Below are 115,343 nucleotides of genomic sequence, written 5' to 3'. Positions count from 1 at the left end.
GATCAAAGCCCTGGTCGACGCCGGAATGGACATCGCCCGCTTCAATTTCAGCCACGGCACCCACGCCGAACACGAAGAGCGATACCAGCACGTCCGAAAGGCGTCCGACGAAACCGGCCACAGCGTCGGCACCCTCGCCGACCTTCAAGGTCCGAAGATCCGCCTCGGCCGCTTCACCGAAGGCCCCGTACTCCTCGAACGCGGCGACACCTTCACCATCACCGTCGAAGAACACGTCGAAGGCGACCGCCACATCTGCGGCACCACCTACGCCGGCCTCGCCACCGACGTCACCCCCGGCGAACGCATCCTCGTCGACGACGGCAAGGTCAGCCTCGAAGTCACCGACGTCGACGGCCCCCGCGTCCACACCAAGGTCGTCGAGGGCGGCATGGTCTCCGACCACAAGGGCCTCAACCTCCCCGGCGTCGCCGTCTCCGTCCCCGCCCTGTCCAAGAAGGACGAGGACGACCTGCGCTGGGCCCTGCGCACCGGCTTCGACGTCATCGCCCTCTCCTTCGTCCGCAGCGGACGCGACATCGTCGACGTCCACCGCATCATGGACGAAGAAGGCCGCAGGCTCCCCGTCATCGCCAAAATCGAAAAACCCCAGGCCGTCGAGAACATCGACGACATCGTCGCCGCCTTCGACGGCATCATGGTCGCCCGGGGCGACCTCGGCGTCGAAATGCCCCTCGAACTCGTGCCGATCGTCCAGAAGCGTGCGATCAAACTCGCCAGGCGCAACGCCAAACCCGTCATCGTCGCCACCCAGATGCTCGACTCGATGATCGACAACTCCCGCCCCACCCGCGCGGAAGCCTCCGACGTGGCCAACGCCGTCATCGACGGCACGGACGCGGTGATGCTGTCCGGCGAGACCAGCGTCGGCAAACACGCGATCGAGACGGTCCGGACGATGGCCCGCATCGTCGAGGCGTCCGAGGAGGACCTCCTCGCCCGCGGCCTGCCCCCGCTCACCGAACGCAACAAGCCCCGCACCCAGGGCGGCGCGGTCGCCCGCGCGGCGGCGGAGATCGGCGACTTCCTCGGCGCGAAGTACCTGGTCGCCTTCACCCAGTCCGGCGACACGGCCCGCCGCCTGTCCCGCTACCGCTCACCCATCCCGCTCCTCGCCTTCACCCCCGAACCGGCGACCCGCTCACAGCTCAACCTCACCTGGGGCGTGGAGACCTTCCTCGGCCCGCACGTCGACTCCACCGACGCGATGGTCGACCAGGTGGACGAACTGCTGTCCGAGTACGGCCGCTGCGAGAAGGGCGACGTCGTGATCATCACGGCCGGCTCCCCGCCCGGGGTCTCGGGCACGACGAACCTGGTGCGGGTGCACCGCATCGGCGAGGACTGACCGGCTGCGCGGCACGGGTCCCGGGTCAGTACTTGGGGCCCACGTGGGCGTCCATGAGGGTCACGGAGGCTTTGCGGGCGACGGAAATGTTGAAGGGGTCGCTGCCGCGGGCGAGGGTCGTCCACTCGACACCGACCTTGTCGAGAGTGTCCGTGAACAGCTTCCGGATGTCGTCCGACTTGTTGGCGAAGAGATACCGCGGATACTCGTACCGCTTGCGCACGCCGCCCACGAGGCGAGTCGTCCAGTTGCTGATCCGGCAGCCGTCGGAGTGGATCAAGCCCCGGATGAACTCCCAGGGGTGGGCGTCGACGATCTCCTGCTGCCAGGGGTCGAGTGCAATGATGCGGTTGTGCTTTTTGCCGGGGCCGTGCTGAGGGAAGAGACAGTGCAGGTGCTTCGAGTAGACCTTCACGTTGCAGCAGCCGGTCTTACGGACACGACAGACTGAGCTGTCGGGGAAGACCGTGCGCATGGCCTGTTCGCAGTCGTCCATGAGCCCGGGCCACGAGTCGGCGCAGGTGATCATGAGGTTGGGTACACGGTGCTCGGAGTAGTGGCTGATGTGGCCGTCGCCGAGGTAGAGAGCCAGTAAGTAGCTATAGGCGGGCTCGTCCAGTTCCCGCCCATGACACCTGGGGCAGCTCGGGTCATGCTTGCCTGGGCACTCGCCCCGCTTGGCCCGGTCCAGGTGTTTCCAGTAGCTGATGGTGCCCGCCGGAACGTTCAGTTTGCGCGCCACATCCGCGTTCTTTGCGCCGCCGCGCAGCAGTGTGAGGGCCTTCTGTCGCACGTCAGTGCTGTGGAAGTTCATGCGATTACCGTGCGTCACCAAGGGGGAAGACGTGCAGCAAAAAGCGGAGGTTCACGAGAACGTGAGCCTCCGCTTCTGTATGTGCCCGGTGTGGGATTCGAACCCACATGCCCAAAGGGCACGGCATTTTGAGTGCCGCGAGTCTGACCAGTTCCTCCAACCGGGCAAGATTGGCGACCGCTGCGAAGTGTACCGGTTCACCTCGACCCGTCGCAGCTAGGTAGGCTCTTGGGAGCAGTACTGCCTGCCCCGGAACAAGGAGCGCCACGTGACCGCCCCCGAGTCGCCCCAGCCCGTAGACGTGCCCGAAGACGACAAGTCGCACGTGCCTCCGCTGACGACCCGTGTCGTCATCGCCGAGGACGAGGCGCTCATCCGGCTCGATCTCAAAGAGATGCTGGAGGAGGAGGGCTACTCGGTCGTCGGTGAGGCCGGTGACGGTGAGCAGGCCGTCGAGCTGGCGCGGGAGCACCAGCCGGACCTGGTGATCCTGGACGTGAAGATGCCGAAGCTGGACGGCATCTCCGCGGCCGAGAAGATCGCGGAGGAGGGCATCGCGCCGGTGCTGATGCTGACCGCGTTCTCGCAGCGCGACCTGGTGGAGCGGGCCCGGGACGCCGGGGCGATGGCGTATCTCGTGAAGCCGTTCAGCAAGAGTGACGTCGTCCCGGCGATCGAGATGGCCGTCTCGCGGTTCACGGAGCTGAAGGCGTTGGAGAAGGAGGTCGCGGACCTCTCCCAGCGGCTGGAGACGCGGAAGCTGGTGGACCGGGCGAAGTCGGTGCTGCAGACGGAGTACGGGCTGACCGAGCCGGCCGCGTTCCGGTGGATCCAGAAGACGTCGATGGACCGGCGGATGTCGATGCAGCAGGTGGCCCAGGCGGTCATCCAGGACGCCGAGGAGAAGAAGGCGTCCAAGGGCTGAGACGCCCCGAGGTGTGGGTGAGGCCCGCGTCCCCTGACCGGCAGGGGGCGCGGGCCTCGTCGTACGCGCGGCCGTCGGTGTCAGTCCTCGCCGAGGTACGCCTTGCGGACGGACTCGTCGTGGAGGAGGTCCTGGCCGGTGCCGGACAGGACGATGTTGCCGACCTCCATGACGTGGGCGTGGTCGGCGAGGGAGAGGGCGGCCTGGGCGTTCTGCTCGACGAGCAGGATGGTGGTGCCCTGGGACTTCAGCTCGGCGATGGTCGCCATGATCTTCTGCATCATGATCGGCGAGAGGCCCATGGAGGGTTCGTCGAGCATGAGCAGCTTGGGCTGGGACATGAGGGCGCGGCCCATGGCGAGCATCTGCTGCTCGCCGCCGGAGAGGGTGCCCGCGGCCTGCTTGCGGCGTTCGCCGAGGATGGGGAAGAGGTCGTAGGCGCGCTGGATGTCCTTCTCGATGCCGGGCTTGTCGCTGCGGAGGAAGGCGCCGAGGCGGAGGTTGTCCTCGATCGTCATGCGCGGGAAGATGTGCCGCCCCTCGGGGGAGTGGGCGAGTCCCAGGGAGACGATCTCGTGGGCGGGGACCTTCTTGAGCGACTTGCCCCCGAACTTGATCTGGCCGCCGACCGGCTTGAGGAGGCCCGACAGGGTGCGCAGGGTGGTGGTCTTGCCGGCGCCGTTGGTGCCGATGAGGGTGACCACCTCACCGGCGTCGACCTTGAAGGAGATGCCCTTGACGGCTTCGATCTTGCCGTAGGCGACGCGGAGGTCCTCGACCTCGAGCAGAGCGGTCATCGGTCGTTCTCCTTGCCGGCCGCGTTGTCCGTGGTGGTGTCGGCCTGGGCGGCCTCGGCGGCCTCCACCTCGGCGGCCTCGGCCGCGCCGGGGTCGTTGTCCAGGGGCTCGCCGAGGTAGGCGGCGATGACCCGTTCGTCGCCCTGGACGGTCGCGCTGTCGCCTTCGATGAGCTTCTGGCCCTGGACGAGGACGGCGACGCGGTCGCAGAGGTTGAAGATGAACCGCATGTCGTGCTCGATGACGAGGACGGCGATGCCCTTGTCGCGGATGGCGAAGACGAGTTCCTCGGTGGCCCGGGTCTCCTGGGGGTTCATGCCGGCCGTCGGCTCGTCCAGGAGCAGCAGGCCCGGTTCACTGGCGAGTGCGCGGGCGATCTCCAGCTTGCGCTGCTCGCCGTAGGGCAGGTTCCGTGCGAGGTGGTCGGCCTTGTCGGCGAGGCCGACGAACTCCAGCAGTTCCATGGCGCGTTCTCGGGAGGCGGCCTCCGCCTTGTGGAAGCCGGGTCCGCGCAGGACGGCCGACCAGAAGCCTTCCTTGGTGCGGGTGTGGCGGCCGACGAGGACGTTCTCCAGCACCGTCATGTTGGCGAACAGGCGGATGTTCTGGAAGGTCCGGGCGATGCCGGCGGCCGTCACCTTGAAGGATTTGGCCGGAAGGACCCGGCCCTTGTAGCGGACCTCGCCCTCGGTGGGGATGTACAGGCCGGTCAGGCAGTTGAAGAAGGTGGTCTTGCCGGCGCCGTTGGGGCCGATGAGACCGACGATCTCGCCGCTGTTGACGGTGAGGTCGACGCCGTTCACGGCGGTCAGGCCGCCGAAGCGCATGGTGACGCCGCGTGCGTCGAGGACGGTGGTGCCGGGGGCGGGGGTGCCCGGGGTGGTGTCCTTGGTGGTGGTGTCGGTGGTCATGTGGTCAGGCCCCTGTCTTGCTCAGGGTGGTGGGCGCTTCGGCCTCTTCGTGGAATTCCAGCTTGCGGCGCCTGTTGGCGATGAGACCTTCCGGACGGAAGCGCATGAGCAGGACGAGCGCGAGTCCGAAGGCGAAGAGCTGGTAGTCGCCGAGGAACTGGAGCTTGTTGGGGATCAGGAAGAGCAGCGAGGCACCGATGAGCGGTCCCGCGATGGTGCCCATGCCGCCGAGCACGACCGCGGCGAGCAGGAAGGCGGAGTTGGGCGGGGTGGTACCCGCGAAGAGGTACTGCTCGGGCGTGACCGTGTAGGTCACGTGCGCCTGTACGGTGCCGGCCAGGCCGGCGAGGGTGGCGCCGACGGCGAACGCGATGAGTTTGACGCGGAAGCCGTTGATGCCCATGGCCAGGGCCGCGGTCTCGTCCTCGCGGATGGCGACCCAGGCACGGCCGATGCGGGAGTCGCCGCTGCGCCGGAAGACGAGGACGACGACGGCCGTGATGATGAGCATCAGGAAGAAGTAGTTGGCGAACCGGCCGATGGTGAAGCCGCCGATGTCGTGCTGGGTCCCGAGGTCGAAGCCGAGGATCTTGAGGTCGGGGATGGACGAGACGCCGTTGGAGCCGTTGGTGAGGTCCGGTCCGGAGGTGCCGTCGAGGTTGTTGGCGGTGATGCGGAAGATCTCACCGAAGCCGAGGGTCACGATGGCGAGGTAGTCGCCGCGCAGCCGCAGGGTGGGGGCGCCGATCAGGACACCGAAGATCAGGGATGCGACGGCGCCGACGATGACTGCGGCCCAGAAGGGGAAGTGGACGTCGAAGGGCGAGCTGGGCGAACCGGAGACCAGCGCGGCCGCGTAGGCGCCGACGCCGAGGAAGGCGACGTAGCCGAGGTCGAGCAGGCCCGCGAGGCCGACGACGATGTTCAGGCCGAGGGCGACCGTGGCGAAGATGAGGATGTAGACGCCGAGGGTGGCGTACTGGTCGTCGGACTGGGTGAAGGGGAAGCAGGCGGCCGCGACGAAGGCGCCGCAGACGGTGATGTTCTGGTGCCGGGAGGTGATCTCGGTGGCCTGGGCGACCAGTCCGGCCTTGTTGAGGGCGGCGAAGCCGAGGCCGGCGGTGATCAGGAAGCCCACGAAGAGTTCGTCGTACTCGGTGCCGATGCCGTAGGTGAAGACGAGCAGGGCGATGGCGAGGATCGCGACGATGATCAGGATCTCGACGTAGGAGGACAGGGGGCGCACGGGACGCGCGCTGCCGGTGGCGAAGGCGGCCCTGACGGTCTGCCAGTTGTGGGCGGTGGTGTGCTTGAACTGCTCCCAGCCTGTGTCGTCGGGGTCGAACGGGTCCGGTTCGGGGCGTTCGAAGGGCAGGGCGAGCGAGCCGAGGACCGCGATCAGGGTGGCGACGGCCGCGATGTAGCCGCCGGGCTCCAGGTTGACCAGGCCGCCGAGCTGGGCGCTGATCGCGATGACGGTGTACCAGGTGGTGGCGAAGGCGGCGAGCGCGGCGAACTTGAGTGCCGCGTCGGCGCCGGCGGGCACCAGCCAGCGCAGTCCCTTGACGCCGTACGAGGCGAGGCCGAACAGGGTGGTGAGGGCGCCGGCGATGAGGACCAGGACCTGCAGGCCGCCCGGGTAGCCGTAGACGGTGAGGTCGCCGGGGAACTCGGCGGTCCAGGTCCAGGCCAGGAAGGTGGAGACGACGGTGAGGACGCCGCCGCCGGTGGCGAGGGCGCGGCCGATGTGCGGGGGTATGCCGATGAGGCCGGAGGTGTCGGTCGCGGCGGAGGCGCCGGCGGTCTTCGGAGCGGTGGTCTGTGTGGTCATCGGTGTCACGCCCTGTCCGCAACGCGTTCGCCGAGCAGGCCCTGTGGCCTGAACAGCAGCACGAGGATGAGGAGGATGAAGGCCCAGACGTCCGCCCAGGACTGGCTGCCGAGCTTGTCCAGACCGGGTACGTCGGCGATGAAGGCGGTGGCCAGGGTCTCGGCGACGCCGAGTACGACGCCGCCGATCATGGCGCCGTAGATGTTGCCGATGCCGCCGAGGACGGCCGCCGTGAATGCCTTGAGGCCGAGGATGAAGCCCATCCGGAAGTCGATGTCGCCGTACTTCAGGCCGTTGGCGACGGCTCCGACGGCGGCGAAGAGGGCGCCGAGGGCGAAGGCGACCACGATGATGCGGTCGGTGTTGATGCCCATCAGCTTGGCGGTGTCCGGGTCCTGCGCGGTGGCCTGCATGCCGCGGCCGGTGCGGGTGCGCATCACGAAGAAGGCGAGGATGGCCATGCTGATGGGGGCGGCGATCAGCAGGAAGATGTCACCGGTCTGGATCGTGACACTGCCGATGTGGAACGGGCCGCCGTCGATCTGCGGGAAGCTGATCTTCGACTTGGCTCCGGGGTACCAGGCCCACACGGCCTGCTGGAGGGCGAGGGAGAGGCCGATGGCGGTGATGAGGGGCGCGAGGCGGGGGGCGCCGCGCAACGGGCGGTAGGCGAACCGTTCCGCCCCGACGGCCACGGTGACGGAGACCACCATGGCGCCGATGAGCATCAGGGGAAGGGCGATCAGCATGGAGGTGCCGTCGGGCAGGATGTAGAGATAGACCGTGAGTGCGCCGAAGGCGCCGGTCATGAAGATCTCGCCGTGGGCGAAGTTGATGAGCTGGACGATGCCATAGACCATTGTGTAGCCGATGGCGACCAGCCCGTACATGGATCCCAGTAGCAGGCCGTTGACCAGCTGCTGCGGCAGTTCGTTCACCGCATGTCCTCCGAGACTTTCGGAACTATCGACGGATGTGGCCGGATGCGAGTCCGCGCGGGGCGCCTGTGGAACAGCGCCCCGCGCGGCTCGTGATCACGTGATCGGTGATGCGGGAGGTGGGTCAGCCGGTGTAGGTGCCGGACTTCACCGACTTCCAGGCACCGTTCTCGACGGCGTACACGGTGAGCTGCTTGTTCGTCGCGTCACCGAACTCGTCGAAGGAGACCTTGCCGGTCACTCCGTCGAAGGAGACGTTCTGCATGGCGTCCACGACCTTGGCGCGGGCGTCGTCGGGAAGCTTGCCGTCGTTGTCCTCGACGACCTTCTTGACGGCCTCGATGATCGCCCAGGCGGAGTCGTAGGAGTAGCCGCCGTACGCCTCGTAGGCCTCCTTGTATCCGGCGGCCTTGTAGTTGGCGACGAACTCCTTGGCGGAGGGGAGCTCCTCGACCGGCGCGCCGACGGAGGTGGCGAGGTCGCCGGTGCCGCTGGCGCCGGCGAGCTTGATGAAGTCGGCGCTGTAGATGCCGTCACCGCCGACCAGCGGGATCTTCGCGCCGGCGGCCTTGATCTGCTTGCTGAGCGGGCCGGCCTGCGGGTATTCGCCGCCGTAGTAGACGACGTCGGCACCGGAGTTCTTGACCTTGGTGGCGACGGCGTTGAAGTCCTTGGTGTCCGGGTTGATGTGCTCGGTGCCGACGACCTTGCCGCCGAGCTTCTTGAACTCCTCGCTGAAGGTGGCGGCCAGACCGGCGCCGTAGGTCTTCTTGTCGTCGATGACGAAGACCTTCTTCTTCTTGGAGTCGTTGTAGACGTACTGCGCGGCGAACGGGCCCTGGATGGCGTCCGTGGTCGCGGTGCGGAAGTACGACTTGTACGGCCGGACCTTCTTGGTCTGCCAGTCCACGCCCTGCGTGAGCGCGGGGTTGGTGTTGGCCGGGGAGACCTCGACCAGCTTGGCCGTGTCGAAGACCTTCTGCATGGACTCGCCGACGGACGAGTTCAGCGGGCCGACGACACCGAGGACGTCGTCGTTGGCGACGAGCTTGGTGGCGTTCTGCTGGCCGACCGAGGGCTGGCCCTGGTCGTCGAGGGCTTCGATCTCGAACTTGATGCCCTCGACGTAGTTGTCCTTGTTGGCCGTCTTGGCCGCGAGGTCCACCGAGTTCTTGATGCCGAGGCCCAGCGCGGACAGGTCGCCGGTCAGCGGGGCGTCGACGCCGATGACGACGGTGGTGCCGCCGCCGCCGTTACCGGAATCGGAGCCGCCGCCGTCGTCGTCGCGCGAGCCGCAGGCGGTGAGGGTGAGCGCTCCCGCCGCCAGAGCGGCGGTGATGGCGATGAGCGAACGTTGACGCACGATCAGTCCTTTCCCCTGGCACAGCCGTTTCCCCGTGGAGACGGCCGAGTCGAGCGCTGGGCGGAAGTGACAATCCGACGGCGCGGTGACTGGCCGTGACTCTAAGCGTGTGTGGGGAACGTGGAGGAGGGTCTGACAGAGGCTGTGACGCTCTTGTTATGACACGGGGTAATGCAGAGCGGTACTGGCTGGGAAGAAGGGCGGAATTCAGGCCGATTCGCCCGGTCCACATAGTGAGAACTCGCAGGATCGGCCGGGCGTGTTCAGGTGTCTCGGGTGTTTTGGTGATTACGCGGAATCGTTGCTGCAGGCGACCTGTAGGGCATCGGAGAGGTGCTGTGCATAGCGCTGCCCGAGGATGAAACTGTGGACTTGTATTGCGCGTGTATTACGCAGTGTTACGTCCAGGAAAGGGAGTCCGGCGTTCCATGGTGCTTTTCCGCATTCCGTCACCCGCATGGTGATGGTGATCTTGCGTGCGGAATCTGCCTTTGTCTGGAAAGGTGCCGCAGGGGCGGAGGTCACCGAAAGGCCGGGGTAGGGCTGGGCTATCCGCGTCACGGTGACGGACGGGCCGGACTCGACGCTCAGCAGGACCGCGAAGCTGAAGCTGCTGGTCGGAGCGTTGCCGGGGCTGGGCACCGGCTCCAGGTAGGTGATGTCGACGACCTGCGAGGGGTAGGGCGGCGGGGTGGCCGGCGGTCGCTCCGGCTGCGGCCGGGTGGCGTACAGGTATCCGCCGCCCGCCAGCACCACGAGGGCCGCGAGGGCCGAGTGGACGGCGCGGCGGTGCCGGTCGTAGCGCCGGGCGAGAGGTCCGCGCGGCCGGGCGGAGGGGCGGGGGCCGTCCGGGGTCTCCCACGCGTGTGTGCCCTCGCCGGGTTCGACGGGGCCGGCGCCGCTCAACTCCACGGACCCTTGCTCGGACCGCCGTCGCGGTAGCGCTCGGCGCACTCCTCACGCGCCCTGCGGTCGATCAACTCCTCTGCCGCACCGGGTCCCTGACGCCTCTTCACGGTCCGTGCAGCGTCCACGACCTCCCGCAGGATGCCGTACTGCCGGTCGGACAGCCCCATCGACTGGTAGTCGCCGTAGGTGCCGCCGTCCAGCACCTCGCGCGACCAGTGACCGACGACCCGTGCGCACAGTTCCGCGTCGGTCATGGTCCGTGAGGGCGACGCCGAACCGGTCGCCGCGGTGCCGGAACCGGCCTGTGGGGGACCGGAGTCGGCGCAGCCGGCCGCCAATGCGACGGTCAGCAGCGCCGGTCCGAGGGCGAACCGCAGCCTGCCTGCCGTGCCCCCCGGCCGGGGGGTTCCTCCCCGTCGCATCCCACGACGCTAAGGCGGCCGGTGGCCGGGGGCAATGGTGCCGCGGGCGCCCCCGTCCGCCGCGCCGCGGCCCGGTTCAGCCCGCCGCGCCCACCTTGTCGGCGTCGCCGGGGGTCACGTCCCGCAGCAGGCAGGTCAGCCGGGCGCTGCACACCCGCCGGTCCTGCTCGTCGCTGATCACGATCTCGTACGTCGCCGTCGTCCGGCCCCGGTGCACGGGCGTGGCCACGCCCGTGACGAGGCCGGAGCGGACCCCGCGGTGGTGGGTGCAGTTCAGGTCGACGCCGACGGCGATCTTGGAGCTGCCGCCGTGGAGCATCGCGCCGACCGACCCGAGCGTCTCGGCCAGCACCGCCGAGGCGCCGCCGTGCAGCAGTCCGTACGGCTGGGTGTTGCCCTCCACCGGCATGGTGCCGACGACGCGCTCGGCCGACGCCTCGACGATCTGCACGCCCATCCGCGTGCCGAGGTGCCCCGCGGAGAACAGGGCGGGCAGGTCGACGCCGAGCGCGGCGTACTCGTCGATGACCTCCTGCGGGAACTGCACCTGCTGCTGCTCGCCCATGGGCCGGCTCCGTTCGTCCTGATCCGTCTGTCTGATCCGTGTGTGCGATGTGCCGGCCGGCTCCAGACGGCCGGTCGGCACGACTGAGCAAACGCTCAGTCGGTCGCCGATTGTTCCAGACGGACCACGACGGACTTGCTGGCCGGGGTGTTGCTGGTGTCCGCGGTGGCGTCCAGCGGCACCAGGACGTTGGTCTCCGGGTAGTACGCGGCCGCACACCCCCGGGCCGTCGGGTAGTGCACGACGCGGAAGCCGGGCGCCCGCCGCTCCACACCGTCCGTCCACTCACCGACCAGGTCGACGTACGAGCCGTCCCGGACGTCCAGCTCCCGGGCGTCCTCGGGGTTGACCAGGACGACCCGGCGGCCGTTCCTGATGCCCCGGTAGCGGTCGTCCAGGCCGTAGATCGTGGTGTTGTACTGGTCGTGCGAGCGCAGCGTCTGCAGCAGCAGCCGCCCCTCGGGCACCTCGGGGTACTCCACGGGCGCGGCGGTGAAGTTCGCCTTGCCGGTGGCCGTCGGGAAGCGGCGCTCGTCGCGCGGGGCGTGGGGGAGGGCGAAGCCTCCCGGGTGTGCCACGCGCGCGTTGAAGTCCTCGAACCCGGGGATCACGCGCGCGATGCGGTCCCGGATCGTCGCGTAGTCCTTCTCGAACTCCTCCCACGGCACCTTGCTGTCCGCGCCGAGCACCCGGCGGGCCAGCCGGCACACGATCGCCGGCTCCGACAGCAGGTGCGCGCTCGCGGGCTCCAGCCGGCCCCGCGAGGCGTGCACCATGCCCATGGAGTCCTCGACGGTCACGAACTGCTCGCCGCTGCCCTGGAGGTCGCGCTCGGTGCGTCCGAGGGTGGGCAGGACGAGGGCACGCGCGCCCGTGACGGCGTGCGAGCGGTTCAGCTTCGTCGACACGTGCACGGTGAGGCGGGCGCGGCGCATGGCCGCCTCGGTCACCTCCGTGTCGGGGGAGGCCGACACGAAGTTGCCGCCCATGGCGAAGAAGACCTTCGCCTCGCCGTCGCGCAGCGCGCGGATGGCCCGTACGACGTCGTAGCCGTGCTCGCGAGGCGGGGCGAAGCCGAACTCCTTCTCCAGGGCGTCCAGGAAGGCAGGGGCGGGGCGCTCGAAGATGCCCATCGTGCGGTCGCCCTGGACGTTGGAGTGGCCGCGCACCGGGCAGACACCCGCGCCCGGGCGGCCGATGTTGCCGCGCAGGAGGAGGAAGTTCACGACCTCGCGGATGGTCGGCACCGAGTGCTTGTGCTGGGTGAGGCCCATCGCCCAGCACACGATGGTCCGCTCGGAGGCGAGGACCATGCGCAGCGCCTCCTCGATCTGCGCGCGCGTGAGGCCGGTCGCCGTGAGCGTCTCGTCCCAATCGGCGGCGCGGGCGGCCTCGGCGAACTCCTCGTAGCCGTGGGTGTGGTCGCGGACGAACGCCTCGTCGACCGCGCCCTCCGTCTGCAGGATCAGCTTGTTGAGGAGCCGGAACAGGGCCTGGTCGCCGCCGAGGCGGATCTGCAGGAACAGGTCGGTGAGCGCGGCGCCGGTGGCCAGCCCCTTGGGGGTCTGCGGGTTCTTGAAGCGCTCCAGACCGGCCTCGGGCAGCGGGTTGACGCTGATGATCCGCGCGCCGTTCGCCTTCGCCTTCTCCAGGGCGGAGAGCATGCGCGGGTGGTTGGTGCCCGGGTTCTGGCCGGCCACGATGATCAGGTCGGCCTTGTACAGGTCCTCCAGCAGGACGCTGCCCTTGCCGATGCCGATCGTCTCGGACAGGGCCGAGCCGGACGACTCGTGGCACATGTTCGAACAGTCCGGCAGGTTGTTGGTGCCCAGTTCGCGCGCGAAGAGCTGGTACAGGAACGCCGCCTCGTTGCTGGTGCGCCCGGAGGTGTAGAAGACCGCCTCGTCGGGGGAGTCCAGGGCGGCGATCTCCTCGGCGACGATGTCGAAGGCGCGCTCCCAGGTGACCGGCTCGTAGTGATCGCCGCCCTCCGGGAGGTACACCGGGTGCGTGAGCCGGCCCTGCTGGCCCAGCCAGTAGCCGCTGCGGGTCGCGAGGTCGGCGACGGAGTGCGCGGCGAAGAACTCCGGGGTGACCCGGCGCAGGGTGGCCTCCTCGGCCACGGCCTTCGCGCCGTTCTCGCAGAACTCGGCCTTGTGCCGGTGGTCCGGCTCCGGCCAGGCGCAGCCGGGGCAGTCGAAGCCGTCCTTCTGGTTGACGCTCAGCAGCGTCAGCGCGGTCCGCCTCACACCCATCTGCCGCTGTGCGATGCGCAGGGTGTGGCCGATGGCAGGGATGCCCGCCGCCGCGTGCTTCGGCTCGCTGACCTGCGGAGCGTCCTGGACCGGATCACTCTTGGGCGGCTTGGTGGCCATCGCGCGCTCCTTCGCGTCCACGTGTGAGGTACGTCTCCGATCCTCGCACGCCCCGCCGACACCGACGCCGGCCGGTCGTGCCCGGGGCGGGAGCAATGCTTGCGCCGGGCAACGGCGGGCGGGCGGTGGGCCGGAGCGCCACCGCCACCGTGCGGCATCGGTGCCGTCACTGCCGCCGGGCGGCACGGGCCCGGGCGGCGCGGCAGCGCGAGCGCGGGGCCGAGTGTCAGTGGGGCGTGGCAGGATCGGGGGCGTGGCAGAGACAGCATCGAAGAAGACCGACAGCACCTCCGGCGGCGCCCGCCCGCGCCTGATGCTCATGGACGGGCACTCGCTGGCGTACCGCGCGTTCTTCGCGCTGCCCGCGGAGAACTTCACGACCGCGACGGGCCAGCCGACCAACGCGATCTACGGCTTCGCGTCGATGCTGGCCAACACGCTGCGTGACGAGGAGCCCACGCACTTCGCGGTGGCCTTCGACGTCTCCCGCAAGACCTGGCGCTCCGAGGAGTTCACGGAGTACAAGGCGAACCGCTCCAAGACCCCGGACGAGTTCAGGGGCCAGGTCGAGCTGATCGGCGAGCTGCTCGACGCCATGCACGTGCAGCGTTTCGCCGTCGAGGGCTTCGAGGCGGACGACGTCATCGCCACACTCGCCACGCAGGCCGAGGCCGAGGGTTTCGACGTGCTGATCGTCACCGGCGACCGGGACTCCTTCCAGCTGGTCAGCGAGCGCACCACGGTCCTCTATCCGACCAAGGGCGTCTCCGAGCTGACCCGCTTCACCCCGGAGAAGGTCTTCGAGAAGTACGGACTGACCCCCGCCCAGTACCCCGACTTCGCGGCACTGCGCGGCGACCCGTCCGACAACCTGCCGGGCATCCCGGGCGTCGGCGAGAAGACGGCCGCGAAGTGGATCAACCAGTTCGGGTCGTTCGCGGAGCTGGTCGAGCGCGTCGACGAGGTCAAGGGCAAGGCCGGGCAGAACCTCCGCGACCACCTGGAGTCCGTCAAGCTCAACCGCCGGCTCACGGAGCTGGAGCGGCAGGTCGAGCTGGCGAGGAGCGTCACCGACCTGGAGCGCACCGCGTACGACCGCAAGGGCGTCGCGATGATCCTGGACACCCTGGAGATCCGCAACCCCTCCCTGCGCGAGCGGCTCTTCGCCGTCGACCCCGGTGCCGAGGAGGCCGAGGCCACACCGGTCGTGGCGGACGGTGTCGAGCTGGACGGCACGGTGCTGGGCACGGGCGAGCTCGCGGGCTGGCTCGCCGAGCACGCCACGCAGACCCTCGGCGTCGCCACGGTCGACGCCTGGGCGCTGGGCGCCGGCTCGGTCGCCGAGGTCGCGCTCGCCGCGCCCGACGGAAAGGCCGCCTGGTTCGACCCGTCCCAGCTGGACGAGGCCGACGAGACGGCGTTCGCGGCGTGGCTGTCCGACGGCGACCGGCCGAAGGTCTTCCACAACGCCAAGGGCGCGATGCGTGTCTTCGCCGAGCACGGCTGGGGCGTCGCCGGCGTGGGCATGGACACCGCGCTCGCCGCCTACCTGGTCAAGCCGGGCCGCCGCTCCTTCGACCTGGACGCGCTGTCCCTGGAGTACCTGCACCGCGAGCTGGCCCCCGCCGCCGCGGCCGACGGCCAGCTGGCCTTCGGCGCGGACGACGCGGCCGAAGCCGAGGCGCTGATGGTGCAGGCCCGTGCCGTCCTCGACCTCGGCGAGGCCTTCGAGAGCCGCCTGGAGGACGTCGGCGCCGCGGACCTGCTGCGCGACATGGAACTGCCCACGTCCGCGCTGCTGGCCCGCATGGAGCGGCACGGCATCGCGGCCGACCGGGACCACCTCCAGGCCATGGAGCAGATGTTCGCGGGCGCGGTGCAGCAGGCCGTGAAGGAGGCGCACGCGGCGGCCGGACGCGAGTTCAACCTCGGCTCGCCCAAGCAGCTGCAGGAGGTCCTCTTCGGCGAGCTGAACCTGCCCAAGACGAAGAAGACCAAGACCGGCTACACCACGGACGCCGACGCCCTGGCCTGGCTGGCCGGCCAGACGGACAACGAACTGCCGGTGATCATGCTCCGGCACCGTGAGCAGGCCAAGCTGCGTGTCACCGTCGAGGGCCTGATCAAGACGATCGCCGCGGACGGCCGGATCCACACCACGTTCAACCAGACCGTCGCCGCGACCGGCCGCCTGTCCTCCACGGACCCGAACCTGCAGAACATCCCGGTCCGCACCGACGAGGGCCGGGCGATCCGCCGGGGCTTCGTCGTCGGCGAGGGCTTCGAGTCGCTGATGACGGCCGACTACAGCCAGATCGAACTGCGCGTGATGGCCCACCTCTCCGAGGACGCCGGCCTGATCGAGGCGTTCACCTCCGGCGAGGACCTGCACACCACCGCCGCCGCCCAGGTCTTCTCCGTCGACCCCTCCGCGGTGGACGCCGAGATGCGCCGCAAGATCAAGGCCATGTCCTACGGCCTGGCCTACGGTCTGTCGGCCTTCGGTCTCTCCCAGCAGCTGAACATCGAGGCGGCCGAGGCGCGCGGCCTGATGGACGCCTACTTCGAGCGGTTCGGCGGCGTACGGGACTATCTGCGCCGCGTGGTCGACGAGGCACGGGCGACGGGCTACACGGCGACGCTCTTCGGCCGCCGCCGCTACCTCCCCGACCTCAACAGCGACAACCGCCAGCGCCGCGAGGCGGCCGAGCGCATGGCCCTGAACGCCCCGATCCAGGGCACGGCGGCGGACATCGTCAAGATCGCCATGCTCAACGTGGACAAGGCGCTGCGCGAGGCCGGCCTCACCTCCCGCATGCTGCTCCAGGTCCACGACGAAATCGTCCTGGAGATCGCCCCCGGCGAGCGGGCCGCGGCCGAGGAGATCGTCCGCCGCGAGATGTCGGACGCGGTCCGGCTCAGCGTCCCGCTGGGCGTCTCGGTGGGCGTGGGCCCCGACTGGGAGTCGGCAGCGCACTAGCCTCCGGCGGTAGGGCGGCACGGGCCCGGGGGCGGTGGGGTCGCCCCCAGGGCACGGTTTCCGGGCGCGGGCGCGGGCGCGGGCTTCTGGAGCCGGCTGCGGTGCGGGTCGGAGGCGTCGGCCCCTGGGCGTGCGCGGCCCGACCCCGGCACTGGACGGCAGGGCCGGTCGCCCCTGAACCCCGGGGGCTGATGCCGCCACGCGGTCTCGCTCTTGAGGTGCGGGCCGCGAATCCGGTCGGCACCTCGGCGTCCAGCCGCGCCCGCACGGAGGCGCGTCCCGCAGCCCCCGGCTTCTCGGGGGCTCAGAGGCCCCGGCCTCTCGCACCGCCGACCGCCTGCCCCTGGGGGCCGGGCCACCCGGGCTCTCGCGTACGGGCCCGGTATCGAGCTGCGGTGAAGGCCCCGTCACTCAGGTGGCCCCCGCGAAAAAGCCCCCGCCCCCGTCTCCCGTGAGGATGCGGGCATGGGTATACGCATGCTCCACCACCGGACGGCACCGGCGCGGGCAAGCACCGACGGACGCGCCTGCGTGCCCCTTCTACCGGTCCCGGTCTTCGCGCCGGGCGCAAGCACCGCCCGCATCCCGAACCCCCTCGCGACGGCCCTGCGCCGCACGACGGCAGGCTTCCGCCGCGGACTCGCCCGCCGGGCCCCGGCCACCGCGGGCCCACGCGAGGCGCCCGCCTGGCGCCTGTGGGCCGAGCTGGCCCGCGGTCACCTGGCGCTCGCCCTCACCCTGCTGCCGCGGACCCGCCGCGCCCAGACCTTCACCGTGTTCGTGGCGACCGCCGACAGCCTCAGCGCACGACAGAGCGGCCCGGCTCCACACCGACGTCTCCCGGGCCGCCGGGACCCCGGACCGGACGCCGCGTCCTGACCGCCACTGCGTACAGCAGCAGTCCGGGCACCAGTCCCGCACCCGCCCCGAAGCACACCGTCGGGATCAGCTCCCACGGCTTCGCGGTGGCCCCCCAGTAGTCCCACCAGCGGGTCGCCCGCTGCACCGCCCCGGCGACCGCACAGCCGCCGATCACCGCCCCGGCCCACCACCGGTCCCGCACCGACAGCGCCGGGACCCCCGGCGGCTCGGCCCGGGGCGCCCGGCGCAGCGCCCGCGCCAGGAACACGGCGATCACCACGGCGGCCACCGCCGAACCGCCGTACTGCAGGTACCAGTAGAGCGGCGAGCCGGCGATCTCCCGGCCCAGGACGGGGAACACCCGCATCCCCCACCGGTCGAGATGGGTGAACGCGTCCCACACCACGTGCGTCAGCGCGCCCAGCACCGCCGACACGTACCACCGCGCCACCAGGGACGGCACCACGCGCGCGCGTGGCGCCCCGCAGCGCAGCAGGGCGGCGACACGTCCCCGCCGGCCTCGGGGCAGCAGCGCCACCAGCGGCTCGCGCACCAGCAGCCACAGCCCCACCAGCGCCCAGGCGATGAGCACATCGACGGTGAGCACGCCCCCGAAGGAGTGCGTGACGTCCCCGAACTCCATCGCCCCGGACAGGAAACTCGCCGCGTAATAGGTCATGTCGGGCGCGAAGGAGCCCGCCACCAACGCGGCCGGCAGGAGCCGTCCCCGACCCGTTCCGTCCGTCCGCACGGCGGGCAGCACGGCGGCGGCATGACTGAGGGTGAACGGCAACGTGGCTCCTCACATGGCCAACTGGTGAAAATCGGGCACGAACGGGTGCCCGTGCCAAGGAAGTTGTCGTAGGGTCGCCTGCGGCGCCGTACCGATCGAACAGACGAGCACCGCGCGCGGAAAGTTGCGGTGCAACCCTCGGCGCCGGCAGATCGTCACAACAGGGCGGGCACGACAGACGGAGACGGACGCGAGGGCGTCCACGGGAGGGGTTCACTCTATGGCGGCGCATTTCGGCAGGAGGCTGCGCAAGGGGGCGGTCACCACCACCGTGGCAGCGGTCGCGGTCGCGGCCCTGTCCGCGTCACAGGCTCCCGACGTGACGGCCGACGGCCACGGCAGACGGACCACCGCCGACACCGTGCCGACGCCGGACACGCCCTCGGACGACAGCGCCACCGGCAACTCCCCGTACTACACGGACCTGCCGCCGCTCAACAGCCCGAGCCCCGCGCCGACCGTCGGCACCCCCGTCGCCCGGGGCCCGGCCGAGGCGGGCATCCCCGCGACCGTCCTCGACGCCTACAAGAAGGCCGAGTCGGCGCTGCGCACGGCCAAGCCGGGCTGCAACCTGCCGTGGCAACTCCTCGCCGCCATCGGCAAGGTGGAGTCGGGTCAGGCCCGCGGCGGCCGGGTCGACGCCGAGGGCACCACCCTCAGCCGGATCATCGGCCCGCAGCTCGACGGCAACGGCTTCGCGCTGATCAAGGACACCGACAACGGCGTCTACGACGGCAACAGCAGCTACGACAACGCCGTCGGACCCATGCAGTTCATCCCGTCCACCTGGGCGTGGGCGGGCCGCGACGGCAACGGCGACGGCAAGGAAGACCCCAACAACATCTACGACGCCGCGCTCGCCGCCGGCCACTACCTGTGCCGCAACGGCTGGGACCTGTCGGTCCAGGCCGACCTCAACCGCGCCATCCTCAGCTACAACAACTCGCAGGACTACCTGCACACGGTCCTGTCGTGGCTGGAGTACTACCGCAGGGGCACCCACGAGATCCCCGACGGCACCGGCACGCTGCCCGTGGGCCGCAGCGACGACTCCCCGGGCGCCGGTCCCAGCCCGTCGCCGGGCACGGGTTCGGGCTCCGGTTCGAACGGCGGCTCCGGGTCCTCGTCCGAGCCGCAGACGCCGGGCACGTCGACGCCCGGCCCCGGCAAGCCCACCGACCCCGGCACCTCCAGCCCCGGCGCCCCGAGCCCGACCCCGCCCGGCTCGCAACCCCCGACGACCGTCCCCACACCCACCGACACGGTGCACCACCTGGAGAACGCTGGCACCGCGGGCCTCACCGCGACCGCGGGCGACACGTTCACCGAGAGGATCGGCACCCGCGCCGAGACCGAGGCCGGCAAGGCCGTCGGCAAGGTGCGGATCCGCTTCACCATCCTCGGCGAGACGGACGCCACGTTCACCGGCGGCGAGACCGTCGCCACGGTCACCACCAACAGCTCCGGCGTGGCCGTCGCGCCCGCACTGCGAGCCGGTGAGAAGACCGGGGCGTTCACGGTCCGTGCCACCGTCGTCGGCCGCACGGTCCCCGGCCTCGACTACAAGGCCACCGTCACCGAGCGCGTCGCCGACGCCCTCGCCCGCACCGACGCCACCGCGCTCACCTGCACGCCGGGCGGCGAGTTCGCGAACCAGGTCGAGGTGAAGGCCACCTACAAGGGCGCCGCCGCGGACAAGGTCGCCGTCACCGCCACGCTGGTCAGGTCGGCGACCGACCCGGCCCAGAACGACAAGGGCCCCTACTTCAAGGACGCCGACGGCAAGGCCGTACGCACCCTGAGCGGCCTGCGGACGGACGCCGCCGGCCTGCTGACGCTGCCCAAGCTGTACGCGGACGACACCACCGGCACGTTCGTGCTCCGCCTCACCACCGCGGGCGGCGCCACGCTCGACGTCCAGCTGAAGGTGACCGAGCCCGAACCGTCGCCGAGCCCGTCCACCGGCTCCTCGTCCGAGGCCTCGCCGAGCCCGTCCACCGAGCCCGAGGCCTGATCCTCCGCGGACCCCGGTCCGGGGTCGCACCCGGACCGGGTCACCGTCCCAGCCGCGCCTTGGTGTGCCGCGTCGGCTCCGCGGTGGCCGGGTCCTCGGGCCACGGATGCTTCGGATACCGGCCGCGCAGCTCCGCCCGTACGCCCTTGTAGCCGTCCTTCCAGAAGGAGGCCAGGTCGGCGGTGACGGCGGCCGGACGGCCGGCGGGGGAGAGGAGATGGACGACCAGCGGCACCCCGGCGATCTCGGGTGACCGCTGGAGTCCGAACATCTCCTGCAGCTTCACCGCCAGGACCGGCCGCTCCGGGTCGCCGTAGTCGATCCGGATCCGGGACCCGGAGGGCACGGTGATCCGCTCCGGAGCGAGCTCGTCGAGCCGCGCCGCGTCGCCGGAGGCCCAGGGCAGCAGCCGTGACAGCGCCTGCCCGGCGTCGATCCGCGCCAGGTCGGCCCGCCGCCGGGCCCTGCCGAGCTCGGGCTCCAGCCACTCGTCCACGCGCGCGTGGAGCGCGTCGTCGCGGACGTCGGGCCAGGGCTCCCCGAGGTGCAGGCGCAGGAAGGCGAGCCGCCGGCGCAGGACCTCCGCATCCGCCGACCAGCGCAGCAGCCCGAGCCCCTCCTGCCGCAGCCCCTCCACCAGTGCGCTCCGTACGAGGCCGGGGTCGGCGCCGGTCAGCGGCCGCACCGCCAGCTCGACGGCGCCCAGCCGCTCGACCCGCCGGGCCACGACGTCGCCGTCGGCCCAGTGCACCTCGTCCCGTTCCGCCAGCAGCGCCCCCGCCGCGAGCCGGGCCGTCGCCTCGTCGACGGCAGCACCGAGCTGCACGCGCGCGTGTCCCTTGCCGACGGGCCGGTCGGCCACGGCGACGGCGATCCAGGGCGCCCCGCGCAGCGCCGACCCGTCCGGCAGCTCCGCCCGGGTCCCGGAGACCATGAGATACGAACCGCCGTCCTTCCTGGCCACCCGCTCGGGGAAGGCGAGGGCGGCCACCAGGCCCACGAGGCGGTCCTCGGTGGGCCCTTCCGCGGGCCGCGCCGACTCCTCCGCGGCGGCCCGCAGCCGCCGCACCTCGGTCCGCCACCGTGGTCCGTAGGCGTCACCCCCGCGCCGAGCGGTCCGCAGCGCGGCGGCGAGATCGTCCCCGTACTCCCGCGGCGGCTCCTCGCTGAGCAGAGCGACCACCTCGGCCACCGGGTCCGAAGCGCCCGCGTCGAGCAACGCCCGCCCCAACCGGGGATGCAGCCCCAGCCGAGCCAGCCGCGCGCCCCGCTCGGTGGCCCGTCCGGCGGAGTCCACCGCCCCCACGGCGGCCAGCACCGACCGCGCCGCCGCCATCGCCCCGCCCGGCGGCGGGTCCAGCAAGGCCAGCCCGGACGCGTCCGGGTCGCCCCAGCAGGCCGCCTGCAGCGCGAACGCCGTCAGGTCGGCCACCTTGATCTCCGGAGCCGGGAAACGCGGCAGGCGGGCGTCCTCGGCCTCCGTCCAGCAGCGGTACACCGCACCCGGCGCCTCGCGACCCGCCCGCCCGGCCCGCTGCCGTGCCGCCGCCCGCGAGGCCCGTACCGTCGTCAGCGCGCTCAGCCCGCGCGCGTGATCCACCCGAGGCTCCCGCGCCAGCCCCGCGTCCACCACCACCCGTACGCCCGGCACCGTCAGCGACGACTCGGCCACCGACGTCGCCAGCACCACCCGGCGCCGCTCCCCGGGCGCCAGCACGGCGTCCTGCACGGCCGCAGGCGCGCGCCCGTGCACCTGGAGCACCTCGACGTCCCCGACACCCCCCAGCTGCCCCGCGACCCGGGCGATCTCCCCCACGCCCGGCAGGAAACACAGCACGTCGCCGTCGCGCTCGGCCAGCGCCCGCCGGACCACCGAGGCCACGTGCGTCAGCAGCGCCGGGTCCACGCGCAGCCCGTGCGGCGGCCGGACCGGACGCGCCGGCGGCGCCCACACCACCTCCACCGGATGCGACACGCCCTGTGCCTCGACCACCGGCGCCCCGCCCAGGAGCCGGGCCCAGCCCTCCGCGTCGGTCGTCGCCGACGCCGCCACCAGCCGCAGGTCCGGCCGCAGCGCCTGCCGCACGTCCCACAGGAACGCCGCCGTCGTGTCCGCGTCCAGATGCCGCTCGTGGCACTCGTCGAGGAGCACGGCGTCCACCCCGGCCAGTTCCTGGTCCCGCTGCAGCCGCTGCAGGAGCACGCCGGTCGTGACGACCTCCACGCGCGTGTGCCGCCCGACGACCCGCTCCCCGCGCACGGTGTACCCGACGCTCCCGCCGGGCTGCTCGCCCAGCAGCCACGCCATGCGCCGGGCCGCCGCCCGCGCCGCGATCCGCCGCGGCTCCGCGACGACCACGCGCCGCGCCGGACCCTCACCCAGCAGCCCGGCCAGCGCGAGCGGCACCAGCGTCGTCTTGCCGGTGCCGGGCGGCGCGACGAGAACCGCGGTGCCACGGCCTTCCAGGGCATCGTGCAGAGCGGGCAGGGCACCGCGTACGGGCAGGGCGTCCAGGGCGTCGAAACGGATCACGTCCCCAGTGTCGTACGCCGGTGGAACGACCCTTCACGCACGCGTGCGCGCAACGGGAGGAAGTGTGCGCGGAGGGGAATCAGTCGCGCTCGCACACGAAGATCGCCGTTCCGGGGATCAGGTGCCCGCGCAGCGGCGACCAGCCGCCCCACTCGGAGGTGTTCCAGTCCGGCCACTCCGGCTCCACCAGGTCCACCAGCCGGAACCCGGACGTCACGACGTCCCGGACCCGGTCGCCGAGCGTCCGGTGGTGCTCGACGTACACGGCGAGGCCCTCCTCGTCCTGCTCGACGTACGGCGTGCGGTCGAAGTAGGAGGCGGACACCGACAGCCCCTCGGGACCGGGCTCGTCCGGGAACGCCCAGCGGACGGGATGCGTGACGGAGAAGACGAAGCGGCCCCCGGGGCGCAGCACCCGGCGCACCTCGCGCAGCACCAGCCGCGGGTCGGCGACGAAGGGCAGCGCCCCGTACGCCGAGCAGGCCAGGTCGAAGGAGCCGTCCGCGAACGGCAGCACGGCCGCGTCCGCCTGCACCAGGGGGAAGGCGCCGCCGATCCGCAGCGCGTGCTGGAGCTGGCGGTGGGAGAGGTCCAGGGCCACCGGGCGGGCACCCTGGCGGACCAGCCAGCGCGAGCACTGGGCGGCGCCGGCGCCGATCTCCAGGACGTCCTTGCCCTTCAGCTCCTCCGTGGGGCCGAGCAGCTCGGCCTCCACCTCGTCCAGGCCCTCGGGACACCACACGAAGCGGTCGTCGCCGAGGAAGGTGCCGTGCTCGGTCTGGTACTCGTCCGCGTTCCGGTCCCACCAGCCGCGGTTGGCGCGGGCGCTCTCCGTGACGCCGGCGGCACGCCGGGTGGCCTCCGGTTCTGCGGTCGTTTCGGGCTCTTGGATGACCGGCTCCCTCGTACTAGTCTGCGGGCTCTCCGTACAGCCTTTCCCGGGTGCCACGGAGGGGACGCCGAGGGGTCCGCGTGGCCTCGGGAGACGGCTCTTGTGCCGGGAATGCGGTGATCCGCCCCGGGTGTGCGGCTTCGCGCATTGACCCTGCCCGGCTGCCCCCGTATGCTACAAGTTGCGCTGCGGGCCTGCGCACCTCAGACGTAGCAGGCTGCGCTCGCATCTGTTGTATGTCCCCTCGGTTGTCGAGGCGTATCACTGGTTTTCGCTGGTGGGGCGCTTCCTTGGCTGTCCGGCTTCTGCAGAGCGAAACGGGCTCCCGGCGTAAGCAGTACCTACGACTTCAATGTCCGTACCGGAGCCCTTTCCCACATGACGAGCAGCACCGAGACCACCGCCACCACCCCGCAGGTAGCGGTCAACGACATCGGTAACGAGGAAGCCTTCCTCGCAGCGATCGACGAGACGATCAAGTACTTCAACGACGGCGACATCGTCGACGGCGTCATCGTGAAGGTCGACCGGGACGAGGTCCTGCTCGACATCGGTTACAAGACCGAAGGTGTCATCCCGAGCCGCGAGCTCTCGATCAAGCACGACGTCGACCCGAACGAGGTCGTCGCCGTCGGCGACGAGATCGAGGCCCTGGTCCTCCAGAAGGAGGACAAGGAAGGCCGCCTGATCCTCTCGAAGAAGCGCGCACAGTACGAGCGTGCCTGGGGCACCATCGAGAAGATCAAGGAAGAGGACGGCATCGTCACCGGTACCGTCATCGAGGTCGTCAAGGGTGGTCTCATCCTCGACATCGGCCTCCGCGGCTTCCTTCCGGCCTCCCTGGTCGAGATGCGCCGCGTCCGCGACCTCCAGCCCTACGTGGGCAAGGAGCTCGAGGCGAAGATCATCGAGCTGGACAAGAACCGCAACAACGTGGTCCTGTCCCGCCGTGCCTGGCTGGAGCAGACCCAGTCCGAGGTCCGCCAGACGTTCCTCACGACCCTCCAGAAGGGTCAGGTCCGCTCCGGTGTGGTCTCCTCGATCGTCAACTTCGGTGCCTTCGTGGACCTGGGTGGCGTCGACGGTCTGGTCCACGTCTCCGAGCTGTCCTGGAAGCACATCGACCACCCGTCCGAGGTCGTCGAGGTCGGCCAGGAGGTCACCGTCGAGGTCCTCGACGTCGACATGGACCGCGAGCGCGTCTCCCTGTCGCTGAAGGCGACCCAGGAAGACCCGTGGCAGCAGTTCGCCCGCACCCACCAGATCGGCCAGGTCGTGCCCGGCAAGGTCACGAAGCTGGTTCCGTTCGGTGCGTTCGTCCGCGTGGACGAGGGCATCGAGGGTCTGGTCCACATCTCCGAGCTGGCCGAGCGCCACGTGGAGATCCCGGAGCAGGTCGTCCAGGTCAACGACGAGATCTTCGTCAAGGTCATCGACATCGACCTCGAGCGCCGTCGCATCAGCCTCTCGCTGAAGCAGGCCAACGAGTCCTTCGGTGCCGACCCGACGGCGGTCGAGTTCGACCCGACCCTGTACGGCATGGCCGCGTCCTACGACGACCAGGGCAACTACATCTACCCCGAGGGCTTCGACCCCGAGACCAACGACTGGCTCGAGGGCTACGAGAAGCAGCGCGAGGAGTGGGAGCGCCAGTACGCCGAGGCGCAGCAGCGCTTCGAGCAGCACCAGGCGCAGGTCATCAAGTCCCGCGAGGCGGACGCCCAGGCCGCTGCCGAGGGTGGCGAGGCCGCCGCTCCGGCCGCGTCCGGCGGTTCGTACTCCTCCGAGGGCGGCGACCAGTCCGGCGCCCTGGCGTCGGACGAGGCGCTGGCCGCGCTGCGCGAGAAGCTGGCCGGCGGCCAGAGCTGAGCGCACGCTGAGCAGGAGCTCCTCATCGAGCGGTAGCTCGTGAACCGAGGGCCCGCACCCTTCCCGGGTGCGGGCCCTCGGCGTTCCCCCGGCAGACCGGTCGGCGACCTCGGCGGTACGGCGACCGCGGTCAGGAAGCCTGATCAAGGGCCCGCGCGGGAATGCCCCGGCCAGGGCACGTGTTGTGAGTAGCGAACACGAGGAGGGGAGCGGTCACTGTGCTTGATCCGCAGGGTTTGTACGCATGGGAGCCGAAGGGCCTGGCCGTCGTCGACATGGCGCTCGCCCAGGAGTCGGCCGGTCTGGTCATGCTCTACCACTTCGACGGATACATCGACGCCGGTGAGACCGGTGACCAGATCGTCGACCAGTTGCTCGACTCGCTGCCCCACCAGGTCGTCGCCCGCTTCGACCACGACCGGCTCGTGGACTACCGGGCCCGTCGGCCGCTGCTGACCTTCCAGCGCGACACCTGGACCGGCTACGAGGAACCCACCATCGAGGTGCGGATCGTCCAGGACGCCACCGGAGCGCCCTTCCTGCTGCTGTCGGGTCCCGAGCCGGACGTCGAGTGGGAGCGCTTCGCCGCGGCCGTGCGGCAGATCGTGGAGCGGCTCGGCGTCCGCCTCTCCGTGAACTTCCACGGGATCCCCATGGGCGTCCCCCACACCCGCCCCGTCGGCATCACGCCGCACGGCAACCGCACCGACCTCGTCCCGGGCCACCGCAGCCCGTTCGAGGAGGCCCAGGTGCCCGGCAGCGCGGAGGCCCTCGTCGAGTACCGGCTCCTGCAGGCCGGCCACGACGTCCTGGGCGTCGCCGCCCACGTGCCGCACTACATCGCCCGCTCTCCGTACCCGGACGCGGCCCTGACCGTGCTGGAGGCCATCACGGCGGCCACCGGACTGGTCCTGCCCGGCGTCGCGCACTCCCTGCGCACGGACGCGCACCGCACCCAGACCGAGATCGACCGGCAGGTCCAGGAGGGCGACGAGGAACTCACCGCGCTCGTCCAGGGCCTGGAGCACCAGTACGACGCCGCCGCGGGCGCCGAGACCCGGGGCAACATGCTCGCCGAGCCGGTCGAGATCCCGTCGGCGGACGAGATCGGGCGCGAGTTCGAGCGGTTCCTCGCGGAACGGGAGGGCGACGGCTGACGCCCGCCAGGTGCCCTGTCGGCCGTCGCGTCACCGGCAGGGCCTAAGCTTCCGCTCATGCTGAAGGTGGGCCTGACCGGCGGGATCGGCGCCGGCAAGAGCGAGGTGTCACGGCTGCTCGTCGAGTGCGGGGCCGTACTGATCGACGCGGACCGGATCGCGCGCGAGGTCGTCGCACCGGGGACCGCGGGACTCGCCGCGGTCGTGGAGGCGTTCGGTGAGGACGTGCTCGCCGAGGACGGCGGCCTCGACCGGCCCAAGCTGGGTTCGATCGTGTTCGCCGACCCGGAGAAGCTGGCCGTGCTGAACTCGATCGTGCACCCCCTGGTCGGCGCCCGCTCCCGCGAACTCGAAGAGGCCGCGGCCGAGGACGCCGTGGTCGTCCACGACGTCCCGCTCCTCACGGAGAACGGCCTGGCGCCCCTGTACGACCTGGTGATCGTCGTCGACGCCGCCCCCGCCACCCAGCTCGACCGGCTGGTACGGCTGCGCGGCATGACCGAGCAGGACGCACGCGCGCGCATGGCCGCCCAGGCGACGCGCGAGCAGCGCCGGGAGATCGCGGACGTCGTCATCGACAACGACGTACCGCTGGAGGAGCTGCGGCGCCGCGTGAAGGAGGTGTGGGCCGACCTGGCCCGCAGGGCGCACGAGTCCCACTGAGGGCGCACGAGTCCCGCTGAGCGCCGTGCCGCCCGGCCGTCCCAGGAATAGCCACGTCCGCGCGGGCGTTGAACGCGTCCAGCGAGGGAAGGACTCTACCCGTGCCCGAGACCAGCGGTTCGACCGGACGTACTCCGGAGACGGACGTCATCGACTTCCGTGCCGCCGAGCAACTGCTCGCGGCGCGGGACCCGCGGGGCGCGGTGAAGCTGCTCGACGGCGTCATCGCCGCGCACCCGGAGAACACCGCCGCGCGCCTGCTGCGCGCGCGTGCCTTCTTCGCGGCGGCGCAACTGAGACCCGCCGAGCTGGAGTTCACCGTCGTCCTGGAGCGCGAACCGGACAACGCGTTCGCCCACTTCGCACTCGCCCGCACCTACGAGCGCCAGGGGCGCCCCGACCAGGCCAGGCGCCACTTCCGTCTGGCGGCGGCCCTGGACCCCAACCCGCAGTACCTCGAGCAGGCGCGGTTCGACTCCTGAGCGCGCCGGCCGCGTCGGAGCCCCGGGGCCTACGGCCGGTTCCGCGGCGGCCGGTACGGCGGGATGCCGCGGCCGGGCTGGTAGTGCGGGCCCTGGCGGATGTGCCGGAGGATCACGGCCATGTCGATCGTGACGACCAGCCACAGCACGCCGCAGGCGGCGGCCCAGCCGGGACGCCCGGCGAGGGCGAAGGCCGTGGTCCCGATGACCGCCCAGACCAGGCCCCACACACTCAGCCAGAAACGCGCCCGCAGGGCACTGCGCGCGGTCGCCGGTTCACTGCCCGTACGCATCGGGTCACCATCTCCTGTGGGAAACGTACTCCTCGCCGCGGACGGTCACCAGGACAGACCGGGTGCCGTCAGGACGGGACATCGAGGAGGAGTCATGGAAGAGGGGGAAAGGGACGTGCTGCCGGACGCCGACGACCTGCCCGAGGTCCTTCTGGACCTCGCCGTACCGCACGAGGACATCAACACACTGGTCGGGCTGCGCCGGGCGGTCACGGGGGATGCCGGGACCGTGCGGCTCCTGGAGGAGTGCGTCCAGGAACTGGTGCGCGGCCTCGGTGAGGTCGGCGGATCAACGAGTGGCCCGGACCGGTTCGGCGAGCGCCTGGCCGAGGCGCCGTCAGCGCTGGGTGCCTACTTCGCCGCCTATGTGTTCGTCGCGGCGCTGCCGCACACGCGCGCCTACCACCGCGAGCGCGGCGTTCCGGCCGACGTCACCCGGCACACCCTCGCCGACCTGGGCCGGAACATGGCGGGCCACCGCCGGCGGCACGGTACGGGAGGGGTGCAGGCACCGGGGTGGCTCGCGCACCACTTCCGCGGGGAGATCTACCAGCTGGGGCGTCTGCAGTTCGAGCGGGCACGGATCGGGCAGCGCACGGCACCGGTGCTGAGGTCGGCCGGGCTGGACGCCGTGCCGGGAGAGCCCTGTCTGACCCTGCACATCCCCGACTTCCGCGGGCCCTTGTCACCGGGCGCCTGCGACCGCTCCCTCGCGCTCGCCCGGGAGTTCTTCCCGCGGCACTTCCCCGAGGAACCGTACCGGGCCGCGACCTGCCACTCCTGGCTGCTCGACCCCCAGCTGAAGGACCACCTGCCCGCCGACTCCAACATCGTCCGCTTCCAGGAGCGCTTCCGGGTGGCCCGGGCGGACACGGGACCCGACGACGCCGAGGCCGTACGGTTCGTGTTCGGCAACCCGTGCCTGGCGGCCGAGAGCCTGCCACGGCGCACTTCGGTGGAGCGCGCCGTCGGGGACCATCTGCGCGCGGGTGGCCACTGGTACCTCGGGCACGGCTGGTTCCTGCTCCGATCCGGCCGACACGGCCGCGGCCCCCGCGGCGTTCACTGGGTCGGGTGAACCGCGCCCGTGTGGGAACGGGCGTGCGGGCGCGGCCCGTTGGCCGGGCATGGAGCTGAAAATGCGAGAGGGACACCAGGGGACGGGACCCGGGGCCATCACCCCGGACGGCTGCGCGGTCGAGCTCTACTCGCGGCTGCCCGTGGGAGACGAGCCGGACATCGTCGCCGGCGCCGTGCCCGCAGGCGCACGCATCCTGGAGCTCGGCAGCGGCGTGGGGCGCGTGACACGACCTCTGTTGGAGCGCGGGTTCACGGTCACGGCGGTGGACGAGTCGGCCGAGATGCTGGAGCACGTCAGCGGCGCGCGGACCATACGCAGCCCCATCGAGGACCTGGACCTGGGCGAGACGTTCGACGTGGTGATGCTGGCGTCCTTCCTCGTGCACACCGGGGACGTCGAGGTGCGCCGGGGGCTGCTGCGCACCTGTGCCCGGCACGTCGCGGAGGACGGCTGTGTACTGATCCAGCGGGAGGGCGAGGACTACCACACGAACCTGCCGCGTGAGCGGGTCGACCCCAGCGGCTTCACCGTGCGGATCGTGTCGTCGGAACCGGTGGGGGACGGCGTGAACGCGGTGCGCGCGGAGTACGAGTTCCCGGACGCGGTCTGGACGCAGACCTTCCGGGCCCGGCCGCTGACGAAGGAGCAGTTCGAGGAAGCCCTCGGGGAGGCGGGCCTGAAGGTGGACCGGTATCTGACCGAGGACCAAACCTGGGTGAGGGCCGTGCCGGCGGGCTAGGAAGCCGGGCGGCGGGTTTCGTCTGGGAGCGATGAGTTCGGGGGCGAAGGGCGGTCTTACCTGCGACACAGCACGGACCGCTTCCCCCAGGAGAACCCGATGTCCGAGACCGCCGCTCCGACCACTGCCGCCGCTTCCGTCACCTCCTCCCGTGGCCGGGGCGCCCGGATCACGCTGCGCGTGGTCCAGGTGCTCCTCGCCCTGTTCTTCGGGGCAGCGAGCGCTCTGCCCAAGCTGATCGCCCACTCGTCGGCGGCCGAGACCTTCGACGAGATGGGCTGGGGCAGCGCGGGCATGTACGCCATCGGCATCCTCGAACTGGCCGGAGCGGTGGCCCTGTTGGTCCCGGTGCTGCAGTCGGTGGCGGCCATGGCGCTGAGCGCGCTGCTCGTCGGGGCGTTCGTCGTCCAGCTCACCGTCTTCGACGGGGAGAACGCGGCGACACCCGTCATCCTGATCGTGCCGCTGCTCGTCATCGCCTGGGCGCGCCGAGAGCGCAACGCGGAGCTGCTGCGGTCGGTCCGCCGACGCGGATGACCGTGCCCTCAGCTTCCTTCGGGGCGGCCGGGGCGGCTCTGGCGGCCGGGTTGGCCGGGGTGGCCGGGTTGGCCCAGACCCCCGAGTCCGCGCAGGCGTTCCAGCTCGCGCCGGTCGCGCTTGGTCGGGCGGCCGGCGCCCCGGTCCCGGATGCCGGCCGGGGCGACGGCCTCGCGGGGCGGGGGCGGCGGCGAGTTGTCGATGTAGCACTGGGCGGCCACCGGGGCGCCGACACGCTTGCGGATCAGCCGTTTGACGACGACGATCCGCTCCCTGCCCTCCTGGCGCAGGCGTACCTCGTCGCCGACGCGCAGGGAATGAGCGGGCTTCACCCGCTCGCCGTTCACCCGAACGTGACCGCCCCGGCAGGCGGTGGCCCCGAGGGAGCGGGTCTTGATCAGGCGGACGGCCCAGATCCAGCTGTCGACGCGGACGGTCTCGCCGGGCTGCGGCCCCGCCGCCTCGGCGGCGGCGACGGCAGCGGCGATCTTCGGGTCCGTGGCCTGATGAGCGTCCCGCTCCGCGGTCGTCTCAGCGGCCTGACCGGCGGGGTTCACCCCGGCCTTCGCAGTAGCGGAATCCCGTGGGCCGCCCGCCCGGCCGTCCCTGTCCTCGTCATGCTCGAAAGCCATGTCCCCGACCTTAACTCCCGAGGCTCGGCAGGTGGGCCGGGCGGCCGAGGTGAGCGGGATCCTCGGTCCTACGGTCGGGGGTCTTACGGTTGAGGGATGGACACCAGCGGCCTCGTCGGACTCGACCAGCGGATCGCGGGCTGCCGGGCCTGCCCGCGGCTGGTCGCCTGGCGGGAGGAGGTGGCCCGCACCAAACGGGCGGCCTTCGCCGACTGGACGTACTGGGGCCGGCCGGTGCCGGGCTTCGGTCCGCCGGACGCCCGCCTGCTGATCGTCGGGCTCGCCCCCGCGGCCCACGGCGGGAACCGCACCGGCCGGATGTTCACCGGCGACCGGTCCGGGGACGTGCTGTACCAGGCCCTGTACGACGTGGGTCTCGCCTCGCAGCCCACCGCGGTCGCCGCTGACGACGGACTGGAGCTGTACGGCGTGCGCGTCACCTCGCCGGTGCACTGCGCGCCGCCCGCCAACAAACCCACCCCCGAGGAGCGCGACACCTGCCGCCCGTGGCTCGTCCAGGAGCTGAAGCTGCTGCGCCCGACGCTGCGGGCCGTGGTCGTGCTCGGCGCGTTCGGCTGGCAGGCCGCGCTGCCCGCGTTCGCGGAGGCCGGCTGGAGCGTGCCCAGGCCGAGACCGGCCTTCGCGCACGGCACACGGGTGGCCCTCGGCGGACTGGACCTCTTCGGGTGCTTCCACGTCAGCCAGCGCAACACCTTCACCGGCCGGCTCACCCCCGCGATGCTCCGGGAGGTGCTGGGCACGGCGGCGCGGGCGGCGGGCCTGCCGGCCGGAAACGGGGCGACGGGGCCGGCGTAGGGCGTTAGCGTGCCGGGATGAGCCTGTATCCGGAGATCGAACCGTACGACCACGGCATGCTCGACGTCGGTGACGGCAACCGAATCCACTGGGAGACCTGCGGCAATCCGCACGGCAAGCCCGCGGTGGTGCTGCACGGCGGGCCCGGGTCCGGCGCGAGCGCGAACTTCCGGCGCTATTTCGACCCCTCCGCGTACCGGATCGTGCTTCTCGACCAGCGCGGCTGCGGGCGCTCGACGCCGCACGCGAGCGCGCACGACACCGACATGAGCGTCAACACCACGGCTCACGTCATGGCCGACCTGGAGCTGCTGCGGCGGCACCTCGGCATCGAGCGGTGGCTGGTGTGGGGCGTGTCCTGGGGATCGGTGCTGGGGCTGCGCTACGCCCAGACGCACCCCCATGCCGTGACGGAGCTGGTGCTCACGGCGGTCGCGACCGGTTCCAACCCCGAGGTCTCGCTGATGACCAAGGGCCTCGGGAAGATCTTCCCCGAGGCGTTCGCACGGTTCCTGGCGGTGCTTCCCGAGGACGAGCGGGACGGGAACCTCGCCGCTGCCTGCAACCGGCTGCTGGAATCCCCCGACCCGCGAGTGCGTGAGCGGGCGGCACGTGCCTGGACGGACTGGGAGACGGCGATCGCGTCGGCGCCGCCGCGCTCGGTGGCGCGGTACGAGGATCCGGTGTTCCGCATGGGCTTCGCGCGCATGGTGACGCACTACTGGGGCCAGGACCACTTCCTCGGCGACGGCAACGACGAGGGCGTCGTCCTGCGCGACGCAGGTCTCCTGAAGGGCATCCCCGGCACCCTGGTGCAGGGCGGACTCGACCCCGGCAACCTGCTCGGCACCGTGTGGCGGCTCCACCACGCCTGGCCCGGCAGCGAGTTGCTGCTCGTGGACGAGGCCGGCCACAGCGCGAGCGCGCCGGGCGTGACGGAACTGCTCGTCGCGGCGACGGACAAGTACGCCGCACGCCGGGGAACGGCGGACTGACCGGAGCCGCCGCCGGCCGGCGCCGGGTCAGGGACGCCAGACGAACCGCACGTCCGGCTCCCGCTCCTCGTTGCCCCGGCCGTCCGTCCACTCGGCGGCGACGAATCCGTGCCGCTCGTAGAAGCGCTGGGCGGGCCTGTTGACCTGGAAGGTCCACAGGCTCAGCCCTTCAGGGCTGCGTTCCTTGGCGAGCCGGACGAACAGGTCGCCGATACCGCGTCCGCGCCGGCCGGGGTCGAGGTACAGCTGGGAGAGCACGTCGCCGTCGAGCACCATCACCCCGACGATTCCGTCCCCGTCCTCCTCCGCGACCCATGTCTCCCGCGACGGCACCACGACGTCCCGGAAGTACGCGCGCACCTCGCCGTCGGAGCGTGGCCTGACGACCGTGGGCAGTGCGGCGGCGAAGGAGCGCAGCCAGACGTCGGCCGCGGCGCGGGCGTCGGCGGCCGTGGCCCGCCGCAGGACCGGGTACTCCCGGCTCACGGCCGCGCCTCCTCCGGTACGACGGCCGTCGCCGTGATCTCCACCAACTGCCCCGAGTAGCCGAGACAGGCCACCCCGATCAGCGTCGAGGAATGCGGTCCGGCACTGAGCCCGGACGCCTCGACGACGTCCCAGACGGCGGACAGAACGGCGGTCTCACCACTCACGACGTACACATCGGTCGCGACGACATGCGCCAGGTCGCTTCCCACAGCGCGCAGTTGCTCCCCGAGGTTGGCGATCACCTGCTCGGCCTGCCGGACCGGATCCCCTTCACCGATCAGCTTCCCCTCGGCGTCGAGGGGGACGGAACCGGCCAGGAAGGCGAGCTTCGTCCCGGCCTCGACGACGGAGGCGTGGGAGTAGAGGGGTGGCGGGAAGAGACCGGGCACGGTGACGCGCTGGATCACAGGGGCTCCTGGGGCGGTGGCTGCGAACGGTCGACACCGTGATCGTCCGCTCCTCGCCCGGCCGCCGCATCCGAATTTCCCGGGCGTGCACGGGTCTGCGGCGGGAGGCCTCCCTGCGGCGCGAGGCTTCCCCAGGGCGGGTCTCCTCCCTGCGGTGGGACGCACCCTGTGGCGGGGACGCCCCCCTGCGGCGGGATCGCTCCCGGGGATCGGGTTTCTCTCCGCGGTCGGTCTCCTCCCTGGGGTCGGTCTCCTTCCTGCGGTCGGTCTCCTCCCTGGGGTCGGTCTCCTCCCTGCAGTCGGTCTCCTTCCTGCGGTCGGTCTCCTCCCTGGGGTGGGATCCGAGCCGACAGCACCCGCCGGGTGCGCCGAGCGGTCGCCCCGGCCGTCGCGGACCGGCGTGCGGCAGCCGCCGACGCGGCCCGGAACGCGGCGTCGCGCTCCGCGGCCTCGACCCGCTCGACGGCGTACAGAGGAGTCGGCGGCGCCGAGCCGACGTGCGGATGGGCGCGCAGCAGATCGGGCTCCCCGAGCAGTCGGCGCACCAACCCGGCGGTCCAGCCCCTGGCCCGCAGCCCGGCCGTCGAGACGTACGCACGCCCCTGCCCGTCGCCGCTCCGCCCGCGGTCCCTCGCCCGTGCCGTCATCACGACCTCCCCAGTCGATCGAGTCGTCGCTACGCTCCGTGACCACTTCATTGATAACCCGCGCCACTGACAATCGCCCCGCGCACGGCGCCCGCGTACCCTTGCGAGCCCTGTCCCCGACCACCAGGAGCCCACAGCCGTGCCCTCCCTCCCGGACCAGGTCTTCCTCGACACCACCGCCGACCGTCTCGCCGCCCTGCCCACCGTCCGGGCGGTCACCCTCGGCGGCTCCCGGGCCCAGGGCACCCACCGTCCGGACAGCGACTGGGACATGGCGATCTACTACCGGGGCGCCTTCGACCCGGCGGACCTCCGAGCGGTCGGCTGGACGGGCGAGGTCTCCGAGATCGGCGCCTGGGGCGGAGGTGTCTTCAACGGCGGCGCCTGGCTCACGATCGACGAACGCCGGGTCGACGTGCACTACCGCGACCTCGACGTCGTCGAGCACGAGAGGGCGGAGGCGGAGGCGGGACGCTTCCGAGTCGAGCCGCTGATGTTCCACCTGGCGGGCATCCCGACGTACCTGGTCGTCGCGGAACTCGCGATCAACGAGGTGCTGCGCGGGGAACTGCCCCGCCCCGCCTACCCGGACGCCCTGCGCGCCACCGCCCCCGGACGCTGGCACGGCGACGCCGCGGCCACCCTCGCCTACGCCAAGGCCGGCCACGCCCCCAAGGGCGCCCTCACCCAGGTCGCGGGCGCCATCGCCCTCGCCACCGCACAGACCGCCCACGCGGTACTGGCGGCACGCGGGCAGTGGGTCACCAATGAGAAGGGGCTCGTCGAGCGGGCAGGGCTGACCGCAGTCGACGCACTGACGGCGAGCCTCACCCCGGATCCCGAAGCTCTGGCCGCCCGTGTCACGGAGGCAGACGTTCTTCTGGCCCGGGCTGTGGAGGCGGCTGTGCGCGGCTAGGCGTTCCCGTGTGCAGCCCACGAACGCCGTCGTGCGTCGGCTCCTTGCATGATGTGCTGTGCCGCGGGTTGATCCATCCGCGGTCAGGAGATCCACTTGGGGGCACACGCGGTGCGTGTCAGGTACGACCAGCGAGCACTGGCACTCGTGGAGGTGCGGGGCGGGCAGCGGGACTGGGAGAAGGCGGAGGACGAGTTCGAGCGGCGCGGGTGGCCGGTCGTCACCTCGTTCGCGCGAGGCGATGACCTTTCGGCGGGAGTGCTGACCCCGGATCCCGACTCGCGGCTGTACTGCGTGGAAGTACACCTGATGGGCGCCCGGAACAGCAGGACCGAGCGGGCAGCCGCCTGGCGGGTCCAGCGTCTGGCGCGGACGGCCCGGATCGAGATGTACGTCAGACGCTGCGACTTGCTCGACGTCGACCGGGAGCAGCTCACCGAGTGGCGGGTCCACAGCGTCGCGCATCGTCCGCCCCTGCGCTCGCCGCACGGTCCGCCGGGCCTGCGCGCGACACTGCGCCGGAAGTGGGCCATGGCCCGCGCCAGGCTGACGGAGCGGAGAGGACGCCATGACATCGGTACGTACGTGAGCGGCACCGCCTCGGAAGCCAGGAGGCTCGCCCGGATGGGCATGCCGACGGGAGCCCCGGCCCGCACGGACGTCGATGTGCGCACCCTGCACGGTCGGGAGCGCGGTCACATCGTGCTCAGACGCGAGGAGGACGGAAAGCGCCGGCAGTACCGGCTCATGGCGTGGTTGCTGGCGATGACGTCCCTCGCCGTCGTCGCCCAGCACCAGAGCGGCTCTCGGGCCTGGTTCTGGGGGATGTGCGCGGCGGCCTGCTTCGCGGGGTCGGTGCGCAGCGGCAGCAGGATCTTCCTGTCGGGCGGACGTGCGCCGAGCGTCGTCATCGTGTGCTTGGCGGCGTCGATCCTCCTGGGGTTCACTCTCGGCTGGTTCTCCTCGGAGACAGAGGCACTGACGCCACTCCAGATGCTCGTCTACAACGCCTCCGCGCTCACCGCGATCGGCGTCTGGCTCCTGATACGGCAGTGGACCTGGGGCGAGTGGCTGACCTGGGCGGCCCCCCTCGTGTTCACCGCACTGGTGTCGTTCGCCGTCGCGTCGGGTTCCGTGCTCCACGCCCTGTACGCGGACGCGCTCGGGCTCGACCCGGAGGATCTGGACGTGCCGGGCATCTGGCAGGTGCTGGCGGCCGGCAGGCTGTTGAGCTTCCTGAGTCTGGCCCTGTTCGTACCGGCCGGCTGGGGCATCGCGAAGCATGTGCACGCGTCCTTCGTCCGCCCGGGGGAGGACACGAACGTCCTGCTGTACGTGGCCGCACAGACCCTGGTGATCGGGCTGGTCGCCGTCCTCGCCGTCAACTCCGCGAACGACGCGGCCGAGGCCGTGAAGAAGGCCGCCGGGGAACGGAAGTCCCCTCCACCGTACTTCGGGGTCGACGCCGAGTGGACCTGTGTGGAGCCGACGGTCGCCCGGAAGCAGCTGAACGTACAGGGCGGTGAACTGCGTCCCGGGCTCCCCTACCTGTCGTTCGGTGTCGCCGGAGACGACGTCGTGCTGTGGGACCCGGACACCGCCGAACCGTTCAAGGTGCCGACGGGGCAGGTGCGTCTGCTTCCCGCGAAGGAACCCCGGGAGGCGTGCGACTTCCCCGCCCGGAAGTGGGAACAGCAGTAGACCGGGAGACACCCGGCCCGCCGGCCCGCCGCCCCGCGTGTGCCGTGTCACACGATTCGCGTGCCGTGTCACATCGCGGAAACGCCCGCGTTCGCTTCCGTGCACGTGCGCGCTCTACGGTGGAGACCGCAACCATTTCAGCCCGGCCACTGTCGCCCGAAGGCTCACCCCCGCCCTCGACCAGACGACAGGAGCCCCGCGCGCCGTGACCCGCCCCGTCCGCACCGCCACCGCACTCCCGCTTCCGCCCTGGCTCGCCCACGCCCTCCGCGCCCAGCGCGGGCCCGTCCCGTGGAACGCGGTCACGCGGGGTGCGCTGGCCGCGGGGCCGCTGCTGCTCGCCGCCGTGCTCGCCGGCCGGGCCTCCGTCGGCGTGGTCGCCGCCATCGCCGCCATGCTGGCCGGGATCAACGACCGGCCGGGCAGCAGGCGGACCTCCGTCCAGCGGATCGGCGTGCCCGCGCTGGCGGGCGCGGCCGGGCTGCTGGCCGGGACGTACGCGGGGCAGCACCTGGGAGCCCTGGCGCTCACCCTCGTCCTCACCGCGCTCGGCCTGCTGGCCGGAGCCGTCAGCGCCGTCGGACCCGTGGCGTCCGGGGCCGGCACGCAGTTGCTGGTCGCCACCGCCGTGGGGGCCGGGATGCCGCTGCCCGATCCCGGGTGGCAGCGCGTCCTGGCCTTCCTCGCCGGCGCCGGATGGCTGCTCGTGCTGCGGCTGATCCTGCCCACGCCCGGCTCCCTGACCGGCGAACGGCGCCTCGACTTCCGCTTCGACGGGGAGCGGACGGCCGTCGCCGACGTGTACGACGCCGTCGCCGCGCTCCTCGACGCGGCCGGCACCGAGCACGCCGTCACCCGCCGGGCCGCGCTCACCGCCGCCCTCGATCACGCCCAGGACGCGCTCGCCGGCCCCCGGCTGCGGCGCCAGGCATCGTCCGCGGCCGAACGGCGGCTGCACGCGCAGTACGCGGCCGCGCTGCCCCTCGCCGAGGCCGCGACCGCGCTCGCCTGGGCGGGGGAGCCCGTGCCCGCGCGGGCCGGCGCGGGGCCCCGGCGGCTCGCCGCGGCCGTCCGCGGAGGCACGCACACCGGACCGCTGCCCGCGCCCGCCCGCTCAGCCCCGGCCCTGCGCGCCCTCGACGACGCCCTGTTGCGTGCCGCCGTGGCCTTCGACCAGGGCGGGGGCGGTGACCTGCACACCCGCAGGCGCTCGCCCGCCGCCCTGGCGCGTACGGTCCTCGGCGCCGGCGGGCGGGAGTACGGGCTGCGCGTCGGTCTCTGCTTCGGTGCCGCCGCCGCCGTCGCCCAGGCCCTGCACCACGCCCACTGGTACGGGCAGCACCAGCACTGGTACTGGCTGCCCGCCACCGCCGTCTTCCTCGTCAAGCCCGATCTCGGGCCGCTCGCGTCCCGGGTCCTGTGCCGGGCGGCCGGTACCGTCCTCGGGGCGCTGGTCTTCGCCGGGTTCGCCGCCGTGCTGCCCCGGCCGGAAGGGCTCGTCGCGCTCGTCGCCGTCAGCGGCGCCCTCATCCCGGTCGCCGCCCGGCACTTCGCCGCCCAGACAGCCGTCGTCACCGTCCTCGTCCTCGCCCTCGTCATGGTCGGCGGAGAGCCCCAGGCCTCGGTCGGCCGCATCGGCGAGACGCTGCTGGCCTGCGCGATCGTGCTGGTCGTCGGGCATCTGCCGATGCCGGGTCAGCGAGCCGGCGGCGTCCGCGCCCGGCTGGCGGCGGCGAGCGGCGCCGCCCACGCCTACCTCGCCCACGTACTGAACGAGGGCGGCGACCGGGCGACCCGCTGGACGCTGCGCCGCGAGGCCTACCGCACGCTCGCCGAGGCCCGCTCCGCCATCGCCCTCGCCGCCGCCGAACTCCCCGCGCTGGCCCGGCACTCCAAGGGCGCCGACGAGGTCGCGGCCGTCCTCGAACGGCTCGTCGACACCACCACCGCCTGCGCCGTGCACCTCGACGACACCGGCCGGCTCACCCCCCGGCACCTCGGGCGGCTCGCCGAACTGCGGGACGAACTCGCCGAACGGCGCGACCTGGTGGGCCGGCTGCGGCTGCCCGAGCTGCCGCTCGCCGGATGACCCGCCGACGGCCCCGGTGCCCTACGTTGGCGGCATGACGCACTCCGCCGATCTCGTCATCACCGGCTGCACCGTGCTCGTGCACGACGACCGGGAGCGGATCGGGTTCGAGGAGGACGCGGCCGTCGTCGTACGGGGCGGGATCATCGAATCCGTGACGACGGCCGCCGAGGCCGAGGCCGTCCCCGCCGCCGAACGCGTCCACGCGCGCGGACAGGTCGCCCTGCCCGGACTGATCAACTGCCACACGCACGCGCCGATGGTCGCCCTGCGCGGCCTCGCGGAGGACCTGCCCACCGAGGAGTGGTTCAACGACGTCGTCTGGCCCGTCGAGTCCAACCTCACCGAACGGGACGTGGAACTCGGCGCCCGGCTCGCCTGCGCCGAGATGATCCGCGCGGGCGTGACGTGCTTCGCGGACCACTACTTCGCGATGGACGCCGTCGCCGCCGTCGTCGCCGAGTGCGGGATGCGGGCGCTGCTCGGCCAGGCGTACTTCTCCTCGCAGGGAGCACAAGGCCGGCAGCGGTCGCTCGAGTTCGCGCTGCGGCACCGGGGAACGGCCGACGGACGCATCACGACCGCACTCGCCCCGCACGCGCCCTACACGGTGGACGACGCCGACCTCGCCGCCACCGCCGCCCTCGCCCGCGACCACGGCCTGCCGGTGCACCTGCACGCCGCCGAGAACCGCGACCAGACCGACGCCAGCCTCGCCCGGCACGGGGTCACCCCGATCCAGGTCCTGGAGCGCACCGGGATCCTCGACACCGACGTGCTCATCGCGCACGGCACCGGCATCGTCGAGTCCGACCTGCCCCTCCTCGCGCGCGCGGGGGGCCGTACGGCCGTGGCGACCGCGCCCCGCGGCTACCTGAAGTTCGCCTGGCCCACCACCACACCCGTACGGGCCCTGCGCGACATCGGGGTTCCCGTCGGACTCGCCACGGACGGCGCCGCCTCGAACAACTCCCTCGACGTGTGGGAGTCCATGGCGCTCACCTCCCTGATCCAGAAGTCCACCCAGGGCGACCCGCGGTGGCTCACCTCCCGTCAGGCCCTGCACCACGCCACCCTGCAGAGCGCCCGGGCGGTCGGACTGGGCGACACGGCCGGCAGCATCGCGCCGGGCCGGCGGGCCGACATCGTCCTCGTCGACCTCACCGGCCCGCACACCCAGCCCGTGCACGACCTCGCCGCCACCCTCGTGCACAGTGCGCGCTCCGCCGACGTACGCACGACGATCGTCGACGGGCGGATCCTGATGCGGGACCGGGAGCTGCTCACCCTCGACGTCCCGGCGGTGGTGGAGGAACTGGGGGAGCGGCTGCCCGCCCTGGTCGACCGCAGCCACGGCCGCCGGATCCAGGCGTACGACACCTGATCCGGCACCGCCCGCGGGACGCGGGAAAAAATCTTCCCGAGCCGCCGATGAGTTCCGCTCCTCCCGCCGGTCATCACCCGGACGGACCGTTGCACAGGAGGAGCCCATGTCGCTTCCCGAGATCGTCTCGCGCGCGGAGTGGCGCGCGGCGCGCGAGGCCTTACTGGCCAAGGAGAAGGCGGCCACGCGCGCGCGTGACGCGCTCAACGCCGAGCGGCGCAGGCTGCCCATGGTGGAGATCGACAAGGAGTACGTCTTCGAGGGCGGGGACGGGAAGGCCACGCTGCCCGACCTCTTCGAGGGGCGGGACCAGCTGGTCGTCTACCACTTCATGTTCGCCCCCGAGTGGGACGCGGGCTGCCGCAGCTGCTCGGCGTTCCTCGACCAGATCGGGCACCTGGTGCACCTCAGGGCCCGCGGCACCTCGTTCGCCGCGGTATCCCGGGCGCCGTATCCGAAGATCCTGCAGTTCAAGGCGCGGATGGGCTGGACGCTGCCCTGGTACTCGTCGTACGTCAGCGACTTCAACGCCGACTTCGAGGTGACCCTCGAGCACGAGGGCGCGCTCGTCGAGCGGCCTGGCCTCAGCTGCTTCCTGCGGGAGAGCGACCGTGTCTTCCACACCTACTCGACGTACGAGCGCGGCCTCGACGGTCTCGGCTCGACCACCAGCCTTCTCGACCTGACCGCGCTGGGCCGGCGGGAAGAGTGGGAGGAACCCAAGGGGCGGGCTTCGGCTCTTGGGGCGCCTGCGGGAAGTGAGGGAGTCAGGTATCACGACGAGTACGAGCTCTGACACGTACCGCGACCGAAGGGTCCGAACGGCTGAGACACGGCTCACACGTTGCGGTGAACGAGTGTCAACTACGTCTCAGTAGCGTCACTTCACGAGGCGTTCACCCCATGGTTGGCGTTTAACTCTACGAGTACAGCGCTACATGGAGGTGCAGGGTGAACGGGCGAACGGTGCTCGAGCGCTTTCCCGCCGGCGGGCCGCGCGGGTCCTGGCCGGCGGAGGAGTTCGCGCATGCGCGGCGTCTGGAGGGCCTGCCCGCCGAGGTCGTCATGGACCTCGCCACGGACATGTTCCTGGTCGTCGTCCGCAGCGGTGAGACCGCCGGTGACGCGGCTGCGTGAGGTGCGGCTGCCGGTGACGCGGGCCGAGCGGCCGGGTCAGCCCGCCTTCGGAGCGGGCACCGGCGCCTTGGTGAACTGCTCCGCCTGCAGGGAGTACAGCTCCGCGTAGACCCCGCCGGTGGCGAGCAGCTCGTCCGGTGTCCCGGACTCCACGAGCCGGCCCTGGTCGAGGACGTGCACCAGGTCCGCGTGGCGCACGGACGCCAGCCGGTGCGTGATGAGGACGACCGTCTGGCCGTTGCCGGCCAGGGCGCGGATCTTGTCGAAGACCTCCAGCTCGGCGCGGGCGTCCAGGGCCGCCGTCGGCTCGTCCACGATGAGGATGCGGCCCCTGCGGTACGCCGCCCGGGCGATCCCGACCCGCTGCCACTGCCCGCCGGACAGCTCGTGGCCGCCGCTGAAATTGCGGGCCAACAGCGTGTCCAGACCACGCGGCAGGTCCGCGACCACGTCCTCGGCCCCGGCCTCGGCGACCGCCTCGGCCACGCGTTCGTCGCCGAGCGGCGCGGAGGAGCGGCCCACGGCGACGTTCACGCGCGCGGTGAACGGCCATCGCTTGAAGTCCTGCGCCACCATCGCGATGCGCTCGGCGAGCGCCCGGCGGTCCGCCGTCGCCGCGTCGACGCCGTCCCACAGGATGCGGCCCCGGTCCGGCGTGTACAGGCCGGCGAGCAGCTTGACCAGCGTCGTCTTGCCGGAGCCGTTCTCCCCGACGAGTGCCACGATCCGCCCCAGCGGGAGGGTGAGGCTGACGTCGTCGAGTGCGGGGCGGGTGGCGTCGCCCGGGTAGCGGAACGTGACGTTCTCGAAGCGGATCTCCTCCGGGTCGTCCGGCAGTGCCGCACCGCCCGCCGGGATGGCCCGGTCGGCCGCCTCGACGTGCAGCCGTTCCAGATCGCCGACGAAGAGGGCCTCCTCGTGGAGGGCGTTGACCTCCACGACCAGGGTGCCGAGGCTCTGCGAGCCGGTGCGGATGGCGATCACCGCCGTGCCCGCCACCGCCAGGGCCATCGCGCCGCCCAGCAGCAGCCCGCCGAGCGTCGCGTACGTGGCCGCCGTCGCCAGGCCCGTCCACGCCGCCGCGATCAGTCCGGTACGGGCCGCCAGCCCGGCCAGCCGGGCCTGTTCCGCCTCGGCGGTCTCCGACATGGCGCGGAAGTGACGCAGCAGGAAGGGACCCACCCCGTGCACCCGGATCTCGGGTGCCGCGGCCGGCTCGATGAGCAGGCCGGCCAGCAGCCGTCCCGCGCGCTCGTGCTGCACCCAGGCGTGGAACGACTCGTACCGGCGCCGTGCGAGGGTCAGCGCGCTCCAGGCGCTCGGCAGTGTCATGGTCACCAGCAGCGGCAGCAGCACCGGATGCAGCACGGTGAGGACGCCGGCCGCCGCGATCAGCGAGGTCATCGCGTTCACCACGCGCGTGCCGTACTGGATCATGCGGCGCGCGGACGCGGCGCCGTACTGGGCGGTGTCCAGCAGCTTGTGGAAGGCGTGGTCCTCGATCGCGGCCAGCTCCACGGCCGCCGCCCGCTCCAGGTACCGCTCGGTGGCCACCCGCTCCACCTTGGGCTCCAGCCGCCCGGTGGCGTACGTCGAGGCCGCCCGCAGCAGCGCCGCGACCAGCATCACCGCGGCCACGGTGACCAGTGCGGGGACGGTTCCGCGCAGCCGCTCCTCGATCGGGCCGACGGCCATCAGGCCGCCGAGCACGCTGTTGACCGCCAGCAGGCTCACCGCCTGTGCCACGCCCCGGCCCGCCTCGGCCGCCAGCACCGTGCGCGCGGCCCGCGCGTCGGCCTGCCGGGCGAGCCGCAGGCTGGACGCCAGCAGGGACGGCAGCCGGGTCACCATGGCCCGGAAGCCCAGCTCCAGGAAGGCGTCGGCGTGCTGGTTCCAGCCCATGTCGTAGCGCAGTGGCCCGCCGAAGAGCAGCCGCTCCGACTCCGACACCCCGACCGGGTCCGTGCCGCGCTTCCTGCGCACCGTCGGCCTCCCGCGAACGTGGACGAACGGCCACTATCCCGGGGGCGGACGCCGTCCGGGCAGGGCGCGAGCGGGGGAGGCCGAAGCGCGCGGGCGCACACCTACCGGAAGGGCGCGCGGGGCGCAGAGGCACGGCGGGCGTCGAAGGGCTGATCGAGGGGCGACGGCCGTCGCCGGACACGTACGCCGGAACGCTACGCGCTCACCGGCCGTGACCACGTCGGTGTGGTGCCCGTGAGCCGGCACAGCGCCAGGTACAGCGGGATGGGCGGGGTGTACGGCACCGTGCCGTCCGGGCGGTGGATCAGGCCGGGGACGCCGGGGGCGTCCGGGACGACCGCGCCGGTGGCGTACCGCGCGGGCGCGGGCCACTCCAGGGCGTAGTCGGAGTCGGAGGGGACGATCCACCACCAGTGCGCCTCGTCGGCGAACACGCACCCCACGCGGGGCAGCCGGGGCATCACCAGTGGGCCGAAGCGGGCGGGTACCGCGACCGCGTCGCAGCCCAGCGGGGCCGTCATGCCGTCCGGTACGGGCAGCCGCAGGGGCGTTCCCGGTGCGCGACGTCCGCGCTGCAGGCGGACGAGCGAGTCCAGGGTGAGCGGGCGGGTGCCGGACGCAGCCCTCAAAGCCATGCGGACCCCGTTCCGGGAGGTACCTGTCGGTGGCTCGCCTCCGCCTCGTCGTCGCCCGTTCCGCCGGTGGAGCCGGGCTTCGGGCGTGCGCCCCAGCCCAGGTCGTTGCGGGGCTCGGACGGATCGCGCGGGGCGTCGGACTTGCGCGGCAGCTCGGCCCAGACCAGCAGTCCGGGCCCGTGCTCGTGGGCGCCCCAGGCGTCGCACAGGGCGTCGACGAGGAGCAGTCCCCTCCCGTGCTCGTCGTCGGGCTGCTGCCCGGCCGAGGGGTGGGGCTGGCCCGGTGCGCATCCCTCGTCACGCACGGCTATGCGCACCAGGTCGTCACCGTCGTGCAGCTCGCACACTATGTGCCTGCTCGCGGTGTGCACGATCGCGTTGGTGACCAGCTCGGAGACCACCAGGGCCGCGGTGTCGCAGGTGTCCTCGCACACCGACCAGCCGGTCAGCCGGGCCCGTGTCAGGCGTCTGGCCTGCGCCGGGGAGCTCGGATGCGCGGCCAGCTCGAAGCGGAACCGACGCTCGGCGGCGGCGGTCCCGGCGGGGCCGGCTCCCATGACGGCACAGAGGCCGAGCCGGCCGTCGGTGGCGTCTGTTCCTAAGGGCGCGGACGGAATCACGCCTGCCACTATCGCCCCGCCGTGAACACTTGGCAAGTGTCACTCTGAAAAATGCAGAGTGCTGTGTGACGGTCTGGACTGCCGTGGCACACTGCTCGCAACAGCACGTCGAGCGGCGCCACTTCGGGTCACCGAAGGTCTGCCCAGACCTTCGAATGAGTCTTCGGATGGCGCCGCCGGGCTGTCCGCACACCTTCGCGGGCGGTCGTGATCAGGATCCGAGACTCTGCAGGAGGTGGAGCGTGAGCGAACCGCGGTCCGCGCCGACGGTCGGCCAGGTCGTCCTCGGCCGGCGCCTGCTGGACCTGCGGGAACGCGCCGGGCTCAAGCGTGAGGAAGCCGCCCGCATCCTGCGCGTCGCGCCCGCCACGGTCCGCCGCATGGAGATGGCCGAGGTCGCGCTCAAGATCCCGTACCTCCAGCTGCTTCTGAAGGCCTACGGCGTGGGCGACGAGGAGGCCGACGCCTTCGTGCAGTTGGCCGAGGACGCCAACAAGCCCGGATGGTGGCAGCGCTTCTACGACATCCTGCCGGGCTGGTTCTCCATGTACGTCAGCCTCGAGGGAGCGGCCAGTCTGATCCGCTCCTACGAGCCCCACTTCGTCCCGGGACTGCTGCAGACCGAGGAGTACGCGCGCGGGGTGCTGCGCTCGGGGGCCATCGGCCAGACCAGACCGGACGACATCGAGCGCCACGTCGACCTGCGCATGCGACGCCAGGAACTGCTGACCCGCGAGGACGCGCCCCGCCTGTGGGTCGTGATGGACGAGACCGCACTGCGCCGCCCGGTCGGCGGCCCGGAGGTGATGCGTGCTCAGATCGACAAACTGCTCGACGCCACGAAGCTGCCCAACGTGACGCTGCAGGTCGCCCCGTTCACCAACGGGCCGCACCCCGGCACGTACGGGCCCTTCGTGCTGTTCCGATTCGCCATGCCGGAACTCCCGGACATGGTCTACAGCGAGTACCTGACCGGCGCCGTCTACCTCGACGCGCGCACCGAGGTGGCGACCCACCTCGAGGTCATGGACCGCATGGCGGCGCAGGCCGCTACGGCACATCGCACGAAGGAGATCCTCCGGGATCTCCGCAAGGAGCTGTGAATGGAACTCATCAAGTCCCAGCCCAAGCCGCGGATCCGCGGTGAGCGGATCTACAACGGCATGCCCGCCCGTGAGCTGGGCAGCGAGGGCTGGCACAAGCCGTGGAGCGGCGGCAACGGGGGCAACTGCCTGGAGGCGATGAAACTCGCCGACGGCCGGATCGCCGTACGGCAGTCCACCGACCCCGACGGTCCGGCGCTGATCTACACCTCCGCCGAGATGACGGCCTTCATCGAAGGAGCGAAGGCGGGAGAGGCGGACTTCCTGCTGTCCTGAGACGTGATCCCTGTTGCACCTTGTTTAAGCACGCTCCTTCCTCCTTGCCGACGCCTCTCTTGCCTGGCGCCGAGTTGACCGAGTCGACCGAGTTGACCACCCACCGCTGCGGACACGTGAACCCCTGGAGTCCCCCATGACCGGGCAGCACCACGTCGAGATCGACACGAGCAGGCCGCATCCGGCGCGCATGTACGACTGGTATCTCGGCGGCAAGGACAACTACCCGGTCGACGAGGAGATGGGCCGTCAAATGCTGGCCCTCGACCCGAGGGTGCCGGTGATGGCCCGGGTCAACCGCGCGTTCATGCACCGTGCCACACGCTGGCTCGCCGGCCAGGGCGTGCGGCAGTTCTTGGACGTCGGCACCGGCATACCGACCGAACCCAACCTCCACCAGGTCGCCCAGCGGATCGCGCCCGACGCCCGCGTCGTCTACTGCGACAACGACCCCATCGTGCTGGCCCACGCGGCGGCCCTGCTGCGCGGCACGCCCGAGGGGGCGACCGAGTACCTCCAGGCCGACGTGCGGGACCCGGACGCCATCCTGGAGGGTGCGCGGAAGGTCCTGGACCTCGCCCGGCCCGTGGCGCTGTCGCTCGTGGCGCTGCTGCACTTCGTGTCCGACGAGGACGGCGCGCACGACCTGGTCGGCCGGCTGATGTCCGAACTGCCCTCCGGCAGCCACCTGGTGGTGACCCACGCGACGGCCGACTTCACCCCCGAGGAGTCGCGGGCGGCCACCGAGAAGCTCAAGGCCGCCGGCGTCACCCTCGCCCTGCGCTCGCGCGAGCAGTTCGCCCGCTTCTTCGACGGCCTCGACCTCGTCGAACCCGGCATCGAAGTGCCCCACCAGTGGCACCCGGAGCTGGGCGAACCGGTCCCCGGGCAGGAGGACGGCATCATTCCGGGGTACGGCGCGGTGGCGCGCAAGCCGTGACCGGCGGATCCGAGTGATGCCCGGGGCCGCCGGCGACGGCCCCGGGCATCGCGTTTGTTCCCGGCGGGGCCCGGCCGGGTTCACTCCGGCGGCAGCGCCCCGCACAAGGCGTCCAGCGCGGCTCCGTACGCGTGCTCAGAGGGCGTCGCATAGCCCACGACGAGTCCGTCGCGCGGTGCCATGTCCGTGTCCGGGTGCCGGAAGGCGGCGAGCCCGTCGAGGGCGACGCCACGCCAGGCAGCGGCCTTGACGACGGACCGTTCGGTGCCGGGCGGCAGCCGCAGCACCGCGTGGAGCCCGGCCGCGACACCCGTCACCTCCACCTGTGGCGCGTGCGCGGCGAGCGCACGCACGAGACGGTCCCGGCGTCGGCGGTAACGCTGCCGCATCCGCCGCACATGGCGGTCGTACGCACCGCAGACGAGGAAGTCGGCCAGGCTCAACTGGTCGAGGACACTCGCCCACCCCTCACGCTCGCCCTTGGCCGCGAGCACCCCCTCCACGTACCGCTCGGGCAGCACCATCCAGCCCAGTCGCAGCGCGGGCGACAGGCTCTTGCTGACCGAGCCCACATGGATCACCCGCTCGGGATCCAGGCCCTGCAGCGCCCCGACGGGCCTGCGGTCGTAGCGGAACTCCCCGTCGTAGTCGTCCTCCAGCACCAGGGCGTCACGCGCGCGTGCCCAGTCGACCACGGCCGCCCGGCGCTCCGGGTGCAGCGGGCCCCCGGTCGGGAACTGGTGCGCGGGCGTCAGCAGCACCGCCCGCTCGCGCCCCAGCCGGTCGACCCGCGCGCCGTGCTCGTCCAGCGGCAGCGGCACCGTCCGCACACCGGCCGTCGCCAGCAGGCCACGGTGGAAGTCCAGCCCGTACGCCTCCACGGCCAGCGGACCGCGCAGCACTCCGCCCCCGCCCTGCCCGAACAGCAGCCGCACCGCGTGGGCGAAGCCGGAGCAGATCACGATCCGCTCCGGCTCGGTCCGCACGCCACGCGCGCGTGCCAGGTACTCCGTGAGCGCCTCCCGCAGCTCGATCCGGCCGGCCGGATCGCCGGGACCGAACACCTCGCCGGGCGCCTGCTGGACAGCCCGCCGGTAGGAGGCGAGCCACGCCGTGCGCGGAAACGCCGACGCGTCCGGCGTGCCCTGCCGCAGGTCGTGCCGGGGGCCACGCGCGCGTGGCGGGACCTTGTCCGGCGTACGGGCGGCGGGCCGCAGGGGCTCCGTGCGTGCGGCGACCCGGGTGCCCGAACCCTGGCGGGCGGTCAGCCAGCCCTCCGCGACCAGCTCCGCGTACGCGTCGGCCACCGTGTTGCGGGCCACGCCGAGGTCGGCGGCGAGCGAACGGTACGGGGGCAGCCGGGTGCCGGGAGCGAGCCGCCCGCTGCGCACGGCCTCGCGCAGGGCACGGGTGAGCGCTGCCCGCCGCCCGCCCTGCCCGGACAGCTCCAGATGCAGGTCGGCACCGATCCGCTCTGCGGAATTGACCCATGAATCCGCCATGGAAATGCACCCTACAGCCGGTCTTTACGGCTCGTAGGTTGAAGGACATGACGACGAACACGACCACCCGGACCGGTACTTCGACCCAGCACGGCGGAGCCGCCGCGCAGCACGGCCGTCTGAACTTCGCCAGGACCGCCCCCAAGGCGTTCCGGGCCCTCGTCGGCTTCGACGCCGCCGCCCGCGAGGGCCTCGACCCCGTCCTCGTCGAACTGATCCAGATCCGCGCCTCGCACCTCAACCACTGCGCCTACTGCCTCCACATGCACACCAGCGACGCCCGCAGGGCCGGCGAGAGCGAGGACCGGCTGCACATGGTCGCCGTGTGGCGGGAGGCCCGTCACTTCTTCACCGAGAAGGAGCAGGCGGCCCTGGCCCTGACGGAGGCGGTGACCCTGGTGGCCGGCTCCGGCGTCCCGGACGACGTCTACGCCCGGGCCGCCGAGCTCTTCGAGGAGCAGGAGCTGGCCCAGGTACTGGCACTGATCTTCGCGATCAACACCTGGAACCGGCTGGCGCTGTCGACGGCGAAGCGGGCGGGGACGGACGAACGCTGATCATGCGCGGCGCGGTCGCCGCGACCGGGGGAGCGGTGGCCGCCTTCCTAGGCCCTCATCGGCCGGTCGAACGGACCGATCGGCGCCGGCAGGCGCGTGGTGCCGTCCGACAGCCGGCGGTCGACGGCCGCCGCCACCGCCCGACCCTCCGCGATCGCCCACACGATCAGCGACTGGCCGCGAGCCGCGTCCCCGGCGGCGAACACGCCGGGGACGTTGGTCGCGAAGTCCGCGTCCCGGGCGATCGTGCCGGGCGGCTGAAGCTCCAGCCCCAGCTGATCCACGAGCCCGTCGTGACGGTCGGGTCCCGAGAAGCCGAGGGCGAGCAGCACGAGATCCACCGGGAGAGCCCGTTCGGTGCCGGGCAGCGGTCGCCGCCCGGCGTCCACCCCGACGAGGTGCAGCGAGCGCACATGCCCGGCCGCGTCCCCGGTGAAACGGAGCGTGGACGCCGCGAACAGGCGCGCGTCCGCGTCCGCCGCAGGCGCGGACCGCAGGTGACGCGCCTCCTCGTGCGCGGCCGACAGGCGGTACAGCTTCGGGTACGTCGGCCAGGGGTCGGCCTCCTCGTCGCGCTCCGTGCCCGGCTGCGCGTAGATGTCCAGCTGGGTCACGGAGGCGGCCCCTTCGCGCACCGCGGTGCCCAGGCAGTCCGCGCCCGTGTCACCGCCGCCGACGATGACCACGTGCTTCCCGGCGGCGGACAAAGGGGAGGTCTCCAGGTCGCCCTCGCACACCCGGTTGGCCAGCGGCAGGTACTCCATCGCCTGGTGGATCCCGGCCAAGTCCCGCCCGGGCACCGGAAGTTCGCGCCACGCCGTGGCTCCGGTGGCGATCACCACGGCGTCGTAGCGGGCCCGCAGCTCGGCGGCGCCGATGTCCCGTCCGACGGTCGTCGAGGTGCGGAACCTCGTGCCCTCGGTGCGCATCTGCTCGATCCGCCGCTCCAGGTGCCGCTTCTCCATCTTGAACTCGGGGATTCCGTACCGCATCAGCCCCCCGATCCGGTCGTCCCGCTCGTAGACGGCGACCGTGTGCCCGGCCCGGGTCAGCTGCTGTGCCGCCGCCAGTCCCGTGGGCCCCGATCCGATCACCGCCACCGTCTTGCCGGACAGCCGCTCCGGCGGGCGCGGCGGCGTGAAGCCCTCTTCCCATGCCCTGTCGGCGATGGCGCACTCGACGTTCTTGATGGTGACTGCCGGCTGATTGATCGCGAGCACACATCCCGCCTCGCAGGGCGCAGGGCACAACCGGCCCGTGAACTCGGGGAAGTTGTTCGTGGCGTGCAGCCGGTCGCTCGCCGCCCGCCAGTCCGCCCGGGCGACCAGGTCGTTCCACTCGGGGATCAGGTTGCCGAGCGGGCAGGCCTCGTGGCAGAAGGGGATGCCGCAGTCCATGCAGCGGTCGGCCTGCTTGTTGATGATCGGCAGCAGGGCTCCCGGGACGTACACCTCGTCCCAGTCCCGAACACGCTCCTCGACCGGCCTGCGGGGCCAGTCCTCGCGGGGCGTGGTCATGAAACCCTTGGGATCGGCCATGGCCGTCTTCCTTGCGTACGCGGGGTGGCAGGCCGTGTGTCGCCGGGCGGCGCTCTTTCGGCCACAATACGTCCGCCCGGCCCGTCACGCAGAGCGCCGGACACCGTCACGCCCACGGGTTTCGCCCCGACTCTCCGCCCCAGGCCGGCGGCGTCCCCCAGGCCGGCGGCGTCCCCTAGGCCTCGCCGCGCCCCTCGCCCAGAGCCGGACGATGCCGGCCTCAGGCGAGGGCCAGTACGTACACCACCGCCGCCGCGGCCGAGGCGACCGTGCGGACGTGGTTCCACGCCGTCCACTCGCGTACGTACGAGGGCCAGTAGGCGGCCGCCTCCGCCGTACCCGGCTCCAGCCGCAGCAGCGCGGTGTTGCGCGGCACATTGGCGGCCACGGTGACCCCGAAGGACCCGAACAGATGGAGCGCGCTGCCCAGCAACAGCTCCACCGTGCCCTCGTCCGGCCACAGCACGAACGTCACCACGGCGATCACCGCGGTCAGCACCGCCGTCCCGAGGAACACGAGCATGAAGGCCGGCCTCACCGCGGCCCTGTTGATCGCGTTCATCGCGGCCACGCCCTGCGCGGGCGGCAGCGTGGCCAGCCCCCGCATGACGAAAGTGGAGAAGCCGCAGAAGACCCCGGCCACCAGGCCGGTCCCGAGCACACCCAGCAGCGTCAGCACGAAGTACGGCCCATCGATCATGTCGCGTCAGCTCCCGCTCGCCGGGCCGGGCCCTGCCCGGCACCTCCACCGTCGATCACCTCGAGTCAACCCCCGCCCGAGCACGGCGACCATGGCCCAGCGGCGCGGGAACATACGTGAGCGTCCAGCGCCCGCTTCTCCCGGTGACGTCGCCCCCCTCCTGCACGGCTGACGCATCATGGCCCTGTGCGACTGGAAGCGATCACCTGGGAACGGCTCGGAGACCTGCTCGCCGAGCGCCTGCTCGACCTGGAGCCGGCCGACGGCGGCGCCTGGCCGCGGGTCGCCTTCGACGGGGCCCCGGCCGCCCGCCCGGGAGACCTGGCCGAACGGGTCTGCGAGGCGCTGCGCCGACGCGGACGTCCCTCCCTGGTGGTCGGGACGGAGGGCTTCCTGCGCCCCGCCTCGCTCCGTCTCGAATACGGACGCCAGGACCTGGAGGCGTACTACCAGGGCTGGTACGACACCGCCGCCCTGTGGCGCGAGGTCTTCGGCCCCCTCGAACCCGGCGGTGACGGACGCGTCCTGCCCGACCTGTGGGATCCGGCCACCGACCGCGCCACGCGCAGCGCCTACGTCCGCCTCCCGCCGGGCGGGGTGCTGCTGATGCACGGGCCCTTCCTCCTGCGCCACTGGTTCCCCTTCGATCTGAGCGTCCACGTGCTGCTCGGCCCGGGCGCGCTGCGCCGCCGCACCCCCGAGGCGGACCACTGGACCCTGCCCGCCTTCGAGCGCTACCAGGAGGAGACCGACCCCTCCGGCACCGCGGACGTCCTGGTGCGAGCCGACGACCCGCGTCATCCGGCGTGGAACGGCTGATCCACCGGAACCCGCTGTCCCCCTCAGAGCCAGCCGTTGCGCCGGAAGCCCCGGTGCAGTACCAGGCAGGCGACCGATATGACGCCGATGACCAGTGCGTAGCCGTATCGCCAGCGCAGCTCCGGCATGTGGTCGAAGTTCATGCCGTACACCCCGCAGACCATCGTCGGCACGGCGACGATCGCGGCCCAGGCAGTGATCTTCCGCATGTCCGCGTTCTGCGCGACCGTGACCTGGGCGAGATGCGCCTGGAGGATGGAGTTGAGCAGTTCGTCGAACGCGGCGATCTGCTCGGTGGCCCGCAGCAGGTGGTCCGCGACGTCGCGGAAGTAGGCCTGTATCTCCGGGTCGATCACCCGGACCGGCCGGGTCGCCAGCTCCTCCAGCGGTCGGCCGAGCGGCACCACCGCCCGCTTCAGCTCGAGGAGTTCGCGCTTGAGCTGGTAGATCCGCCCCGGGTCGACCCGTGCGCCGTTCTCCGCGAACACGTCGGTCTCGACCTGGTCGATGTCCGCGTGAACCGCGTCGATGACGGTCAGGAAGTCGTCGACCACGTGGTCCGCGATCGCGTGCAGCACCGACGACGGCCCCTTGGCGAGCTGCTCGGGGTCGGACTCCAGCTCCTCGCGCAACGGGCCCAGCGAGCCGTGCCGCCCGTGCCGCACGGTGACCACGAAGTCCTGGCCGACGAACACCATGATCTCGCCGGTGTTCACCACCTCGCTCGTGGCGGTGAGCTCGTCGTGCTCGACGTAGCAGACGGTCTTGAAGACCGCGAAGAGCGTCTCGCCGTACCGCTCCACCTTCGGGCGCTGGTGAGCCTCGATCGCGTCCTCCACCGCCAGCGGGTGCAGGTCGAACAGCTCCGCGATGCCCGCGAACTCCTGGTCCGTCGGCTCGTGCAGGCCCAGCCAGACGAATCCGGTGCCGCGCTTGCGCATCCGCTCCACGGCGTCGACCGGATCGCCGCCCGCGGGGGTGCGGACACCGTCCCGGTAGGTCACGCAGTTCACCACCGAGGAACCCAGCGGGGAGCGGGCAGGGTGGCTCAGGTCGACACGCGGGCGCCGACGGGCCAGCCGTGCCACCTTGCGGAGGCCGCCGACCCTGCCGAGGCCCGTGACCTTCCGCAGATTCCCTGCCATGGACATCTGGATCTCCTCGCGTGGGTCCCCTCGCGCTGTGCTTCCCGCGCCTTGGCGCGCCAGTCTGCCAGTTCCGCGCGGGCGCCGGACAAGCCTGTGGGAACGGAATGTTCCGCTTTGTTCCCGCCTGTGGACGGGCGGTTGCGGGGCGGCCGTCCCGCGGAGGTCGGCCGCCCCGCGAGGTCAGCCCTCCCGGGGAGGTCTCCCGCCCACCCGACCGACCGCCAGCGCCCCCGCCCGGCACCCCGCCACCGCCGCGTCCTCCGGTTCCGCCCCCGCGATCAGAGCGGCGAGGAAGGCACCGGTGAAGGCGTCACCGGCGCCCGTGCTGTCCCGGGGCGCCGCCGGGGCGGCCGGGACACGCGCGCACACGGTGCCGGAACGGGCCACCAGCGCGCCCTCCTGGCCCCGCTTGGCGACCACCAGCGGGACATGCCGGCTCAGCTTGGCGGCGGCGTCCTCCGCATCGGGCAGCCCGGTGAGCAGGCATGCCTCGTCCCTGCTGGGCAGCAGGACGTCCACCCCTTCGACGAGGGCCAGGAAACGGCCGACGCCCAGCTCCGTCAGGAACCCCGCCGAGGCCGGGTCCAGGCTCACCGGCACCCCACGCGCGCGTGCCGACCTCAGGGCGAGCGCCACCAGCGCGCGACTCGCCCCGGAGAACAGGAGGTAGCCCGACAGGTGCAGCCGTGCCACGCCGTCGAGCAGCGCGTCCGACCAGTCGCCGGGGGCGAGCCGCAGCGAAGCCCCGCTGTCCGTGAGGAACGTCCGCTCGGCCGAGTCGCCCGTGTCGACCAGGCAGATCACCGTCCCCGTCGGCGCGGCGGCGTCGACGACCAGCAGGGGCCGCACACCGCGGGCCACCAGCTCACGCTCGTGCCAGGCCGCCGCGTCCGCACCGACCCGTCCGAGCAGCCGCACGTCCTCGCACCCCGCGTACGCGGCCCAGCAGGCCACGTTGGCGCCCGCCCCGCCCGGCAGCCGCCGGATCGAGGCGGCCGTGTCGGTGCCCGTGGCCAGGGGGCCCCGGTGCCGGGCGACGACGTCCGTGATGACGTCCCCGACCACCAGCAGCGCGCCGCCCGGTGCCGCCGTCACGCGCCGGCCCAGGCCGCCGCGACGCGGGCCGCCAGCCGTACGTTGCCGCGCACCGCGGCCAGGTTGGCGCGCAGCGAGGCCCCGTCCGTGTGCCGCACCAGATGGTCGAGCAGGAACGGCGTGACCGCCTGGCCCGACACCCCCTGCTCCTCGCACGCCCGCAGAGCGTCCGCGAGCACCCGCGCGTGCAGCGCCGGATCGAGCTGCTCCTCCCGTGGGACGGGGTTGGCGACGATCAGCGCCGACTCCGGCCCGCCGAGCGCGTCCTGCGCCCGCATGACCTCCGCCACCTGCTGTGGGCTGTGCAGCGTCCAGTCCACCGGGAGCCCCGAGTCGGACAGGTAGAAGCCGGGGAAGCGGTCCGTGCCGTAACCGGCCACCGCGACGCCCAGCGTCTCCAGGCGCTGCAGGGTGGCAGGCACGTCCAGGATCGACTTCACGCCCGCGCACACCACCGTGATGCGAGTGCGTGCCAGCAGGCCCAGGTCCGCCGACTCGTCCTGCGTCACCGTCCACTCCCGGTGCACCCCGCCGAGCCCGCCGGTCGCGAAGACGCGGACGCCCGCCTGGGCGGCCAGCAGGGCGGTCGCCGACACCGTGGTCGCCCCGCTCGCACCTGAGGCGACCGAGAGCGGAAGATCGCGGTGCCCCAGTTTGCGGATGCCGTCCTCGTTCGCGACCCGTTCCAGCTGCTCCTTGTCCAGGCCGACGTGCGGCCGCCCGTCCAGCACGGCGATCGTCGCCGGTACGGCACCCTCCTGCCGTACCGTCTCCTCCAGTTCGCGGGCCACCAGCAGATTGCGCGGGCGTGGCAGCCCGTGCGCGATGATCGTGGATTCCAGGGCGACCACGGGGCGACGTGCGCCGATCGCCTCCCGCACCTCTTCCGACAACACCAGCACCACGCGCTTGCCTCCTGTCTGTCGGCTCTCCCAGATCTCTGGCGGGCGCAGCCCCGGGCCAAACCCTTGCGGCCCGGGAGAGGGACCGCGAGCCTGGAGGGCATGACGGACAACACGACCCGCATCGACCACGTCGTCCTCTGGGTACGTGACCCGATCGCCGCGGCGGACTTCTACGAGAAGGCCGTGGGCCTGGAGCCCATGGGGGTCACCGAGTACGCCGCCGGCACCGTGACGTTCCCCTCCGTGCGCCTCAACGACGAGACCATCCTCGACCTCGCACCGCACTCCCTGGCCGAGCGCATGCGGATGGTGCCCGGGGCAGCGGCGAGCGCGGGCCATCCCGTCAACCACGTCTGCCTGTCCATGCCACGGCACGACTTCGAGGCCCTGCGCAGCCGCCTGGAGGAGCGGTCGGTTCCCGTCTCGGACTTCTCCCACGACTCTTCCGGCGCCCGTGGTCCGGCCCGGCGCAGCTTCTACTTCCGCGATCCGGACGGCAACGTCTTCGAGGCACGGCACTACGACTAGCCGCCCGGGAACAGCCCCGGTTACGGATGCGCGCCGGGAGCGAAAGGCTAGAACAGCGGCTCGGGCAGCACGCCCTCCAGCGCGAGCAGCCTCCGCTTGGCCTCCAGGCCGCCCCCGAACCCGCCGATGCCGCCGTCGCTCTCCAGGACCCGATGGCACGGCACGACGACCGGCAGCGGATTGGCTCCCATGGCCGCACCCACCGCCTGGGCCGCGCCCGGCTGACCCACGCGTCCGGCGAGATCGCCGTAGCCGACGACCGAGCCGTACGGGACGCCGGACGCCAGCTCCCGCAGCACCTCACGGTTGAAGCCCGAGATCAGCGACCAGTCCAGCGGCAGGTCGAAGTCGCGCCGCTCACCCGCGAAGTACGCGGCCACCTGGCGTATCGCCTCGGCCAGCAACGGGGAGCCCGGCGCCTCGACGGGCTCCGCGCCCAGCCGGGACGCCAGCCGGTCGAGGGCCCGGTCACGCACCGCGTCCGTCGCATGGAACACGACGTTGACCAGGCCCTCGCGGGTCGCGGCCAGCAGCAGCGGACCGATGTCCGTGCCGACGACGCTCCACACGATCCGCTGTTCGTCCTGCCCGTGGCTGTCCATGCGCCCCACGGTACGACCCGCCACTGACAACGCCCCGGGCGGCGGAGGCGGCGGCGCCCTGCCAGGGCGGGACGGGGTCACCCGCCGGCGGGGCCCTCCTCCTCGCCCAGGGCCTTGCGCACCACGTCGGGCTTGTTGGTGATGATGCCGTCGACGCCGTACCCGGCGACCAACCGGGCGGTGTCCGCGTCGTTCACCGTCCAGGTGGAGACCTCCAGCGGCCTGCCGTGCGGTCCCGTGAAGGCGTGGACGGACGAGACGTAGCCCAGGGACAGGGTGCCGTACGAGGGGTTGATCTGGTCGGTGAACTCCGCGTATGCGGGCAGGTCCGAGACCGCCGGCGTACCTAGGAAGCCGGTCTTGACGGCCGGCTTCAGCTCGTGGACGGTGCGCACGCTGTCCGCGCTGAAGCTCTGCACGACGAGCCGGCCGGCCACGTGGCGGCGGTCGAGCCAGCCCTCATTGGCGAGGACCTTCAGGGTCTCCCGCTCGATGCCCGGGTACAGCTGGGGATTCTTGATCTCCAGCAGCAGCTTCTGATGGTGGTGGTCGACGCGCCGCACGTACTGCTCCAGCGTCGGCACGCGCGCGCCCGCGTACGCGGAGCCGAACCAGCTCCCCGCGTCCAGCCGTGCGATCTCGGCGGCGGTGAAGTCCTTCACCTTCCAGGGCGCCCGGTCGGGATAGACCTCCTCGACATCGGTCGTACGCCGGAGGCTGTCGTCGTGGAGGACGACGAGCTCGCCGTCCTTGGTCCGCTGGACGTCGTTCTCCACCCAGCGGATGCCCAGCTCGGCAGCCTTGTCGACGGCGGCCAGCGTGTTCTCCGGCGCGTACGCGGAGGCGCCACGGTGGGCGATGACCAGGGGCTGCTCGGCGCTGTCGTCGGTCCGGGCATGGGAGGCGGGGGCCAGGAGGGCGACCCCGACAAGCGCGGTGGTCATGACGGCAACTGCGCGCGCGTGCATGCGTACTCCTCGCATCGAACGATCACGGACAGCACCACTGTGACAGCAGAGGGTCAACGGTAGGGGGGTGCAGAATGGCCACAGGTTGCACGATGTTGCTCAACTCCGCTCACGGGGGCCGCACAACTGGGGCAAGGCCGTGATTCTTTGCCGCAGAATCGTTCGACCATTCCGGTGGGAGTCATACTCTCTCCCTCAACCCTGGTCGCATCCGCGGTCCTGGGAGGGGGAGCACATCAGGACACTCCAGGACACAAGAGGGCGGAAGGGTAGCCGCGCATGCAAGGCACGGTCGACGGATTCAGCTACGGACTCGTCACACCGCTGGTGGCCTACCTCATGGCCTGCCTGGGCGGTGCCCTCGGCCTGCGCTGCACCACCAGGTCCATGCTGGTCGACAACTCATGGCGCCCGGGGTGGCTCGCCCTCGGTTCGGCGGCGATCGGCTCCGGGATATGGACCATGCACTTCATCGCGATGATGGGCTTCACGATCGAGAACACGCCGATCCACTACGACGGGCCGATGACGTTCGCGAGCCTGGCCGTCGCCATCGTGATGGTGGGCGTGGGGGTCTTCATCGTCGGCTACCGGGGCGCGCGGGGAACAGCCCTGTTCACCGGCGGCACCATCACCGGCCTGGGCATCGCCTCGATGCACTACCTGGGGATGGCCGGTATGCGCCTGGACGGACAGCTGGGATACAACACGTTCACCGTGGCCGTGTCCGTCGTCATAGCCATGGCCGCCGCGACGGCGGCCCTGTGGGCCGCCGGACAGGTCCGCGGCTTTCTCTGGAGCGTCGGCGCGAGCCTGGTCATGGGGCTCGCCGTCACCGGCATGCACTACACCGGAATGGCCGCCCTCGACGTCCAGGTCCACGGCACCGCCGAGCCCTCCTCCGGTGCGTCGCCCGCCGAACTGCTGGCCCCCATGCTGATCGGCCCGCTCGCCTTCCTCCTCCTCGCCGGGGTCGTGGTGCTGTTCGACCCGCTGATGGTGATGGGCAAGCCCACCCGGAGCCCCGTCGAGCACAAGCCGGGCATCCCCGCCCACGCCGTCGCCCCGCGCACGGCCCACCGACCGGCACACCACCCCCCGTTCCGCCCGCGCCGCCAGTTCGTCCACCGGCGCTCGCGCACCCCGCAGAACCGCTGATCCGGACCGGTTGTCAGTGCGGGGTCGTACGGTGGAACGCATGCGGCCCGTTTCCCACATCGAACGCACGGTGGCGCCCTTCGAGGTCGTCAGCCCCTACCAGCCGAGCGGCGACCAGCCGACGGCCATCGCCGACCTCGCCCGGCGCATCGAATCCGGTGAGAAGGACGTCGTCCTGCTGGGCGCGACCGGAACCGGCAAGTCCGCCACCACCGCGTGGATGATCGAGAAGCTCCAGCGCCCCACACTCGTGATGGCGCCGAACAAGACGCTGGCCGCCCAGCTGGCGAACGAGTTCCGCGAGCTGCTGCCGAACAACGCCGTCGAGTACTTCGTCTCGTACTACGACTACTACCAGCCCGAGGCGTACGTCCCGCAGTCGGACACCTACATCGAGAAGGACTCCTCGATCAACGAGGAGGTGGAGCGGCTGCGCCACTCGGCGACCAACTCGCTGCTCACCCGCCGTGACGTCGTCGTGGTCGCCTCCGTCTCCTGCATCTACGGCCTGGGTACGCCGCAGGAGTACGTGGACCGCATGGTCCCCCTCCGGGTCGGCGACGAGATCGACCGGGACGAGCTGCTGCGCCGCTTCGTCGACATCCAGTACACGCGCAACGACATGGCCTTCGCCCGCGGCACCTTCCGGGTCCGCGGTGACACCATCGAGATCTTCCCGGTCTACGAGGAGCTGGCCGTCCGCATCGAGATGTTCGGCGACGAGATCGAGGCCCTGTCCACGCTGCACCCCGTCACCGGCGAGATCATCAGCGACGACCAGCAGCTGTACGTCTTCCCGGCCTCCCACTACGTCGCGGGCCCCGAGCGCATGGAACGGGCCGTCAACGACATCGAGAAGGAGCTGGCCGAGCGCCTGGCCGAGCTGGAGAAGCAGGGCAAGCTCCTGGAGGCCCAGCGACTGCGGATGCGCACGACCTACGACCTCGAGATGCTCCGCCAGATCGGCACCTGCTCCGGCGTCGAGAACTACTCGATGCACTTCGACGGCCGCTCGCCCGGCTCCCCGCCGAACACCCTCCTGGACTACTTCCCGGACGACTTCCTGCTCGTCATCGACGAGTCGCACGTGACCGTGCCGCAGATCGGCGCCATGTACGAAGGCGACGCCTCCCGCAAGCGGACCCTGGTCGACCACGGCTTCCGGCTGCCCTCCGCGCTCGACAACCGCCCGCTGAAGTGGGAGGAGTTCCAGGAGCGCATCGGGCAGACCGTGTACCTCTCGGCGACCCCCGGCACCTACGAGCTGTCCCGCTCCGACGGCACCGTCGAGCAGATCATCCGCCCCACGGGCCTCGTCGACCCGGAGGTCGTGGTCAAGCCCACCGAGGGCCAGATCGACGACCTGGTGCACGAGATCCGCAAGAGGACCGAGAAGGACGAGCGCGTCCTGGTCACCACGCTCACCAAGAAGATGGCCGAGGACCTCACCGACTACTTCCTGGAGCTCGGCATCCAGGTCCGATACCTGCACAGCGACGTCGACACGCTGCGCCGCGTCGAACTGCTCCGCGAGCTGCGCGCCGGTGAGTACGACGTCCTGGTCGGCATCAACCTGCTGCGGGAGGGCCTCGACCTCCCCGAGGTGTCCCTGGTGGCCATCCTCGACGCCGACAAGGAGGGCTTCCTGCGCTCCGGCACGTCCCTGATCCAGACCATCGGCCGCGCGGCGCGCAACGTCTCCGGCCAGGTCCACATGTACGCCGACAAGATCACCCCGGCGATGGAGAAGGCCATCGAGGAGACCAACCGCCGCCGGGAGAAGCAGATCGCGTTCAACAAGGCGAACGGGATCGACCCGCAGCCGCTCCGCAAGAAGATCAACGACATCGTCGCGCAGATCGCCCGCGAGGACGTGGACACGGAGCAGCTGCTCGGCTCGGGCTACCGCCAGTCGAAGGACGGCAAGGGCGCCAAGGCCCCCGTGCCCGCCCTGAGCGGCAAGGGGGCGGGAGCCAAGGCGGCCAAGGGCAGGGCCGTGGAGACGGTGCCGACCGACCGGCCCGCGTCCGAACTCGCCGAGCAGATCGAGGACCTCACCGCACGCATGCGGGCGGCCGCCGCGGACCTGCAGTTCGAGATCGCTGCCCGGCTGCGCGACGAGGTGTCCGAGATGAAGAAGGAACTGCGCCAGATGAAGGAGGCCGGCCTGGCCTGACGGCCCGGGCGGGCACGCGCTGTGTTGCAAGACCGACACAAAGTACGGCCCTGGGTACGGCACTGTCAGTGGCCGTGCGTAGTGTTCAGGTCAACCGCGGGCGCCGCGGCAACAGGGGACAGTTCGAGAGGGGAATCAGCGCGTGACCGTCAACATGACCAAGGGTCAGGCCATCAGTCTGCAGAAGAACGACGGCGGCAGCCTGACGTCGGTGCGCATGGGTCTCGGCTGGCAGGCGGCTCCCCGGCGCGGCCTGTTCGGCTCGCGGACCCGGGAGATCGACCTCGACGCCTCCGCCGTCCTGTTCGCCGACAAGCAGCCGGTCGACGTCGTCTTCTTCCGCCACCTGGTGAGCGACGACGGTTCGGTGCGCCACACCGGGGACAACCTCGTCGGCGGTGTCGGCCAGGGCGGTGACGACGAGGCGATCCTCGTCGACCTGCAGCGCGTCCCGGTCCACATCGACCAGATCGTCTTCACCGTGAACTCCTTCACCGGGCAGACCTTCCAGGAGGTGCAGAACGCGTTCTGCCGCCTGGTCGACGAGACCAACGGCCAGGAGCTCGCCCGCTACACGCTGGCCGGCGGCGGCGCCTACACCGCGCAGATCATGGCCAAGGTGCACCGCGCGGGCCAGGGCTGGTCCATGACCGCCCTCGGCTCCCCGGCCAACGGCCGCACCTTCCAGGACCTGATGCCGGCGATCCTGCCGGTCCTCTAGGCGGTATCGACCGGCCCTCCTCCTGGGGACGGGTCGGCGGCAGACGACACACCACCAGTGACACAGGGGGGACAGGCGATGACGGCCGAGCTGGTGCGGGGGCAGAACCACCCGCTTCCCCAGGCCCGTCTGGAGATCCGGATCTCGGCCGGCACGCCGGTCGTGGCCGGAGCCACGCTCGGCGACGAGAACGGCAAGGTCCATGGCTTCGAGTGGGTGGCCCACCCGGGCACACCCACCCTGCCGGGCCTGGAGGTCTCCAGGCAGGCGGCCGCCGACCACCGTCTCGCGGTGGACCTGGAGGCCGTACCGGAAGCCGTGCACCGCGTCAGTGTGCTGCTCGCCCTGCCCGCCGCGGACGGGACGGTGCCGGTCCGCTTCGGCGCCGTCGCCGCCCCCTTCGTCGCCGTCACCGGCCTCGACGGCACCGAGGTGGCCAGCTACACCATCACCGGCCTGGAGGCCGAGTCCGCCGTCGTCGCCCTGGAGCTCTACCGCCGGCAGGGCGCCTGGAAGGTGCGTGCCGTCGGCCAGGGCTACGCCGGAGGCCTCGCCGAGCTCTTCACCGACCAGGACCTGCCCCAGGCCGCCCAGCTCGCCGGCAGCATTCACGAGGCGGTGGCCCAGGGCCTGGCCCGTTCGGTTCCCGCGCCCCCGCAGCGCACGGCGGACGGCGACCGCTCCCGGCAGCCCGCCGCACCGGCGCTCGGCCCGGACCACGGCGCCGCCACCGCCTCCCAGGGCGCCCCCGGCCCCGTACCGCCGGCGTCCCCCTACGACCCCCACGGCGCCCCGGGGCAGTCCGGACCGCAATCCCCGTACACGGGCGGAGCAGGAGAACTCGGCAGCACCGCCCAGCCGTCCTCGACCGGCTCCGGCGTCCCGATCGACTACAGCCATCCCCGCCGGCAGAACGCGGCTCCGCCGCCACCCCCGCCGACCGCGCCCCCGGCCGAGCCCGGGCAGCCCACGCGGCCCGTCGCGGGCGACGCCACCGGGTGGTCCATGGAAGAGCGGCTCTACAACCAGGTGTGGGGAATGTTCGAGGACCTCGCCCGCACCACGGCCGCGTACCGCAGCGCCGTCGACTTCGCCGACTCGCGCATGGAGAAGGAACTCGACCAGGTCCTGTCCGACCCGCGCAGCCGGATCGGCGGGCAGGGCGACGCCGCCCGCGAGGCGGCCCGCGCCCGGCACGGTCAGCTCGTGGCGCAGGCCCGGGAGGCACTCGACCGGGACCTCGCCCAGCTCACCGCGGAGGCGGAGGTCGTCGAACCTGCACTGCCGGCCGCCTACGCGCGCTGGGACAACCCCGTCTGGCACGCCTACCGGGTGCCGATGGAGATACCCATGGCCCTGCGCCTGGGCGACCTGCACCTGCCCGAGGCCGACCGGATACGCATACCGATGCTGGTCCGGCTGCCGCTCGAGCGCGGACTGTGGATCGACACCGGGCGCTCCGGCTCGCCCGACGGCACCTTCGCCGACTCCCATGAGATGCGGCGCCTCGGTCTGGAGACGGCGGTCGCGCACGCGGCCAGGCTGCTCGCCGTCCATCCCGCCGGTGACTTCACCGTGCACGTCATCGACCCGGCCGGTTCGGGAGGGCAGGCGCTGGCGCCGCTGGTGCAGACGGGTGTGCTCGCCGCCCCGCCCGCCCTCGGCGCCGCGGGAGCGGCGGACGTCCTCGCCAGGCTCACCCAGCGCGTCGACCTGGTGCAGATGGCGGTGCGCGGAGGGGCCGCCGACTCGCTCCCGCCGGGGCTCGACACGTCTCAGCAGCTCCTGATCGTCAACGACTTCCCGCACGGCTTCGACGACCGGGCCGTGAACCAGCTGCGCTACCTCGCGGACGAGGGGCCGGACGTCGGCGTCCACGTGATGATGGTCGCCGACCGGGAGGAGTCCGCCGGGTACGGACCACTGCTCGACCCGCTGTGGCGCTCGCTGCTGCGGCTCACCCCGGTGGCCGACGACCACCTCGCCGACCCGTGGGTCGGGCACGCGTGGACCTACGAGCCCTCGCTCGTTCCACCCGGCAGCCAGGTGCTCCAGCAGGTGCTCACCCAGGTGGCTGCGGCGCGCCGCTCATGGGGCCGGTGATGACCGATCTCTTTGCCAAGCCGGTGTAAAGCGCTGCTGACCAGCCGCTTTGGCCGTCCCTTTACCTTCCTCTTTACCTTTCCTTGGTGAATGGGGTACTGTCTTTCGTACGGAGGGGAGTACTCCCTGTCTGCTGCGGCGTACCCGTCAATACGGATCAGGCCAGATCCCGGGGCGTCGGCCCGTGGGTTCCGGGCGTGCCATGCACGCCGGATGCCCGGGGTGGAAGAGACCTCCGGCAGCGACGACGCTGACATCTGCCGTGTGACGTACTGCCGGAGGCGTAGTGGAAGTTTCCGTGACCCTGTGGGTCCTGACCATCGTGGGCCTTGCCGCCCTCATCGCGGTCGATTTCTTCATCGGCCGCAAGCCGCACGACGTATCGATCAAGGAAGCCGGGATCTGGACCGGCGTCTGGATCGTCCTCGCCTGTCTCTTCGGCCTCGGCCTGCTCGTCTTCGGCGGCGGCCAGCCCGCCGGCGAGTTCTTCGCGGGCTTCATCACCGAGAAGTCGCTGAGCGTGGACAACCTCTTCGTCTTCGTCCTGATCATGGCGAAGTTCGCGGTGCCCTCGCAGTACCAGCAGCGAGTACTCCTCATCGGTGTGCTGATAGCCCTGGTCCTGCGGGCCATCTTCATCGCCGCCGGTGCCGCGATCCTCGCCAGCTTCTCCTGGGTGTTCTACCTCTTCGGAGCCTTCCTGATCTGGACCGCCTGGAAGCTCATCCAGGAGGCCCGGGCCGAGGAGGAGGACGAGGAGTGGGACGAGAACAAGCTCCTCAAGGCGGCCGAGCGCCGCTTCGGCGTCGCCGACCGGTACCACGGCACCAAGCTGTGGATCGAGGAGAACGGCAAGCGGGTCATGACCCCGATGCTGGTGGTCATGCTCGCGATCGGCACCACCGACGTGCTCTTCGCGCTCGACTCGATCCCGGCGATCTTCGGTCTGACCCAGGACCCGTACATCGTCTTCACGGCCAACGCGTTCGCCCTGATGGGTCTGCGGCAGCTGTACTTCCTGATCGGCGGCCTGCTGAAGAAGCTGGTCCACCTGTCCTACGGACTGTCGGTCATCCTGGGCTTCATCGGCGTCAAGCTGGTGCTGCATGCGCTGCACGAGTCCGGGGTGCACGTGCCCGAGATCAGCATCCCGGTCTCGCTCGGCGTGATCTGCTCCGTCCTGATCATCACCACGATCACCAGCCTCAGGGCCTCGCGGAAGCAGGCCGAGGCGGAAGCGGCGGCCGACCGAGGCGAGGGCGCCTCGAAGGACAGCATCGAGGCCTGACCCCGTCCGGCCCGGGACGGACAGGGAGAGAAACCACCACCGGGAGCGGCGGGCGGCACACGGCCGTCCGCCGCTCCCGGCGCGTGCGCGCCGCGCGTCCTTCCGGCCACTGGGTGACGGAGTGCGAGCTCCGGTCACCTCTGCGAACATCGCTGCATGATCAGTCGGCCCAGGGCGCTCATGGCACAGTGGACGACCGTCATGCCCGTGTTCGCGGTCGTGCTCCTGGCCCTCACCTGGGGGCGCGACCTGCCCGGCGCGGTCGTCGCGCTGCTGACGGTGGTCCTCGCGGTGGCGGTACTGGCGGCCGTGCACCACGCCGAGGTGGTCGCGCACCGGGTCGGCGAACCCTTCGGCTCACTCGTCCTCGCCGTCGCCGTCACGGTCATCGAGGTCGCCCTCATCGTGACCCTGATGGCGGACGGCGGCGACAAGAGCGCGACGCTGGCCAGGGACACGGTCTTCGCGGCCGTGATGATCACCTGCAACGGCGTGGTCGGCCTCAGCCTGCTCGTCGCCTCGCTGCGGCACGGCACGGCGGTCTTCAACCCCGAGGGCACCGGCGCCGCCCTCGCGACGGTCGCGACCCTGGCCACGCTCAGCCTGGTGCTGCCGACGTTCACCACCAGCAAGCCGGGCCCGGAGTTCTCCACCGTGCAGCTGACCTTCGCCGCGCTCTCCTCTCTGATCCTCTACGGCCTGTTCATCGCGACCCTGACCGTGCGGCACCGCGACTACTTCCTCCCGATCACGCGCCAGGGCGAAGTGATCACCAAGGAGAGCCACGCCCACGCTCCGTCCTCCCGTACCGCCCTCATCAGCCTGGTCCTGCTGGCGCTGGCCCTGATCGGTGTGGTCGGTCTGGCGAAGGGGGTGTCGCCCACCATCGAGGACGGAGTGGCCGCCGCCGGGCTGCACCACGCCGTCGTCGGTGTGATCATCGCCCTGCTGGTGCTGCTCCCCGAGACCATCGCCGCACTGCGCTCGGCCCGCCGCGACCGCGTGCAGACCAGCCTGAACCTCGCGCTCGGCTCGGCGATGGCCAGCATCGGCCTGACCATCCCGGCGGTCGCCCTGGCCTCCGTCTGGCTCTCCGGGCCACTGGTCCTCGGCCTCGGCTCCACCCATATGGTGCTGCTCGCCCTGACCGTGGTGGTCGCCTCCCTGACGGTGGTGCCGGGCCGGGCCACACCACTGCAGGGAGGCGTGCACCTCGTGCTGTTCGCCGCCTATCTGGAGCTCGCCATCAACCCGTGAGTACCGTCGTCCGTCATCCGGAGGCGGGCTCCGCCGCCACGGCCGGCACCGGACGGGTCTCCGGCAGCAGGGCGAAGCATCCGAGGCTGAGCAGTGCGACCGCCGTCAGATAGGCGGCCACACCCCACGGCACCCGGCCGCCCTGGTCGGCCAGAGCCGTCGCCACGATCGGCGTCAGTGCGCCCCCGAGGACCCCGCCGAGGTTGTAGCCGACGGCCGCGCCCGTGCAGCGGACCCGGGGCTCGTACAGCTCCGGCAGATAGGCGGCGATCACCGCGAACATGGTGATGAACGCGACCATCGCGCCCAGGAAGCCGAGGAACATCAGCAGGGGCTCGCCGGTCGCCAGCAGCGCGACCATCGGAAACATCCACAAGGCGGCCGCCGCGCACCCGGTCAGGCACAGCGGCCGCCGGCCGTAGCGGTCGCCCAGCACCGCCGCCACCGGTGTGAGCGCGCCCTTCACCACCACCGCGGCCATGATGCAGGTCAGCATCACGCCCCGGTCCACCCCGAGCCGCTCCGTCCCGTACGCCAGGGACCACGTCGACACCGCGTAGAAGATCGCGTATCCGACGGCGAGCGCCCCGGCGGTCAGCAGGACCAGCCGCCAGTGGTCGCGCACCACCTCGCCCAGCGGCACGCGCGCGTGGTCGTCGATCTCCAGGAAGCGGGGACTCTCCGTGAGCGACGACCGCAGCCACAGCCCCGCCACCGCCAGCACTCCCGCCATCCAGAACGGCACCCGCCAGCCCCACTGGGCGAACTGTGCCTCGGACAGCGACGCCGACAGGGCGAGCACCACACCGTTGGCGAGCAGGAAGCCGACGGCGGGACCGATCTGCGGGAAGCTCGACCAGAGCCCGCGCCGACCCGCGGGCGCGTGTTCCGCGGTCAGCAGCACGGCCCCGCCCCACTCGCCGCCGAGCCCGAGCCCCTGCAGAAACCTCAGGGCGACGAGCAGCAGGGGAGCGGCCACGCCGATGGTGTCGTACGTCGGCACACAGCCGACCGCGACCGTGGAGGCACCGGTCAGCAGCAGCGAGGCGACGAGGACCGGACGGCGTCCGTGCCGGTCCCCGATGTGGCCGAAGAGGACCGACCCCAGCGGCCGGGCCACGAAGCCCACCCCGAACGTTCCGAACGCGGCCAGCGTTCCGGCCACCGGGGAGAACGTCGGGAAGAACAGCGGCCCCAGCACCAGCGCCGCAGCCGTGCCGTAGACGAAGAAGTCGTAGAACTCGATCGCCGTCCCGGCGAGCGAGGCGGCAGCGAGCCGCAGCATGGAGGGCGCCCTTACAGCGCGTACATCGTGCACGCCGTGTCAACTACCCACAGTGACCGTGTGTTACGGGGGCGCGCGGAGGTGAGCGGATCAGTACGTGACAGTGATGCGCCGTGCGGGTACGGGACCGCCGTCATGGCGGGAGGGAGCGGCCGCAGGGGCGGTCGCCGCACCGTGATAGACCGGGTCCGAGCAGCGGTCCCCCGCGGACCGCCCGACCCCGAACGGACCGGAGGAACCGTGCCCCGCACCCTCGCCAACGCCCCGATCATGATCCTCAACGGCCCCAACCTGAACCTGCTCGGCCAGCGCCAGCCGGAGATCTACGGCTCCGACACCCTCGCCGACGTCGAGGCCCTGTGCGTGAAGGCGGCGGCGGCGCACGGCGGTACGGTCGACTTCCGTCAGTCCAACCACGAGGGCGAACTCGTCGACTGGATCCACGAGGCACGGCTGAACCACTGCGGGATCGTGATCAATCCGGCCGCCTACTCGCACACCTCCGTCGCGATCCTGGATGCGCTCAACACCTGTGACGGGCTTCCGGTGGTGGAGGTGCACATCTCCAACATCCACCAGCGTGAGCCGTTCCGGCACCACTCCTACGTCTCGCAGCGTGCCGACGGCGTCATCGCGGGCTGCGGTGTGCAGGGTTACGTGTTCGGCGTGGAGCGGATCGCCGCACTGGCGGGTGCGGGACGGGCCGACACCTGATCACGCCGGGGCCGCCGGCCGAGGGCGGGGCGTGTCGTCTGCCCGCTCGCGCGCCGGCGGACCGTGCGCGCCGCCCGGTGACGACCGTCGGCGCCGGGTCACCAGCCCCGTGCGTGCCACTCCGGCAGATGCGGCCGTTCCGCGCCCAGTGTGGTGTCGTTGCCGTGGCCCGGGTAGACCCACGTCTCGTCCGGGAGGACGTCGAAGATCTTCGTCTCGACGTCGTGGATCAGGCTCGCGAACGCCTTCGGGTCCTTTCGGGTGTTGCCGACGCCGCCCGGGAAGAGGCAGTCCCCGGTGAACACGTGGGGGTGGCCGTGAGGGTCGTCGTAGACGAGGACGATCGAGCCCGGCGTGTGTCCCACCAGGTGGCGCGCGGTGAGCTCCACGTTTCCGACCCGGATGGTGTCGCCGTCGTCGACCAGGACGTCGGTGGGCACGGGGATGCCCTCCGCGTCGTGCCGTCCCGCGTAGGTGCGGGCGCCGGTGGCCGCGACGACCTCGGCGAGCGCCTGCCAGTGGTCGCCGTGCCGGTGGGTGGTGACGACGGACGCGATGCCGTCGTCACCGATCGTGCCGAGCAGGGACTCGGCGTCGTTGGCGGCGTCGATCAGCAGCTGCTCGTCGGTGGCCCGGCAGCGCAGCAGATAGGCGTTGTTGTCCATCGGACCGACCGCGACCTTGGTGATCATCAGGTCCTTGAGCTCGTGCACGTCGGCGGGTCCGCCGACCCTCACCTCTCCGCTGTACGTCATGGCCGCCAGCCTAGCGCCGGAAAGTGGTCGGCAGACCGCTGTCCACCGGCTACAGCGGCGGCAGCTCCGGCAGCGTGCCGCCCTGCACGGTGAGCGCGGATCCGTCGCGGCGTCCGGCGAGCCAGCCGAGCAGGTCGGCCGGTGAGCCGCTGACGGCCACCCCGGGTCCGTCCTCCTTGCGGCCCGTGCTCCACGTGCGCGTGCCGTCCGTGATGCGCGTGTGCGGCACGTCCGCGTGCCCGGTGAACCGCTCCGCCAGGAAGCCGGTCTCCCGCTCCGTGAACTCCGGCGGAAGATCCTCCAGTTCGTAGCCGATCCCGAGGTCTACGTGGTGCAGTTCGACCTCGATCCACCGCCGGAACGGCACGCGGGACGCCGAGTCGGTGACCCCGTTGCGCAGCTCCACCGTGCGGGACCAGTCCGCCGGCGCGGCCCCCGTCTCCTGGAAGCGGGCGGCGCTGTCGCGGAGGTCGGCGAGCTGGACGTCGAGCGGGCGCGGGGCGTCCCGCTCGATGTCCGCGTCACGGGCCTCGCCGGTGACGTACATGGGGCGGCCCTCGAGGACGTTCACGAGAGCGTCCGCGTTGCGGGCGAGGTGGGCGAGGACGTGGCCGCGGGTCCAACCGGGAAGCCGTGACGGCTGCGTCACGGACGCGTTGTCCAGTTTGCCGACCGCGGTGAGCAGTCGATCGGTCGCGTCACGTACAGACGCCAGGTCATGCGCGTGATCAATCATGGTGCTGACCCTAGACCGCGCCACACCTTCGGGTGAAGGTGGCGGACCGCACCCGTAAATCGAATGCACGTGCTATATGGTCGGGGGCGGCGTCGGGCATGCTGGAAAGCCGGGGTTTGTTGACAACCGGTGAATCCGACCGGCGTTGTCAGTGGCTCCCCCTAGTCTGAGAAAGACGGGGGCCCCGCCCCTGTCACTTCTCTCAAGAAAGGTGCGGACCGGCGTGGCCGACCGTCTCATCGTCCGTGGCGCGCGCGAGCACAACCTGAAGAACGTCTCGCTCGACCTGCCTCGTGACGCGCTCATCGTCTTCACGGGCCTGTCCGGGTCGGGCAAGTCCTCCCTGGCCTTCGACACGATCTTCGCCGAGGGCCAGCGGCGCTACGTGGAGTCGCTCTCCTCGTACGCCCGGCAGTTCCTCGGCCAGATGGACAAGCCGGATGTCGACTTCATCGAGGGCCTGTCCCCGGCGGTGTCCATCGACCAGAAGTCGACGTCGCGCAACCCGCGCTCCACGGTCGGCACCATCACCGAGGTCTACGACTACCTGCGTCTGCTCTTCGCGCGCATCGGCAAGCCGCACTGCCCCGAGTGCGGGCGTCCGATCTCGCGCCAGTCGCCGCAGGCCATCGTCGACAGGGTCCTGGAGCTGCCGGAGGGCAGCCGCTTCCAGGTGCTGTCGCCGCTGGTGCGCGAGCGCAAGGGCGAGTTCGTCGATCTCTTCGCCGACCTCCAGGCCAAGGGCTACTCCCGCGCGCGCGTGGACGGCGAGACCATCCAGCTCTCCACCCCGCCCACGCTGAAGAAGCAGGAGAAGCACACCATCGAGGTGGTCGTCGACCGCCTCACGGTGAAGGAGTCCGCCAAGCGCCGGCTCACCGACTCCGTGGAGACCGCGCTCGGCCTGTCCGGCGGCATGGTCGTGCTCGACTTCGTCGACCTCCCCGAGGACGACCCCGAGCGCGAGCGCATGTACTCGGAGCACCTGTACTGCCCGTACGACGACCTGTCCTTCGAGGAGCTGGAACCGCGCTCCTTCTCCTTCAACTCGCCCTTCGGCGCCTGCCCCGACTGCACCGGCATCGGCACGCGCATGGAGGTCGACCCGGAGCTGATCGTCCCGGACCCGGACAAGTCCCTGGACGAGGGCGCCATCCACCCCTGGTCGCACGGCCACACCAAGGACTACTTCGGCCGCCTCATCGGCGCCCTCGCGGACGCGCTGGGATTCCGGACCGACATCCCCTTCGCCGGCCTGCCGCAGCGCGCCAAGAAGGCCCTGCTCAACGGACACAAGACCCAGGTCGAGGTCCGCTACCGCAACCGGTACGGGCGCGAGCGCCGCTACACCACGGCCTTCGAGGGTGCCGTCCCCTTCGTCAAGCGCCGGCACAGCGAGGCCGAGAGCGACGCCAGCCGCGAGCGCTTCGAGGGCTACATGCGCGAGGTGCCCTGCCCCTCCTGCGAGGGCACGCGCCTGAAGCCGATCGTCCTCGCGGTCACGATCATGGAGAAGTCGATCGCCGAGGTCTCCGCGATGTCCATCAGCGACTGCGCGGACTTCCTGGGCGAGCTGAAGCTCAACGCCCGCGACAAGAAGATCGCCGAGCGCGTGCTGAAGGAGGTCAACGAGCGGCTGCGGTTCCTGGTCGACGTCGGCCTGGACTACCTCTCGCTGAACCGCGCGGCCGGCACGCTCTCCGGCGGCGAGGCCCAGCGGATCCGCCTGGCGACGCAGATCGGCTCCGGACTCGTCGGCGTGCTGTACGTCCTCGACGAGCCGTCCATCGGCCTGCACCAGCGAGACAACCACCGGCTGATCGAGACCCTGGTCCGGCTCCGTGACATGGGCAACACGCTCATCGTCGTCGAGCACGACGAGGACACCATCAAGGTCGCCGACTGGATCGTCGACATCGGCCCCGGCGCCGGCGAGCACGGCGGCAAGGTGGTGCACAGCGGTTCCCTCAAGGAACTGCTCGGCAACGCCGAGTCGCAGACCGGGCTGTACCTGGCCGGCAAGAAGGCCATCCCGTTGCCCGACATCCGGCGTCCGCGCGACCCGTCCCGGCAGCTCACCGTGCACGGCGCGCGCGAGAACAACCTGAAGGACATCGACGTGTCCTTCCCGCTGGGCGTGTTCACGGCCGTCACCGGCGTGTCCGGCTCCGGCAAGTCGACGCTGGTCAACGACATCCTGTACACGCACCTGGCCCGCGAGCTGAACGGCGCGCGGAACGTCCCGGGACGGCACACGCGCGTGGACGGCGACGACCTCGTCGACAAGGTCGTCCACGTCGACCAGTCGCCCATCGGCCGCACCCCGCGGTCGAACCCGGCGACGTACACCGGCGTCTTCGACCACATCCGCAAGCTGTTCGCCGAGACGACCGAGGCGAAGGTCCGCGGCTACCTGCCCGGCCGGTTCTCCTTCAACGTCAAGGGCGGCCGCTGCGAGAACTGCGCGGGCGACGGAACGATCAAGATCGAGATGAACTTCCTCCCGGACGTCTACGTCCCGTGCGAGGTCTGCCACGGCGCCCGGTACAACCGGGAGACCCTGGAGGTCCACTACAAGGGCAAGTCCATCGCCGACGTCCTGAACATGCCGATCGAGGAGGCCACGGACTTCTTCGAGGCGGTGCCGGCGATCTCCCGGCACATGAAGACGCTCAAGGACGTCGGTCTCGGCTACGTCCGGCTCGGTCAGTCCGCGACCACGCTCTCCGGTGGTGAGGCCCAGCGCGTGAAGCTCGCCAGCGAGCTTCAGCGCCGCTCCACCGGGCGCACGGTCTACGTCCTGGACGAGCCGACCACCGGCCTGCACTTCGAGGACATCAGCAAGCTGCTGAAGGTCCTGTCCGGCCTGGTCGACAAGGGCAACACGGTCATCGTCATCGAGCACAACCTCGACGTGATCAAGACCGCCGACTGGGTCGTCGACATGGGTCCCGAGGGCGGCGCCGGCGGTGGCCTGGTCGTCGCCGAGGGCACCCCGGAGGAGGTCGCCGGCGTTCCGGCCAGTCACACCGGAAAGTTCCTGAGGGAGATCCTCGGCGCCGACCGGATCAGCGACGCGGTGCCGGTGCAGGCTCCCCGCAGGACGGCGGCGAAGACGGTGGCGGCCAGGACCGCCGCCAAGAAGACCGCCACCAAGTCGGTCAACAGCACGGCCGTGAAGAAGGCCGCCACGAAGGCGACCAAGGCCGCCAAGCCCGCCGCGAAGAAGACGACGCGGGCGAGCAAGGCCTGACCCGGCCTGCCGGGCGCCGTAGAGCACACCGACGCGCCGTGTCCCACGATCCGTGGGGCACGGCGCGCCCGCGCACCTCGCGCTCAGGCGCCCGCCGGTTCCACGAACTGCATGTCGAGGTGGATCTTCACCACCTCGCCGAGCAGTCCCGGAGCGAAGTCGAGACCGAACTCGCTGCGCCGGATCTCGCCCGTCGCCTCGAAACCGGCGTGCCGGCCGCCGTACACGGGCACCTCCACCAGCCCGCCGAACTCCACGGCCAGCGTCACCGGCCGGGTCACGTCCCCGATCGTCAGCTCGCCCTCCATGGTCCAGTCCTCGCCCTCGCCCGACACCCGGGTGGAGCGGAAGGTCATCGTCGGTCGCTTCTCGACGTCGAGCAGGTCCGAGGCGCGCACGTGAGCGTCCCGGTCGGCGTTGCCGGTGTCGATCGAGGCAATGTCGACGGTCGCGGACACCCGGACGTCCCCGAGCGTCTCGCCTACGTACAGGCCGGCCTCCACCCCGTTGAAACGCCCCCGCACCTTGGCGATGCCCAGGTGGCGGATGGTGAAGTTCACGGCGGAGTGCAGCGGATCGAGCTCCCAGTGGCCCTGGGCGAGCGGGAGCGGAGTGGCGGCGGTGGCGATGTCATTGGTCATGACCGCCAGCCTGCGGCCCGCGCGCCCCGCGAGGGAGACCGGGCCGAGCGTGGTAGTGACAGGGACACCCTCCTCACGCCCGTGCGTTGGTAGGTTCGAACGGTGAGCGACAACGAGTTGGGCACGTTCCTGCGCACCTGGCGCGAGTCCGTCACCCCGGCCGAGGTGGGACTGCCCGCCGGCCCCCGCCGCCGCACTCCCGGTCTGCGCCGTGCCGAACTGGCCACGCTGGCCGGAGTCAGCGTCGAGTACCTCACCAGGCTGGAACAGGGACGCGACCGCAACCCGTCGGCCCAGGTGCTCGGCGGCCTCGCCGACGCGCTTAACCTGTCCCTGAGCGACCGCGTGCTGCTGCGCCGGCTGACCAAGGAGGCCGACGGCGGCGACCCGCTGGTCTGCGCCGCGGCACCACCGCTCAGCCGGGCGGCGCGCCCCAGCGTGCGGGCCGTGCTGGACCGCCTGGAGCCGACCCCCGCCGTGGTGCTGAACTGGATCGGCGACGTCATCGCCCACACCGACGGCTACGCGCGTCTGACCGGTCCCCTCGGGCTGCTCGACGCCGAGCAGCCCAACCTGCTGCGGTACCTGTTCACCGACGAACGGGCCCGCGACGCCTACCCCGACTGGGACCGCGTGGCCGACGACCTGGTCGCCCAGCTCCGGCACGACGTCCCGCTGCGGGACCCGTACGTCGCCGAACTGGCCGACGAGCTGACCGTGACGGCGGGCGCGGAGTTCGCCGACCGGTTCGCCGACCTCGCCACGGCACCGCGACGCGTTGGCAGCCGGCTCATCGAGCACCCGGAGGCCGGACCGCTGCGACTGCTGCACGAGACGCTGGCGCTCCCCGAGGACGGCCAGCGGATCGTCGTCCACCTGCCCGCCGACGACGCCACGGCCGCGGCCCTGGACCGGCTCGACGGCCGCCGCCCCGGTGCCCTGAGGGCGGTACGACGGGCGGGCTGACCCCGTCCGCCGTCAGACGGCGACCTCGTGGGCGTACGGCGGTTCCGCGCCGGCCCGCGAGCAGGTGACCGCCGCCGCGCGGGCCGCGAAGCGCAGCAGCCCGGTCCAGCCCTCCGGGCCCAGCGCGGCCAGCGCCGGCTCGCTGAGGGCGCCCCGCACGGCGAGGCCGTGCAGCAGGGCCGCGTTCACGGTGTCGCCCGCGCCGATCGTGTCGACCACGTCCACCCGCTCGCCCGGCACGGAGTATTCGCCGCCGTCGCGGGTGAAGGCGGTCAGCCCCTCGCCGCCCCGGGTCACCACGACCGCCGCCGGACCGGCCGACAGCCACTCCCGGGGCGTGCCGCCGAGCCACTCGGCGTCCTCCGCGGACAGCTTCAGCAGCGACACCGACGGCAGCCAGCTCTTGAACCGGGCCCGGTAGGCGTCAGGGTCCGGGATCAGCCCGGCCCGGATGTTCGGGTCCAGCGCCGTGAACACGCCCCGCGCGGACGTCTCTCGCATCAGCTCCTCGTACGCGCTCGCCCCCGGCTCCAGCACCAGCGAGCAGGTGCCGAAGGAGACCGCCCTGGTGCCGGACGGCAGTGCGGCGGGCGGCGCGAAGAGCCGGTCCGCCGTCCCCTCCACGTAGAAGGAGTACGCGGCCGAGCCGTCCGCGCCGACGGTGGCCACGGCGAGCGTCGTCGGCTCGGCGCCGCGCTGCACCGGCGAGACGTCCACGCCGGTCTCGCGCAGCCGGTCCAGCAGGGCTTCGCCGAAGGCGTCGGACGAGACCCGGGAGCAGAAGGCGGCGGGGGAGCCGAGCCGGCCCAGGGCCACGGCCGTGTTGTACGGGCCGCCGCCCAGCGCCGGCCGCAGCGCGGCGAGGGCCCCCGTGCCCTGCGGTACCAGGTCGATCAGTGCCTCACCGGCGACGACGATCACGGGAGGGTCCCTTCGTGAGCGGGCAGTTCGGACGTTTCGGGGCAGCCGCACGAGGTGCGGTGGGCGAAGGCGCAGGGCAGCCGCACGGTCCGGGACGGCCGGTCCGGCGAGGCGAGCCGCTCCAGCAGCAGCCGGACCGCCTGGCCGCCCAGTTCCTTGCTGGGCTGCGCGACGGCGGTCAGGCGGGGCGAGAACAGGTCGGCCCAGGCGAAGTCGTCGAAGCAGCACAGCGCGATGTCATCGGGCACGGACAGGCCGCGGTCCCGCAGGGTGCGCAGCGTGCCGATGGTCATCGCGTTGTTGGCCGTGACCAGGGCGGTGGGCGGCTCCGCGAGGGACATCAACGCCGCCGTGGCCCGTGCGCCGCCGGCCGCCTCGGAGTCGCCGTGCACCAGGAGCCGTCCGTCGTACGGCAGCCCCGCGGCGGCGAGGCCGTTCCGGTACCCGGTCATCCGCTCGCGCGTCGTACTGAGCCCGGGCCTGCCCGCGACCAGGCCGATCCGTCGGTGGCCGAGCCCGGCGAGATGCGTGACCAGCGCGGTGGTCGGCTCGGCGCTCTCGGCGCAGACCTGGTCGAAGCGCGGGCCGCCGTCCGCCACGGTGTCGACGACCCGGTCCAGGAACACCGTCGGTACGCGGTGGCGTGGCAGGTAGGCGACGAGTGCCCGCGGGTCGGCCGAAGGCGCGACGATCATGCCGTCCACGCGACGCTCGTGCAGCAGCTGGACGACCTTGCGCTCGTGCGCGGGATCGTCGTGCGGGTCGGCGATGAGCAGGCCGTAACCGTGCTCCACGGCGCTGGCCTCCACGCCCTGGAGGATCTCCGTGAAGTAGGGGTTGCTGATCGCCGACACCGCGAGCCCGATGGAGCGGGTGCGGGAGGTCACCAGGGAGCGGGCGAGGCCGTTCGGCGTGTAACCGAGCTCCTCGACGGCGTCCAGTACCGCCTGGCGGGTGTGGGGCAGCACCGGCCGGGTCCCGTTGAGCACGTGCGAGACGGTCGCCACCGAGACACCGGCGCTCCGTGCGACGTCGGCCATCGTCGCCAACGGGTTCCCTCCCTCACTCGTGCCCCCGACCGCGGAGGGTCGTCCGGCCGGGACCGTATCCCATTCGGAGGCGCGCGTAAACGCTTGCGCAAGCGTTTACGTCCTGGCGACCCACCCACCCGGGCGGTCGCGGCCGCCGGATATCGTCGCCCTGCACACCCCCTGACCAGTGGAGACCCCATGCCCGGCCGTTCCGTCCCGAGCCGTCGTACCGTCCTTCGCTCGGCGGCCCTCACGCCCGTCGCCGGCCTCGGTATGGCCGCCTGTTCACCAGGCGACGACGGGGCGGCGCCCGCCAGGCCGACCGCGCCCGTCGACCTCGGCGCGGACGGTGAGGTCGCCAAGGGCGGCACCAAGCTCTACCGGGATCAGAACGTCGTGGTCAGCCGTGCGGAGGACGGCTCCCTGAAGGCGTTCAGCACGGTCTGCACGCACGCGCGGTGCCCCATCAACAAGCTGGAGGGGACGAAGCTGATCTGCCCCTGCCACGGCAGCGAGTTCGACGCCCGCACCGGCGAGGTGCTGCACGCCCCGGCGAGCGTGCCGCTCATCGAACTGCCGGTCGAGGTGAAGCAGGGCCGGATCATCGCGAGCCCCGGCGTCTGACCGGCTCGGGGCGTGTGCGCCGAGTCCTGGCGCCTGCTCCACTCCGGGCCGCGTGCGCCGGCTTCCGGGGCCTGTGCCACTCCGGGGCGTGCGCGCCCGGTTCCGGAGCCCTGCCCCACTCCGCACGCCGTGTCCTGGCCCCTGTTCCACTCCGGTCCGTGAGCGCCGTGTCCCGGCACTTGATCCGCCGGGCAGGGCAGTTCTGGTTCCGGGAGCCTGATCCGCCGGGCCGTGCGGGGGTCCTGTCCAGGTGCCGCGTCCCCGTCGGCAGGCCGGCCCCGTCATCCGGGGGCCGCCCCGGCGCGCCACCTCGGCCCCTGATCCGTCGCCGCCCCGTCAAGGGCGCCCGCTCACTCCCACTCCCACTCGATCCCGACGATCCCGGACCGCACGCGCGGCTCGACGAGGTGCACCGAGTGGTGCAGCCCGCTGACCGCCAGCTCCTGCCGGCCGCCGCGCGGCGCCGCCGCCGAGTGCTGAGTGAACCGGCGGCAGCGCACCGGCAGGGCCGCCGTCTCGAACCGCACCTGGAGCGCGTACTGCCCGCCCGCCGAGCCGAACCCCCGGACGTACTCGCGCGAGGTGCCGGCGGTGCCGTCCTGGACGCCGTAACGGAAGAGGTACGTGTCGCCGTCGCGGAGGCGTCGGTCGAAGAGCAGCTCGGCCACGAGTACACCGGTGTCGTGGTGGGTGCGGACGCGGCCCGTGCGGCAGTTCTCCAGCGCCTCCACGGCCATCCGGGCGGGCGCGCAGCCCGGATCGCCGTGGTGGACGGCGACGAACCGGTCGACGCCGTCCCGGTGGGCGCGGACGATGTGCTGCGACTCGCGTCCCGCCAGCTCGCGGTGCGCTCCTATCCGGACCCGCTCGTGCAGTCCGAGGGTGTCCAGCCCGCCGTCCGACGCCTGGCCCAGCTCGGCCAGCAGCCGGTCCAGGACGCCGGAGGCCTCCATGTGGGCGCGGTAGGAACGGGCCGCGGGCCGCTGCGCGGACGCATGGTCGTCGGCCTCGGTGAGCAGCCGGATCAGCGACTCCTCGGGGAGCTGGAGGATCTCCTCCAGGGCCCGTACGGCCCGCAGCGACTCCGGGCGCTGGGGGCGCCGGGCGCCCTGTTGCCAGTAGCTGAGGCTGGTGATGCCCACCTTCACCCCGTGGCGCGACAGATGGTGCTGCACGCGCTGCAACGGCAGTCCGCGGGCGGCGATCGCAGCGCGCAGGGCGACGTGGAAGGGGCCACCGCGCAGGGCCGAGTCGAGTTCCGCGGTGGCGACGTCCGCGTGCTGTGTGGCGTGCGGCATGCAGGGGCCTTTCTGTGAAAGTTCACAACGGCTGGTCAGACCGTTCGACGCGGATCCGTCGGGGCCGCCCCCCGGGCGCGGCGCAGGGGCGTCTTCACATCCGTACGCCGCGGTTCAGGGCCCCGAGTTCCCCCGCATTGAAGCGTGTTGACCAAGTCCCGACAACACCTGGCGCCCGACAGTGACGCAGTCCTGGCCGAGAACGCACCGGAGGGCCTCCGGGAGGGGCACCGGGAGTGTTCGTGGAGTCCGCCGTGCGGTCGTCCACAGGCTTCCGGCCGGTCGTCCACAGCCTCGCCGGAGTGTCGGTCCGCGCCAGTAGGGTGTGAGTCATGGCCGACCCCTCCAGCTACCGCCCCAGGCCGGGTGAGATCCCGGACTCCCCGGGGGTGTACAGGTTCCGTGACGAGCACCGCCGGGTGATCTACGTCGGAAAGGCGAAGAGCCTGCGCCAGCGCCTGGCGAACTACTTCCAGGACCTGGCCAATCTGCACCCCCGCACCCGCACGATGGTCACCACGGCCGCGTCGGTGGAGTGGACGGTGGTGTCCACGGAGGTCGAGGCGCTGCAGCTGGAGTACTCCTGGATCAAGGAGTACGACCCCCGGTTCAACGTCAAGTACCGCGACGACAAGAGCTACCCGTACCTCGCGGTGACGATGAACGAGGAGTTCCCGCGCGTACAGGTGATGCGCGGCCACAAGAAGAAGGGCGTGCGCTACTTCGGTCCGTACGCGCACGCGTGGGCGATCCGCGACACCGTCGACCTGCTGCTGCGCGTGTTCCCGGTGCGCACCTGCTCGGCCGGCGTCTTCAAGAACGCCGCCCGCACGGGCCGCCCGTGTCTGCTCGGCTACATCGGCAAGTGCTCCGCGCCCTGTGTGGAGCGGGTCTCCGCCGAGGAGCACCGGGAGCTCGCGGAGGAGTTCTGCGACTTCATGGCCGGCCGCACGGGCACCTATCTGCGCCGCCTGGAGAAGCGGATGACCGAGGCGGCCGAGGAGATGGAGTACGAGCGGGCGGCCCGGCTGCGCGACGACATCGAGGCCCTGAAGAAGGCCATGGAGAAGAACGCGGTCGTGCTCGCCGACGCGACCGACGCCGACCTGATCGCCGTGGCCGAGGACGAGCTGGAGGCGGCCGTCCAGATCTTCCACGTGCGCGGCGGACGCGTGCGCGGCCAGCGTGGCTGGGTCACCGACAAGGTGGAGGAGGTCACCACCGGCGCCCTCGTCGAGCACGCCCTGCAGCAGCTGTACGGCGAGGAGACCGGCGACGCCGTTCCCAAGGAGGTCCTCGTCCCCGCCCTGCCCGACCCGGTCGACCCCGTCCAGCAGTGGCTGACCGAGCGCCGCGGCTCGGGTGTCTCCCTGCGCATCCCGCAGCGCGGTGACAAGCGGGCCCTCATGGAGACCGTGCAGCGCAACGCCCAGCAGGCGCTCGTCCTGCACAAGACCAAGCGCGCCTCCGACCTGACCACGCGCTCGCGCGCGCTGGAGGAGATCGCCGACGCCCTGGAACTGGACAGCGCCCCGCTCAGGATCGAGTGCTACGACATCTCGCACCTCCAGGGCGACGACGTCGTGGCCTCCATGGTCGTCTTCGAGGACGGACTGGCCCGTAAGAGCGAATACCGCCGCTTCCAGATCAAGGGTTTCCGGGGTCAGGACGACGTCCGTTCCATGCACGAGGTGATCACCCGCCGCTTCCGCCGCTATCTCGCCGAGAAGGAGAGGACCGGCGAGTGGGCCGAGGGCGAGGATTTCAAGGACGGCCGGCCGCTCACCGACGGCCAGGAGCCCACGACCGGCCAGGAGCCCGCGACCGGCCAGGAGCCCACGACTGCGCAGAACCTCAAGGACGACGACGGCCGCCCCAAGCGCTTCGCCTATCCGCCGCAGCTCGTCGTCGTCGACGGCGGGCAGCCGCAGGTCGCCGCGGCCCAGCGGGCCCTGGACGAGCTCGGCATCGACGACATAGCGGTGTGCGGCCTCGCCAAGCGGCTCGAGGAGGTGTGGCTGCCCGGCGAGGACGACCCGGTGGTCCTGCCCCGCACCAGCGAGGGCCTGTACCTGCTGCAGCGCGTCCGCGACGAGGCCCACCGCTTCGCGATCACCTACCAGCGCACCAAGCGGGCCAAGCGCTTCCGGTCCAGCCCCCTGGACGATGTGCCCGGCCTGGGGGAGACCCGCAAGCAGGCGCTCATCAAGCACTTCGGTTCGGTGAAGAAGCTGCGGTCGGCGACTGTCGACCAGATCTGCGAGGTACCCGGCATAGGTCGCAAGACGGCCGTGACCATCGCCGCGGCCCTCGCCCAGGCGGTCCCGGTCGCACCCGCCGTGAACACGGCGACCGGAGAGATCATGGAAGACGAGGACGGGGCGCCCGAGACGACGGCGGACGCACCGGGGGAGCCCGTGTCTGCGGGCTCCCCGGAAGAACGACGGGGGCAGGAGAGATGACCGACCACGACGCACAGCGTGCAGCGGAACGAGATCAGACAGAGAGCACGACCGGCCAGGACGCGCGCCCGCAGACCGCGGACACCGGCCCGAACCACGACGACGGAGCACAGGTGAGCACGGCCAAGGAAGCAGCCGGGGTGCCCGACACGGCGATCCCCGAGCTGGTGATCATCTCCGGCATGTCCGGGGCCGGCCGCTCGACGGCCGCGAAGTGTCTGGAGGACCTGGGCTGGTTCGTCGTCGACAACCTCCCGCCCGCGCTGATCCCCACGATGGTGGAGCTCGGCGCCCGCTCGCAGGGCAACGTGGCCCGGATCGCGGTGGTGGTCGACGTCCGCGGCCGGCGCTTCTTCGACAATCTGCGCGAATCCCTCGCCGACCTCGACGCCCGCGGCGTCACCCGGCGGATCGTCTTCCTGGAGTCCTCCGACGAGGCACTGGTCCGCCGCTTCGAGTCCGTGCGCCGCCCGCACCCCCTGCAGGGCGACGGCCGCATCGTCGACGGCATCGCCGCCGAGCGCGAGCTGCTGCGCGAGCTGCGCGGCGACGCCGACCTGGTGATCGACACCTCCAGTCTCAACGTGCACGAGCTGCGCGCCAAGATGGACGCCCAGTTCGCCGGGGAGGAGGAGCCGGAGCTGCGGGCCACCGTCATGTCCTTCGGCTTCAAGTACGGCCTCCCCGTCGACGCCGACCTGGTCGTGGACATGCGCTTCCTGCCCAACCCCCACTGGGTCCCGGAGCTGCGCCCGTTCACCGGCCTGAACGAGGAGGTGGCGGCGTACGTCTTCAACCAGCCCGGCGCGAAGGAGTTCCTCGACCGCTACGCCGAGCTGCTCCAGTTGATTGCCGCGGGCTACCGTCGTGAGGGCAAGCGCTACGTGACCATCGCCGTCGGCTGCACCGGCGGCAAGCATCGCTCCGTCGCCATGTCGGAGAAGCTCGCCGCCCGGCTCGCCGCCGAGGGTGTGGAGACGGTGGTCGTCCACCGGGACATGGGACGGGAATGACACGACGTACTCCGCGGCTGAGCAGGCTGCGCCGGGTGGTGCCCGAGGGGCGGGGCGGCAGAGCCGCCGACACCCGCGCGGGCCGGTCCGAACAGGCGCGCGGCGGCAAGCCGCGCCGCCGGGGCACCCAGCCCAAGGTCGTCGCCCTGGGCGGCGGCATGGGCCTGTCCGCATCGCTCGCTGCACTGCGCCGGATCACCGGCGACCTCACCGCCGTCGTCACCGTGGCCGACGACGGCGGCTCCAGCGGGCGGCTGCGCGACGAGCTGGGCGTCCTGCCGCCCGGCGACCTGCGAAAGGCGCTGGCCGCGCTGTGCGGCGACGACGACTGGGGCCAGACCTGGGCCCGCGTCATCCAGCACCGTTTCCAGTCCAAGGGTGACCTGCACGAACACGCGGTCGGCAATCTGCTGATCGTCGCCCTGTGGGAGCAGCTCGGCGACCACGTCCAGGCCCTGGACCTGGTCGGCAAGCTGCTCGGCGCGCACGGGCGCGTGCTGCCCATGTCCGCCGTCCCGCTGGAGCTGCAGGCGCTGGTCAAGGGCCACGATCCGGACCGGCCGGAGGACGTGGACACGGTACGGGGCCAGGCGACCGTCGCCCTGACGCCGGGCGAGGTGCAGTCCGTGCACCTCGTGCCGAACGACCCGCCCGCCGTCCCCGAGGCGGTCGAGGCGGTCCTGGACGCGGACTGGGTGGTGCTCGGCCCCGGCTCCTGGTTCTCCTCCGTCATCCCGCACCTGCTCGTGCCCGATCTGCTGGACGCGCTCATGGAGACGAAGGCCCGCCGGGTGCTCTCCCTCAACCTCGCCCCGCAACCCGGAGAAACCGAGGGCTTCTCCCCGCAGCGTCATTTGGAGGTTTTGGGACGACACGCCCCTAAACTCGCCCTGGACGTGGTGCTGGCCGACGAGGCCGCCGTGCCCGACCGTGACTCGCTCACCGACGCCGCGAAGCGGTTCGGCGCCGCGGTCGAGCTGGCTCCGGTGGCGCGGACCGACGGGACCCCGAGGCACGACCCGGAGCTGCTGGCCGCCGCGTACGACCGTATTTTTCGGATGCATGGAAGGATCGGCCCATGGCGATGACGGCAGCGGTGAAGGACGAGATCTCCCGGCTCCCCGTCACCCGGACCTGCTGCAGAAAGGCGGAGGTCTCCGCCGTCCTGCGGTTCGCCGGCGGCCTTCACCTGGTGAGCGGGCGCATCGTGATCGAGGCGGAGCTGGACACCGCGATGGCGGCCCGCCGCCTCAAGCGGGACATCCTGGAGATCTTCGGCCACAGTTCCGAGCTGATCGTGATGGCGCCGGGCGGCCTGCGCCGCGGCTCCCGCTACGTCGTACGGGTGGTCGCGGGCGGTGACCAGCTGGCCCGCCAGACCGGTCTGGTGGACGGCCGGGGCCGGCCGATCCGCGGGCTGCCGCCGCAGGTGGTCTCGGGGGCCACCTGCGACGCCGAGGCCGCCTGGCGCGGGGCCTTCCTGGCGCACGGCTCGCTCACCGAGCCAGGCCGCTCCTCCTCCCTGGAGGTGACCTGCCCCGGCCCGGAGGCCGCGCTCGCCCTGGTCGGCGCCGCCCGCCGGCTGTCGATCGCCGCCAAGGCCCGCGAGGTGCGCGGCGTGGACCGGGTCGTCGTCCGCGACGGCGACGCGATCGGCGCCCTGCTCACCCGGCTCGGCGCCCACGAGTCCGTGCTGGCCTGGGAGGAGCGGCGGATGCGCCGCGAGGTGCGCGCCACCGCCAACCGCCTCGCCAACTTCGACGACGCCAACCTGCGCCGCTCGGCCCGCGCGGCCGTCGCCGCCGGTGCCCGGGTGCAGCGGGCGCTGGAGATCCTCGGCGACGACGTCCCCGAGCACCTCGCCGCCGCCGGCCGGCTGCGCATGGAGCACAAGCAGGCGTCCCTGGAGGAGCTGGGCGCGCTCGCCGACCCGCCGCTGACCAAGGACGCCGTCGCCGGCCGTATCCGCCGTCTGCTGGCCATGGCCGACAAGCGCGCCTCGGACCTCGGGATCCCGGGTACGGAGGCCAACCTCAGCGAGGAGCTGGCCGACAACCTCGCCGGCTGACCGGACGTGGCCAACCCGCCGGTGCCGACGTCCACTTGGGTGATCGGCACCGGCCTTTGCGTGTCGTTGTCGCGCTCTTGACTCGATCATGGAGTGTCATGAGCCTGGCAATCTGTTCGCTGCCGTGGCGAACCACCTCTTGGGGGGTTCATGAGACACAGAGCGAGATCGATCCTCGCTGTCGGCACGCTCCTGATCGGCGGCGCGGGCTTCGTACCCGCAGCCCAGGCACAACCCGCAGGCCCCGCGACCGCGGACGCGGAGGAAGTGAAGGTGTTCCGGGCCGAGGTCACCCAGGAGCAGGTGCCCCTGCTGCTGGCCGCAGGCCAGGACGGCCACGAACTCGGCGAGCAGGTGCCCGACCGGGGCACGGCCACCGTCGAGGTCTACCTCACCGACCAGCAGGCCGGGAAGCTGGAGAAGCGGGGCGTCGACCTCGCCGAGCACACCCTCTCCGACCGGGCCGAGAGGCGCGTCGAGACCGCCGCCGAGGGCGTGTTCCGCCCGTACAGCGGCAGCGGCGGCCTCAAGGAGGAGATCGTCCGGACCGCGCAGGAGAACCCCGGCCTCACCAAGGTCGTCTCCATCGGCAAGACGGTCCGGGGCCAGGACATCCTGGCGCTGAAGCTCACCAAGAACGCGAAGAAGTCCAAGGACGGTGCCAAGCCGGCCGTCCTCTACATGTCCAACCAGCACGCGCGCGAGTGGATCACGCCGGAGATGACGAGGCGATTGCTCCACCACTACCTGGACAACTACGAGAAGGACCGGCGGGTCAAGAAGATCGTCGACTCCACCGAGCTGTGGTTCGTCCTGTCGGCCAACCCCGACGGTTACGACTACACGTTCGAGAACTCCGACAACCGGCTGTGGCGCAAGAACCTGCGCGACGTCAACGGAGACGGCACCATCAGCACCGGCGACGGCGTCGACCTCAACCGCAACTTCGCCTACAAGTGGGGCTACGACGACGAGGGCTCGTCCCCCAACCCCACCAGCCAGACCTACCGCGGCGCGGGCCCCAACTCCGAACCCGAGACCAAGGCGCTGGACGCCTTCCAGAAGCGCATCGGCTTCCAGTACGGCATCAACTACCACTCCGCCGCCGAACTCCTCCTCTACGGCGTCGGCTGGCAGGTGGCCACGGACACACCGGACGACGTCCTCTACAAGGCGCTCGCCGGTACGCCGGACAACTCGGCGATCCCCGGGTACCACCCGCAGGTCTCCTCGGAGCTCTACACGACCAACGGCGAGGCGGACGGCCACGCGGCCAACGTCAACGGCATGGCCATGTTCACGCCCGAGATGTCGACCTGTCAGACCGCGTCCGACGTGGACCCGGGCGACACCTGGAACGCCTCCGACTGCCGGTCGATCTTCACGTTCCCGGACGACGAGAAGCTGATCCAGCAGGAGTTCGCCAAGAACGTCCCCTTCGCGCTCTCCGTCGCCGAGTCCGCGTCCCACCCCGACCAGCCGTCCTCCGCGGTCGGGCTGGAGGCCGCCGACTTCACCCCGGCGGCGTTCGACACGTCGTACGCGCGCGGCGCCGACCAGGAGGTCTCCGTCGTCGTACGCAAGTCCGTGCGCGACAAGGAGCTGAAGTACCGCGTCGACGGCGGCCGTACGCACGACACGGAGCTCAGGCCCTGGCGGGGCGGTGAGACGTACGGCGGCGACGACAACCTCCACTTCGACGAGTACCGGGCGAAGGTCGAGGACGCCGGTCCGGGCGACGAGGTCGAGGTCTGGTTCTCCGGCAGGACGAAGGACGGCAGACGGACCGAGAGCGAGCACTTCACGTACACCGTCGCCGAACGGCCGCGCGCGGACGTCCTGGTGGTCGCCGAGGAGGGCGCCGAGGCCACCCGGGCGCAGACGTACGTGGACGCGCTGAAGGCGAACGGCGAGCGGGCGGTCGTCTGGGACGTCGCCACGCAGGGCGCGCCCGACGCGCTCGGCGTCCTCGGTCACTTCGACGCCGTCGTCCACTACACCGGGGCCGCCACCCCCGGCAACGCCACCCAGCTCCGGCTGCGCGCCTACCTCAACGAGGGCGGGAAGTTGATCGAGGCCGGCGAGCGGGCCGGCGGCAGCGTCGACCTCGGCGGCGGCAACCCGTCCGACGACTTCAGCCAGTACTACCTGGGCGCCTACACGCGCACGTCGACCCCGGGCGCCAGCGCCTTCACCGGTTCCGGCCGCCTCGGCTCCGTCACCGGCGCGCTCGGCGACGCACCCGGCAACCCGCTGGACGAGGCCGGTACCTACAGCGTGACCTCGGACGAACTGCCCGTCGCCACCTACCCCCGGTTCGCGAGCGCGGGCGCGGGCCGGTTCGCCGGGACGGTCAATCCGTACGGGCCGTACGCGGGCTCGTACATGGCCGCCGCCGTCCACACCGACGACGCCTACAAGCGGCTCACCCGCACCGTCGACCTCACCGGCGTCAGCGCCGCTGACCGGCCGACGCTGCGCACGCGGCTGCTGTGGGACACCGAGCGCGGTTACGACCACGCGGTGGTCGAGGCCCACACCACGGGGGCGGACGACTGGACCACGCTCCCCGAGGCGGGCGGCGCGAGCGGCACCGCCGTTCCCGCGGAGTGCGCGGCCGGGTTCTACGTGGGCGAGCACCCCTGGCTCGAGCACTACCTGACCCTGTCCGACGACGGCTGCACCGCGACCGGCAGCACCGGGAAGTGGAACAGCCTCACCGGTGCCTCAGGCGGCTGGCGGCAGGTCGAGTTCGACCTGAGCGCCTACGCCGGGAAGTCCGTGGAGGTGTCGATCGCCTACGTCACCGACCCCGGCAGCGGCGGACGCGGAGTGCTCGCCGACGAGGCGTCGCTCGTCGTCGGCGGCACGGCGACCGGGACCGAGGGATTCGAGACGTCGCTGGGCGCCTGGCGGGCGTCCGGTCCGCCCCCGGGCAGCCCGGCCGTGCTCAAGGACTGGACGCGCACCGGAACCCTCTTCCAGACATACGGAGCCGTCACCACGGACGACACCGTGCTGCTCGGTTTCGGACTGGAACACCTCACCGCGCCGGCCGACCGGACGGCTCTGCTGGGGCAGGCGTTGAAGGCCCTGTACAAGTGACCTTCCCGGTCAAAACGGGCTGACACGTTGTAGCGATATCGGGTGATCGGTCCCCGTGGCCCGGGCGGTCCGTACCCCTACTGGCGGGTACGGACCGCCGTGCCGGGTATGGGGCGTCTCGATGTCACCCCCGCCGCCTCGGGGAGGTAGGGTCGGGGGTGGTCGGGGACATCCCAAATACAGCTCGCCGGCACATCGGGCCGGCGTACCAACGAGGAGATCGGTTCGTGACGATCCGCGTAGGCATCAACGGCTTTGGCCGCATCGGTCGTAACTACTTCCGCGCGCTGCTGGAGCAGGGTGCAGACATCGAGATCGTGGCTGTCAACGACCTGGGTGACACCGCGACCACCGCGCATCTGCTGAAGTACGACACCATCCTCGGCCGCCTCAAGCAGGAGGTCTCGCACACCGAGGACACCATCACCGTCGACGGCAAGACCATCAAGGTCCTGTCCGAGCGCAACCCCGCCGACATCCCGTGGGGCGAACTGGGCGTCGACATCGTGATCGAGTCGACCGGCATCTTCACCAAGAAGGCGGACGCCGAGAAGCACCTCGCCGGCGGCGCGAAGAAGGTCATCATCTCCGCCCCGGCGAAGGACGAAGACGTCACCATCGTCATGGGCGTCAACCAGGACACCTACGACCCGGCGAAGCACAACGTCATCTCCAACGCCTCCTGCACCACCAACTGTGTGGCGCCGATGGCGAAGGTCCTCGACGAGAACTTCGGCATCGTCAGGGGCCTGATGACGACGGTGCACGCGTACACCAACGACCAGCGCATCCTCGACTTCCCGCACAAGGACCTGCGCCGCGCCCGCGCCGCCGCGGAGAACATCATCCCGACCACCACGGGTGCCGCCAAGGCCACCGCCCTGGTCCTGCCGCAGCTGAAGGGCAAGCTGGACGGCATCGCCATGCGCGTCCCGGTCCCCACCGGCTCGGTCACCGACCTCGTCCTGGAGCTCGGCCGCGAGGTCACCAAGGAAGAGATCAACGCCGCCTTCCAGAAGGCTGCCGAGGGCGAGCTCAAGGGCATCGTCGAGTACACCGAGGACCCGATCGTCTCCTCGGACATCGTCAACTCCCCGGCGTCCTGCACCTTCGACTCCTCCCTGACCATGGTCCAGGAGGGCAAGAACGTGAAGGTCATCGGTTGGTACGACAACGAGTGGGGCTACTCCAACCGCCTCGTCGACCTGACGGTCTTCGTCGGCAACCAGCTCTGATCGACCCGACCGGAGCAGAAACCCCGATGTGGTGACAGGGCTCGGACAGCGTACGGTCACGCTGTCCGAGCCCTGACTCACGTCCAGCACCACCAGCCCTCGTAGGATCACGAGCGATCAACAGCCCCCTGGAGCCCCTGCATGAAGACGATCGACGAACTCCTCTCCGAAGGCGTCGCGGGTAAGCGTGTCTTCGTCCGTGCCGACCTGAACGTGCCGCTGGACGGCACCACCATCACCGACGACGGCCGCATCCGCGCCGTGGTGCCCACCGTCAAGGCCCTGTCCGACGCGGGCGCGCGCGTGATCGTCGCCTCGCACCTCGGCCGCCCCAAGGGCGCACCGGACCCGGCCTTCTCCCTCGCCCCGGCCGCCGCCCGCCTCGGTGAACTCCTCGGCACCGAGGTCGCGTTCGCCGAGGACACGGTCGGCGAGTCCGCCACGTCCACGGTCGCCGGCCTCACCGACGGCCAGGTCGCGGTCATCGAGAACCTGCGCTTCAACGCCGGTGAGACCTCCAAGGACGACACCGAGCGCGCCGCCTTCGCCGACAGGCTGGCGGGCCTCGCCGACGTCTACGTCGGCGACGGCTTCGGCGCCGTGCACCGCAAGCACGCCTCGGTCTTCGACCTCCCCAAGCGCCTGCCGCACTACGCCGGCTACCTCATCGCCACCGAGGTCGGCGTCCTGAAGAAGCTCACTGAGGACGTCCAGCGGCCCTACGTCGTCGCCCTCGGCGGCGCCAAGGTCTCCGACAAGCTCGCCGTCATCGACCAGCTGCTCGGCAAGGCCGACCGGCTCCTCATCGGCGGCGGCATGGCCTACACCTTCCTCAAGGCCAAGGGCTACGAGGTCGGCATCTCCCTCCTCCAGGAGGACCAGATCCCGGCCGTCACCGAGTACATGGAGCGCGCCGAGAAGAGCGGCGTCGAGCTGGTCCTCCCCGTCGACGTGCTGGTGTCGAGCGAGTTCCCGGACCTGAAGACGAAGGCTCCGGCCAACCCCACCACCGTCGCCGCGGACGCCATCCCGGCCGACCAGGAGGGACTGGACATCGGTCCCGAGACCCGCAAGCTGTACGCCTCGAAGCTCGCCGACGCCGCCACCGTCTTCTGGAACGGCCCCATGGGCGTCTTCGAGCACCCCGACTACGCCGAGGGCACCAAGGCGGTCGCCCAGGCCCTCGTCGACGCCCCGGGCTTCACCGTGGTCGGCGGCGGAGACTCCGCCGCGGCCGTGCGTACGCTCGGCTTCGACGAAAAGGCATTCGGCCACATCTCGACCGGCGGCGGCGCCTCCCTCGAATACCTCGAGGGCAAGACGCTCCCCGGTCTCGCCGCACTGGAGGACTGACCCCGCATGACCACTCGCACGCCGCTGATGGCGGGCAACTGGAAGATGAACCTCAACCACCTCGAGGCCATCGCCCACGTCCAGAAGCTCGCCTTCGCCCTGGCCGACAAGGACTACGAGGCCGTCGAGGTCGCCGTACTGCCGCCCTTCACCGACCTGCGCTCCGTGCAGACCCTGGTCGACGGCGACAAGCTCAGGATCAAGTACGGCGCCCAGGACATCTCCGCGCACGACGGCGGCGCCTACACCGGGGAGATCTCCGGTCCGATGCTCGCCAAGCTGAAGTGCACGTTCGTCGCGATCGGCCACTCCGAGCGCCGCCAGTACCACGGCGAGACGGACGAGCTGGTGAACGCCAAGGTCAAGGCGGCCTACAAGCACGGCCTGACCCCGATCCTGTGCGTCGGCGAGGAACTGGAGGTCCGCGACGAGGGCAACCACGTCGCCCACACCCTCGCCCAGGTCGAGGGCGGTCTCAAGGACCTCCCGGCCGAGCAGGCCGAGACGATCGTGATCGCCTACGAGCCCGTGTGGGCCATCGGCACCGGCAAGGTCTGCGGCGCCGACGACGCGCAGGAGGTCTGCGCGGCCATCCGCGGCAAGCTCGCCGAGCTGTACTCCCAGGAACTCGCCGACAAGGTCCGCATCCAGTACGGCGGCTCCGTGAAGGCGGGCAACGTCGCCGAGATCATGGCGCAGGCCGACATCGACGGCGCCCTGGTCGGCGGGGCCTCGCTGGACGCCGACGAGTTCGTCAAGATCGTGCGCTTCCGCGACCAGTAGTCCGAGCAGTGAGTATGCGGTAACGGCGATACGTCGTACCCTGGCGGGGTCCAGCGGTTTCGCTGGGCCCCGTCGTCCATCAGAATCCGAGGAAGTTGGTCCAGCCGTGGTTATGGGGTTCTCGATCGCCCTGATCGTCTTCAGCCTGCTGCTGATGCTGCTGGTGCTGATGCACAAGGGGAAGGGCGGCGGCCTCTCCGACATGTTCGGTGGCGGCATGCAGTCGTCCGTCGGCGGCTCCTCGGTCGCCGAGCGCAACCTCGACCGGATCACCGTGGTGGTCGGTCTGCTGTGGTTCGCGTGCATCCTCGCGCTCGGTCTGCTGATGAAGGCGAACAACTGATCAGCGCCGACCCGCCGGCACGCACGTGTGTACGTAAGGCCCCATGTTCGGTACGCGCCTCGGAGCGCGGCCTATCATGGGGCTTGCGTCTGGGTGCGGGGGGTTGTAACTCCAATCACTGGACGCGCGTTGGGCCTTACGTAGACTGAGGCGCTCGCAGCGAAGCGAAACGCCGACTCGCTTTGCGGCACCATCACGCAGGGAGTTACGACCGTGGCAAGTGGCAACGCGATCCGGGGAAGCCGGGTCGGGGCGGGGCCGATGGGCGAGGCCGAGCGCGGCGAGTCCGCGCCGCGTCTGCGCATCTCCTTCTGGTGCTCCAACGGACACGAGACGCAGCCGAGCTTCGCCAGCGACGCGCAGGTCCCGGAAACCTGGGACTGTCCGCGCTGCGGCTTCCCCGCCGGGCAGGACCGGGACAACCCGCCGGACCCGCCGCGCACCGAGCCCTACAAGACGCATCTGGCGTACGTGCGCGAGCGCCGCAGCGACGCGGACGGTGAGGCGATCCTCGCCGAGGCGCTCGCGAAACTGCGGGGCGAAATCTGAATGTCGAAGTCCGGCCGGGCACCGAAGGGTGCCTGGCCGGAGCAGTTTCGACGGTCTTCTTCACCGCTGATCAATTAGGTTGGAACAGCCGGGACAGCTGGGACACCTAAGGAAGAAGGCTGAAGTCCGACATGAACGCAGACGGCCGTACCAGGCTCAACCAGACGCCCGAATGGACCGCGCTGGCCAAGCACCGCGAGGAGCTCGGCGAGGTGCGGCTGCGCGAGCTGTTCGCCGCCGACCCGGGGCGCGGCACCGGCTACACGCTGCGCGTGGGCGACCTGTACGTCGACTACTCCAAGCACCTGGTCACCGACGAGACCCTGCGGCTGCTGCGGGAGCTGGCCGTGGCCACCGACGTCTTCGGGCTGCGGGACGCCATGTTCCGCGGCGAGAAGATCAACGTCACCGAGGACCGGGCCGTGCTGCACACCGCGCTGCGCGCCCCGCGGGACGCGGTGATCGAGGTCGACGGGGAGAACGTCGTGCCCAAGGTGCACGCCGTGCTCGACAAGATGGCCGGCTTCGCCGAGCGGGTCCGCTCGGGGGAGTGGAAGGGCCACACCGGCAAGCGCATCAGGAACGTGGTCAACGTCGGCATCGGCGGCTCCGACCTGGGCCCCGCCATGGCCTACGAGGTGCTGCGCAGCTACACCGACCGCGACCTGACCGTCCGGTTCGTCTCCAACGTCGACGGCGCCGACCTGCACGAGGCCACCCGCGACCTGGACCCGGCCGAGACTCTGTTCATCATCGCGTCGAAGACGTTCACGACGATCGAGACCATCACCAACGCCACCTCGGCCCGCTCCTGGCTGCTGGACGCCCTCGGCGACGAGGCCGCGGTCGCCAAGCACTTCGTCGCCCTGTCGACGAACGCGGAGAAGGTCGCCGAGTTCGGCATCGACACGGCCAACATGTTCGAGTTCTGGGACTGGGTCGGCGGCCGCTACTCCTACGACTCGGCGATCGGCCTCTCCCTGATGATCGCCATCGGCCCGGACCGCTTCCGGGAGATGCTCGACGGCTTCCGCATCGTCGACGAGCACTTCCGCACCGCCCCGGCCGAAGCCAACGTGCCCCTGCTGCTGGGCCTGCTGGGCATCTGGTACGGCAACTTCCACGACGCCCAGTCGCACGCGGTGCTGCCGTACTCGCACTACCTGTCGAAGTTCACCGCCTACCTCCAGCAGCTCGACATGGAGTCCAACGGCAAGTCGGTCGGCCGTGACGGCAAGCCGGTGGAGTGGCAGACCGGGCCGGTGGTGTGGGGCACGCCCGGCACCAACGGGCAGCACGCCTACTACCAGCTGATCCACCAGGGCACCAAGCTGATCCCGGCGGACTTCATCGGCTTCGCCGAGCCCGTGGCCGAGCTGAGCGATGAACTGAAGGCGCAGCACGACCTGCTGATGGCCAACTTCTTCGCGCAGACGCAGGCGCTGGCCTTCGGCAAGACGCCGGACGAGGTGCGCGCGGAGGGTGTGCCGGAGGAGCTGGTGCCGCACAAGACGTTCCGGGGCGACCACCCGACGACCACGATCCTCGCCCGCGAGCTGACCCCGTCGGTACTCGGCCAGCTCGTCGCCCTCTACGAGCACAAGGTGTTCGTCCAGGGCGCCGTCTGGAACATCGACTCCTTCGACCAGTGGGGCGTCGAACTCGGCAAGGTGCTGGCCAAGCGCGTCGAACCCGCCCTCACCGAAGGCGCCGACGTCCCCGGTCTCGACCCCTCCACCAAGGCCCTCGTCGCCGCCTACCGGGAGCTGCGCGGCCGCCAGTGAGGACGGGCGGAAAGCGGGCGGCGGGGTGCCGTCCGCTTCCCGTAGAATCCCCGACGATCATGCCGGCGATCGCTCGGGGGAGCACAAGGTGACGCGTACGCACGGAAGTTGGACGGGCGGCACGCTGACCGCCCGGTCCTTCCTGAAGCCCCATCACGTGGCGCGGGCGATGTTCCATCCGGCGTGGATCCCGGAGTCCGTCGACCCTTCCGTGGAGCAGCTCAAGCGCATCCGCATCATCGCCGGGGCCGTCGCCTCCCTCGGGGTCTACACCTTCGTCGAGGGCGGATTCGCCTTCACGGAACTGCTGGAGAACGCGCTCACCGCGTCCGCCGTCCTGCTGTTCCTCACTCCGCTCACCGTCGGCGTGATGCTCTTCGTGTGGCGGCGCACCGGCACCGTGCGCCGGCTGCGGGAGCCGCTGCTGAACTCCCTCAAGCTGCTCCTGCTGTTCATCGGCTCGGTCGTCGCCACCGTGGTCCTGCTCCAACTGGCCAACTCGATGGGCGGGCCGGCCATCCTGCCGATCGGTTTCGCCGCGCTGTGGATGGTCGGCTTCGTGGGCGCCGGGGCCTTCCGCATCTCGGGCAACTTCTTCGGCACGGCCGTCGTGCACCGCTGCCTGCCGCCCCTGCTGGCCACGGTGACGACGTGGCTGATGGCGCTTCCGGACCTGATCACGGGTGACCTGCACGGGCTGAGCCTCACGATGGGCATCGTCTTCATCCTGGGCGCGCCGATGACGGTCACGGCGATCGCGCTGCTGGAGATGGGGCGCCTCAAGCGGCGCTACGGCATCCGCCTGGGCACCCACCCGGCCGCCCAGCCACCGATCCCCGGCCCGCCCCCGCCGGTCCCGCCGACGGCACCGCACGTGCCGCCGCAGGGCAACCCGTACGCGCCCCACGCCCCGGCGCCCGGCTACTCGTACCCGCCCCCGATGCCGCCCCAGGGCCATCCGTACGCGCCGCACACGCCTCCGCCGGGACACCCGTACGCGCCGCCGAACCCCTACGGCCACGGCAACCCGTACCACCCGGGGCCCGGCGCCTCCTGAGCCCCCCGTCCCAAGACGGAACGCCGGGCCCCCGTCACACGGGGACCCGGCGTTCTTCGCCAGGGTGCGGGCGGTTCAGGCCGAGGCCGGCGGGTACAGCGACCTCGGCAGCTGCGAGGCCGCCGCCGCGTCCAGCAGCCACAGGGTGCGGGCCCGGCCCTGTGCCCCGGCGGCCGGGGCCTGGATCTCGCCCGCGCCCGACAGCGCGATCGCCGCGGCCTGCGCCTTGTCCTCGCCGGCCGCCAGCAGCCACACCTCGCGGGCGGCGCGGATCGCCGGGAGGGTGAGCGTCACCCGGGTCGGCGGCGGCTTGGGGGCGCCGTGGACGCCGACCACCGTACGGTCGGTCTCGCGGACCGCGGGCAGCTCCGGGAAGAGCGACGCCACGTGCGTGTCCGGGCCGACACCGAGGAGCAGGACGTCGAAGGTCGGCACGGCCGCGTGGTTCTCGGGGCCCGCGGCACTCGCCAGCTCCTGGGCGTACGCGGCCGCGGCCGCCTCCACGTCCGTGCCGTGCGGACCGTCCGACGCCGGCATCGCGTGCACCCGCTTCGGGTCCAGCGGCACCGAGTCCAGCAGCGCCTCGCGAGCCTGGGTGACGTTGCGCTCCGGGTCGCCCTCGGGCAGGAACCGCTCGTCGCCCCACCACAGGTCCAGGCGGCCCCAGTCGATGGCGTCCCGGGCGGGGGACCCCGCCAGCGCCGCCAGCAGGCCGTTGCCGTTGCGGCCACCGGTCAGCACGACGGACGCCGAGCCCCGCGAGGCCTGCGCGTCCACGATCTTCGTGATCAGCCGGGCCGCCGCGGCCTGGGCCATCAGCTCCTTGTCGCGGTGCACGACCAGCTGGGGAGTACTCACTTCGCCGCCGCCTTCCTCACCGGGGCCTTCTCCTGCGCCGCGTCCTTCGCGGGTGCTTTCGCAGCCGTCTCGACGGGAGCGGGGACCGCGACGGGCCCTTCCTCTGCTGCTCCTTTGGCCGGTGCGCCCAGCCGCTCCACGCCGTGGCGCAGCGCCGAGGCGTACGTGTCGTCCGGGTCGAGGCGCCGCAGCTCCTCCGCTATCAGCTCGGCCGTGTCGCGGCGCTTGAGCGCCACCGCGCGGTCGGGCTGACCCTGGATGGACAGGGTCGCCAGCGAACCGTCGGCCCGGCCCAGGACGATCGGCCCGCAGTCGGTGTCCAGGCGGACCGCCGTCAGGCCCGGGCCGTCCGACCGGGAGCGCTCGACCGGGACGCCCAGCCGGTCCGCGAGCCACATCGCCAGCAGCTCGCAGCTCGGGTTGAACTCCTCGCCCTCCACCTCGACCGCCCGCACCTGGCAGTCGACCTGGTCCAGGGCCGCCGCCAGCATCGAGCGCCACGGTGTGATGCGGGTCCAGGACAGGTCGGTGTCGCCCGGCGTGTAGGCGGCGGCCCGGGCAGTCAGCTCCCGGATCGGGTCCTCGCAGGCGTAGGTGTCGGTGACCCGCCGCTGGGCGAGCGCCCCGAGCGGGTCCTTGGCCGGGTCCAGCGGCCCGTTCACCGGCCACCACACCACGACCGGCGCGTCCGGCAGCAGCAGCGGCAGGACCACCGACTGGGCGTGGTCGGCGACGTCGCCGTACAGCCGCAGGACCACCGTCTCCCCGGTGCCCGCGTCGGCGCCGAGGCGCACCTCGGCGTCGAGCCGGGACTGCGTACGGTCCCTCAGCGAGCGCGAGACGCGCTTGATGACCACGAGCGTGCGCGAGGGGTGCTCGTGCGCGGCGTCGCTCGCGGCCTTCAGCGCGTCGTAGGCGTTCTCCTCGTCGGTGACGATGACCAGCGTGAGCACCATGCCGATGGCGGGCGTGCCGATGGCCCGGCGGCCCAGCACCAGCGCCTTGTTGATCTTGCTGGCCGTGGTGTCCGTGAGGTCTGTCTTCATGGCCGGCGCCAGCTCCGTCCGTCTCGCTCGAGCATGTCGTCCGCCTCGACGGGGCCCCAGGTGCCGGCCGGGTACCGGGCCGGTGTGCCGTGGGTGTCCCAGTACTCCTCGATCGGGTCGAGGATCTTCCAGGACAGCTCGACCTCCTCGGTGCGCGGGAAGAGGTTGGCGTCGCCGAGCAGGACGTCCAGGATGAGGCGCTCGTACGCCTCCGGGCTGGACTCGGTGAAGGACTCGCCGTAGGCGAAGTCCATCGACACGTCCCGGATCTCCATCGACGTGCCCGGCACCTTGGAGCCGAACCGGACGGTGACGCCCTCGTCGGGCTGGACGCGGATGACGATCGCGTTCTGCCCGAGTTCCTCGGTGGCGGTGGTGTCGAAGGGGGAGTGCGGGGCGCGCTGGAAGACGACCGCGATCTCGGTGACCCGGCGGCCCAGTCGCTTGCCGGTGCGCAGGTAGAAGGGGACGCCCGCCCAGCGGCGGTTGTCGATCCCCAGCTTGATGGCGGCGTAGGTGTCGGTCTTCGACCGGGCGTCGATGCCCTCCTCTTCGAGGTAGCCGATGACCTTCGCGCCGCCCTGCCAGCCGGCCGCGTACTGGGCGCGGACGGTGTCCCGGCCCAGGTCCTTGGGGAGGCGGACCGCGCCGAGCACCTTGGTCTTCTCGGCGGCGAGCGCGTCGGCGTCGAAGGAGGCGGGCTCCTCCATCGCGGTCAGTGCGAGCAGCTGCAGCAGGTGGTTCTGGATGACGTCGCGGGCGGCGCCGATGCCGTCGTAGTAGCCGGCCCGGCCGCCGATGCCGATGTCCTCGGCCATGGTGATCTGCACGTGGTCCACGTAGGACCGGTTCCAGATCGGCTCGAACATCTGGTTGGCGAAACGCAGCGCCAGGATGTTCTGGACGGTCTCCTTGCCCAGGTAGTGGTCGATGCGGAAGACCTGGTCGGGGGCGAAGACCTCGTGGACGATCGCGTTGAGTTCCTCTGCCGACCTCAGGTCGTGGCCGAACGGCTTCTCGATCACCGCGCGGCGCCAGGAGCCGCCCTTCTGGTCGGCCAGCCCGTGCTTCTTCAGCTGCTGGATGACCACGGGGAAGGACTTCGGCGGCACGGAGAGGTAGAAGGCGAAGTTGCCGCCCGTGCCCTGCGCCTTGTCCAGTTCCTCGATGGTGCCGCGCAGCCGCTCGAAGGCCTCGTCGTCGTCGAAGGTGCCCTGGACGAAGCGCATGCCCTGGATGAGCTGCTGCCAGACCTCCTCGCGGAACGGCGTGCGGGAGTGCTCCTTGACGGCGTCGTGCACGACCTGGGCGAAGTCCTCGTGCTCCCAGTCGCGGCGGGCGAAGCCGACGAGCGAGAAGCCCGGCGGCAGCAGACCACGGTTGGCGAGGTCGTACACGGCGGGCATGAGCTTCTTGCGGGACAGGTCGCCGGTGACGCCGAAAATGACCAGACCCGACGGCCCCGCGATACGCGGGAGCCGTCGGTCTGCGGGGTCACGCAGCGGGTTGCTGCTTGACAATTTTTAGCCCTCCGAGGGAGCGAGGCGCTGAAGCTCCGCCTCGGTCGACTTCAGCAGGTCGTTCCAGGACGCCTCGAACTTGTCGACGCCCTCGTCCTCCAGGAGCTGGACCACCTCGTCGTAGGAGATCCCGAGAGCCTCGACCGCGTCGAGGTCGGCGCGGGCCTGCTCGTAGGTGCCGGTGACCGTGTCCCCGGTGATCTCGCCGTGGTCCTCGGTGGCCAGCAGGGTGGCCTCCGGCATGGTGTTCACCGTGTTGGGGGCGACCAGGTCGGTGACGTACATGGTGTCGCTGTACGCCTTGTCCTTCACACCGGTGGACGCCCACAGCGGACGCTGCTTGTTGGCGCCTGCCTTGTCCAGGGCGTTCCAGCGGTCGGAGGAGAAGACCTCCTCGTACGCCTGGTAGGCGAGGCGCGCGTTGGCGACGGCGGCCTTGCCGCGCAGCGCCTTGGCCTCGTCGGTGCCGAGCGCGTCGATCCGCTTGTCGATCTCGGTGTCGACGCGGGACACGAAGAAGGACGCCACGGAGTGGATCTTCGACAGGTCCAGGCCGCGCTCCTTGGCCTTCTCCAGGCCGGTGAGGTAGGCGTCCATGACCTTGCGGTAGCGCTCCAGCGAGAAGATCAGCGTGACGTTGACGCTGATGCCGTTGCCGATGGTCTCGGCGATCGCCGGCAGGCCCGCCTCGGTGGCCGGGATCTTGATGAGCGTGTTGGGGCGGTCCACCAGCCAGGCCAGCTGCCGGGCCTCGGCGACCGTCGCCTTGGTGTTGTGCGCCAGGCGCGGGTCGACCTCGATGGAGACCCGGCCGTCCTTGCCGCCGGTGGCGTCGAAGACGGGACGCAGGATGTCGGCGGCGTCGCGGACGTCCGCCGTGGTGATCATCCGGATGGCCTCTTCGACGGTCACCTTGCGGGCGGCCAGGTCCGACAGCTGACGGTCGTAGCCGTCGCCCTCGGAGATCGCCTTCTGGAAGATCGTCGGGTTGGTGGTGACGCCCACGACGTGCTGCTGGTCGATCAGCTCGGCGAGGTTGCCGGACGTGATCCGCTTGCGCGACAGGTCGTCCAGCCAGATCGCGACGCCTTCATCGGAGAGGCGCTTGAGTGCGTCTGTCATGGAAAATGCATCTCCTACGTGTCGTGTACGGGCGTCAGCGCTGGGCCGCGGCGATCGATTCCCGGGCCGCGGCGGCCACGTTCTCGGCGGTGAAGCCGAACTCCTGGAAGAGCAGCTTGCCGTCGGCGGAAGCACCGAAGTGCTCCAGGGAGACGATGCGGCCGGCGTCCCCGACGTACTTGTGCCAGGTGAGACCGATCCCGGCCTCGACCGCGACACGGGCCTTCACGGCCGGGGGCAGGACGCTGTCCCGGTACCCCTCGTCCTGCTGCTCGAACCACTCCACGGACGGCATCGACACCACGCGGGTCGGCACGCCCTCGGCCTGTAGCGCCTCACGGGCCTCCACGGCCACGTGCACCTCGGAGCCGGTGGCGATGAGGATCACCTGCGCCTCGCCGCCCTCGGCCTCGAACAGGACGTAGCCGCCCTTGGCCGCGTCCTCGTTGGGCTCGTAGGTCGGCACACCCTGGCGGGTCAGCGCCAGACCGTGCGGCTGGCCCTTGCCGAACTCCTTCGTCCAGCGCTTGAGGATCTCGCGCCAGGCGATGGCGGTCTCGTTGGCGTCGGCCGGGCGCACGATGTTCAGGCCCGGGATGGCGCGCAGCGAGGCGAGGTGCTCGACGGGCTGGTGGGTGGGGCCGTCCTCACCGAGGCCGATGGAGTCGTGCGTCCACACGTAGGTGACCGGCAGGTGCATCAGCGCGGACAGGCGGACGGCGTTGCGCATGTAGTCGGAGAACACCAGGAAGGTGCCGCCGTAGATGCGGGTGTTGCCGTGCAGCGCGATGCCGTTCATCTCGGCGGCCATCGCGTGCTCGCGGATGCCGAAGTGGACGGTGCGGCCGTAGGGGTCGGCCTCGGGCAGCGGGTTGCCCGCCGGGAGGAACGACGACGTCTTGTCGATCGTGGTGTTGTTCGAGCCCGCGAGGTCGGCGGAGCCGCCCCACAGCTCGGGGATCACCGCGCCGAGGGCCTGGAGGACCTTGCCGGACGCGGCACGCGTGGCGACGCCCTTGCCCGCCTCGAAGACCGGGATCTTCTCCTCCCAGCCGGTGGGCAGCTCACCGCGCGCGATGCGGTCGTACTCGGCGGCGCGCTCGGGGTTGTTGTCCCGCCACTGCTGGAAGGACTTCTCCCACACCGCGCGGGCCGCCTCGCCGCGCTCCAGCGCCTTGCGGGTGTGCTCGATGACCTCGTCGGCGACCTCGAAGGACTTCTCCGGGTCGAAGCCCAGCACGCGCTTGGTGGCGGCGACCTCGTCGTCGCCGAGGGCCGAGCCGTGCGCGGCCTCGGTGTTCTGCGCGTTCGGGGCGGGCCAGGCGATGATCGAGCGCATGGCGATGAAGGACGGCCGGTCGGTGACCTTCTTCGCCTCCTCGATCGCCGCGTAGATCGCGTTCGGGTCCAGGTCGCCGTCGGCCTTCGGCTCGACGCGCTGCACGTGCCAGCCGTAGGCCTCGTACCGCTTGACGGTGTCCTCGGAGACGGCGGTCTCGGTGTCGCCCTCGATCGAGATGTGGTTGTCGTCCCACAGCAGGATCAGGTTGCCGAGCTTCTGGTGCCCGGCGAGGGAGGACGCCTCGGCGGAGATGCCCTCCTGGAGGCAGCCGTCACCGGCGATGCAGTAGATGTAGTGGTCGAACGGGGAGGCGCCCTCGGCCGCCTCGGGGTCGAACAGGCCGCGCTCGTAGCGGGCGGCCATCGCCATGCCCACGGCGTTGGCGACGCCCTGGCCGAGCGGGCCGGTCGTCGTCTCCACGCCCGTCGTGTGGCCGTACTCCGGGTGACCGGGGGTCTTCGAGCCCCAGGTGCGGAAGGACTTCAGGTCGTCCAGCTCCAGGCCGAAGCCGGCCAGGTACAGCTGGGTGTAGAGGGTCAGGGACGAGTGGCCGGCGGACAGCACGAAGCGGTCGCGTCCGACCCAGTTCGCGTCGGCCGGGTCGTGCCGCATCACCTTCTGGAAGAGGGTGTAGGCGGCGGGCGCCAGGCTCATCGCCGTACCCGGATGGCCGTTGCCAACCTTCTGTACGGCATCGGCGGCCAGGACGCGGGCGGTGTCCACGGCCCGCTGGTCCAGTTCGGTCCACTCGAGGTCTGTGGTGGTCGGCTTGGTGCTCACCCTGAGTCAGGGCTCCTCTCCACATGTCGGATGCCGGTGCACGTGGGCGCCCACCGGCTGCCGGCGTATCCGTGCGTGGCCGGCCGTGGTCGAGCCTACCCCCGTAAGTACGTGCGTTTTTCCGCTGGAAACCAGACTGCCGGGACTCTTGTGGATCCGCCTGTCGACTGGGCGAAACCGCATTCGGCAAGTGAATACGGAGGCGCTCATCTGACCGCTCAATCGACTCTCCGTATGCACGTCGGAGCGCCCCTCTCAACACGACCCGACCCCCGCGGAGGCCGAGGTATGGGCAACGTCTAAAGTGGCGTGGTACGCGCGAGCCTTTACCGGGACTTCACACGGGGAGGCTTGCTGGGATGTCTCTGTCAGGGGTGTGCGTGACGGCCGTCGAATCCCGTCCAGCGGGGGTGCTCGGTGCGAGCCAGAAGCCGAGCCACCGGCCGTTCGGGGCCCGTGTCAAGGCGTTCGTGGCGCTGACCAAGCCGCGGATCATCGAGCTTCTGCTGATCACCACCGTTCCGGTGATGTTCCTCGCCGAGCAGGGTGTGCCGGACCTGAAGCTGGTACTGCTGACCTGTGTCGGCGGCTACCTGTCCGCGGGCGGCGCCAACGCGCTGAACATGTACATCGACCGCGACATCGACGCGATGATGGAGCGCACCGCGCAACGTCCGCTGGTCACCGGCATGGTCAGCCCCCGTGAGTGCCTGGCCTTCGGCATCACCCTCGCGGTGGTCTCGACCCTGCTCTTCGGCCTCACCGTCAACTGGCTGTCGGCCTGGCTCTCCCTCGGCGCACTCCTCTTCTATGTGGTCGTCTACACGATGATCCTCAAGCGCCGCACCTCGCAGAACATCGTCTGGGGCGGCATCGCGGGCTGCCTGCCGGTGCTGATCGGCTGGTCCGCGGTGACCAACTCGATGTCCTGGGCGCCGATCATCCTCTTCCTGGTGATGTTCTTCTGGACGCCGCCGCACTACTGGCCGCTGTCCATGAAGGTGAAGGACGACTACGCGCGCGTGGGCGTGCCGATGCTCCCGGTCATCGCCTCCAACAAGGTCGTCGCCCGGCAGATCGTGATCTACAGCTGGGTGATGGTCGTGGTGTCGCTGCTGCTGACGCCCCTCGGCTACACCGGCTGGTTCTACACGGCGGTCGCCCTCGCGGCCGGCGGCATGTGGCTGTGGGAGGCGCACGGGCTGCAGAACCGCGCCAAGGCCGAGGTGACGGGCGCCAAGCTCAAGGAGATGCGGCTGTTCCACTGGTCGATCACCTATGTGTCGGTGCTGTTCCTGGCGGTCGCGGTGGACCCGTTCCTGCGCTGACGCAACGAGGCCGTCCGACGGGCGGGGCGCGTGGTCAAGGCCACGCACCCCGCCCGTCGCCGTTCGATCTACGCGTCGGTAGCATCCTGGTCATGGCAGACACGCAGCAGGTTGACGCGAAGGCCGAGCGCACGGCGACCCGGCTGGCCGGGCGGATCAGCGCCTTCTCCAAGGCTCACGGCGGCGCCGAGGGTCAGGTGGCCTACCTCGGGCAGCGCGGCGCCCGGATCGTGCTCGTCGGCGACGACGGCGGCTGGGGCGACCTGGTCGCGCCCTCCTACGAGATCGCCGAGAAGGCGGTGCAGAAGGCCGGGATCACCGTCCACGAGGACTTCGACGGCGAGTTCGCGGCCAAGGTGAGGACGGGCCCGTACGAGTGGTCCCGCATGGCCGGCATCCAGGTCGGAGGGCCGAGCAACACCTGACGCCGGGTTCACCCGTTAGGACTCGTAGGAAGCCGTCAGGCACACGGTCCGCACGCGGGGAGCCCGGATGATCGAAACGCCGTCCCTGGTGGACCAGTACTGCCACGGCGTACTGAGAACGGAGCTGGGTCTCGGCACTTTCGAGGCCCAGCTGGCCCGGACCGAGGGCCCTCCCGCGCCGGGCACCACCCTGTTCGACACCCAGACCGGGTTCGCGGTGCGCCGCTGGTGCCCCCCGCTGCTCGGCCTGGAGCCGCACTGCCCGCCCGCCCACTATCTGGCCCGGCGCCGGGAACTCGGCGTCCTGGAGGCGGACCGCCTGCTGCTGCGCGGCAGCGGCATCACCACGTACCTGGTCGACACCGGGCTGCCCGGCGACCTCACCGGTCCCGACGAGATGGCCTCCGCGGCGGCCGCCGACGCCCACGAGATCGTGCGCCTGGAGCTGCTGGCCGAACAGGTCGCCGACACCTCCGGCACCGTCGAGTCCTTCCTCGCCAACCTCGCCGAGGCCGTGCACGGCGCCGCCGCGCACGCGGTCGCCTTCACCTCCGTCGCGGGCGTGCGCCACGGCCTCGCCCTCGCCCCGGAGCCGCCCGGGCCCGGCGAGGTGCGCGGCGCGGCCGGCCGCTGGCTGGCCGGGCGCGAGGTCGGCGGCGAGCTGAGCGACCCGGTGCTGCTGCGCCACCTGCTGTGGATCGCCGTCGCCTCCGGCCGGCCGCTCCAGCTGCACGCCGGCCTGGGCGAGCCGGGCCTGCGCATCGACCGCACCGACCCCGTGCTGCTGACGGACTTCGTGCGGACCACCGCGGGCCTCGGCACCGACCTCGTCCTGCTGCACGGCTACCCCTACCACCGCCACGCCGCGCACCTCGCCGGGGTCTTCCCGCACGTGTACGCCGACTCGGGCGCCGCCCTGGTGCGCACCGGCGCCCGCGCCGCGACCGTCCTCGCGGAGATCCTGGAGCTGGCCCCCTTCGGCAAGATCCTGTTCTCCAGCGGAGCCCAGGGGCTGCCCGAGCTGCACGTCGTGGGCGCCCGGCTGTTCCGCGAAGCCCTCAGCCGGGTGCTGGGCACCTGGGTGGCCGAGGGGGCGTGGTCGCCGGGGGACGCGCAGCGGGTGGCAGGGATGATCGCGTCGGGGAACGCGCGGCGGGTCTACGGCCTTGAGTGAGGCGGGTCTACGGCCTTGGGTGAGGCCGGTCAGGCCCGGCTGAGCGCGCCCTCGGCCGCCGGCTCCGGCACACCGGCCCGTACTTCCGGCCGCTCGCGCAGCGACAGCAGCACCAGCACCACCGCGATCCACACCAGCGCCGAGCCGAGCATGTGCAGGCCGACCAGGACCTCGGGCAGGTCGGTGAAGTACTGGACGTAGCCGATGACGCCCTGCGCGAGCAGCACCAGGAACAGGTCGCGCGTACGGTTCAGCGGGCCCCTGGGCGCGTCCACCGCCTTCAGGACGAACCAGAGGGCGAACGTCAGCGTCACCACGATCCACGCCAGCACGGCGTGCAGCTTGGTCACCGTCTCCCAGTCCAGCGGCATCCGCTCGACCTCGCTGGAGTCGCCCGCGTGCGGGCCCGCGCCGGTCACCACGGTGCCCACCGCGATCAGCAGCGCGGAGACGACCACCAGCACCCACACCAGCTGCTGGACGGACCTGCCCACCAGGGGGCGGGGTGCCGCGTCGCCCTCCCGGGTGCGGTGCCACATCACCGTGGCGACGGCGATCAGCGCCGAGGTGGCGATGAAGTGGGCCGCGACCGTGTACGGGTTGAGGCCGACGAGCACCACGATGCCGCCGAGGACGGCGTTGGACATCACGATCCAGAACTGCGTCCAGCCCAGCCGCGTCAGGCTGCGCCGGTACGGCTTCTGCGACCGCGCGGCGATGATCGCCCACCCGACCGCGGCGCACAGGACGTACGTCAGCATGCGGTTGCCGAACTCGATGACGCCGTGGACGCCCATCTCGCTCGTGGTGGTCAGCGAGTCGTCGGTGCACTTGGGCCAGGTCGGGCAGCCCAGGCCCGAGCCGGTCAGCCGGACGGCACCGCCGGTGACCACGATGATCACCGACATGACGAGGGCGGACATGGCCGCCCGCCGGACCGTCCGGGGGTCCGGGGTCCAGCGTGCGGCGATGAAGGCGAGGGGGTTGCGCACGGCGGCTGCGGCGTCGGCACGGGTCACGTTTGGCACGCGCTCCATGGTAGGCGGGGCCTTGTGCATGCTTTCACGAGGGTCGCCCGTCCCCGCATCTCCCTACTCCCAGCGGAAGAACTTCCCGGCGGCCGCGAGCCCCACGACGGACCACACGGCGAGAATGCCCAGGTCGCCCCACGGCATCCCGGCGCCGTGCTGGAGCACGTCCCGCAGTCCGTCCGACAGCGCCGAGATGGGCAGCAGCCCCAGCACGCTCTGCGCCGCGTCCGGGAACTTGTCCAGCGGCACGATCACCCCGCCGCCCACGAGCAGCAGCAGGAAGACCAGGTTCGCGGCGGCCAGCGTGGCCTCCGCCTTCAGCGTGCCCGCCATGAGCAGGCCGAGCCCGGAGAAGGCCGCGGTGCCGAGGACCAGGAGCAGCAGCACGGCGAACGGGCTGCCGTGCGGCGACCAGCCCAGCGCGAAGGCGATCACGGTCAGCAGGACGACCTGCAGCACCTCGGTGACCAGCACGGACACCGTCTTAGCGGTCATCAGGGCCCAGCGTGGCAGGGGTGAGACGGCGAGCCGCTTGAGGACCCCGTACCGGCGCTCGAAGCCGGTCGCGATGGCCTGCCCGGTGAACGCCGTCGACATCACCGCCAGCGCGAGGACGCCAGGGGCGAGGAAGTCGACCGCCGCGCCCTCACCGGTGTCGACGATGTCCACGGAGCTGAACAGCACGAGCAGCAGCGTGGGGATGATCACCGTCAGCAGCAGCTGCTCGCCGTTGCGCAGCAGCATCTTCGTCTCGAGGGCTGCCTGGGCCGCGATCATGCGGCCGAGCGGGGCCGCGCCGGGCTTCGGCGCGTAGGTCCCGCTGGTCGTCGTACTCACGCGCGCAACTCCTTACCGGTCAGCTCCAGGAAGACGTCCTCCAGCGTGTGCCGCTCCACCGAGATCCGGTCGGGCATCACACCGTGCTGGGCGCACCAGGACGTCACCGTCGCGAGCAGCTGCGGGTCGACCTTGCCGGCCACGCGGTAGGAGCCGGGTGTCAGCTCGGCGGCCGTGCAGTCGGCGGGGAGCGCCTTGAGGAGGGAGCCGACGTCGAGTCCCGGCCGGCCGCTGAAGCGGAGCGTGTTCTCGGCGCCGCCGCGGCACAGCTCCTCGGGGGTGCCCTGGGCGATGACCCGGCCGGCGTCGATGATGGCGACGTCGTCGGCGAGCTGTTCGGCCTCGTCCATGTAGTGGGTGGTGAGGATGACGGAGACGCCGTCGGCGCGCAGGTCCCGCACCAGGTCCCAGGTGGCGCGGCGGGCCTGCGGGTCGAGGCCGGCGGTGGGTTCGTCCAGGAACACCAGCTCGGGGCGGCCGACCACGGCCATCGCCAGGGCGAGCCGCTGCTGCTGCCCGCCGGAGAGCCTGCGGTACGTCGTCCGGCCGCAGGAGCCCAGTCCCAGCCGCTCGATCAGCGCGTCGACGTCCAGGGGGTGGGCGTGCAGCTTGGCGACATGGCGCAGCATCTCGTCCGCCCGGGCGCCGGAGTAGACACCGCCGGACTGGAGCATCACGCCGATGCGGGGCCGCAGAGCGGCGGCCTGGCGCACCGGGTCGAGGCCCAGGACGCGCACCGTGCCGGCGTCCGGCCTCCGGTACCCCTCGCAGGTCTCGACCGTGGTCGTCTTGCCCGCTCCGTTGGGGCCGAGCACGGCGGTGACCCCCGCCCCGGCCACCAGGTCGAGGCCGTCCACCGCGGTCTTCGTGCCGTACCGCTTCACCAGGGCCTGGACCTGGACCACGGGCTCGCTTCGCATGGGTCCAGAGTCTAGGTACGCGCGCCGGGGCCCAGGCGGCCGGGTGCGGGATCTCCTCCGCACGGGGTGGGCGGAGCCGGCCGGCGCCCGGTGCGGGCAGGCGCGGTGGTCAGGCGGACCGGTACGGGAGCTCCTCCTCACGGGGCCGGTGCAGGGCCAGCCACCGCTCGGCGTAGGCCACCGCGTCGGCGACGGGGAACAGCCGTACGTCGGCCGCGCCGGCCCGCCCGCGGACCACCGGCCGGTCCCGCTCGAAGTCGTGGCCCAGCTCCTCGAACCGGTCCGAGGTGATCGACACCTCGGTCAGGGTCTCCCAGCCGTTCGGGCCGGGGCGGCCGACGGCGACGTGCGGGGCGGGGATGCGGTACTCGGCGAGGTGGAAGCTGGTGCAGGCGTCGTACCCGGCTCCGAGCAGCAGCACCCGCGCGCCCAGCTTCTCCAGTTTCGCCAGCGGGCTGCGCTCGCCGAGCCGGCAGTCGGGAGCGTGCCCCTCGACGATCTGAGCGGCGCGCGGGCCGAGGGCGGCGAACGACGTGTGCGGATGCGCGCTGCGCAGGGCCCCGGGCCAGGTGCGGACGGTCTCCGGAACGACGCCGACCCCCCGGGTGGGCGTGATCAGCGGGTCGTACACGGGCATCGAGGCGCGGATCGTCTCCCACCACTCCTCGGGGACCGGCGGACTGCTCCACAGCGCCGGGTCCGAGAGGTCGGCGGACTGGGCGGGCACCACCAGGGTGCCGTCCGGGCCGAGGGCGTCGAGCAGTCCCTGGACGACGGCGACGGGACCGCCGCAGACCCATCCGAGCGAGCTGAGCGAGGAGTGCACGAGGAGCGTCTCGCCGGGCCGGACACCCAGCGCGCGCAGGTCCGCCGAGAGCGTGTCGCGCGTCACGAGTGGGCCGGTGGGAGCGGGTGCGGGCATGGTTCGGGAGTGTCCCCGAAGGGGCGCCGGCGCGCCACCGAATTGATCGATCAAAGATCGTTTCCGCAGGTCAGATTAGGTATGCCTAAGTGACGCACGGCACCATCGGGCGTTCCGGGCGCGGCTTGCCGGGTGCTCGGGAATTACGCAACAATGGCGTTGTGAAAAACGTCGGCGAGGCACCCCACGAGGAGCTCGCGACCGGGGAACGCTCCACGCGCAACCGGGTCGCGCGGTCCATCCTGGACCACGGGCCGTCGACCGTCGCCGAGCTCGCCGAGCGCCTCGGCCTCACCCAGGCCGCCGTCCGCCGGCACCTCGACGCGCTGGTCACCGACAACGTCGTGGAGGCCCGCGACCGCCGGGTCTACGGCGCGCGCACGCGCGGGCGGCCCGCGAAGGTGTTCGCCCTGACGGACTGCGGCCGGGACGCCTTCGACCAGTCGTACGACAAGCTCGCGGTGGACGCCCTGCGCTGGATCGCCGAGCGCGAGGGCGGGGAACAGGCGGTCGCCGCGTTCGCCCGGGCCCGGATCGCCGCCCAGGGCGGCGCGTACCGCAAGGCCGTCGAGGCCGCGCCCCCGGAGCAGCAGGCGGAAGCGCTGGCCAAGGCCCTGAGTGCGGACGGGTACGCTGCAACCGCGCGGAGCGCACCGGTCGGCGAGCAGCTCTGCCAGCACCACTGCCCGGTCGCCCACGCCGCCGAACAGTTCCCGCAGCTGTGCGAGGCCGAGACGGAATTTTTCGCCGAGCTGCTCGGTACGCATGTACAGCGGCTGGCGACCATCGCCCACGGTGACGGGGTCTGCACGACGTTCATTCCGAAGACTTCGCCATCCGCCAAGACCGATCATCACAGCCACAACGCATCTGCAAGCACGGCCGGGAGGAACCCCGCATGACTCTCCCCACGGAGACTGCCCACCCTGAGCTCGAGGGCCTGGGCAAGTACGAATACGGCTGGGCCGACCGGGACGAGGCCGGTGCGTCGGCGCGTCGCGGCCTGGGCGAGGACGTCGTCCGGGACATCTCCGCGAAGAAGTCCGAGCCGGAGTGGATGACCAAGCTCCGCCTCAAGGGCCTGAAGCTGTTCGAGAAGAAGCCCATGCCGAACTGGGGCTCGGACCTGTCGGGCATCGACTTCGACAACATCAAGTACTTCGTGCGCTCCACGGAGAAGCAGGCGGAGTCCTGGGAGGACCTGCCCGAGGACATCAAGAACACCTACGACAAGCTCGGCATCCCCGAGGCGGAGAAGCAGCGCCTCGTCGCCGGTGTCGCGGCCCAGTACGAGTCGGAGGTCGTCTACCACCAGATCCGCGAGGACCTGGAGGAGCAGGGCGTCATCTTCCTCGACACCGACACCGCGCTGAAGGAGCACCCGGAGCTCTTCAAGGAGTACTTCGGCACGGTCATCCCCGCCGGTGACAACAAGTTCGCCGCGCTGAACACCGCCGTGTGGTCCGGCGGCTCCTTCATCTACGTCCCGCCGGGCGTGCACGTGGAGATCCCGCTCCAGGCCTACTTCCGGATCAACACCGAGAACATGGGCCAGTTCGAGCGGACCCTGATCATCGTCGACGAGGGTGCCTACGTGCACTACGTCGAGGGCTGCACCGCCCCGATCTACAAGTCGGACTCGCTGCACTCCGCGGTCGTCGAGATCATCGTCAAGAAGAACGCCCGCTGCCGCTACACGACCATCCAGAACTGGTCGAACAACGTCTACAACCTGGTCACCAAGCGCGCCGTGGCGTACGAGGGCGCGACCATGGAGTGGATCGACGGCAACATCGGTTCCAAGGTGACGATGAAGTACCCGGCCGTCTACCTGATGGGCGAGCACGCCAAGGGCGAGACCCTGTCCATCGCCTTCGCGGGCGAGGGCCAGCACCAGGACGCCGGCGCCAAGATGGTCCACATGGCCCCGAACACGTCCTCCAACATCGTCTCCAAGTCGGTGGCGCGCGGCGGTGGCCGTACCTCCTACCGCGGACTGATCGAGATCGGCGAGGGCGCCCCGGGCTCGAAGTCCAACGTCCTGTGCGACGCGCTGCTCGTCGACACGATCTCCCGCTCGGACACCTACCCCTACGTGGACGTCCGCGAGGACGACGTGTCCATGGGCCACGAGGCGACCGTCTCCAAGGTCTCCGAGGACCAGCTCTTCTACCTGATGAGCCGCGGCCTGAGCGAGGACGAGGCGATGGCGATGATCGTGCGCGGCTTCGTCGAGCCGATCGCCAAGGAGCTGCCGATGGAGTACGCCCTGGAGCTCAACCGGCTGATCGAGCTGCAGATGGAAGGCGCGGTCGGCTGACCTCCGCGCCGTCCCGCAAGCCCCTTACGTAACGGAAAGCGAGCACTACGACAGCCATGGCTGAGGCTCAGAACATCCCGGTGGGCTCCACCACCGCCGGTGCGATCGCGGTGGCCGCCGAGGCCGACTCGACCGTCGCCACGCGCATGAGCGCGCCCCCGTCCTTCGACGTGGCGGACTTCCCGGTTCCGCACGGCCGCGAGGAGGAGTGGCGGTTCACGCCGCTGGAGCGGCTGCGCGGTCTGCACGACGGCACCGCCACCGCCACCGGCGAGGGCGTGAAGGTCGCCGTCGAGGCCCCCGAGGGCGTCACCGTCGAGACCGTCGGCCGCGACGACGCGCGGCTCGGCAGGGCCGGCACCCCCGTGGACCGCGTCGCCGCCCAGGCGTACTCCGCCTTCGAGCAGGCCTCGGTCGTGACCGTGCCGAAGGAGACCGTCCTCACCGAGCCGATCCGCATCGCGGTGCACGGCGAGGGCGGCACCGCCTACGGCCACCAGGTCGTCGAGCTGGGCGCCTTCGCCGAGGCCGTCGTGGTCATCGACCACACCGGTGACGCGGTGCTCGCCGCCAACGTCGACTACGTCCTCGGCGACGGCGCCAAGCTGACCGTCGTCTCCGTCCAGGACTGGGACGACAAGGCCGTGCACGTGGGCCAGCACAACGCCCTCGTCGGCCGCGACGCCTCCTTCAAGTCGGTCGTCGTCACCTTCGGCGGCGACGTGGTCCGGCTGCACCCGCGCGTGACCTATGCCGGCCCCGGCGGCGAGGCCGAGCTGTACGGTCTGTACTTCACCGACGCCGGCCAGCACCAGGAGCACCGCCTCCTGGTCGACCACAACGTCCCGCACTGCAAGTCGAACGTCGCCTACAAGGGCGCGCTGCAGGGCGACGACGCGCACGCGGTGTGGATCGGCGACGTGCTCATCGAGGCCAAGGCCGAGGGCACCGACACCTACGAGATGAACCGCAACCTGGTGCTGACCGACGGCGCCCGGGTCGACTCGGTCCCCAACCTGGAGATCGAGACCGGCGAGATCGTCGGCGCCGGCCACGCCTCCGCCACCGGCCGCTTCGACGACGAGCAGCTCTTCTACCTGATGGCGCGCGGCATCCCCGAGATCGACGCCCGCCGTCTGGTGGTCCGCGGCTTCTTCGCCGAGCTGGTCCAGCAGATCGGCGTCCCGGACATCGAGGAGCGCCTCATCGCCAAGATCGAAGAGGAGCTGGAGGCGTCGGTCGCATGACCTTCGTACGCGTCTGTGGAGTGGGCGAGCTGGAGGAGGACACCCCGAAGCGGGTGGAACTCGACGGCACGCCGGTCTCCATCGTGCAGACCGAGGGCGAGATCTTCGCGATCCACGACATCTGCTCGCACGCGAACGTCTCGCTCTCCGAGGGCGAGGTCGACGACTGCCACATCGAGTGCTGGCTGCACGGCTCGCGCTTCGACCTCCGCTCCGGAAAGCCCGACAGTCTTCCGGCGACGCGCCCCGTCCCCGTATACCCCGTAAAGATCGAAGGGGACGACGTGCTCGTCTCCCTCACCCAGGAGTCCTGAGGCACCCATGGCAACGCTTGAAATCCGAGACCTGCACGTCACCGTCGAGGCCGACAACGCCACGAAGGAGATCCTCAAGGGCGTCGACCTCACCGTGAAGCAGGGCGAGACGCACGCCATCATGGGCCCCAACGGCTCGGGCAAGTCGACCCTCGCGTACTCGCTCGCCGGTCACCCCAAGTACACGATCACCGGTGGCACCGTCACCCTCGACGGCGAAGACGTCCTGGAGATGTCCGTCGACGAGCGCGCCCGCGCCGGCCTGTTCCTGGCGATGCAGTACCCGGTCGAGGTCCCCGGCGTCTCGGTCTCCAACTTCCTGCGCACCTCCGCCACCGCCGTCCGCGGCGAGGCCCCCAAGCTGCGCACCTGGGTGAAGGAGGTCAAGGAGGCCATGGAGCGCCTCAACATGGACCCCGCCTTCGCCGAGCGCAACGTCAACGAGGGCTTCTCCGGCGGTGAGAAGAAGCGCCACGAGATCCTCCAGCTGGAGCTGCTCAAGCCGAAGATCGCGATCCTCGACGAGACGGACTCCGGCCTCGACGTCGACGCCCTCCGCGTCGTCTCCGAGGGCGTCAACCGCGTCCGCGAGACCGGCGAGGTCGGCACCCTGCTGATCACGCACTACACGCGCATCCTGCGGTACATCAAGCCCGACTACGTCCACGTCTTCTCGGCCGGCCGCATCGTGGAGTCCGGCGGCGCCGAGCTCGCCGACAAGCTGGAGGAAGAGGGCTACGAGGCATACACGAAGGGTGGCGCATCCGCGTGACACAGCTGCCGGGCCTCCTCGACACCGAGGCGATCCGCAAGGACTTCCCGATCCTCGACCGACAGGTCCATGACGGGAGGAAGCTCGTCTACCTCGACAACGCCGCGACCTCGCAGACCCCGCGCCAGGTCATCGACGTCCTCGACGAGTACTACGAGCAGCACAACGCCAACGTCCACCGTGGCGTGCACGTCCTCGCCGAGGAGGCCACGGCGCTGTACGAGGGCGCGCGCGACAAGGTCGCGGAGTTCATCAACGCGCCCAGCCGCGACGAGGTGATATTCACCAAGAACGCCTCGGAGTCGCTGAACCTCGTGGCGAACATGCTGGGCTGGGCCGACGAGCCCTACCGCGTGGACTCCGAGACCGAGATCGTCATCACGGAGATGGAGCACCACTCCAACATCGTGCCGTGGCAGCTGCTGGCGCAGCGCACGGGCGCGAAGCTGAAGTGGTTCGGCCTCACCGACGACGGCCGCCTCGACCTGTCGAACATCGACGAGATCATCACCGAGAAGACGAAGGTCGTCTCCTTCGTGCTGGTCTCCAACATCCTGGGCACGCTCAACCCGGTCGAGGCGATCGTGCGCCGCGCCCAGGAGGTCGGCGCCCTGGTCTGCGTCGACGCCTCCCAGGCCGCACCCCACATGCCGCTGGACGTGCAGGCCCTCCAGGCCGACTTCGTGGCCTTCACCGGCCACAAGATGTGCGGCCCGACCGGCATCGGCGTCCTGTGGGGCCGCCAGGAGCTCCTGGAGGACCTGCCCCCGTTCCTCGGCGGCGGCGAGATGATCGAGACGGTGTCGATGCACTCGTCGACGTACGCCCCGGCGCCGCACAAGTTCGAGGCGGGCACGCCCCCGATCGCGCAGGCGGTCGGTCTGGGCGCGGCGATCGACTACCTCAACTCCATCGGCATGGACAAGATCCTCGCCCACGAGCACGCGCTCACCGAGTACGCGGTGAAGCGTCTGGCGGAGGTCCCGGACCTGCGCATCATCGGCCCGACCACGGCCGAGGACCGCGGCGCGGCGATCTCCTTCACCCTGGGCGACATCCACCCGCACGACGTGGGTCAGGTCCTCGACGAGCAGGGCATCGCGGTCCGTGTCGGCCACCACTGCGCGCGCCCGGTCTGCCTGCGCTACGGAATTCCTGCGACCACGCGAGCGTCGTTCTACCTGTACTCCACGCCGGCCGAGATCGACGCGCTGGTCGACGGCCTGGAGCACGTACGGAACTTCTTCGGCTGACGGGACGAGCGAAACGCATGAAGCTGGACTCCATGTACCAGGAAGTCATCCTGGACCACTACAAGAACCCTCACGGGCGTGGTCTTCGGGATGGCGACGCCGAGGTGCACCATGTGAACCCGACGTGCGGCGACGAGATCACCCTCCGAGTGAAGTACGACGGCACGACGATCAGCGACGTCTCGTACGAGGGGCAGGGCTGCTCCATCAGCCAGGCCTCCGCCTCCGTACTGAACGAGCTGCTCGTCGGCAAGGAGCTCGCCGAGGCGCAGAGGATCCAGGAGACCTTCCTGGAGCTGATGCAGTCCAAGGGCAAGATCGAGCCCGACGACGCGATGGAGGACGTCCTGGAGGACGCGGTCGCGTTCGCCGGGGTGTCGAAGTACCCGGCCCGGGTCAAGTGCGCCCTGCTGAGCTGGATGGCCTGGAAGGACGCGACGGCCCAGGCGCTGGACGGCGCCGACGCCGAAAGGAAGACGGCATGAGCGAGACCGTGGAGATGAAGCCGGCCTCGGAGGAGGAGCTCCGTGAGGCCCTGATGGACGTCGTCGACCCCGAGCTGGGCATCGACGTCGTCAACCTGGGCCTGATCTACGGCATCCACATCGACGACGCGAACATCGCGACCGTCGACATGACCCTGACGTCGGCGGCGTGCCCGCTGACGGACGTCATCGAGGACCAGGCGAAGTCCGCCACGGACGGCCTCGTCAGCGAGCTGCGCATCAACTGGGTCTGGATGCCGCCGTGGGGCCCCGACAAGATCACGGACGACGGGCGCGAGCAGCTTCGCGCGCTCGGCTTCAACGTCTGAGGCCCACACGCCCGGGACTCACCGGTGCACGGAAACGGCGACGCCTTGGGGTGTCGCCGTTTCCGCGTTTGCGGGCACGGGCGTTGTGTACGCTCGTACACATGGGATACCTGCTGCTGGCCGGAGCCATCGCCGCCGAGGTCGCCGGGACCACCGCCATGAAGTACAGCGACGGCTTCAGCAGACTGGTGCCGTCGCTGCTCACCGCCCTCGGCTACCTGGTCTCCTTGGCGCTGCTCGCGCAGACCCTGCGGACCCTCTCCGTCGGCACGGCCTACGCCATCTGGTCCGGCGTGGGCACCGCCGCCATCGCCACGATCGGCGTCGCGTTCATGGGGGAGGGGATGACCGTCACCAAGGCCGCGGGCATCGCGCTGATCATCGTCGGCGTGGTGGTGCTGAACGTGGGAGGGGCGCACTGATGCCACGCCGCTACGACCCGGACCGACGCCGCAGGATCATCGACGCGGCCATCCGGGTCGTCGGGGAGAAGGGCATCGCCGGCCTCAGCCACCGCTCCGTCGCCGCCGAGGCGGATGTGCCGCTGGGCTCCACGACCTACCACTTCGCCACCCTCGACGAGCTGCTGGTGGCCGCGCTGCGGCAGGCCAACGAGGGGTTCGCCAAGGTGGTCGCCGAGCATCCCGCCCTCACCGATCCGCGGGCCGACCTCGCCGGGGAACTCGCCCGGGTGCTCGGTCGGTGGCTGGGCGGCGACCGCACCGGCGTCGAGCTGGAGTACGAGCTGTACCTCGCCGCCCTGCGCCGTCCCGCCCTGCGCCCCGTCGCCGCCGAGTGGGCCGGGGGCGTGGCCGAGCTGCTCTCCCGCCGCACGGACCCGGTGACGGCGCGGGCGCTGGTCGCGCTGATGGACGGCATCTGTCTGCAGGTGCTGCTGACGGACGTGCCGTACGACGAGGAGTATGCGCGGGGGGTGTTGGCGCGGGTGATCGGCTGAGCCGGCGTCTGCGGTCGCCCGGCGTGAGTGGGCGCACTGGTCCGGCATGTGCCTGGTGGCCTGCGTGGGTGGGGGCCGGGGTGGGTCGCGCGGCCCGGCGCTTGCGGGGTGCCGCCGCGCCCACCCGTGCCGCCCCTGGGGGGCCGCCCAGCCCGTTCAGGCACTGGGGGAGGCACGACTGCCCGCGGTTACGACGGCGCCCGGCGGGGAATGCGCGGTGACGCGGCGCGGCACTCCGTAGTCACCGCGCCGGACCCGCAGTCGCGTACGGCGCGGCGCTGCGCGGGCACCGGGACGGACCCGTAGTCGCGTACGGCGCGGCGCTGCGCGGGCACCGGGACGGACCCGTAGTCGCGTATGGCGCGGCGCTGCGCGGGCACCGGGACGGACCCGTAGTCGCGTACGGCGCGGCGCTGCGCGGGCACCGGGACGGACC

106 protein-coding genes and 1 tRNA gene (1 of these 107 running past the window's edge) are annotated in these 115,343 nt (G+C 71.4%); 61 read left to right on the top strand and 46 right to left on the bottom strand.

The features are described from left to right. Positions 1–1,369: the 3' portion of a pyruvate kinase gene (gene pyk, locus IE260_RS10565; protein ID WP_189870268.1), read on the top strand. It extends 56 nt beyond the left edge of the window; 1,369 of the gene's 1,425 nt are visible here — the last part of the coding sequence; the start codon falls outside the window, past its left edge; its stop codon occupies positions 1,367–1,369. A 25-nt stretch (positions 1,370–1,394) separates the two neighbouring features. Here pyk and IE260_RS10560 read toward each other — a convergent pair whose 3' ends face one another. After that, positions 1,395–2,183, bottom strand: coding sequence for a helix-turn-helix domain-containing protein (locus IE260_RS10560; protein WP_189870267.1), 789 nt, complete (start codon positions 2,181–2,183; stop codon positions 1,395–1,397). An 82-nt stretch (positions 2,184–2,265) separates the two neighbouring features. Further along, positions 2,266–2,349 (bottom strand) — tRNA-Leu (locus IE260_RS10555). 102 nt (positions 2,350–2,451) lie between these two features. Here IE260_RS10555 and IE260_RS10550 point away from each other — a divergent pair. Next, a complete protein-coding gene (locus IE260_RS10550; RefSeq protein ID WP_189870266.1) occupies positions 2,452–3,108 on the top strand; it encodes an ANTAR domain-containing response regulator in 657 nt (218 codons plus the stop codon). Positions 3,109–3,188: 80 nt separating this feature from the next. On the opposite strand, the gene IE260_RS10545 is transcribed toward IE260_RS10550, so the two are convergent. From IE260_RS10545 to IE260_RS10505, 9 genes are all read right to left on the bottom strand, one after another. After that, entirely contained in the window at positions 3,189–3,905 is a 717-nt protein-coding gene (locus IE260_RS10545; RefSeq protein WP_189870265.1) for an ABC transporter ATP-binding protein, read from the bottom strand. Beyond that, positions 3,902–4,816 (bottom strand): ABC transporter ATP-binding protein, encoded by a 915-nt coding sequence (locus tag IE260_RS10540; protein ID WP_189870264.1) that lies wholly within the window; start codon positions 4,814–4,816, stop codon positions 3,902–3,904. The genes IE260_RS10545 and IE260_RS10540 overlap by 4 nt, the downstream gene beginning before the upstream one ends. 4 nt (positions 4,817–4,820) lie before the next feature. Continuing rightward, positions 4,821–6,647, bottom strand: coding sequence for a branched-chain amino acid ABC transporter permease (locus tag IE260_RS10535; RefSeq protein ID WP_189870263.1), 1,827 nt, complete (start codon positions 6,645–6,647; stop codon positions 4,821–4,823). A gap of 5 nt (positions 6,648–6,652) precedes the next feature. Next, complete coding sequence (locus IE260_RS10530; RefSeq protein WP_189870262.1) at positions 6,653–7,585, bottom strand: branched-chain amino acid ABC transporter permease; 933 nt, start codon at positions 7,583–7,585, stop codon at positions 6,653–6,655. A gap of 124 nt (positions 7,586–7,709) precedes the next feature. After that, the gene (locus IE260_RS10525) at positions 7,710–8,948 is read right to left on the bottom strand and encodes a branched-chain amino acid ABC transporter substrate-binding protein (protein ID WP_189870261.1); all 1,239 of its coding nucleotides are present in this window, start codon (positions 8,946–8,948) and stop codon (positions 7,710–7,712) included. 288 nt (positions 8,949–9,236) lie between these two features. Then, complete coding sequence (locus tag IE260_RS10520) at positions 9,237–9,854, bottom strand: Tat pathway signal sequence domain protein (protein ID WP_189870479.1); 618 nt, start codon at positions 9,852–9,854, stop codon at positions 9,237–9,239. Then, complete coding sequence (locus IE260_RS10515) at positions 9,851–10,279, bottom strand: hypothetical protein (RefSeq protein ID WP_189870260.1); 429 nt, start codon at positions 10,277–10,279, stop codon at positions 9,851–9,853. Before IE260_RS10515 ends, IE260_RS10520 begins: the two co-directional genes overlap by 4 nt. Before the next feature lie 76 nt (positions 10,280–10,355). Further along, a complete protein-coding gene (locus IE260_RS10510; protein WP_189870259.1) occupies positions 10,356–10,844 on the bottom strand; it encodes a PaaI family thioesterase in 489 nt (162 codons plus the stop codon). A gap of 95 nt (positions 10,845–10,939) precedes the next feature. Then, on the bottom strand, positions 10,940–13,219 hold the full coding sequence (locus IE260_RS10505) for an FdhF/YdeP family oxidoreductase (protein ID WP_189870258.1): 2,280 nt from the start codon (positions 13,217–13,219) through the stop codon (positions 10,940–10,942). A gap of 253 nt (positions 13,220–13,472) precedes the next feature. On the opposite strand from IE260_RS10505, the gene polA reads away from it, so the two are divergent. Then, the gene (gene polA / locus IE260_RS10500) at positions 13,473–16,199 is read left to right on the top strand and encodes a DNA polymerase I (protein ID WP_189870257.1); all 2,727 of its coding nucleotides are present in this window, start codon (positions 13,473–13,475) and stop codon (positions 16,197–16,199) included. Between the two features lie 465 nt (positions 16,200–16,664). Then, on the top strand, positions 16,665–17,078 hold the full coding sequence (locus IE260_RS10495; RefSeq protein WP_189870256.1) for a hypothetical protein: 414 nt from the start codon (positions 16,665–16,667) through the stop codon (positions 17,076–17,078). Here IE260_RS10495 and IE260_RS10490 read toward each other — a convergent pair. After that, complete coding sequence (locus tag IE260_RS10490; RefSeq protein ID WP_189870255.1) at positions 16,999–17,853, bottom strand: DUF4184 family protein; 855 nt, start codon at positions 17,851–17,853, stop codon at positions 16,999–17,001. The genes IE260_RS10495 and IE260_RS10490 overlap by 80 nt on opposite strands. Before the next feature lie 220 nt (positions 17,854–18,073). On the opposite strand from IE260_RS10490, the gene IE260_RS10485 reads away from it, so the two are divergent. Further along, on the top strand, positions 18,074–19,867 hold the full coding sequence (locus IE260_RS10485; RefSeq protein WP_189870254.1) for a lytic transglycosylase domain-containing protein: 1,794 nt from the start codon (positions 18,074–18,076) through the stop codon (positions 19,865–19,867). Between the two features lie 40 nt (positions 19,868–19,907). Here the strand turns inward: IE260_RS10485 and hrpB are convergent, their stop codons facing one another. Both hrpB and IE260_RS10475 read right to left on the bottom strand, forming a co-directional pair. Beyond that, on the bottom strand, positions 19,908–22,400 hold the full coding sequence (gene hrpB, locus IE260_RS10480) for an ATP-dependent helicase HrpB (RefSeq protein WP_189870253.1): 2,493 nt from the start codon (positions 22,398–22,400) through the stop codon (positions 19,908–19,910). Positions 22,401–22,479: 79 nt separating this feature from the next. Continuing rightward, a complete protein-coding gene (locus tag IE260_RS10475) occupies positions 22,480–23,349 on the bottom strand; it encodes a class I SAM-dependent methyltransferase (protein WP_189870252.1) in 870 nt (289 codons plus the stop codon). Between the two features lie 321 nt (positions 23,350–23,670). On the opposite strand from IE260_RS10475, the gene rpsA reads away from it, so the two are divergent. The 4 genes from rpsA (at position 23,671) to IE260_RS10455 (ending at position 27,463) form a co-directional block, all read left to right on the top strand. Beyond that, positions 23,671–25,161 carry a 30S ribosomal protein S1 gene (gene rpsA, locus IE260_RS10470; protein WP_189870251.1) on the top strand — a complete coding sequence of 497 codons (1,491 nt, stop codon included), beginning with the start codon at positions 23,671–23,673 and terminating at the stop codon, positions 25,159–25,161. Between the two features lie 218 nt (positions 25,162–25,379). After that, on the top strand, positions 25,380–26,318 hold the full coding sequence (locus IE260_RS10465; protein WP_189870250.1) for a PAC2 family protein: 939 nt from the start codon (positions 25,380–25,382) through the stop codon (positions 26,316–26,318). 57 nt (positions 26,319–26,375) lie between these two features. Beyond that, positions 26,376–26,981, top strand: coding sequence for a dephospho-CoA kinase (coaE, locus tag IE260_RS10460; protein ID WP_189870249.1), 606 nt, complete (start codon positions 26,376–26,378; stop codon positions 26,979–26,981). 101 nt (positions 26,982–27,082) lie between these two features. Then, complete coding sequence (locus IE260_RS10455; RefSeq protein WP_188180820.1) at positions 27,083–27,463, top strand: tetratricopeptide repeat protein; 381 nt, start codon at positions 27,083–27,085, stop codon at positions 27,461–27,463. 29 nt (positions 27,464–27,492) lie between these two features. On the opposite strand, the gene IE260_RS10450 is transcribed toward IE260_RS10455, so the two are convergent. Then, positions 27,493–27,756: a DUF6343 family protein gene (locus IE260_RS10450; RefSeq protein ID WP_189870248.1), complete on the bottom strand. Its 264-nt coding sequence runs from the start codon at positions 27,754–27,756 to the stop codon at positions 27,493–27,495. 94 nt (positions 27,757–27,850) lie between these two features. Here IE260_RS10450 and IE260_RS10445 point away from each other — a divergent pair, with 94 nt between their 5' ends. The 3 genes from IE260_RS10445 to IE260_RS10435 all read left to right on the top strand — a co-directional run bounded on the left by IE260_RS10445 (position 27,851) and on the right by IE260_RS10435 (position 30,113). Next, positions 27,851–28,834: an acyltransferase domain-containing protein gene (locus IE260_RS10445; RefSeq protein ID WP_373303331.1), complete on the top strand. Its 984-nt coding sequence runs from the start codon at positions 27,851–27,853 to the stop codon at positions 28,832–28,834. Between the two features lie 61 nt (positions 28,835–28,895). Beyond that, positions 28,896–29,576, top strand: a complete 681-nt coding sequence (locus tag IE260_RS10440) for a class I SAM-dependent methyltransferase (protein ID WP_189870247.1) — start codon at positions 28,896–28,898, stop codon at positions 29,574–29,576. Between the two features lie 99 nt (positions 29,577–29,675). Continuing rightward, the gene (locus tag IE260_RS10435; RefSeq protein WP_189870246.1) at positions 29,676–30,113 is read left to right on the top strand and encodes a DoxX family protein; all 438 of its coding nucleotides are present in this window, start codon (positions 29,676–29,678) and stop codon (positions 30,111–30,113) included. A gap of 8 nt (positions 30,114–30,121) precedes the next feature. Here the strand turns inward: IE260_RS10435 and IE260_RS10430 are convergent, their stop codons facing one another. Beyond that, a complete protein-coding gene (locus IE260_RS10430; protein WP_229880612.1) occupies positions 30,122–30,745 on the bottom strand; it encodes an RNA-binding S4 domain-containing protein in 624 nt (207 codons plus the stop codon). Between the two features lie 96 nt (positions 30,746–30,841). Here IE260_RS10430 and IE260_RS10425 point away from each other — a divergent pair, with 96 nt between their 5' ends. Both IE260_RS10425 and pip read left to right on the top strand, forming a co-directional pair. Further along, a complete protein-coding gene (locus IE260_RS10425) occupies positions 30,842–31,561 on the top strand; it encodes a uracil-DNA glycosylase (RefSeq protein ID WP_189870245.1) in 720 nt (239 codons plus the stop codon). A 17-nt stretch (positions 31,562–31,578) separates the two neighbouring features. Further along, positions 31,579–32,556, top strand: a complete 978-nt coding sequence (gene pip / locus IE260_RS10420; RefSeq protein ID WP_189870244.1) for a prolyl aminopeptidase — start codon at positions 31,579–31,581, stop codon at positions 32,554–32,556. A gap of 27 nt (positions 32,557–32,583) precedes the next feature. Here pip and IE260_RS10415 read toward each other — a convergent pair whose 3' ends face one another. Both IE260_RS10415 and IE260_RS10410 read right to left on the bottom strand, forming a co-directional pair. Then, entirely contained in the window at positions 32,584–33,042 is a 459-nt protein-coding gene (locus tag IE260_RS10415) for a GNAT family N-acetyltransferase (protein ID WP_189870243.1), read from the bottom strand. Beyond that, a complete protein-coding gene (locus tag IE260_RS10410; RefSeq protein ID WP_189870242.1) occupies positions 33,039–33,452 on the bottom strand; it encodes a RidA family protein in 414 nt (137 codons plus the stop codon). Before IE260_RS10410 ends, IE260_RS10415 begins: the two co-directional genes overlap by 4 nt. Before the next feature lie 786 nt (positions 33,453–34,238). Between IE260_RS10410 and IE260_RS10405 the strand changes: the two genes are divergently transcribed. The 6 genes from IE260_RS10405 (at position 34,239) to IE260_RS10380 (ending at position 41,326) form a co-directional block, all read left to right on the top strand. After that, positions 34,239–35,015, top strand: coding sequence for a nucleotidyltransferase domain-containing protein (locus tag IE260_RS10405; protein ID WP_189870241.1), 777 nt, complete (start codon positions 34,239–34,241; stop codon positions 35,013–35,015). 96 nt (positions 35,016–35,111) lie between these two features. After that, positions 35,112–36,716 (top strand): DMT family transporter, encoded by a 1,605-nt coding sequence (locus IE260_RS10400; protein ID WP_229880610.1) that lies wholly within the window; start codon positions 35,112–35,114, stop codon positions 36,714–36,716. A gap of 205 nt (positions 36,717–36,921) precedes the next feature. Beyond that, a complete protein-coding gene (locus IE260_RS10395; RefSeq protein WP_189870240.1) occupies positions 36,922–38,805 on the top strand; it encodes an FUSC family protein in 1,884 nt (627 codons plus the stop codon). Positions 38,806–38,839: 34 nt separating this feature from the next. Next, on the top strand, positions 38,840–40,189 hold the full coding sequence (locus IE260_RS10390) for an amidohydrolase (RefSeq protein WP_189870239.1): 1,350 nt from the start codon (positions 38,840–38,842) through the stop codon (positions 40,187–40,189). 106 nt (positions 40,190–40,295) lie between these two features. Beyond that, positions 40,296–40,985, top strand: coding sequence for a DUF899 domain-containing protein (locus tag IE260_RS10385; RefSeq protein WP_189870238.1), 690 nt, complete (start codon positions 40,296–40,298; stop codon positions 40,983–40,985). A gap of 155 nt (positions 40,986–41,140) precedes the next feature. Next, positions 41,141–41,326 (top strand): DUF8839 family protein, encoded by a 186-nt coding sequence (locus tag IE260_RS10380; protein ID WP_189870237.1) that lies wholly within the window; start codon positions 41,141–41,143, stop codon positions 41,324–41,326. A 36-nt stretch (positions 41,327–41,362) separates the two neighbouring features. Here the strand turns inward: IE260_RS10380 and IE260_RS10375 are convergent, their stop codons facing one another. The 3 genes from IE260_RS10375 to IE260_RS10365 all read right to left on the bottom strand — a co-directional run bounded on the left by IE260_RS10375 (position 41,363) and on the right by IE260_RS10365 (position 44,573). Further along, on the bottom strand, positions 41,363–43,228 hold the full coding sequence (locus IE260_RS10375) for an ABC transporter ATP-binding protein (protein ID WP_189870471.1): 1,866 nt from the start codon (positions 43,226–43,228) through the stop codon (positions 41,363–41,365). 275 nt (positions 43,229–43,503) lie between these two features. Continuing rightward, the gene (locus tag IE260_RS10370; RefSeq protein WP_189870236.1) at positions 43,504–43,944 is read right to left on the bottom strand and encodes a hypothetical protein; all 441 of its coding nucleotides are present in this window, start codon (positions 43,942–43,944) and stop codon (positions 43,504–43,506) included. Then, positions 43,935–44,573 (bottom strand): ATP-binding protein, encoded by a 639-nt coding sequence (locus IE260_RS10365; RefSeq protein ID WP_189870235.1) that lies wholly within the window; start codon positions 44,571–44,573, stop codon positions 43,935–43,937. The genes IE260_RS10370 and IE260_RS10365 overlap by 10 nt, the downstream gene beginning before the upstream one ends. Before the next feature lie 233 nt (positions 44,574–44,806). Here IE260_RS10365 and IE260_RS10360 point away from each other — a divergent pair, with 233 nt between their 5' ends. The 3 genes from IE260_RS10360 (at position 44,807) to IE260_RS10350 (ending at position 46,883) form a co-directional block, all read left to right on the top strand. Continuing rightward, positions 44,807–45,667: a Sco1979 family transcriptional regulator gene (locus tag IE260_RS10360; RefSeq protein WP_189870234.1), complete on the top strand. Its 861-nt coding sequence runs from the start codon at positions 44,807–44,809 to the stop codon at positions 45,665–45,667. Beyond that, positions 45,668–45,943 carry a DUF397 domain-containing protein gene (locus tag IE260_RS10355; RefSeq protein WP_189870233.1) on the top strand — a complete coding sequence of 92 codons (276 nt, stop codon included), beginning with the start codon at positions 45,668–45,670 and terminating at the stop codon, positions 45,941–45,943. It abuts the gene before it with no gap. A 136-nt stretch (positions 45,944–46,079) separates the two neighbouring features. After that, positions 46,080–46,883, top strand: coding sequence for an SAM-dependent methyltransferase (locus tag IE260_RS10350; protein WP_189870232.1), 804 nt, complete (start codon positions 46,080–46,082; stop codon positions 46,881–46,883). Positions 46,884–46,963: 80 nt separating this feature from the next. Here IE260_RS10350 and pdxR read toward each other — a convergent pair whose 3' ends face one another. Beyond that, positions 46,964–48,385 (bottom strand): MocR-like pyridoxine biosynthesis transcription factor PdxR, encoded by a 1,422-nt coding sequence (pdxR, locus tag IE260_RS10345; protein ID WP_189870231.1) that lies wholly within the window; start codon positions 48,383–48,385, stop codon positions 46,964–46,966. A gap of 47 nt (positions 48,386–48,432) precedes the next feature. On the opposite strand from pdxR, the gene IE260_RS10340 reads away from it, so the two are divergent. Further along, on the top strand, positions 48,433–48,942 hold the full coding sequence (locus IE260_RS10340) for a carboxymuconolactone decarboxylase family protein (RefSeq protein ID WP_189870230.1): 510 nt from the start codon (positions 48,433–48,435) through the stop codon (positions 48,940–48,942). Between the two features lie 47 nt (positions 48,943–48,989). Here IE260_RS10340 and IE260_RS10335 read toward each other — a convergent pair whose 3' ends face one another. Together IE260_RS10335 and IE260_RS10330 are read right to left on the bottom strand one after the other, a co-directional pair. After that, a complete protein-coding gene (locus tag IE260_RS10335; RefSeq protein ID WP_189870229.1) occupies positions 48,990–50,480 on the bottom strand; it encodes a glutamate synthase subunit beta in 1,491 nt (496 codons plus the stop codon). Positions 50,481–50,700: 220 nt separating this feature from the next. Further along, complete coding sequence (locus IE260_RS10330) at positions 50,701–51,180, bottom strand: anthrone oxygenase family protein (RefSeq protein WP_189870228.1); 480 nt, start codon at positions 51,178–51,180, stop codon at positions 50,701–50,703. A 186-nt stretch (positions 51,181–51,366) separates the two neighbouring features. On the opposite strand from IE260_RS10330, the gene IE260_RS10325 reads away from it, so the two are divergent. Continuing rightward, entirely contained in the window at positions 51,367–51,999 is a 633-nt protein-coding gene (locus IE260_RS10325; protein ID WP_189870227.1) for a nucleoside/nucleotide kinase family protein, read from the top strand. Between the two features lie 23 nt (positions 52,000–52,022). Here IE260_RS10325 and IE260_RS10320 read toward each other — a convergent pair whose 3' ends face one another. From IE260_RS10320 to IE260_RS10310, 3 genes are all read right to left on the bottom strand, one after another. Further along, positions 52,023–53,150, bottom strand: coding sequence for a magnesium and cobalt transport protein CorA (locus IE260_RS10320; protein ID WP_189870226.1), 1,128 nt, complete (start codon positions 53,148–53,150; stop codon positions 52,023–52,025). Between the two features lie 177 nt (positions 53,151–53,327). Continuing rightward, on the bottom strand, positions 53,328–54,242 hold the full coding sequence (locus tag IE260_RS10315; RefSeq protein ID WP_189870225.1) for a carbohydrate kinase family protein: 915 nt from the start codon (positions 54,240–54,242) through the stop codon (positions 53,328–53,330). Continuing rightward, positions 54,239–55,144 (bottom strand): pseudouridine-5'-phosphate glycosidase, encoded by a 906-nt coding sequence (locus IE260_RS10310; RefSeq protein WP_189870469.1) that lies wholly within the window; start codon positions 55,142–55,144, stop codon positions 54,239–54,241. Before IE260_RS10310 ends, IE260_RS10315 begins: the two co-directional genes overlap by 4 nt. 102 nt (positions 55,145–55,246) lie before the next feature. On the opposite strand from IE260_RS10310, the gene IE260_RS10305 reads away from it, so the two are divergent. Continuing rightward, positions 55,247–55,675: a VOC family protein gene (locus IE260_RS10305; protein ID WP_189870224.1), complete on the top strand. Its 429-nt coding sequence runs from the start codon at positions 55,247–55,249 to the stop codon at positions 55,673–55,675. 47 nt (positions 55,676–55,722) lie between these two features. Here IE260_RS10305 and IE260_RS10300 read toward each other — a convergent pair whose 3' ends face one another. Further along, positions 55,723–56,277 carry a methylated-DNA--[protein]-cysteine S-methyltransferase gene (locus IE260_RS10300; RefSeq protein WP_189870223.1) on the bottom strand — a complete coding sequence of 185 codons (555 nt, stop codon included), beginning with the start codon at positions 56,275–56,277 and terminating at the stop codon, positions 55,723–55,725. Positions 56,278–56,354: 77 nt separating this feature from the next. Continuing rightward, a complete protein-coding gene (locus IE260_RS10295) occupies positions 56,355–57,245 on the bottom strand; it encodes a glycerophosphodiester phosphodiesterase (RefSeq protein WP_189870222.1) in 891 nt (296 codons plus the stop codon). Positions 57,246–57,524: 279 nt separating this feature from the next. Here IE260_RS10295 and IE260_RS10290 point away from each other — a divergent pair, with 279 nt between their 5' ends. The 6 genes from IE260_RS10290 (at position 57,525) to IE260_RS10265 (ending at position 65,948) form a co-directional block, all read left to right on the top strand. Then, positions 57,525–58,403, top strand: a complete 879-nt coding sequence (locus IE260_RS10290) for an MHYT domain-containing protein (protein WP_189870221.1) — start codon at positions 57,525–57,527, stop codon at positions 58,401–58,403. Between the two features lie 40 nt (positions 58,404–58,443). After that, a complete protein-coding gene (gene uvrB, locus IE260_RS10285) occupies positions 58,444–60,579 on the top strand; it encodes an excinuclease ABC subunit UvrB (RefSeq protein ID WP_189870220.1) in 2,136 nt (711 codons plus the stop codon). Between the two features lie 142 nt (positions 60,580–60,721). Beyond that, positions 60,722–61,300: a TerD family protein gene (locus IE260_RS10280; RefSeq protein WP_189870219.1), complete on the top strand. Its 579-nt coding sequence runs from the start codon at positions 60,722–60,724 to the stop codon at positions 61,298–61,300. A gap of 78 nt (positions 61,301–61,378) precedes the next feature. Continuing rightward, complete coding sequence (locus IE260_RS10275) at positions 61,379–63,403, top strand: TerD family protein (protein WP_189870468.1); 2,025 nt, start codon at positions 61,379–61,381, stop codon at positions 63,401–63,403. A gap of 286 nt (positions 63,404–63,689) precedes the next feature. Next, a complete protein-coding gene (locus IE260_RS10270; protein WP_189870218.1) occupies positions 63,690–64,691 on the top strand; it encodes a TerC/Alx family metal homeostasis membrane protein in 1,002 nt (333 codons plus the stop codon). Between the two features lie 156 nt (positions 64,692–64,847). Beyond that, positions 64,848–65,948, top strand: a complete 1,101-nt coding sequence (locus tag IE260_RS10265) for a calcium:cation antiporter (RefSeq protein WP_189870217.1) — start codon at positions 64,848–64,850, stop codon at positions 65,946–65,948. Positions 65,949–65,961: 13 nt separating this feature from the next. On the opposite strand, the gene IE260_RS10260 is transcribed toward IE260_RS10265, so the two are convergent. Continuing rightward, entirely contained in the window at positions 65,962–67,233 is a 1,272-nt protein-coding gene (locus tag IE260_RS10260) for an MFS transporter (protein WP_189870216.1), read from the bottom strand. Positions 67,234–67,473: 240 nt separating this feature from the next. Between IE260_RS10260 and aroQ the strand changes: the two genes are divergently transcribed. Further along, entirely contained in the window at positions 67,474–67,947 is a 474-nt protein-coding gene (aroQ, locus tag IE260_RS10255; protein WP_189870215.1) for a type II 3-dehydroquinate dehydratase, read from the top strand. 98 nt (positions 67,948–68,045) lie between these two features. On the opposite strand, the gene IE260_RS10250 is transcribed toward aroQ, so the two are convergent. Then, entirely contained in the window at positions 68,046–68,702 is a 657-nt protein-coding gene (locus IE260_RS10250) for an MBL fold metallo-hydrolase (protein ID WP_189870214.1), read from the bottom strand. A 49-nt stretch (positions 68,703–68,751) separates the two neighbouring features. After that, complete coding sequence (locus IE260_RS10245) at positions 68,752–69,438, bottom strand: maleylpyruvate isomerase family mycothiol-dependent enzyme (RefSeq protein WP_189870213.1); 687 nt, start codon at positions 69,436–69,438, stop codon at positions 68,752–68,754. A gap of 223 nt (positions 69,439–69,661) precedes the next feature. Between IE260_RS10245 and uvrA the strand changes: the two genes are divergently transcribed. Then, entirely contained in the window at positions 69,662–72,691 is a 3,030-nt protein-coding gene (uvrA, locus tag IE260_RS10240) for an excinuclease ABC subunit UvrA (protein WP_189870212.1), read from the top strand. Between the two features lie 83 nt (positions 72,692–72,774). On the opposite strand, the gene IE260_RS10235 is transcribed toward uvrA, so the two are convergent. After that, positions 72,775–73,332: a YceI family protein gene (locus IE260_RS10235; RefSeq protein WP_189870211.1), complete on the bottom strand. Its 558-nt coding sequence runs from the start codon at positions 73,330–73,332 to the stop codon at positions 72,775–72,777. Between the two features lie 102 nt (positions 73,333–73,434). Here IE260_RS10235 and IE260_RS10230 point away from each other — a divergent pair, with 102 nt between their 5' ends. After that, entirely contained in the window at positions 73,435–74,298 is an 864-nt protein-coding gene (locus tag IE260_RS10230) for a helix-turn-helix domain-containing protein (RefSeq protein WP_189870210.1), read from the top strand. 12 nt (positions 74,299–74,310) lie between these two features. On the opposite strand, the gene IE260_RS10225 is transcribed toward IE260_RS10230, so the two are convergent. Further along, a complete protein-coding gene (locus tag IE260_RS10225; RefSeq protein WP_189870209.1) occupies positions 74,311–75,219 on the bottom strand; it encodes a carbohydrate kinase family protein in 909 nt (302 codons plus the stop codon). Continuing rightward, entirely contained in the window at positions 75,216–76,268 is a 1,053-nt protein-coding gene (locus IE260_RS10220; protein WP_189870208.1) for a LacI family DNA-binding transcriptional regulator, read from the bottom strand. The genes IE260_RS10225 and IE260_RS10220 overlap by 4 nt, the downstream gene beginning before the upstream one ends. A gap of 180 nt (positions 76,269–76,448) precedes the next feature. Here IE260_RS10220 and IE260_RS10215 point away from each other — a divergent pair, with 180 nt between their 5' ends. After that, a complete protein-coding gene (locus IE260_RS10215) occupies positions 76,449–76,874 on the top strand; it encodes a Rieske (2Fe-2S) protein (protein ID WP_189870207.1) in 426 nt (141 codons plus the stop codon). A gap of 350 nt (positions 76,875–77,224) precedes the next feature. On the opposite strand, the gene IE260_RS10210 is transcribed toward IE260_RS10215, so the two are convergent. Further along, entirely contained in the window at positions 77,225–78,172 is a 948-nt protein-coding gene (locus tag IE260_RS10210; RefSeq protein WP_189870206.1) for a hypothetical protein, read from the bottom strand. A gap of 332 nt (positions 78,173–78,504) precedes the next feature. Here IE260_RS10210 and uvrC point away from each other — a divergent pair, with 332 nt between their 5' ends. The 12 genes from uvrC (at position 78,505) to IE260_RS10150 (ending at position 93,924) form a co-directional block, all read left to right on the top strand. Further along, entirely contained in the window at positions 78,505–80,634 is a 2,130-nt protein-coding gene (gene uvrC, locus IE260_RS10205; protein ID WP_189870205.1) for an excinuclease ABC subunit UvrC, read from the top strand. Next, the gene (gene rapZ, locus IE260_RS10200) at positions 80,631–81,647 is read left to right on the top strand and encodes an RNase adapter RapZ (protein ID WP_189870204.1); all 1,017 of its coding nucleotides are present in this window, start codon (positions 80,631–80,633) and stop codon (positions 81,645–81,647) included. The genes uvrC and rapZ overlap by 4 nt, the downstream gene beginning before the upstream one ends. Then, positions 81,644–82,735 (top strand): gluconeogenesis factor YvcK family protein, encoded by a 1,092-nt coding sequence (locus IE260_RS10195; RefSeq protein ID WP_189870203.1) that lies wholly within the window; start codon positions 81,644–81,646, stop codon positions 82,733–82,735. The genes rapZ and IE260_RS10195 overlap by 4 nt, the downstream gene beginning before the upstream one ends. After that, positions 82,726–83,715, top strand: a complete 990-nt coding sequence (whiA, locus tag IE260_RS10190) for a DNA-binding protein WhiA (RefSeq protein WP_188180774.1) — start codon at positions 82,726–82,728, stop codon at positions 83,713–83,715. The genes IE260_RS10195 and whiA overlap by 10 nt, the downstream gene beginning before the upstream one ends. A gap of 150 nt (positions 83,716–83,865) precedes the next feature. Next, a complete protein-coding gene (locus IE260_RS10185; protein ID WP_189870202.1) occupies positions 83,866–86,820 on the top strand; it encodes a M14 family metallopeptidase in 2,955 nt (984 codons plus the stop codon). Positions 86,821–87,047: 227 nt separating this feature from the next. Beyond that, positions 87,048–88,055 carry a type I glyceraldehyde-3-phosphate dehydrogenase gene (gene gap / locus IE260_RS10180; RefSeq protein ID WP_189870201.1) on the top strand — a complete coding sequence of 336 codons (1,008 nt, stop codon included), beginning with the start codon at positions 87,048–87,050 and terminating at the stop codon, positions 88,053–88,055. Between the two features lie 141 nt (positions 88,056–88,196). Then, complete coding sequence (locus tag IE260_RS10175; RefSeq protein ID WP_189870200.1) at positions 88,197–89,408, top strand: phosphoglycerate kinase; 1,212 nt, start codon at positions 88,197–88,199, stop codon at positions 89,406–89,408. A gap of 6 nt (positions 89,409–89,414) precedes the next feature. After that, positions 89,415–90,191, top strand: a complete 777-nt coding sequence (gene tpiA, locus IE260_RS10170) for a triose-phosphate isomerase (RefSeq protein ID WP_189870199.1) — start codon at positions 89,415–89,417, stop codon at positions 90,189–90,191. Positions 90,192–90,303: 112 nt separating this feature from the next. After that, on the top strand, positions 90,304–90,534 hold the full coding sequence (gene secG, locus IE260_RS10165) for a preprotein translocase subunit SecG (protein WP_189870198.1): 231 nt from the start codon (positions 90,304–90,306) through the stop codon (positions 90,532–90,534). A 213-nt stretch (positions 90,535–90,747) separates the two neighbouring features. Continuing rightward, complete coding sequence (locus IE260_RS10160) at positions 90,748–91,083, top strand: RNA polymerase-binding protein RbpA (RefSeq protein WP_003976875.1); 336 nt, start codon at positions 90,748–90,750, stop codon at positions 91,081–91,083. A gap of 131 nt (positions 91,084–91,214) precedes the next feature. Beyond that, on the top strand, positions 91,215–92,867 hold the full coding sequence (gene pgi, locus IE260_RS10155) for a glucose-6-phosphate isomerase (RefSeq protein ID WP_189870197.1): 1,653 nt from the start codon (positions 91,215–91,217) through the stop codon (positions 92,865–92,867). An 88-nt stretch (positions 92,868–92,955) separates the two neighbouring features. Next, complete coding sequence (locus IE260_RS10150) at positions 92,956–93,924, top strand: hypothetical protein (protein ID WP_189870196.1); 969 nt, start codon at positions 92,956–92,958, stop codon at positions 93,922–93,924. A gap of 75 nt (positions 93,925–93,999) precedes the next feature. Here the strand turns inward: IE260_RS10150 and pgl are convergent, their stop codons facing one another. From pgl to tkt, 5 genes are read right to left on the bottom strand one after another with little or no spacing between them, the layout of a single operon-like run. Next, complete coding sequence (gene pgl / locus IE260_RS10145) at positions 94,000–94,782, bottom strand: 6-phosphogluconolactonase (RefSeq protein WP_189870195.1); 783 nt, start codon at positions 94,780–94,782, stop codon at positions 94,000–94,002. Continuing rightward, the gene (gene opcA, locus IE260_RS10140) at positions 94,779–95,828 is read right to left on the bottom strand and encodes a glucose-6-phosphate dehydrogenase assembly protein OpcA (protein WP_189870194.1); all 1,050 of its coding nucleotides are present in this window, start codon (positions 95,826–95,828) and stop codon (positions 94,779–94,781) included. The genes pgl and opcA overlap by 4 nt, the downstream gene beginning before the upstream one ends. After that, entirely contained in the window at positions 95,825–97,348 is a 1,524-nt protein-coding gene (zwf, locus tag IE260_RS10135) for a glucose-6-phosphate dehydrogenase (protein ID WP_189870193.1), read from the bottom strand. Before zwf ends, opcA begins: the two co-directional genes overlap by 4 nt. 3 nt (positions 97,349–97,351) lie before the next feature. Continuing rightward, positions 97,352–98,470: a transaldolase gene (gene tal / locus IE260_RS10130; protein ID WP_189870192.1), complete on the bottom strand. Its 1,119-nt coding sequence runs from the start codon at positions 98,468–98,470 to the stop codon at positions 97,352–97,354. 34 nt (positions 98,471–98,504) lie between these two features. After that, a complete protein-coding gene (tkt, locus tag IE260_RS10125) occupies positions 98,505–100,592 on the bottom strand; it encodes a transketolase (RefSeq protein ID WP_189870191.1) in 2,088 nt (695 codons plus the stop codon). Between the two features lie 374 nt (positions 100,593–100,966). Here tkt and IE260_RS10120 point away from each other — a divergent pair, with 374 nt between their 5' ends. From IE260_RS10120 to IE260_RS10110, 3 genes are all read left to right on the top strand, one after another. After that, positions 100,967–101,920, top strand: a complete 954-nt coding sequence (locus IE260_RS10120; RefSeq protein WP_189870466.1) for a heme o synthase — start codon at positions 100,967–100,969, stop codon at positions 101,918–101,920. A gap of 92 nt (positions 101,921–102,012) precedes the next feature. Beyond that, complete coding sequence (locus IE260_RS10115) at positions 102,013–102,345, top strand: hypothetical protein (protein ID WP_189870190.1); 333 nt, start codon at positions 102,013–102,015, stop codon at positions 102,343–102,345. 67 nt (positions 102,346–102,412) lie between these two features. Further along, positions 102,413–103,519, top strand: a complete 1,107-nt coding sequence (locus IE260_RS10110) for an amidohydrolase family protein (RefSeq protein ID WP_189870189.1) — start codon at positions 102,413–102,415, stop codon at positions 103,517–103,519. 29 nt (positions 103,520–103,548) lie between these two features. Here IE260_RS10110 and IE260_RS10105 read toward each other — a convergent pair whose 3' ends face one another. The 4 genes from IE260_RS10105 to IE260_RS10090 form a co-directional block, all read right to left on the bottom strand. Continuing rightward, on the bottom strand, positions 103,549–104,556 hold the full coding sequence (locus tag IE260_RS10105) for a COX15/CtaA family protein (RefSeq protein WP_229880608.1): 1,008 nt from the start codon (positions 104,554–104,556) through the stop codon (positions 103,549–103,551). Positions 104,557–104,610: 54 nt separating this feature from the next. Further along, a complete protein-coding gene (locus IE260_RS10100; protein ID WP_229880629.1) occupies positions 104,611–105,327 on the bottom strand; it encodes an ABC transporter permease in 717 nt (238 codons plus the stop codon). Between the two features lie 56 nt (positions 105,328–105,383). Continuing rightward, complete coding sequence (locus tag IE260_RS10095; protein WP_189870186.1) at positions 105,384–106,307, bottom strand: ABC transporter ATP-binding protein; 924 nt, start codon at positions 106,305–106,307, stop codon at positions 105,384–105,386. A gap of 109 nt (positions 106,308–106,416) precedes the next feature. Beyond that, entirely contained in the window at positions 106,417–107,229 is an 813-nt protein-coding gene (locus IE260_RS10090; protein WP_189870185.1) for an AAC(3) family N-acetyltransferase, read from the bottom strand. 161 nt (positions 107,230–107,390) lie between these two features. Between IE260_RS10090 and IE260_RS10085 the strand changes: the two genes are divergently transcribed. The 10 genes from IE260_RS10085 (at position 107,391) to IE260_RS10040 (ending at position 114,907) form a co-directional block, all read left to right on the top strand. Next, positions 107,391–108,131, top strand: a complete 741-nt coding sequence (locus IE260_RS10085) for a helix-turn-helix transcriptional regulator (RefSeq protein ID WP_189870184.1) — start codon at positions 107,391–107,393, stop codon at positions 108,129–108,131. Then, a complete protein-coding gene (gene sufB / locus IE260_RS10080; protein WP_189870183.1) occupies positions 108,128–109,549 on the top strand; it encodes a Fe-S cluster assembly protein SufB in 1,422 nt (473 codons plus the stop codon). The genes IE260_RS10085 and sufB overlap by 4 nt, the downstream gene beginning before the upstream one ends. A gap of 56 nt (positions 109,550–109,605) precedes the next feature. Continuing rightward, entirely contained in the window at positions 109,606–110,796 is a 1,191-nt protein-coding gene (gene sufD / locus IE260_RS10075) for a Fe-S cluster assembly protein SufD (protein ID WP_189870182.1), read from the top strand. Further along, positions 110,793–111,110, top strand: coding sequence for a non-heme iron oxygenase ferredoxin subunit (locus IE260_RS10070; RefSeq protein WP_189870181.1), 318 nt, complete (start codon positions 110,793–110,795; stop codon positions 111,108–111,110). Before sufD ends, IE260_RS10070 begins: the two co-directional genes overlap by 4 nt. A 7-nt stretch (positions 111,111–111,117) precedes the next feature. Continuing rightward, positions 111,118–111,882 carry a Fe-S cluster assembly ATPase SufC gene (gene sufC / locus IE260_RS10065; RefSeq protein WP_189870180.1) on the top strand — a complete coding sequence of 255 codons (765 nt, stop codon included), beginning with the start codon at positions 111,118–111,120 and terminating at the stop codon, positions 111,880–111,882. Beyond that, positions 111,879–113,135: a cysteine desulfurase gene (locus tag IE260_RS10060; protein WP_189870179.1), complete on the top strand. Its 1,257-nt coding sequence runs from the start codon at positions 111,879–111,881 to the stop codon at positions 113,133–113,135. Before sufC ends, IE260_RS10060 begins: the two co-directional genes overlap by 4 nt. Positions 113,136–113,152: 17 nt before the next feature. Continuing rightward, complete coding sequence (gene sufU / locus IE260_RS10055; protein WP_189870178.1) at positions 113,153–113,620, top strand: Fe-S cluster assembly sulfur transfer protein SufU; 468 nt, start codon at positions 113,153–113,155, stop codon at positions 113,618–113,620. Then, complete coding sequence (locus tag IE260_RS10050) at positions 113,617–113,949, top strand: metal-sulfur cluster assembly factor (protein ID WP_067271562.1); 333 nt, start codon at positions 113,617–113,619, stop codon at positions 113,947–113,949. The genes sufU and IE260_RS10050 overlap by 4 nt, the downstream gene beginning before the upstream one ends. 101 nt (positions 113,950–114,050) lie before the next feature. Then, positions 114,051–114,371: a DMT family transporter gene (locus IE260_RS10045; RefSeq protein ID WP_189870177.1), complete on the top strand. Its 321-nt coding sequence runs from the start codon at positions 114,051–114,053 to the stop codon at positions 114,369–114,371. Then, positions 114,371–114,907 (top strand): TetR/AcrR family transcriptional regulator, encoded by a 537-nt coding sequence (locus IE260_RS10040; protein WP_189870176.1) that lies wholly within the window; start codon positions 114,371–114,373, stop codon positions 114,905–114,907. The genes IE260_RS10045 and IE260_RS10040 overlap by 1 nt, the downstream gene beginning before the upstream one ends. Before the next feature lie 188 nt (positions 114,908–115,095). Here IE260_RS10040 and IE260_RS41555 read toward each other — a convergent pair. Continuing rightward, positions 115,096–115,343: hypothetical protein (locus IE260_RS41555; RefSeq protein WP_229880606.1), on the bottom strand; the 248-nt coding region annotated here is incomplete at its 5' end.

The sequence above is a fragment of the Streptomyces viridiviolaceus genome, from assembly GCF_014650995.1.
Taxonomy (GTDB): domain Bacteria; phylum Actinomycetota; class Actinomycetes; order Streptomycetales; family Streptomycetaceae; genus Streptomyces; species Streptomyces viridiviolaceus.
This window is presented reverse-complemented; position numbering and strand designations above follow the sequence as displayed.

Coding starts and splice junctions, on each gene's coding strand:
- sufB (WP_189870183.1), top strand. CDS start 108,128: ATGACTCTCCCCACGGAGACTGCCCACCCTGAGCTCGAGGGCCTGGGC.
- IE260_RS10340 (WP_189870230.1), top strand. CDS start 48,433: ATGACGACGAACACGACCACCCGGACCGGTACTTCGACCCAGCACGGC.
- uvrC (WP_189870205.1), top strand. CDS start 78,505: ATGGCCGACCCCTCCAGCTACCGCCCCAGGCCGGGTGAGATCCCGGAC.
- whiA (WP_188180774.1), top strand. CDS start 82,726: ATGGCGATGACGGCAGCGGTGAAGGACGAGATCTCCCGGCTCCCCGTC.
- IE260_RS10245 (WP_189870213.1), bottom strand. CDS start 69,438: ATGATTGATCACGCGCATGACCTGGCGTCTGTACGTGACGCGACCGAT.
- tpiA (WP_189870199.1), top strand. CDS start 89,415: ATGACCACTCGCACGCCGCTGATGGCGGGCAACTGGAAGATGAACCTC.
- IE260_RS10560 (WP_189870267.1), bottom strand. CDS start 2,183: ATGAACTTCCACAGCACTGACGTGCGACAGAAGGCCCTCACACTGCTG.
- IE260_RS10050 (WP_067271562.1), top strand. CDS start 113,617: ATGAGCGAGACCGTGGAGATGAAGCCGGCCTCGGAGGAGGAGCTCCGT.
- IE260_RS10435 (WP_189870246.1), top strand. CDS start 29,676: ATGTCCGAGACCGCCGCTCCGACCACTGCCGCCGCTTCCGTCACCTCC.
- IE260_RS10045 (WP_189870177.1), top strand. CDS start 114,051: ATGGGATACCTGCTGCTGGCCGGAGCCATCGCCGCCGAGGTCGCCGGG.
- IE260_RS10290 (WP_189870221.1), top strand. CDS start 57,525: ATGCAAGGCACGGTCGACGGATTCAGCTACGGACTCGTCACACCGCTG.
- IE260_RS10375 (WP_189870471.1), bottom strand. CDS start 43,228: ATGGGCTGGAACCAGCACGCCGACGCCTTCCTGGAGCTGGGCTTCCGG.
- IE260_RS10320 (WP_189870226.1), bottom strand. CDS start 53,150: ATGTCCATGGCAGGGAATCTGCGGAAGGTCACGGGCCTCGGCAGGGTC.
- pdxR (WP_189870231.1), bottom strand. CDS start 48,385: ATGGCGGATTCATGGGTCAATTCCGCAGAGCGGATCGGTGCCGACCTG.
- IE260_RS10425 (WP_189870245.1), top strand. CDS start 30,842: ATGGACACCAGCGGCCTCGTCGGACTCGACCAGCGGATCGCGGGCTGC.
- rpsA (WP_189870251.1), top strand. CDS start 23,671: ATGACGAGCAGCACCGAGACCACCGCCACCACCCCGCAGGTAGCGGTC.
- IE260_RS10260 (WP_189870216.1), bottom strand. CDS start 67,233: ATGCTGCGGCTCGCTGCCGCCTCGCTCGCCGGGACGGCGATCGAGTTC.
- IE260_RS10195 (WP_189870203.1), top strand. CDS start 81,644: ATGACACGACGTACTCCGCGGCTGAGCAGGCTGCGCCGGGTGGTGCCC.
- IE260_RS10335 (WP_189870229.1), bottom strand. CDS start 50,480: ATGGCCGATCCCAAGGGTTTCATGACCACGCCCCGCGAGGACTGGCCC.
- pgi (WP_189870197.1), top strand. CDS start 91,215: ATGAACGCAGACGGCCGTACCAGGCTCAACCAGACGCCCGAATGGACC.
- IE260_RS10300 (WP_189870223.1), bottom strand. CDS start 56,277: ATGGACAGCCACGGGCAGGACGAACAGCGGATCGTGTGGAGCGTCGTC.
- sufC (WP_189870180.1), top strand. CDS start 111,118: ATGGCAACGCTTGAAATCCGAGACCTGCACGTCACCGTCGAGGCCGAC.
- IE260_RS10110 (WP_189870189.1), top strand. CDS start 102,413: ATGATCGAAACGCCGTCCCTGGTGGACCAGTACTGCCACGGCGTACTG.
- IE260_RS10040 (WP_189870176.1), top strand. CDS start 114,371: ATGCCACGCCGCTACGACCCGGACCGACGCCGCAGGATCATCGACGCG.
- IE260_RS10250 (WP_189870214.1), bottom strand. CDS start 68,702: ATGACGTACAGCGGAGAGGTGAGGGTCGGCGGACCCGCCGACGTGCAC.
- IE260_RS10450 (WP_189870248.1), bottom strand. CDS start 27,756: ATGCGTACGGGCAGTGAACCGGCGACCGCGCGCAGTGCCCTGCGGGCG.
- IE260_RS10330 (WP_189870228.1), bottom strand. CDS start 51,180: ATGATCGATGGGCCGTACTTCGTGCTGACGCTGCTGGGTGTGCTCGGG.
- uvrB (WP_189870220.1), top strand. CDS start 58,444: ATGCGGCCCGTTTCCCACATCGAACGCACGGTGGCGCCCTTCGAGGTC.
- IE260_RS10305 (WP_189870224.1), top strand. CDS start 55,247: ATGACGGACAACACGACCCGCATCGACCACGTCGTCCTCTGGGTACGT.
- IE260_RS10275 (WP_189870468.1), top strand. CDS start 61,379: ATGACGGCCGAGCTGGTGCGGGGGCAGAACCACCCGCTTCCCCAGGCC.
- IE260_RS10545 (WP_189870265.1), bottom strand. CDS start 3,905: ATGACCGCTCTGCTCGAGGTCGAGGACCTCCGCGTCGCCTACGGCAAG.
- IE260_RS10355 (WP_189870233.1), top strand. CDS start 45,668: ATGGAACTCATCAAGTCCCAGCCCAAGCCGCGGATCCGCGGTGAGCGG.
- IE260_RS10115 (WP_189870190.1), top strand. CDS start 102,013: ATGGCAGACACGCAGCAGGTTGACGCGAAGGCCGAGCGCACGGCGACC.
- IE260_RS10390 (WP_189870239.1), top strand. CDS start 38,840: ATGACGCACTCCGCCGATCTCGTCATCACCGGCTGCACCGTGCTCGTG.
- coaE (WP_189870249.1), top strand. CDS start 26,376: ATGCTGAAGGTGGGCCTGACCGGCGGGATCGGCGCCGGCAAGAGCGAG.
- IE260_RS10265 (WP_189870217.1), top strand. CDS start 64,848: ATGATCAGTCGGCCCAGGGCGCTCATGGCACAGTGGACGACCGTCATG.
- IE260_RS10485 (WP_189870254.1), top strand. CDS start 18,074: ATGGCGGCGCATTTCGGCAGGAGGCTGCGCAAGGGGGCGGTCACCACC.
- IE260_RS10535 (WP_189870263.1), bottom strand. CDS start 6,647: ATGACCACACAGACCACCGCTCCGAAGACCGCCGGCGCCTCCGCCGCG.
- IE260_RS10070 (WP_189870181.1), top strand. CDS start 110,793: ATGACCTTCGTACGCGTCTGTGGAGTGGGCGAGCTGGAGGAGGACACC.
- IE260_RS10440 (WP_189870247.1), top strand. CDS start 28,896: ATGCGAGAGGGACACCAGGGGACGGGACCCGGGGCCATCACCCCGGAC.
- IE260_RS10385 (WP_189870238.1), top strand. CDS start 40,296: ATGTCGCTTCCCGAGATCGTCTCGCGCGCGGAGTGGCGCGCGGCGCGC.
- tal (WP_189870192.1), bottom strand. CDS start 98,470: ATGACAGACGCACTCAAGCGCCTCTCCGATGAAGGCGTCGCGATCTGG.
- IE260_RS10445 (WP_373303331.1), top strand. CDS start 27,851: ATGGAAGAGGGGGAAAGGGACGTGCTGCCGGACGCCGACGACCTGCCC.
- IE260_RS10515 (WP_189870260.1), bottom strand. CDS start 10,279: ATGCGACGGGGAGGAACCCCCCGGCCGGGGGGCACGGCAGGCAGGCTG.
- IE260_RS10540 (WP_189870264.1), bottom strand. CDS start 4,816: ATGACCACCGACACCACCACCAAGGACACCACCCCGGGCACCCCCGCC.
- IE260_RS10505 (WP_189870258.1), bottom strand. CDS start 13,219: ATGGCCACCAAGCCGCCCAAGAGTGATCCGGTCCAGGACGCTCCGCAG.
- IE260_RS10105 (WP_229880608.1), bottom strand. CDS start 104,556: ATGGAGCGCGTGCCAAACGTGACCCGTGCCGACGCCGCAGCCGCCGTG.
- IE260_RS10100 (WP_229880629.1), bottom strand. CDS start 105,327: ATGATCGCGGCCCAGGCAGCCCTCGAGACGAAGATGCTGCTGCGCAAC.
- IE260_RS10350 (WP_189870232.1), top strand. CDS start 46,080: ATGACCGGGCAGCACCACGTCGAGATCGACACGAGCAGGCCGCATCCG.
- opcA (WP_189870194.1), bottom strand. CDS start 95,828: ATGAAGACAGACCTCACGGACACCACGGCCAGCAAGATCAACAAGGCG.
- sufD (WP_189870182.1), top strand. CDS start 109,606: ATGGCTGAGGCTCAGAACATCCCGGTGGGCTCCACCACCGCCGGTGCG.
- IE260_RS10095 (WP_189870186.1), bottom strand. CDS start 106,307: ATGCGAAGCGAGCCCGTGGTCCAGGTCCAGGCCCTGGTGAAGCGGTAC.
- rapZ (WP_189870204.1), top strand. CDS start 80,631: ATGACCGACCACGACGCACAGCGTGCAGCGGAACGAGATCAGACAGAG.
- IE260_RS10090 (WP_189870185.1), bottom strand. CDS start 107,229: ATGCCCGCACCCGCTCCCACCGGCCCACTCGTGACGCGCGACACGCTC.
- IE260_RS10215 (WP_189870207.1), top strand. CDS start 76,449: ATGCCCGGCCGTTCCGTCCCGAGCCGTCGTACCGTCCTTCGCTCGGCG.
- IE260_RS10175 (WP_189870200.1), top strand. CDS start 88,197: ATGAAGACGATCGACGAACTCCTCTCCGAAGGCGTCGCGGGTAAGCGT.
- IE260_RS10510 (WP_189870259.1), bottom strand. CDS start 10,844: ATGGGCGAGCAGCAGCAGGTGCAGTTCCCGCAGGAGGTCATCGACGAG.
- IE260_RS10370 (WP_189870236.1), bottom strand. CDS start 43,944: ATGGCTTTGAGGGCTGCGTCCGGCACCCGCCCGCTCACCCTGGACTCG.
- secG (WP_189870198.1), top strand. CDS start 90,304: ATGGGGTTCTCGATCGCCCTGATCGTCTTCAGCCTGCTGCTGATGCTG.
- IE260_RS10430 (WP_229880612.1), bottom strand. CDS start 30,745: ATGGCTTTCGAGCATGACGAGGACAGGGACGGCCGGGCGGGCGGCCCA.
- IE260_RS10210 (WP_189870206.1), bottom strand. CDS start 78,172: ATGCCGCACGCCACACAGCACGCGGACGTCGCCACCGCGGAACTCGAC.
- IE260_RS10235 (WP_189870211.1), bottom strand. CDS start 73,332: ATGACCAATGACATCGCCACCGCCGCCACTCCGCTCCCGCTCGCCCAG.
- IE260_RS10295 (WP_189870222.1), bottom strand. CDS start 57,245: ATGCACGCGCGCGCAGTTGCCGTCATGACCACCGCGCTTGTCGGGGTC.
- pip (WP_189870244.1), top strand. CDS start 31,579: ATGAGCCTGTATCCGGAGATCGAACCGTACGACCACGGCATGCTCGAC.
- IE260_RS10185 (WP_189870202.1), top strand. CDS start 83,866: ATGAGACACAGAGCGAGATCGATCCTCGCTGTCGGCACGCTCCTGATC.
- sufU (WP_189870178.1), top strand. CDS start 113,153: ATGAAGCTGGACTCCATGTACCAGGAAGTCATCCTGGACCACTACAAG.
- IE260_RS10495 (WP_189870256.1), top strand. CDS start 16,665: ATGGGTATACGCATGCTCCACCACCGGACGGCACCGGCGCGGGCAAGC.